A 110,194-nucleotide genomic window follows, 5' to 3' on the forward strand; every position below is an offset into this window, starting at 1 on the left:
GGCATGGGCGACGGCGACATGCAGCGGATGATGAAGAAACTCCAGAAACAGGGCGGTGGCGGGATGGGCGGTATGGGCGGCATGGGCCCGTTCTGATTCGCTGACTTTCTCTCCGGGTTTTTTTCCCCTCTTTTCGTCCCTTCTCTTCACCTCTTTTCATCCCTTCTCCCCACTCTTTTCCCTCCCTTCTCTTCACCTCTTTTCGTCCCTTCTCCCCATTTTTTCCCTCCCCTCTCTTCACTTTCCTCGTCTGTCTCCTGTCTCCTGTCTCTGAACATCTGGCAAATCTGACAGTCTTCTTATGTTACGTTGGGTTCTATAACTACCACGCTCGTAGTGTTAGGATAATGAGAAGTTCGTCTGTCGGTGAAAATCTGACAATCCACAAACATGTTTTAATATGCAGTGCGTTGACGATTTTGAGTGAGGGGTTCGCGAAAGTCCTCTCAGAGTGACTATGAGCACAGAAGATAGCACGACACCGGATGGTGTCTCACGACGACGAGTCATGCGGAAAGGTGCAGCAACCGTTGGGGCGCTTGCCCTCGGTGGAGCGGCGTTCGCAGGCGAGGCGGCGGCAACAGACAATGGCCAGCAGGTGAAGAACAAAACGGGCGGCGTTGCGCTCTTCAAAAAGTATAGCTTCCAGCGAAAACGGCCGTGGAAAGTCATCAAGAAGGTCAACCGGAAGGATCTGCCCGCGAGTTGTAACGCGAGTCAGTCGGCCGATAAGACGTACAACTTCTACAAAATCCAGTACAAACGGATGAAGAAACCCACCAGTAAGGGGAAGAAACGGAGAAAAAAGTACGGGTACATCGCCACCCGGAAGAAGTTGTACCCATACAGGAAGTCCGGTCAGTGGTTCAGGTTCAACTCGCAGAAACAAGACTGCAACGACCCGGTGTACTGCAAGTACAACTACAAAGCGGCGTTCGGTCCTGCCAAAGTCAACTCGCAGTAACGTCGACGGACACGGGTTACGTCTTTTTTTGACGCCGCAAGATACACACGAGTACAGGTAGTCAGCGCGTCGATTCACAGTCCCGATTCCCACTGCTGATTCGATATACGGCCGACTTTTAACGCTCGGGTCCGTCGCACCCGACAATGACGGTGCGCGACGTCGCAGTCGAGGCCTACAATGAAGCCCTGCCTGCGCTCGCCGCGAGCCTCGTCGGTGGCCTCATCGCGGGCGTCGTCCTCGGCGGCATGCGCGCCGAACTCCGGGCAGTCCCCGGCCTGCTCGTTCTCGTCCCGGCACTCTTGGCGACGCGTGGGAACGTCTATGGCTCGCTCGGCGCTCGAATCGCCACCGCACTGCATCAGGGTCTCATCGAACCGTACGTCGTCGGTGGCGACAGGCGACTGCGGGCCGCCGCGACTGCCGCCCTCGCCAACGGCGTGTTGACGAGTACGTTCGCCTCCATCGTCGCGTTCTTCCTCCTCACCTTCCTCGGAAAGCCAGTCGCGCCGCTCCCGATTCTCGTCGGCATCGCCATCGTGGCGGGGCTGTTGTCTGGAATCGTCCTCGTCGTCGTCGTCATCACCGTCGTCTTCGCGGGGTACAGACGCGGTCGGAATCCCGACACCATCGTTGGCCCGCTGGTGACGACCACTGGCGACGTCTTCGGTATCCTCTTTTTACTCATCGCCGTCCGAACAGTCCTCGCCATCGCCGGGGTGTCCTGACGTGCCCACGGAGTGGACCGTCCGGGCGATTTCGCGGGCGATGCTCCCCGTCTTACTCGTACTCACGCTGGTCGAACTCGGGAGCGGCCTCATTCTCGGCAGTTTCGAGGCAGAGTTACTCCGGTATCCCTCGCTGCTCATCCTCGTTCCCGTCACGATCGGGACGGCGGGCAACCTCGGGAGCATCCTCGCGGCGCGACTCTCGACGTCGTTCCACCTCGGGACGCTGTCGTTCTCTCCGGCGGACGACGAACTCGCGGGCAACGCTATCGCGACGGTGATTCTCGCACTGACGGTGTTTCCGATTATCGGGGTGGGCGCGTGGATACTGTCGGGGCTCATCGCCGGGAGTGCCGCGCTGTCACTCTCGACGGTGGTCCTCGTCTCTTCGACCAGTGGTGTCTCACTCGCCGTGCTGGCCGTCTTCGTGACGTTCACCGCCACCTACATCGCCTACCGGTTCGGTCTCGACCCCGACGACGTGGTCATCCCCGTCGTCACCAACGTCTGTGACGTCCTCGGTGTGGTGGTGTTGTTCGCGGTGTCGCAACTGCTCATCTGAGTGCCGCTCATCGACCGACGCCGATTAGTTCGTGCGCCGCTACCTCTGGCTGTGCAGTCGTCGACGGTCGTCCCGGTTCTGCTCGATGTGCTCCCCCGAGTCGTGCGTATCGCCGCGTACATCGCCATCGGTGTCTTCGCGGCGAATTTCGTCGTCGCACTCGGCCTCGTCGAGCGAATCGCCGGCCTCTCGCGCTACCTGACGAGTCCTGCCAACCTCCCCGACGAAGTTGGGACGGCTATCGTGACGACTGCGGCATCGACGACGGCGGGATACGGGATGCTCGCCGAGTTTCGCGAGTCCGGTGTCTTGGACGACAGAGCGACGCTCGTCGCCGTCACCATCAACACGTTCTTCGGATTCGTCCAGCACATCTTCACCTACTACTGGCCGGTTCTCATCCCCATCCTCGGCCGCGAAGTCGGGTTCCTCTACGTCGGTGCGCGCGCTGCAATCGCACTCGCGATTACGCTCACGGGCGTCGTCGCCGGCGTGGTGCTTCTTTCTGACCGGAACGTCATGGCCACTGCAATCGCCGAGACAGACGGAGCCGGAGTCGACGTGGACGCGGAAGGCAGTCCAGAGGACCGTGAGAGCGACGACGAATCGCTTCGGTCGCTGGCCGACGACGCAGCGAGACGGACGTGGAAGACGCTCCGCCGCATCGTGCCCAGACTCGCCATCGTCTACGTTCTCGTCACGCTCTTGTTGCAGACGACGGACCTCGAAGCACTCACGAACCTCGCCAGTCCGCTGACGAATCTCGTCGGCCTTCCGGGTGCAGCAGTCCCCGTCGTCATCGCCTTCGCGTTCGACACGACGACCGGTGCGGCGACCATCGCACCCGCTATCGGAACGACGTTCACGCCGCGTCAGGCTGTGGCGACGATGCTCATCGGTGGCATCGTCTCCTTCACCGTCTCGACGTTCAAGCGCTCGATTCCGTTCCAGTACGGCATCTGGGGCGCTGAGTTCGGGTCGAAGGTAATCGTCGTCAACACGGGCCTCAAAATCGTCTTCCTCGCCATCGCAGTGGTGCTGTTAGTCGCCTGAACCGGAATCCGTCAGCAGTCCTCCTGGCGCTCCCCAGCAGTCCGACTGACGCTCAGTCAGCGGTTCTGTGGGTCGATTGGCCGACCGTCTTCTGTCGGCGGCGCGATGTAGTCGATGAGTTCTTCGACAGACGGGTCGCGGACGGTCACGTGAACCTCGATGTCGCCGAGTTCGTCGGGGTTGCCGACGGAGAAGTTGACGACTCCCTTGAACGCCGCTTGCTTCTTCAGCGCGAACGAGAATCCGTCGTCGTCGCGGCGCTTGTCGAACTCTCGTCGGGCGGTATCGAGGATTGCCTGTTCGTGCAGTCGCTCCGAAAACCGCTCGAGTTCGTGGGTCTCCGCGACGAGTTTCCCCGGTTCGTGCGTGAGTTCGACACCGGGGAAGAGATTCTCGACAGCGTCGCCAACGCGGTCTGTCACCTCGGTATCGCGGACTGGGACTTCGATTCGAACGTCGGCGCTGTATATCATCTGTCTCCTCCGGCGACTGCGGCAGGGCCGTCTTCGAACAGGCGCGTGATGGTCGCCTGGTACTCCTCGAGCGTGCCGGTGTTCTCGATGACGATATCCGCGCGGTCCATCGCCTCGCCCATCCCGAAGTCGAGCTCTCGCTGCTCACGTTTCTTCAGTGACTCGACGTCGGTGTCACTCTCGTCGCGTCCTCGTTCACCGAGTCGTTCGGCGCGCATCTCGAACGGTGCTTCGACGCTCACGAGGACGAACTCGTCACCGAACGCCTCACGGAATCGGTCGAGTTCGACACCCGAGCGGAGGCCGTCGACGACGACCACGTCGTTCGATTCGAGGTGGTCTTCGATGACGGGGAGCGAACGTGCGGCGATGGCGTCGTCGCCTTCTTCTTCACGGAGGGTCTTCGCGATTTTTCCGTGGTCTGTCGCCGGGTCTAATCCCCGGTTGCGACACTCCTGACGGATGATGTCTCCCATCGTCACGACGGGGATGCCTGCGTCGCGGGCGACTTCAGCCAGTTCACCCTTTCCACTGCCGGGTAGACCAACCGTCCCGATGACTCTCATAGCCGGTGATACCGTGTTCGCGCTGTTAAACCCTCCCTTCACGTCGCTTCGGGCATCCGAAACACTCCGCCCAACCGCGTCGGTTCGGCCACGCTCCTTTTCGTCTCTCGTCACATACTGTCAGCCATGAAACAACGGTCGTTCCTCGTCAGAGCCATCTGGTTTCTGTTCGTCGGCTGGTGGGCGACGCCCGCCGTCGTCAACATCGCGTGGTTGCTCAATCTGACCATCATCGGCATCCCACTCGGCATCAAACTCATCAATCTCGTGCCGACGGTGTTGACGCTGAAGGAGCCTCGGTCACTGGTCGACCCCGAGTCTGCGGCCGGCCAGCGGTCGCTCCTCGTTCGCGGCGTCTACTTCGTCTTCGTCGGCTGGTGGCTGAGTTGGCTCTGGGCGAACGTGGCGGCGTTCTTCGCGGTCACGATTATCGGACTCCCAATCGCGCTGTGGATGTTCAACCGGCTTCCGGTGGTCACGTCGCTCTACCGGTTCGACGGGTAGAAGCCGATTCGTTTTTCATTTGGCACCTGTTTTGGAGAACCGAGGGCGCGTAGCTCAGTTGGACAGAGCGTCGGACTTCTAATCCGACGGCCGCGGGTTCGAATCCCGTCGCGCTCGCTCGGCCGGAGGCCTCGCTCGCGCGACGTACTCCCGTTCGCGATGCTCACGGGAGTCCCGTCGCGCTCTTTTGTTGTATACTAAGGAACCGCTATGCGACAGCGAGGCGTGTTGGAGCAAACTCGTGTTCTTTTCGATTTCGGTGGCGGCTTTGGAGTAACGACTCCACAGGTGGCTATTCGCTGCAACCAACACTCAATACGTGTCGATTCGTTGGCTTGCCCATGGTCTTCGCTTCTGACCGACCCCTAGTTGAACTGGTTGACCGGTCACTCGACAACGCCGTCGTCTACGGTGATGCAGAGATGGAGACCGTACTCCACGAAGGACCAGTACGAGTGCTTCCCAATGGCTGGGTCGAACTCCCGAGCGGGCGGCTCATCTCGCCCAGTGCGGTCCACCACATCGACACGCAACCAAGTGAATAACTCCTCAAACGATGTCCAACTCACGCCCACACGCCGGGCACTCGTCGTCGACGATAATCACCTGTGCGTCGCAGTCCGGACAGAACTCGCGATAACACGCGCGGTCACCCATGCGTGTAGCTGAGGGACGAAAAACCGAGAAAGTTCGGGTGGGCGTTCGTCACTCGTCGGCCACGTCTTTTCCGGGGTCGGAGAAGTTCGCGCCGATTTCGTCGCCGTACCACTGCGCGTAGCGACCGGGTACCGCGAGGAGGTCTGTCGGGATTCCGTCTTCGATGACGACGCCCGCATCGGTGACGAGGACGCGGTCGGCGTCGCGGACGGCGGCAGCACTATCGGTAGCGACAACGAGCGGTGTATCCGATTGGCGCATCGCCGCCAGTGTCGCGCGGAGGCGCGATGGCGACGCGCTGTGAGGGGCGTGTACGAGCGGGGTAACGCCGGGGATGAGGGTGGCGGCAATCGACGCCGCCTCGGAGACGCGAGGACCGACGACGGCGAGAAACGGCGGTCGTTTCGCCGGGTCGTGGGCGTCCGAGACGGTGTCAGACTCCGTGGTCCCGGTGGAGGACATACACCTTGTTAGTCGTTGCCACGGTCTAAAGGTATGCTGAGCCCCACCGATATTTCGAACAGCATAACCGTGGTTTTAGAACGGTTTGTAAACTTTCAGCCCGAACTCTCGACAAGAACGAGAATTTCTCTCTGGTGACTGTACCGTCACAACGCAGTTACTCGATTAATGTCATCCCAACTTCGGTTCTCGGGTGATGGGCGTCGCTGGCGAGTGTGAGGTCAGAAAAAACGATGCGAAACGGGCCGACGTTTCGAGTCGATTCGTGGGTCAGGGGGTGAGTGTATGGGGGGACGCTCACATTGCGCCGCCCATGCCGCCCATACCGCCCATGCCGCCCATGCCACCCATACCGCCGGGTGCGCCGCCTTCGTCGTCGTCGCCACCGGTCTGGCCACCGGAGAGGTCGCCAGCGGCGATGACGTCGTCGATGCGGAGAATCATGACAGCGGCTTCGGTTGCGGACTCGATGGCCTGCGTCTTGACGCGGAGGGGTTCGACGACACCCTCTGCTTCCATGTCGATGATGTCGCCCGTGTAGGCGTCGAGGCCAGCGGCGAACTCGCCGGCGTCGTGGCGCGAGCGCAGGTCGACGAGGGAGTCGATGGGGTCGAGACCAGCGTTCTCGGCGAGCGTGCGCGGGATGATGTCGAGGGCTTCGGCGAACGCTTCGATAGCGAGCTGTTCGCGGCCACCGACAGAGTCAGCGAATTCGCGCAGGACGAGCGAGAGTTCCGTCTCAGGGGCACCGCCACCGGGGAGGACCTGTCCGTCTTCGAGCGTCGTGCGGACGACGCCGAGGGAGTCCTCGATAGCGCGCTCGAGTTCGTCGACGACGTGTTCGGTGCCGCCGCGGAGGATGAGCGTGACGGACTTGGCGTCTTCGACGTCTTCGACGAAGATGCGCTCGTCGCCACCGACGTCCTTCTGGGAGACGGAGCCTGCGAAGCCGAGGTCGTCTTCCTCGATGTCGTCGAGGTTGCTGACGACGCGGCCACCCGTGGCGCGGGCGAGGCGCTTGAGGTCAGAGGACTTGGCGCGGCGGACTGCGAGGATGCCTTCCTTCGCGAGGTAGTGCTGCGCCATGTCGTCGATACCGTCACCGACGAAGACGACGTCGGCGCCGACGTCGACGAGCTTGTCGACCATCTCTTTCAGCTGTTTTTCTTCCTGGTCGAGGAACTGCTGAAGCTGGTCTGGGTCCGTGACGTTGACTTCGGCGTCGATCTCCGTCTCGCGGACTTCGAGCGCGTCGTCGAGGATGGCGACGTTGGCGTCTTCGACGGCGTACGGCATGTTCTCGTCCACGCGCGTCTTGTCGACGATGACGCCTTCGACGAGTTCGGAGTTGTTGATCGAACCGCCGACGACCTTCTCGACGGAGACGTTGTCCGTGTCGATGCCGTCGTCGTCTGCCACTGCGAGGACGGCGTCGACGACGAGTTCGGCGAGGAGGTCCTTCGCGGACTCTGCGCCCTTGCCCGTCATCGCCGTCGCGGCGATCTTCGTCAGGGTCTCGCGGTCGTCTTCGGTGACCTGGATGGCGTTCGATTCGAGGACTTCCTTGGCCTTCTCTGCGGCCTGACGGTAGCCCTGCGCGATGGTGGTTGCGTGAACGTCGGATTCGAGGAGTTCCTCGGCCTGGTCGAGGAGTTCACCCGCGATGATGACGGCCGTCGTCGTCCCGTCTCCGACTTCGTCTTCCTGCGTCTCGGAGACTTCGACGATCATGTTGGCCGCGGGGTGGTCGATGTCCATCTCTTTGAGGATGGTGACACCGTCGTTCGTGACGACGACCTGCCCGCCGGAGTCGACGAGCATCTTGTCCATTCCCTTGGGGCCGAGCGTCGTACGTACGGCCTCTGCGACGGCTTTGCCGGCCGTGATGTTCATCGACTGCGCATCCTGACCGGATGTTCGCTGCGAGTCTTCACCCAGAATGATCATGGGCTGACCCTGCTGCATTCGCTGGCTCATAGTCATCGCCTGATTGTTTGTGATTCTATAAAAGAGTTGTGTTTAGTGGTATGTCAAAACGCAACACGGTAGCTCAGTCGAACCCGAGAGAAGGCTATCGATTACGAGGGTTTATGTACGAATCCGAAGCCAGACACGGCGTGCGCCGTCGAAGGGGTCGGTGTAGTCGATGTCGAGGATGTCGTAGACGCCTCGTGGGATGCCGATGTCTGCGAGGAGGAGGTCACCGACCGCTGCGCGGGCAAGCCCCGTCTTCGGGAGCGCCAGTGTGAGTGTCGTGTCGGGTTCGACTGCCACACCGGGAGCGTCACCAGTCGTCGCATCGACGCCCGAAGGAACGTCGAGTGAGACGACGACGTTCGCGTCCGCCGTCGTCTCGACGAGTGACGCTGCCGTCCCGCGAAGTGCTCCCGAAAGTCCGTACCCGACGAGCGCATCGACGACGACTGCGGCGTCGTGGATGGACGCGCTGGCGTGAGACGATGTCACCACATTCGCATCCGTCGCTGCGAGGATGCGACGCTGTCGAGCGGCGGCACCGGTCAATTCGTCGTCTGGTCTGTCCACGACGAGCGTCACGTCCGCCCCTCCGTTTGCCAGATGACGAGCCGCACAGATACCACCGCCACCGTTTCCCCCGTCACCAGCGAGAACGACGATGCTCCCTCCGTCTGCGGCGTCGCGGGCGACTTCGGCGAGATTTCGCCCGGCGTGTTCCATCATCTGGAGGAGTGCGAGTCCAACGTCTTCGACTGCAACGCGGTCGACCGAACGCATCTGGTCGGCGGTGACGGCTGGGACCGAAACCCCGTCCGTCGTCTCGAACTGGGTCGTCACGACTCGCTCTATGGTGTCCAGAAAAAAGACGGTACGGTGTGAGGGCCGCAACAGCGGTGTCCTCGTCGGTGACGTGCCGCGTCGGCCGGGTGGCCGCGTCGGCGGTGGCGTCTCAGTTGTTCTGTCTGACGTTGAATCCGCGCGTCAGGTCGTTGTGCTTGCGTTCGAGGAACGAGTAGACTGCGCCGTGTGGCGCACCGTCGAGAATCATCTCGACAGCACGGCGGACGACTTCGACTTCCTCGGGTTGCCCGATGATGCCGAGCGTCGACCCGTAGATGACCACATCCGCACCGGTCAACTCTTCCATGAGTTCGCGGGTGCGACCGTTCTCGCCGATGAGTCGGCCTTTCTTGCGCCGCATATCGTTCTTGTTTCGGGTGTGTCGGTCGATTTCGATCAGTTCGAACATCCGCATGTCGTCGTCGAGGAGCGACATCGCGTCCTCAGGGGCGAAGCCACGGCCGACGGCGCGAACGACATCGGGAGCGACCATCCCGAGTACGGGGTCACCCACGCTGTCGATTGCGACGCTGCCGTTTTCAGAGTCGACGTCGAGTCGAACTTCTGCTCGACTCTCGATTTCTCGAAGCGTCGACCCACCTTCACCGATGAGAACACCGATACGGTCCTGCGGCACCTTGACGTGCTGCATAGGGGGGGATACCCAGTGGAGCGGTTTAAGCGTTCGCTCGCGGGGCCGCTACGTGTGTCACTCGCAGACGCGCCGTTTTCGGGTCGCGCTGTTCACGCTGCGGGCGTCGTCGAGTCGAACAGGCGAGTGCTGACGTGATGGACGACGAGCACCCCGGCGGCGACGGCGCTGAACCCGACGACGATTGCTGGGCGGTAGAACGCCGCCGAGAGGAACCCGTACGTCCCGAGTGCGGTGTTCACTGTGGCGTGTCCGAACACTGCCGGAAGGAGACTTCCGTCGGCCCGTTCGGTGACGACGCCGAACAGCACCGACCACGAGATGGTCAGTGCAACGAACGCGAGCGGGTCAGTTCCGCCGACGACGAACGCCTGTCCGGGGAGGAAAAATAGCGGTGCGTGCCACAGTCCCCAGACGAGCCCGACGATGACTCCAGCGATTCCCGACCCGACTCGCTCACGGAGCAGTGGATGGGCGAACCCGCGCCACCCTGCTTCCTCTGCGAGTGGGCCGCCGAGGAAGACGTTGACGAGGATGACGAGAGGCAGGGCGAAGAGTGATGGGCCACCCCCGAGACCACCCGGAACGCCGCCGAGCGACGTGACCCAGACGGCGGCGACAGTCGTGGCGAGGACGCTGACGACGACACCGACTGCGGGCCACAGACCGGTTCGCCACGCGAGATACTTCGAGAGGAGCGACCGAACGCCATCGCGACCCGACGCACGCCACGTCAGGACGACTGCGGTGACTGTCGGCCCCCACGCTCCTGCGAGGATAGCGACGATGTCGATAGAATCGGGGAGGACTGTCGTGAGAAGCCAGAACGGCCACGCCCAGAGGGATGCGAGACCGGCGAACGGGAGAAACCGACTCACGACGCTCCTCGTCATCGATTACTCCTCGTCTTCGTCTCCGTCTTCGTCCTCTTCGTCGGCCGTGACGAACTCGAACAGCGAGTCGGCGTCGGCGTCGGCACCCTGTCGCTGGAAGAACTTGGCGACGTTGTGACAGTCGCGTCGGAGGAACTCCTCGGCGTTGGGGTGGTGAATAGTTACGGCCTGTCCGAGGTCGATGACGACGAGTTCGCCCTCGTGGATGATGAGATTGTACTCCGAGAGGTCGCCGTGGACGAGTCCGGCACGGTGGAGGCGGCGCATGTACTCGCGGACGACTTCGTAAGCAGTCTGTGGATTCTCGACGTTGACTTCCGAGAGTCGTCGTGCCCGGTCGTCTGCGACGCCGACGAGTTCCATCACGAGGACGTTCCGCTGGACCGAGATTGGTTTCGGGACGCGAACGCCGGCGCGCTGGGCGCGTTCGAGGTTGGCGAACTCCTTTCTGACCCACGCACGGACGACCTGTCCCTTGTCGTGGCCGATGCCCTCGAATCGCGGGTCGCCTTCGAGATAGTCGCGCATGTGGCGGAAGTCCGAGGCATTGATGCGATAAATTTTGACGGCGACTGCTGTCTCGTCGGGACCCAGTGCCTCGTAGACGTTGGCCTCCTTGCCCGTCGAGATAGGCCCGCCGAACGCGTCGATGTGGCCGTCTTGGACGAGTTTGTAGATTGCAGCGAAGGTGGCGTCATCGAACACCGACTGTTCGACTTTGAACTGGTCGGCGTCTTTCATCCGAATTCTGAACTCGTCGAAGTCGCGGTCACGACGCTTGGCAATGCGGTCTGCCTCGTCGTCAGAGAGGTCTATCTCTTCCCACTCGTCGCCAAACGTCACGCCCTCCTGGGGTTCGACCAAGCCGAACTCGTCAGTCATTGAACTAGGGCTACGGGAGGCGAGATGAAAAGGCCACAGGCTCTGTCGTCGGGTTTCGGCAACGAAAACTGTCCCAGCGCAGACCAGTCTACTGGATATGGCCTTCGCGACGGAGTTGGTCGGCTTCGGACTTCTCGTAGCGCCACGTCACGTCTGCCTTCTCGTCTTGCCAGTCCCACGGGTCGACGAGGACTACGTCGTCTTCTCGAATCCAGATGCGCTTCTGCATTCGACCGGGGATGCGAGCGGTCCGCTCGACGCCGTCGGCACAGCGGACGCGGATACGATTTGCACCGAGCATGTTCGTCACGACGGCGAACACTTCGTCGTCGTTCGGCATTCTCAGGTCTCGGCGGCGCTCGTTCTCGTCGTCGCTCATGCGCGACGCTTCTACGCCGTCATGTTTAAACCCGCCGACGTTACTCCGCGCGAGAGTGTCCGGTCGAACGACGCGTTTAGGGGGCTTCCGGTCCGCCGTCAGGATATGCTCGATAAACTCGGCACGAAAGGTATCGCCGGCGTCGTCTGTCTCCTCAGTGGGATTGCCCTCGTCGCAGTTCAGGCACCGCTCGTCGCCGCCGGCATCGCGCTCGTCGTCGCAGGGATGGGACTCGTCGCTGGCGGTCTGGCAGAGAACGTGATGAAGATGTTCGGAATGGCCTGAGACGGGTCGTCTTTCGGATTAGGCGTCTATCTTCTTTCGACCCGGTGCGATGAGTTCGTCGAGGTAGCCCGCCAGCGCGCCCTTCGCGTCGAGGGGGTGGAGTTCGCCGGATTCGAGGTCAGCCTCGAGCGACTCGTAGTCGTCGTATTCGAGGTTGCCGCCGTACTTGTCGGGGCGTTCGACGACGACGCGTTCGAAGCGCGGGAAGACGTGGTACTCGAAGATCTGGAGCACTGGGTTCTCGCGTTCGGTGCCGTCGTCCATCGGGTCCGGGTCGGCCGTCGGCGGGCAGAACGCGTCGTTGACTTTCTCTTCGATGTCTTCGGTGGTGTCTTCCATCGAGATGGTGACGCCCTTCGACGAGGACATCTTGCCTGCACCAGTCGCGAGGTCCGCGATGAGCGGGGTGTGCAGACAGGTCGGCGACTCTTCGCCGATGTTCGGCAGGGTGTCGCGGGCGAGCATGTGGACTTTCCGCTGTTCCATCCCGCCGATGGCGAGGTCCACGTCGAGGTAGACGATGTCCAGCGCCTGCATGATGGGGTAGACTGCCTGTGCAACCGTCACGCTCTCGCCGCTCTTGATTTCGGCCATGGCGCGTTCGGCCCGCGAGAGCGTCGTCTCGAGTTCGAGTGCGTGTAAGTCGAGGACGTAGCTCTCGTCGAGTTGGAACTCCGACCCGAGGACGAACTCGGTCTGGCTCTCGTCTAAGCCGTAGGCGATGAACTGCTCTTTCATGCGTTCGGCCGTCTCGCGGATCTCCTCGAAGGTGCCCTTGCCGTTGAGGTAGGCGTGTACGTCGGCCAGCAGCACGACTACCTCGAAGCCCGCCTCCTGGAGGTCGATGAGCTTGTTGGCGGTGAGCATGTGACCGATGTGGAGGACACCCGAGGGCTCGTAGCCCACGTACGCTCGCTTGCCCTGTGGGTCGTCGGCCAGCGTGCGCACTTCGTCCTCCGTGACCACTTCGGAGGCGTTCCGAGTGATCAGGTCGTATGCGTCCATACGTGTTCGGTGTCGGGGATGTGGGATATGACTTCTGATAGGGATTCTCGTCGAAGCTCACCGTTTCCCGTCGTGAGAATCGACCCTCCTCGCCAGTCGGTGGTCGCACATCTTCCGGCTGGCTACGATACTCCCTCTGAAACGCCGCTCTCGGGCGAAACGGACAACACCTCCCAGTCCTAACTCCGGGTGATGTCCGACTCTGGTACTCGAACGCGTGCGCCGGTTGTCATCTTCGCCGCGCTCATGCTCGCCGTCTTCGGCCTCTTGGCGGTCATGTGGGCGTCGGTCAGCGGCGGCAACCTCCTCCCGTACATCTTCGGGTTCGCTCTCTACTTCCTCGTCTTCCACGTCTACCTGCCCTACCGGGTTCACAAAGATGCGACGCTCAAAGGCCGAAGTGCGACGTTCTGGGCGGCACTCGCCTTTTTCGTCCCGCTCATCGGGGCGGCGATTTATTTCGTCGTCGGGGGACTGACGGGTGGCGACGACGTGACGAGCTAACGACGAGATTCGACCGGAGTCGGTCTGATTCGCTCTGATGAAATATCCGAAGCTTGACCGGAATCTCGCGACACGTAACGAGGGTGTGTCGCTCAAATCCACCCCACGCCATCCACCCTTATTGGACGGTAACTCACATGCCCTCAGAGTCAAGAGCTGACTCCTTGGGTGGTCTCCGGCCTCGAACGAGTTCTATCCCTCGCCGAGTTGTCCAAACAAGAGCGACGGCAAACAGATAGGTGAAGATGAAGAATCCGACTGTGCCGAGTGACTGATTAACCGGGGCGATTGCACCGAGGAGTGTTGAGTAGAGAACCATCACAGGGAGGGCGAACAAGAACACTCCTCCGAGGAACGTCCGAACAATCCCAGTTGGCTCACCGAACAGGAATTGAGAGAGAAATCCGAGATATCCGAGTGTGGGTAAGGCAAACAGGACAAAGACTGCACGATTCCACAAGTGGGTTCGGAGGGAACTGTCCATGCAGATGTATATGTGTTGACAACTTATAACTTGTACCGGTCGAGTTGCGCCCATTATTCAACACCGCTTCGACGAACTATCAGCGACTGGAGCCGTAAACAGCGCCATCTGCGTCACCCGAAACCGGATTCGACGCGTCTTACCGCTTTTCGGCGCGGTGTTCGGAGATAATCTGGTCCACCATCGACTCTCTGTTCTTCTTCCGACGCGCTTCGGCGCGGGTTTCCCAGTCGTCGATTGCAGCATCTATCTCAGCTTTGCTTGCGACAGCGAGTTCGTCTATCTCCTGTATCGTCACGTCGGCGGCGGGAGCGACCGGAATCTCGGCCTCGAAGAGAACCTCGTCTGCGACTTCCGAGAGATTGCCAGACCGAACGACGAGACGCGGGTCGAACGCGGCGAGGCGTTCGGCCGTGGTTCGGCCAGCACCGCTCGCATCGCGGAGGTAGACCACGTCGCCGGCGGCGATGCCGTACGCTTCGACGGTGTGGTCCAACGCTCCGTTCGTGAACTGCTCGACGATTTTCACGGGTGCGAGATTGCCCTCGGTGTTCACGTCCGCGAAGTTCGAGTGGTCGAGTTTCCACAGCGACTTCAGGCGGTCGAGTTTCTCCGCGAGTTCGTCCTTCTCGTCTTCGAGCGATTCGGCCTTGCGCTCCAAGCGCCCGTTTTCGCGTTCGAGCCGATTGACTTCCCGACGCTCGCGGGCCTCGCGGCGTTCTTCACGGCGGGCGTCCGAGAGTTCCTTCTTGTACTCTTCTATCGTCTCGTTCTTCTCGTCGAGCGTCTCGTTGAGGTCGTCGACGTGAGATTCCAGTCGCTCGACGCGCGACTTCAGATTGCGAATCTGCCGCTCTTCGGGCGTGAGTTCGGGTTGCTCGGGTGTGTCGTCGGTGTCGTCGTCGCCGGTGTCCGCCCCGTCGTCGTTCATCTCGCGGAGGACGGCCTCGACCGACTCTTCGCTCGTGAGGACGCGCGCGATGACTTCTTCGCGGTCCACGTCGGCGGGCACCTTCCGTGAGATACGTTCGAACTGGTCTGCGTGGTCGTCGAAGGCGAACAGCGCGGCGGCGAGTGCGTCGCGCTCGTGGTCGTTCTCGTAGTTCACGTCGCGGGTGCGGTGGAGTTTTTCGTCCACCGGGATGTCGCTCGGTGGAATCCAGCCAGCGGCGTCGAAACTCCGACGGAATTTCTCGACGGTTTCGGGCATCGGATTCACGTCGGCGGCGACGAGACTCGGCCGCCCGCGCTCGATTAGCCACTCGATGATTGCGGCTGTGTCGGCGGTTCGCGTCGAGTGAACGTCGAGGACGCGGCCATCGAATCCGATGACGGCGACGGCAGTCGTCGTTCCGGGGTCGATGCCGACGATGACTCGGTCGCGACGTTTGACGAGGGGTTCGAATTCGACGCCGTCGCGGCGTTCGCGCTCGATTTCGATGCGCGTGTCGCCGGACCGCCGCGCCGACACCGGAATGTCCTGTGGTCGGCCTTCGACGGTGAACAGCGCCTGTGAGTAGCCGCCGTACTTCTCTGTGATGTCGCGCTCGTACTCGAGATTCGCCTCTTTGAGCGCGGACTCGACTTCGCGGGACTGCTGTTTGACAGAGCCATGGATTCGGCGGGTGTAGCGGTCCTGACTCCACCCGCCTTTGCCAGTCGAGCGCCCGCGAGAGACCTTGACCGTCGTCGTGTTCTCGAAGGCGACGACTTCGTAGCCGATGTTCGCGAGGGCGAGTCTGGCGGCGGCCTCTGCTTCTTTCATCGGGTCCTTCCCGTAGGGGACGCCGTGTCGCGATGCCACTCGGGAGAGTGGTTCGGGGCGTTCGGCCCCCGTAACCTGCACGAGTCTGGTTTCGTGTGGAAGCCATCGCAGGAAGCGAACCAGGTCGTCTTTGTCCGCCGCGAGTTCGTACATGTTGTCCGTCGCGACGACTGTCGGTTCGTCGCGCTCGATGAGGCGACGTAACTTACGGAAGGAGACGACGTCTCGTTCGATTCGGACCTCGTCTGACTCAGTGTCTCGGGTGTCCAACACGACGAGGGCGTACGACGGAGAATCACCGCGCACGTCGCCGCTTTGGATGTCGACGCCGAAGACGACCGAGTCGAGCGCGCTCGTCCGGTCGTTCACGGCGACGAATACGGACGCACCGAATATATACTCCACGCCGGGTGTGTCAGTTCGGCGGCGTTCGGACCGTGACACCCCCTGTGAGTCGTGACCGAGTTTGACACGGAACAAACAAATCAGTCCGACATAATGTCTATTCGTGAGTGCTGACATTCCCGACCCGCCGTCGGTGACTCCTCGGTCGCTGACGCGGATTGTCCTCATTGCAGGTATCGCCCTCCTCCTCGTTGCAGCACCCGTCGCGGGACTTCTCGCGTGGGAACCCGTCGAAGAAGGGAACGTGAAGGTGGTGAAAAAGTGGGGTGCGACGACCGGCACGGTGTTCGACCCCGGTGCGCACTTCGTCAACCCCGTCTCACAGTCGACCGTCTCCCTCTCTGTTCGCCCGCAGTCGTACACGATGTCTGCGGCGTCAGGCGAGGGTGAACGACAGGGTGACGACGCCATCACCGTCCTCACGCAAGACGGTCTCCGAACCGACATCGACGTGACCGTCCGCTACCGTGTCGATGCCGCGCAGGCGGTCAAATTCTACCAGAACTACCGGACGGTCGAGTCCGCCGAAGAGCGCCTCATTCGGCCATCGATTCGCTCTGTTCTCCGGACCGAGGCCGGCCGGCTTCCGGTCACGGTCATCTACACCGGTGAAGGCCAGACCCAACTGAAGGCCGCCGCCGAACGCGAACTCGGGCAGGAGTTCGCAGAGGCCGGGCTCATCCTCGAAGCCGTCCAGATTCGCAACGTGGAACTCCCGAACGAGTACGCACAGGCAGTCGAACAGAAGGAGATTACCGAGCAACGTCGGCAACAGAAACAAGACGAACTGGCCGTCGAAGAACTCGAAGCAGAGCGCAAACGAATCGAGGCACAGGGTGAAGCAGACGCGAACCGCATCGTCTCGGAGTCGCTCTCCGACGAGGTGCTCGCCCAGAAGTACATCGAGAAGTTAGACGAGACGGACACGGTGTACATCCCGGTCGGTGGAGACGGCTATCCGCAGTTCGTCCGGTCGCTCGATAGCGACGAGTCGAGTTCGTCGTCGTCATCGTCGTCATCGTCGTCATCGTCGTCGAGCGATTCCGACAACTCCACCAGTTCGACCTGATGCGACTTCGTCGTGAACTCGTCGTCGTGGTCGTTCTCTTGGTCATCATCGGCGCACTCGCACGGACGAGTGCGGGGCGGTTCGTCCTGCCACTCGTCGCTGTCGGTGTGGCCGCCAGTCTCGGCTATCTCTTGCTCAAAACACCGGCGTACTCGCGGACGACAATCGGCCCGCGGAGGCGAATACTCGAATCGACACCCTCTGACACGAATGCCACCTGCGTCGAATGCGACTCGCCGGCGACGACCATTCGGCGTTACGTGCGTGAATGGGTCGTTCTCGGCGTCCCCGTCGTGCTTCTCGAAGATGGGAGAAATCCGGTCTGCGACGACCACCTGGACTGAGTTTCTCTCCTCGTCGCCTCAGACCAGACTTCCTTCTGCGACGAACTCCACCGCGCCACCGACGCGGATGGTCACTTCGTCGCCGTCGTCGCTCGCTTCGAGGAAGAGGTGCGACGGCCGACCCATCTCGTAGCCCTGTTCGACGGTCACCTCTATTTCGGAGTCACCGAAGTAGCGGTGGCGAGCGAGATAGCCGGCGAAGTTCCCGTTTGCACTTCCAGTGGCTGGGTCTTCGGGGACGCCGTGGCCGGGGGCGAACATTCGCGCTGCGATGTCGTTCGCGTCGTCTCGTGGGTCCGGACAGAACGGGAAGAGGTTGTCCACGCCAACCTCGTCCAAGAACGTCCGATACGCTGCAGGGTCGACTTCGCAGCGACCCAGTGCATCTCGGTCGTGGAGCGGAATCATCACCGCAGGGAGCCCTGTCGAGACGACCTGTACCGGCCAGTCGGTGTCGAGGTTGGAAACGTCGAGCGAGAGGACTTCTGCAATCATCTCGTGGTCGAGTATCTCGCCGAACTCGGGTTCGTTCTGCGTCATCCAGTACGCTTCGTCGCCGTCCTCAGTCCGCACTTCGACCGGAATCGGACCGACACCGAGGTTCAGCGTCACCTCGTCGCCGGCGTCGAAGTGTTCGCGAAGGACTGCGGCGGTTCCGAGCGTCGGGTGGCCGGCGAACGGAATCTCACCACCGGGCGTGAAGATGCGAACGTCGAACCCGTCTTCTGGACTCCCACCTTCGACGAACGTCGTCTCGGAGTAGTTCATCTCCTTCGCGAGTGCGGCCATCTGGTCGTCTGTGAGTGTGTCAGCGTCTTCAAAGACGGCGAGTTGGTTCCCCGCGTACTTCGCCGTCGCGAACACGTCTACGATGTGGAAGGCGTTGCTTGGCACGCGAGACGATGCGTGCGGTGGTGAGAAAAACGTGTGTCTCACTCAGTATCCGGGAACGGAACCTCGACCTTCTGGCCGTCTTCGGCGACGAACACGTCGCCGTGGAAGACTTCTCGCGCCTGTTCGAGAAGCGGGTTCGGATTGGTGGCGTAGCGTGCCGAGACGTGCGTGAGTGCGAACTGCCGGACGTTGGCGTCGCGGGCGACGCGAGCCGCCTCGCGAGCAGTCGAGTGGGCGGTCGACTTCGCGCGTTCTGCTTCTTCGTCGGTGAACGTCGCGTCGTGGACGAGCAAGTCCGCTTCGTGGGCGATTTCGATGGTCGACTCGAGCGGGCGTGTGTCACCGGTGTAGACGACTTTTCGGCCGGGGCGAGGGTCGCCGACGACCTGTTCGGAGCGAACGACCGTTCCGTCGTCGAGTTCGATATCTTCGCCGCCGTGGAGGCGTCCGAACGCGGGACCGACGGGGACGCCGAGTTCTTCGGCTTTCTCGCGGTCAAACCGACCGGGTCGGTCGTCTTCGACGAGCGCATAGCCGACAGACGAGGCTCGGTGTTCTGTCTCGAACGTTCGAACCTCGTAGTCCTCGGCGCTGTACGCCACGTTTCCGGGGGCGACTTCGTGGAAGGTGACGTGGAATCCGGGTTGGTAGCCGCCGGCGTGGACGAGTCGTCTGAGGTGTCGCTTGCTCCCCGGTGGGCCGTGGATTGCGAGTGGGGCTTCGCGCTCGTTGAAATCGAGCGTCTGAATCAGGCCGGGGATGCCGAGGATGTGGTCGCCGTGGAGGTGCGTGACGAACAGGTGGCCGATGCCGAATCCGGTGCCGAATCGCATCATCTGTCGCTGAGTTCCCTCCCCGCAATCGAACAGCAGGCGCTCGCCGTCGCGATTCACGAGAAACGCGCTCGGCGCTCGCGCCGTGGTGGGGACGGCCCCCCCGGTCCCGAGGAAGGTCACACGCATGGACATGGCTGATACTGATAGCGGCGGGGCTAAACGTGCGTCGAATCGTCGGTGTCTGTCGCGGTTCCGACGGACCGACCGATTCTTACCCGACCGTCTGTTACCGCAGTGCAATGGACGCGCCGCTGTGGACCGAAACGCACGCGCCGACACTCGACGACCTCCCGCAACAGGAGGTCCGTGAGCGCCTTCGCCGCGCCGTGGACGAACCGATGAACCTCGTGGTGCAGGGGCCGCCGGGCGTCGGAAAGACCGCCGCGGTCCGCGCACTCGCCGAGGAAGCACACGCCGACCCGGAGAACGACCTCATCGAACTCAACGTCGCGGACTTCTTCAACCGGACGAAAAAGCAGATTCGACAGGACCCGCGCTTCGAGCAGTTCCTCGACGGTCGGAGTCGCATGGCGAAACGCGATATGATCAATCGCGTGCTCAAGGAGTCGGCCAGTTACGCCCCGATGTCGGGCGAGTACAAGACCATCGTTCTCGACAACGCCGAGGCCATCCGCGAGGACTTCCAGCAAGCCCTTCGCCGCGTGATGGAACAACACCACCGGACCACGCAGTTCGTCATCACGACGCGCCAACCGTCGAAACTCATCCCGCCGATTCGCTCGCGGTGTTTCCCCGTCCCGATGCCCGCACCCGACGACGAATCTCTCGAAGTGCTCGTCGCGAACATCCTCGACGCCGAAGAAGTCGCCTACGACCAGAGTGGCCTTCAGTTCCTCGTGGACGCCTCGAACGGAAACATCCGTAAGGCCATTCTCTCGGCCCAGCGAACGGCGACGGAGGCGGACGAAGTCACCATGTCCACCGTCCACGCCGCCCTCGGCGACGTTGGCTTCGACGACGAACTCAAGACGCTCCTCATCAACGCTCGCGACGGCGACATCAAAGACGCCCGCAAGACGCTCACGACGCTCCTCGACGACGAGGGGTACGAAGGCGACGAACTCCTTCGCGATATCCTCCGCGTCGCCGACTCGACCCCCGAGCGATTCGCAGACGGCGAACTCGCACGCCTCCACGAACTCGCCGGGCAGGTCGATTTGGATATCTCGATTGGTATCGACGACCGACTGCATCTCACGCACCTCCTGACGAGTTGGGGTGCCGAAGTCCGAGGCGAGGCCTGAATGAAATTCGCCCCCGGCTATCGACGGTTCGCCGTCCCTGCATTTCTCGGCGCGCTCCTCGCTGCGTTCGTCTTCCCCCCAGCAGGTGCCGTGCTTCTCGGACTCGGTGCGTTCGTCCTGTGGTTCTTCCGCGACCCGGAGCGCTCGCCACCCGAGGAATCTGGCGTCATCTCACCCGCCGACGGCCACGTTTCCGTGATTCGTGCCGAAGACGGCCGAATCCGCGTCGGCGTGTTCATGAACGTCACTGACGTGCACGTCAACCGTGCCCCCGTTTCGGGAACTGTGCGGGATGTGACGCACCGACCGGGTGCGCACAAACCGGCGTTCTCGAAGGACTCGGACAAGAACGAACGCGTCGATATCGAAGTCGTGACCGACGAGGGTGACGAGTACGAAGTCTCCCAGATTGCAGGCGCGTTCGCCCGCCGAATCCACCCCTACGTTGCGACTGGAGACGAACTCGAACGCGGCGACAGGATTGGCCACATCGACTTTGGCTCTCGGGCAGACGTGTTGTTGCCGGAAGGGTTCAGTTCGGACGACGTGGTCGTGGAGAAAGGCGAGTCGGTGCGGGCGGGCGAGACGGTGTTGGCGAAGCGCTAATCTTTTCGTTCGGGTTGAGGGGAAGGAATATCCACGCACGCGTGGTACTCCTTCGCATGCCAATACGAGCGGCCACCCAGGACGATATCGACGCGATTCGAGCGGTGGCGAAACGGTCGTGGGAGACTGACTACCCGGAGATTCTCACGCGCGAAACCATCGACGCGGGAGTCGAAGACTGGTACGCCCCCGAACGAATCGCGGATGCACTGCTCCCGGCCCGGTCGCTCTTGCTCGTCGCCGAACGTGACGATTCAGTCGTCGGATTCGCTCACGCGACGTGGAGCAGCGACGAACACGAGGGCTACATCCTCCGCCTCTATGTTCACCCCGGCCACCGCCGGCAGGGCGTCGGGTCCGAGTTGCTCGAACGAATCCGAGGCGACCTCTCCAGCGAAGGTGTCGAACGACTCAACGCGATGGTTCTCGCCGAGAACGACCCGGGAAACACCTTCTACGAACAGTTCGGTTTCGAGTTCGTCGACGAGGCACAGACGACTATCGGTGGCGACTCGTATCGAGAGAATCGGTACGTGCTCGAATAGGTGGGAGAGGTTGTGTACGTGTCAGACCGTAGTTCCGCAGGTGTCTTATAGCGACAGCAGAGAGACCCATGCAGACGGCACGGTCAGGCGGCCCCTTTCGACCCTCGTGGTTTCCACGACGGGTTCCGCTGGCTGACCTACCCCGTCGTTCTAACAATCACGAGCGACTGCGCTCGTCGTCCGGATATCCTCGAATCAGATGGTGTGACTGCCGAGTGTGGATGGATTGTTACTGGCGGGGTTCAGTTCGGGGGATGTCGTCCTCGAGACGGATGAGTCAGTTCGGATGGGTGAGGCGGTGTTGACTTGGAAAGGTGAGGTCTCTCGAACAGCTGCCAACACAATGACAACTATTTAACACTCCATCCCGTGGGATACGGAGTGTCCTCCACATCGCTCGATTCAAACTCGCTGTCTCGATCCCCACAACCTCCATCACCGTGGTGGTACGGTGTCGCCACGTTCCCAGTTTCGGTCTTTCTCAGTGTCCTCGCGGTGGCGGCCATCGCTGGAATTATCCCCGCCATCGAATCTGGGTCTGGAGAGGCCGCACTCAGTTTCTTCGCGGTCCTCTTTCTCATCGACGGTATCAACCTCTTCGTCGGTCTCTTCGTTTTGGTGTTCCTCGTTATCGACGTGTACGCCGTTCGAGAGTCGTCGGTATCGTGGCGACCGCGGTGGCTCTGGGTCGCGGCGGGTCTGGTGCACGTCGCTGGGACGCTGTTCTCGCTCTTCTACGTCGTCTCGGTTCCGTTGCTGTCGTACTACCTGTATCGGCGCGGAAAACGTACTGGGTCACCGAGTCTCTGACTGCTGACGGCACACCGGGTTCATCGCCGCAGAATATGCACATACCGAACGAGCGACCGATGCACCCGGCGCTCGAACACTTGCTCAACTTCCCATCCTGCATCTTCGGCCTCGTCGACCCACGACCGGTCGGCGACCATCACACATTGGGGTGCGACGCGATGAACCTCTGCGAGCGCACCACCAACCAAGTCCGCGAGTGAGTGCCGGGCAATCTTCGACTGTCTCCCATAGGGTGCGTCGAACACCACGCCATCCATCGAGTCGTCGCAGAGCGGAAGCGCCGTCGCGTCGCCGCGAACGACGTGTCCGTCGCCGACGTAGTGGTCGAGGTTGACTCGAGCACCGCGGGCCATCTTCGCCTGTGCATCGACGCCGACGACGTCGGCACCGACCAATCCGGCTTCGAGCAACACGCCGCCGGTGCCGCACATCGGGTCCAGAATCCGAGCACCGGGTTCCGCGCCGGCGATGTTGACGAAGGCGCGGGCGTCCACAGGGGCCATACTCCCCGGTTGGAAGAACGGGCGGTCGGTGGGTTTGCGGTCCGAAAAGTCGCGGACGCCTTCGACGACGGCCCACCCGACGAAGCACGTGTCGTCCGAGAAGTAGACGCGGAGTTCGTGGTCCGGGTCGTCTAAGTCCACGTCGAATCCACGTTCGACCAGTGCCGACCCGACGCGGCGCTCGGTGTCGGTCGTACTGATGCCTGTCAGGCCGCGGACGTCGCGAGCGCGGACGGCGACGGTTCCCTCGCGGTCGATACTGGCCGCTTCGACGAGTGCGCGGGCGGCCTCGATGTCGGGGGCACAGGTTCCGAGGAGTTCGACGACGCGGCGGGTGTATGCGAGCTGTCTCGCTCGCTCGGCATCGACGCCGCGGGCGGTGGCGAGCCCCGGAGCGACGACGTCGACTGCCGTGGCAGCGGTGGCGGCCTCCCGGGCCGCGAACGCGTCTTCCTCGCCGGCGAGTTCCAATCCGTACACGCTCGGACCTGACGGGGCGGAAAAATGAGGGTATCGGTCGCCGGTGGCGGTGGGCCGGGTCTGGATGAGAGATGGTCGGCGAAACGTGATGGTCAGCAGAAACGAAATTTATATCCGATGGTCCGAATCACCCTCCATGGCCTCTCTCGACGCCATCCTCTGGAGTGCGGCGGCACTCGCCTACGGCGTTGGCGACTACGTGACGACCATCGTCGGACTCAGGATGGCAGGTGTCGAAGAGGGGAACCCAATCGTTCGGTTCCTCTCCGGTGGCGACCCCGGTCCGGGGTCGTTCGCCGTGTTGAAACTCGTCTCTGTTGGCCTCTTCGTCGCCGCCTACTGGACGCTCAGACCTGGGTCTGCTCGGCTTGCGGTCCCAACTGCGCTAATACTCCTTGGGACCATCGTAACCGCTCGAAATGTCCAGATTATCTGGCAACGCGTGTAAATTGTAAAACTATTGCACCAATCTATTTAACCCTTAAATACGTGCTTTAAATCGTTGCATGACGGACCCCAAGGACACCATCAACATTGAAAACGTCGTCGCCTCCACGGGAATCGGCCAAGAACTCGACCTCCAGAGTGTGGCCATGGACCTCGAAGGTGCCGACTACGACCCGGAACAGTTTCCGGGACTCGTCTATCGGACACAGAATCCGAAATCTGCGGCGCTCATCTTTCGCTCGGGGAAGATTGTCTGCACTGGCGCAAAATCCACGGACGACGTTCACGAGAGTCTCGGCATCGTCTTCGACAAACTCCGCGAACTCCAGATTCCCGTCGACGAGAACCCCGAAATCACCGTCCAGAACATCGTCACGAGTGCCGACTTAGGTGAGAGTCTGAACCTCAACGCGATCGCGATCGGTCTCGGCCTCGAGAACATCGAGTACGAACCCGAGCAGTTCCCCGGTCTCGTCTACCGTCTCGACGAACCGAGCGTGGTGGCACTTCTCTTCGGGTCGGGCAAACTCGTCATCACGGGCGGCAAGAAACCGCAGGATGCGGCGGACGCAGTCGACGTTATCATGGAACGGCTCTCGGAACTCGGACTGCTCGGCGGGTCGTTCTGACCCGAGACGAATCGACCGAATCTAAGGGAGTTGCGTCCAACGTGCGGATATGGACGCGCTCACCTTGCAGACTGCCGCTTCCGGCGCGCCGGTAACCGCCGTCGCCGGAACGTTCGCGCTGTTCGCGCTGTTTCTCTCTCTCACTGCTCACATCGCCGCGCGAAACGTCCTTGGCGACGTGGAAGTCAAGAAAGCGTTCGCCGTCGGGCCGGTTCCGGCGGCAATCGCCGTCGTCTTCACGACGTTCGGGTGGAACTCGTTTCTCGCGCTGGGACTCGCTATCGCCCTCGACTTCGTCCTCGTGCGGTATCTCTACGGGCAGGACGCCCGCCTGTCGGCGTACATCGTGTTCATTCACTTCGTCGTCACCATCATCCTCGGCACCATCGTGTTCGGCTTGCTCGTCCTCCTGACGAGTGCTCCGGTCTAGAGACAGCGGCGACGCGTCGGCGTACTTTCTTAACTGATGGCGAAGAACCGACAGGCGTGTCTCTCCGCAGACTCGTCTGGAACGACGCCGAACGCCGCCTTCGCGCACCGTTACGGCTCGTTGCAACAGTCTTCGTCGTCGTCGCCATCTCGCTCGTCATCGGCGTCGGGATTGGGTCTACGTTCAGTGACCTCCTCGGGTCGAGCGCACTCGTCAGATTGCTCGTCTCGGTCGTTCTGACCGCGGCGACCGGAATCGGTGGGTTCGTCGCTGCCCGGTACGTCGACCGCCGAACGGTCTCAGACCTCGGGTTCGGCATCGACCGTGCGTGGGCAGTCGATTTCGTGTTTGGACTCGTCCTCGGCGGCGTGCTGATGAGTGCGATCTTCGCCGTCGGCCTGACTGCCGGGTGGGTCGCCATCGAGACGGTCGGATTCGGGTTCGACCGCCTCATGGGCGCTGCAGCGCTGTTAGCGTTCTTCATCTCGGTCGGAATCGCAGAGGAACTCCTCCTTCGGGGAGTCATCCTCACGGATATCGCAGAGGGGATGCGGTGGCGATTCGACGTGCGGACGGCCATCGTCGTCGGATTACTTCTCTCGTCGGCGATTTTCGGCATCGCCCACCTCATGAACCCGAATTCGAGTGTCACCAGCACCCTCAGCATCACGCTCGCCGGCGTCATGCTCGGGTTCGGGTACGTCCTCACGGGTGACCTCGCTATCCCAGTCGGCGTTCACATCTCGTGGAACTTCGTGCAAGGCGGTATCTACGGATTCGCGGTGAGTGGCCTCGACTTCGGCACCTCGCTGGTCGAGACGACAGAACAGGGCCCCGAACTCGTCACCGGTGGGGCGTTCGGGCCAGAAGCAGGACTCCTCGGTGTCGGGGCGATGTTCCTCGGAATCGTCTGTATCGCGCTGTACATCCGTTTCCGCTACGGTGAAGTCCGATTCGACCCCGGCGTAACGATACCCGAGTTGCGGTGGCGGAAGAAGTAAGCCGCCGCTATTCGACCAATCGCTCGATTTCGGTGACGAGAATCCCGCTCGCACCGACGTTCTTGAGGTCGCTGACGACTTCGAACACGTCGCGTTCGTTGACGACAGCGTGGACTGCCACGGTGTCGTTGCCAGCAACGTCCATCACGGTTGGCCCGCCGAGACCCGGGATGACCTCTCGCACTTCGTCGAGTTTCTCTCGGGGCGCGTTCATCATCAAGTAGCGTTTACCCTCCGCAGAGCGGACGGACTCGAGCGCCATGACCAGTTGCTGGACTTTCGGGTCGTCCACCACGTCAGGGCGGGCGAAGAGCCGAACCGACGACGAGAGCACGTCGTCGACCACGGCGAGGCGGTTGACGCGGAGCGTCGTTCCGGTCGAGGTGATGTCGATGATGGCGTCGGCCATCTCGACGTGGGGCGTGAGTTCCGTCGCACCCGTCACCTCGACGACTTCCGCGTCGATGCCTCGCTCGTCGAAGTAGGTTCGCGCGATGTGTGGGAACTCGGTGGCGACGACTTTTCCGGCGACGTCTTCGACCGAGTGGATGTCGCCGTCTTCCGGTGCAGCGAGGACGAGTCGGCACTTGCCGTACTCTAAATCGAGGAGGTCTTCGAGTTCGTGGCCGGACTCGCGGACCTGGTCGAGGCCGGTGATGCCGACTTCGGCGGCCCCGTCGCGGACGTATTCGGGGATGTCGGCGGCGCGCGCAAAGAGAACGGTTACGTCGGGGTCGACGGTGCCGGCGTAGAGTTTCCGCTCGGCACCGTTGTCGAGATGAAGACCCGCACGTTCCAAGAGGTCGATGGTCGGTTCGTGCAGTCGGCCCTTGTTGGGCACGGCGATTCGCATACCCACATCTCACGCTCTGGGGGTAATTGGCTTTCGCCCGGCGGCAACGACTGACAATCGACGGTGTCGGCTCAGCCTTCGACGAGCGTGTCGATGAGGCGGTCGAATCGGTCGACGAATCGCTCGGGAAGGGACGGCGAGACATCGTCCAAGAGCGTCGCCGTCCGCGTCGGATGCATGAGGACGAGTGTCACGTGGTTGTGCAGGTCGCGTTCTTTGCGAACGACGTCACGCTCGGTCAGGTGATTGAGGTGCCATTCGAGGGTACTTCGTGCGACGCCGATTGCGTCTGCGACGTCGTCGGGCCGCGCCGACTCGTGTTCGAACAGGCATCCCACGATGTCGCGAGCAGTCTCTCGCCGGACGAGTGCGAGCGCACCGCGTTCCCAGTCGTCGAACTCGGGTGGATAGTAGTGGGTTCGGCCGTACAACTCGGTTCGGTTGACCCGTTCGTCAGAGAGGAGTTTGCGAATGTGGTGTTGTACCTGTCCGGGTGCGAGGTCGAGCGCGCGGACGAGTTCGTTGAAGTGGACTCCCGGATTGTGCGTGATGTGGTCTGCGACGTGGATTCGTGTCTCGCTCATGGTTCATGTACCCCTGATTCGCGCTCGATTTTCCGGGCGTAGTAGATGGCCGCGAGAACGAGGCCGGCCATCACGATGTCCAGGACGTGTTCTGCGACGTGGTGGTCGAACGTCGAGAGCACGTCACTGAACGACAGCGCGGCGACGCCTGCCCGTGACGCGAACGCGAGGAGTGCCAGCGCGATGAGCAGGTGTGACCGTGTCTGTCGGCGGTAGAACACCGCGACACCGAGTGCCGCGAGCGTCACCGACGTGAGTCCCGCGAGGGCGACGACGACGGTGACTATCGGGTCGTTCGCTGCGCCGATGTGCCCCGGAACGAGCGCGAGTCGTAACAGGGGCTCCATGCGCCCACGTAACGGATTTCGGAACCTAAGGGGCGTCATCGTTCTCGGTTTTCGAGAATCGATGTGCGCCTTCGGACTTCGGCGACAATCTCACGCCAACTTCGACGCGAATTTCGACGCCAACTTCGACGCCAACTTCGACGCCAACTTCGACGCCAACTTCGACGCCAACTTCGACGCCAACTTCGACGCCAACTTCGACGCCACCGCCACCACCAATCTCAACATCACCGCCACCGCCGACCCCGAGACGGTGGATTCACGACACCCCCGGCCCCAACGCTGGGCATGAACACGCTCCGAATCACCGACGGGCAGGTACTCCGTCCCGACGGAACCGTCGAGGACGCAGACGTTCTCGTCGACAGCGACGAGGGAACCATCCTCGATATCGCCGCCGACGTCGAGACCGACGCGGACGAGACGCTCGACGCCGATGGCTGTCTCGTCATGCCGGGACTGGTCAACGCACACTGCCACGTCTCGATGACGCTCCTCCGTGGCCACGCCGACGACAAACCGCTCATGTCGTGGCTTCAAGAAGATATCTGGCCGACAGAAGCGGAACTCACGCCAGAAGACGTTCGTATCGGTGCCGAACTCGGCCTCGTCGAGATGATTAAATCGGGCACCACGACGTTCGCGGATATGTACTTCCACGTCCCGGACGTCGTCGCCGCCATCGAGGAGGCTGGACTCCGCGCTCGCGTCGGCCACGGTGCGGTCACCATCGGCAAAGACGACGAAGACGCGTGGGCCGATATCGACGAGAGTCTCGCCATCGCTCGCGAGTTCGACGGTGCTGTCGACGGACGTATCCGAACTGCCGTCATGCCGCACTCGCTGACGACGGTCGGAGAGGAGTATCTCCGAGAAGTCACGGCCGACGCCCACGCCGACGACATCCCGGTCCACTACCACGCAAACGAGACGACGAACGAGGTCGACCCTATCGTCGACGAGCGCGACGAACGACCACTCGCCTACGCACAGGACCTCGGCATGCTGACTGCCGACGACTTCGTCGCCCACGGCGTCCACGTCGACGACGAAGAGATTGCCCTGCTCGCAGCCGCCGGAACCGGGGTCGTCCACTGCCCCGCGTCGAACATGAAACTCGCCTCCGGGATGGCACCAGTTCAGAAGATGCTCGACGCCGGCGTGACCGTCGGACTCGGCACCGACGGCGCTGCGTCGAACAACGACCTCGACATGTTCGACGAGATGCGCGACGCGGCGATGCTCGGCAAACTCGCGTCCGACGACGCCAGCGCCGTCGCTGCACCGGACGTGGTTCAGATGGCAACCGCTGGGTCTGCCGACGCAATCGGTCTTCCCGGCGGCGCACTCGAAGTCGGCGGCGTCGCCGACATCGCCGTCGTCGACCTCGACGCGCCCCACCTCACCCCCGCGAACAACCTCGTGAGCCATCTCGTCTACGCTGCACGCGGCTCAGACGTCCGCCACACTCTCTGTGATGGAACCGTCCTGATGCGTGACCGTGAGGTGCTTACGCTCGACGAATCGGCCGTCGTGGACCGCGCTCGTGAGGCGGCCTCGGCGCTTTACGACCGCGTCTAATCAGTCGGCGTTCCAATCGACTCCGCCTTCCCGGCGAGTTCGATTCGAAGGCCGTCGTCGGTGACGTGAACTGCGAGCGTCTCGAACGTTCGACGGTACTGGGCGACGTGTCGGCCGTCGCTGTGGTCGACCATTATCGACTTTTCGAGGAGTGCCGCCTCGTGGAGGCGTTTGACCTCCCGGTAGGCCGTCGAGAGCGGAACCTCGGCACGGCAACTCAGTTCTTTTACCGTCAGCGGTTCGTCCGCTACGCGCAACAAATCAGGGACGGCAGGCGCGCTCATGAGGGCGAACAGCTCTTGTTCGGCGATCGTGTTGCCGTTATCTAACGCGAGCATCGCGCTTCACCACTCTAATCGTTGTGTTGACACTTGTAGATTCGGGCGAAACTCGTGTATCCGCCTTCGGTAAGGTTTTCGGCACCCTCCTCCAACCTGCGGGCATGAGCGAACACTACGCTCCCGTCTCCGAGCACCTCGACGACGTCGAGGCCGCCCGGAAAGAGGGACGCCGCAAGATGGACTGGGCGCTCCAGCACATGCCCATCCTGCAGGAACTGCGCGACCAGTTCGAGGCCGACAAACCGTTCGACGGCGAGGTCATCGGGATGGCCATGCACGTCGAGGCGAAGACGGCGAACCTCGTCGAACTGCTCGCACTCGGTGGCGCGGAAGTCGCCATCACCGGGTGCAACCCGCTTTCGACCCACGACGACGTCTCCGCCGCCCTCGACGCACACGACAACATCACCTCGTACGCCGTCCGCGGCGTCGACGAGGACGGCTACTACGCCGCGATCGACTCGGTCATCGCCCACGAACCGACTATCACCGTCGACGACGGCATGGACATGGTCTTCGCCATCCACGAGGAGTACCCCGAACTCATCGACACCATCCTCGGCGGCGCAGAAGAGACAACCACGGGTGTTCACCGCCTGCGCGCGATGGACGCCGACGGAGAGTTGAAATACCCCGTCTTCGCCGTCAACGACACGCCGATGAAGCGCCTCTTCGACAACGTCCACGGAACCGGTGAGTCGTCGCTGGCGACCATCGCCATGACGACCAACCTCTCGTACGCCGGCAAGAACGTCGTCGTCGGTGGCTACGGTCACTGTGGCAAAGGTGTCGCGAAGAAGGCCGCCGGCCAGAACGCGGACGTCATCGTCACCGAAGTCGACTCGCGTCGCGCCCTCGAAGCCCACATGGAAGGCTACGACGTGATGCCGATGAACGAAGCGGCGAAGGTCGGCGACGTGTTCATCACGACCACCGGCAACCGCGACGTCGTCACTCGCGACGACTTCGAGAACATGAAAGACGGCGTCCTCCTCGCCAACGCGGGACACTTCGACATCGAAATCGACCTCGACGCACTCGCTGACCTCGCGGTCGACGAGTACGAAGCCCGCGACGGTGTCGATGCCTACGTGATGGAAGACGGCCGCCGCCTGAACGTCCTCGCAGAGGGCCGCCTCGTCAACCTCGCCTCACCCATCGCCCTCGGCCACCCGGTCGAAGTGATGGACCAGTCGTTCGGCGTGCAGGCCGTGGTCGTCCGCGAAATCGTCGAGAACGGCGACGCCTACGACGCCGGCGTCCACGACGTGCCGGACGAACTTGACCGCGAAGTCGCCGAAATCAAACTCGCAGCAGAAGGCATCAAGTTCGACTCGATGACCGACGAACAGCGCGAATACATGGGCAGCTGGGCCCACGGAACGTAAGCAGCAGAGCCGTTCTCTTCTCGGTACTCCTCTCGAGTTTCGCAGTCGTCAGCGGCCGCGTTCCGTCCACTCACCTGCTCGCCAGACGAGTGCGACACCACCAATCCACGCTGCGAGTCGCATCGCGTCGATGGCGATATCGGGCGGCGCTTTCCATCCCCACCCGGTCGGGTAACGGTGGCTCTCGACTGCGCGAACGACGTAGTAGTTCCCGTTCCGTTCGACGAGTATCGTTCCGTCCCAGTACACCTCGTCCTCGACGACAGTTGTGGTGCCGTTTTCGACGGCCGCGTGGAGGGGTCGGTCGCTGTGGTACTCCTCGGCGGCGGCCTGCATCACCGTCTCCTCGTCGACCTGTTCGAGCGAGAGGACAATCGACTCGTTTTCGACCGTTTGGGCGGGGCGGTAGTAGCCGTCCTCTCCTTCGGTGAGGCGAATGTAGTCGTAGTCCGCGGGGAACGGTTCGTCGTAGTCTCCGGGTTCGTGATGTGGGGGAATGTCGTATCGGAGCGTCTGTCCGTCGGCCAGTGCCTCGGCAATCGCACACTCACGACCGTTTCCCGGACACCAGTGAATGTCCGTTTGGAGGTTTCCGTAGCGGAGGTCCATTTCGAGCTGTCCGTGGTGAGGAATCTCGTCGATTTGCTCCCCCTCGAACGTCACCGCTGTCTCGTAGGAGACGCCGTCGGGATAGAGGTAGAGCGGGTTTGCGAGGAGGGCCACCCCAACGAGGAGGAAGACGAATCCTCGCCAGTTCTGGTGGTTCATACGTCCGAACATTCGAGAGGAGTGTAAAGGTTTGTTGGCAGACAGGTCTTAGCGGCGACGACCCACGCAGACGGCGAACACAGACCCGAAGACGACGCCCCACACCGCGTGCGCGACGAAGATGGGCATCGAGAGCGAGGGAACGGTCGCAGGGATGCCGACTGCGCGGAGCCAAAGCGGCATGACGAATCCACCGGCGAAGAACCAGAGGAACAGGCCATAGCCTGTCCCCAGCGCAGTCATCGCAAGCGGGCGATGCAGGACGTTCCACGGGTTGCGTCGAATCACGGCGACGGCGAAGAGGATGCCGAAGACGATACTGTGGAACAGGTGGAGTACCCACCCGACACCGCCGTTCATCACGCCGTAGAGTGCGCCGATGATGGCGAGCGACCCCGTGAGTTCCTGCGAGACGAGGCCCATCACGACGCCGGAGACGATACCCGTGATGGCAGTGACGCCCAGTACCCACGGCGGAACGCCGTACTCACTGGCATTCGTGATGCTATTCGTGTTCGGTCGGGCGAGCGTGACTTCTACGACAGACCCCTCGTCGGAGGTGTCGATGTCGACGACGCCGCCGTACTTGTCGACGATGAGGAGGCGAACGAGCGTGAGGCCGAACCCAGTCGTCGGGTCGTCGTACTCGGGTAGCCGGCGCTCTTCGAGGACGGCAGCCACGTCGTCGGGGATGCCCGGTCCTTCGTCTTCGATAGCGATTTCGACACTGTCCGCCGTCGTCGAGACTGTCACCGAGACGTTCGGGTCGTCGCATCCGGCGTGCACGATTGCGTTGTCCAACAGGTGACGCAGCGCGGTATCGAGGTGCGCGTCGGCCAGTGCGCGCACGTCCTCCGGTGCGTCGATATCGAGCGTAATCGTCGCATCGGGGTAGGCAGCAGAAACGTCGTCGACTGCCGTTCTGAGCGCCGACAGCACGTCGGTCGAGACGGGGCGCTCACCCGCCGGGCCGACGATGGCACGGAGTTCGGTAATCGAGTCGTCGATACGGTCTGCGTTTCGCTGGATGACTTGCAGACTCGACGCACCCGCTGCCGTCTGCTCGGTCCCGAGGTCGGCGTAGCCGCGGATGACGTTCACCTTGTTCAGCACTTCGTGTCGGAGGATGCGGTTGAGGACGGTCAATCGGTCCGCCTGCTTCGACAGTTCGCGGCGGTTGTGGCTGTTCAACGCGGCGCGAAAGCCGGTGAGCACGCCACCGATAGACCCGCCGATGAGGACGTTCGCGACGAGCACAGACCGTGTGGCCGTGCCAACCATGGCGGCATCGCCGATACCGACGAACGTCAACCCCAACACGAGGACCATCGACGCGGTTCCGAGCAGACTCCACGTCGCGATGGTGTTGACGAACGACTCGTCGTAGGAACTCACGGACAACCCGATGCCAAAGACGGTCAACCCGAGGCCCAACGCGAGAAACGTCGCCTGCCCGAGGAGGAACTCGACGAGCGTGGTGCTGGCGTCTATCGACTCTAAGACCGTGTATCGTGTCGCGACGAAGCCGATTGCTGCGACCACGAACCCGCCGTATTTGATTCCGTGCCCCTCCAGACCCTCCATCTCGGCCCACCTGTTGTGTCGATACCAGCCTTACTCTTTTGGTGACTGTCAGGTCAGTTGTCACACCGTCCTCGTCGTCTGTGGTCGCCCCATTTATGAACGACCACGGCCGAGTCACGAGCATGTCTTCGAACAGAAAGGGCGACCGACGCGAGCGCGAACTCGTCAACAAACTCGACGAGGCCGGGTTCGCGGTAATGCGCGCCCCTGCGTCGGGAAGCGCGACGACGCGCGAACTCCCGGACGTACTTGCGGGCAACGGCGAGGTGTTCTACGCAATCGAGGCCAAAGCGTCCAGCGGGCGGCCGATCTATCTCAGCGGTGAAGAAGTCGAGGCGCTCATCTACTTCTCACAGAACTTCGGCGCGAAAGCGCGTATCGCGGTCCGATTCGACCGTGAAGACTGGTACTTCTTCCACCCCGGCGACCTCTACGTGACCGACGGTGGCAACTACCGCGTGAAGAAAGAGACGGCGCTCGCTGAGGGCGAACCGTTCGACTCGTTCGTCGGCGGACCGACGCAGACGCGACTCGGTGACGCAGACGACTGAGTCGCTGTTTTCGTACTCGATTCAGGCCCGAACGAGTTGGTCACCGAGGGAGCGCGACCCGACGAATCCCTGTTCGACGCGACTGAGACGCGAGGCCGGGAAGCGGTAGGTTCGCACTCCTTCGAGGCCCGACAGCCCCGAGAGCCCAACGGTGGCCGGGAGCGACCCGAGGTAGACGGCCTCGAAGACCGGTTCGTGGTCGCCGTACTCGGTGTTGGTCTCGAACTCCGAGACGAGTCGCCCTGGCTCTGTCGTCGTCTCGTCGGCGCGCGTGTGGAGTGCGCGCGTGACGACGAGGAGACTGCCGGTCTCTCTGTCGTGGACGAGGTCACCGGGATGGTGTTCGTGTGTGCGGCAGAGCTGTGGTCCGCGCGCGTCCATCGGGACGAACGTCTTGTCGCCACAGACGGCACACGTGGCGGTTCGGCGACCCGGTGGCGGAACTTCGCCCGTGGTAATCTCGATAGCGACGCGGCGTAGGTGTTTACAGCGAGCGTGGCGGATGGCGTTGTCTGGGCAGGTACAGGTTCGAGTTTCGATATCGACGACGTAGGTGCCACCGTCTGTCTCGACGACATACCGACCGTCACGAAGCGGACGGACGGCCATCGGTTCGACTCGCGCGCGGCGGGCACGGCCTGTCAACCCATCGGCGGGGAGTGTCGTCTTGCGGCGCACCGGGCGGCGAGTCGACGCGGGTGTGTGTGCGATGTGCGTCATGATGGTGCGTGGATGCCCGCTATCGCCCGAGGGCGACGGGGGTTCTCCATCGCGTAAATTAGGTGCCGAAGCGACCTAAACCCTCGTTCTCCCGGGAAATCACCCGTGTGAGTGGCTCTCGTCGGGCATCGACCCATCGAAGACCTTTTAGAATGGCCGTGGATACGTCGTCGCATGGCTATCGAAGCGGAGATGCGCCGGAAGATTGTCGTCTCCATGGTCGCGGTTGGGGTGTTTATCGCCCTCATCGTCGGCATCGGTGCAACCTTCAATCAAGGCGGACTGGCTGCGACGGGTGGCCTCGCACTCGTGGGCGCAATCGCGGCGTTCGTACTCGTGATGGCAGGCATCGGCGTTTGGCTCTCTCGTTCGTCCTGAACCTTTCTCGACGACGTACTCGGTGACGGCTTCACCGACGGTCTTCTGTCACTGCCCAGTCGCAACAGTACCACAGCAACAACTGACGAGCGACTGCACTCGGGTAATGGCGACTGCACTCACAGGTAAGAGCGACTGCACTCGGGTCGTAGCGACTGCACGAAGGTGAACCGCAATTAGGTGCGTTCGTTCGTCGCGGCGTCTGCCGTCGCGTCCGCCGTCGCGTCCGCCGTCGCATCTGCCGTCGCGTCCGCCGTCGCCGACTCGAAGTAGCGCAGCGGGTGCGAAATCGTGTCGCACCGGTCGTCGCGGTTCACACAGAGGTCGTACGCCTGCATCGTCTCGCAGGTCGGCGGCGCGTACTGCGACCCGCTGGAATCCGCGAGAACCGTCGCGCGCGTTTCCAGCGCTTCTGCGTGTGTCTCGCCGACGACGCTGCCGACCTCTCCGGGGTCGAAGCCGACGCCGACGAGGAACGCTGCGAGCGTGAACGCCGCCTCGTTCGCCAGGTCGTCGCCTGCCTGTGCCTGCGTCACGAGGGCGCTGATACACGGTGGGAAGTGGTCGGCATCGACTGACTCCGTGTAGACGACGTTGACCGCACCCCGGTCCGACAGCAGATTCCGCAGGCGCTCGACGTGTGGCTGGAGTGCCGACGCGAGTTGGTCGCCAGCGTCGCTTCCGCGGACGGAAAACGGTAATCCGTCTGCGACGCGGCGTCGCGTCGCTTCCCGGAGGAGTGCGTAGAGTTCCTCGCGGGCGACGCGAACTGCACCATCCGCCAGCGCGCGGTTGACCAGTCGCCAGTCGTCGCCCCAGTCTGTGTCGGAGTAGGTGAGATACGGGCCGACATCGACCCAGTAGTGTGCGGGGCCTCGTCGCCTGCTTTCTGCCCGTTCTGCCCGGACTGCGTCGGAGAGGCCGAACTCTCGGAGGAAGTCGTCCAGTGAGGCGCGGGCGTCGCTGTTGATGTCGTCGTCGCCCGCGTCGAAGTCGGCGAGCATGCGCTCGTAGGCTGTGTCTGCCTCTGCGCGAGCGTACTTGTCGACTGCCGCCGGTGTCTCGACGAGCGAGACGATGATGCGGGAGATGGGGTACGACAGCAGTTCGGATTCGGTATCCCACGTGTAGGGCGATTCGGCTTCGACGGTGCCCTCCATGAGGGCGCGTTCGACGCGCTCTACCCCACGCTCGACTGCTGGAGCATCCTCGGCAACGAGCGTCGCGATAGCCACGTCTGCCGATTCAACCGCGTCTCTCGCGGCGGCGAAGAATGGGTATCGTGCGTGGAGCGGGCGCATCCGCATACCGCCACGTTCCGGGTGATACCCGATAAACGCGACGAATTTCCCGGTGGCCCAAAGACGGACTTGGCAGCGACGCATCACACCACCTATTACGGACCGCATCCTCACCCTCTCACGTGCCGCATTTCGACTATCCGTGCCCGGACTGCCGCGCCACGACGAGTCTCCACGACGCCGACTGTCAGTTCGAGGGGACGCCGTGGGTGGATGTCGAACGCGCCTACGTCGATATCGTCTCCGTCCTCACCGGCGGGCCGTGTGACGAAGAGACGCTTCGCCGCGAGGCCCCGGGTGAGTGGGGCGCGCTCCAGCAATCGGCGCTGTCTCGACTCAAGCGCGACGACCGAATCTCGGAGGCCAACTCGGGCGTCCTCCGACTGCTCACCGCAGAAGAGTTCAGAGAAGAGGTGTCCGAACCGACGCACGAACCCATGCGGACGCTCTTTACGTACGGGAGCGTCCCCGGCTGCCACGACAACGCCGTCTTCGCCATGATTGCGTGGTACGAGATGGTTGGACTCTCGTGGCCAGAGACACGCGAGAACGTCGTCAACTGGCTTCGCGAGACTGGAACGTGGGACCGCGGCGGATTCGAAGAGGCGACCCCGCAGGAACTCGTCGAGAAGAAACGCCACGTCTACGACGCTGGCTACGGGTGGAAAGAGAAAGCCACCTCGGCGAAGCGCATCATCGACCGCTATCGGGCCTGACTGCAGTCGTTCGACCGTCGGCAGTTCCTGTTTTACTCGTCTGTGTCGTCCGTCGGGGCGCAATGGTTACGGATTTGTCGCGCGTCTGGTGAGTCGTGAGTGGACCCGAGTCGGCTTCTCTGGCAACGGCTTCTTCCCCGCCGTCTCCGGCGGACCGTGGGGCGAGACGCGCGCTGGCCGTCGTCATCGCCATCGTCTTCATCGACCTGCTCGGATTCGGCGTCGTCATCCCGATTCTGCCGTTCTACGTCCGCAGTTTCGGCGTCAGCGACGTGTTCATCGGCTTTCTCGCGGCGTCGTACTCCATCATGCAGTTTCTGTTTGCGCCTATCCTCGGGCGAATCTCCGACCAGCGGGGTCGCCGCCCAGTCATCATGATTTCACTCGTCGGGAGCGTCCTCGCGTGGACCGTCTTCGGCCTCGCCGGCGAAATCGAACTCCTGTTCGGGACGGTGCTCGCGGTGGCGACACTCTTTTCGTCACGGATGCTCGCGGGCGCGATGGGTGGCAACATCGCCACGGCGCAGGCGTACATCGCAGACATCACGCCACCCGAGCGCCGCGCTGGTGCACTCGGACTCATCGGCGCGTCGTTCAGTCTCGGGTTCATCTTCGGGCCAGCAATCGGGGGGCTCATGGCCTCGGACCCGGTCGTCGCCGCCGCGCAGAACGTATTTCCCGCGTTCATTCCGGCGACCCGATTTTCCCTGCCGAGTTTCACTGCTGCCGGGTTGAGCCTCGTCAGTCTCCTGTTCGCGTTCGTCTTCCTCCGTGAACCCGCCCGGAAGCGCGCACCTGTTGGCGCGTCGACGACGTCGCTCGTCACGCAGTTCCGTGACGCGCTGAACGACGACAACCTCCGGGGTCTCGTCGTCTCGTTCTTCGTCGTCTCGGTGGCGTTCTCGGGCGTGCAGGTCATGTTCATCCCGTTCGCGGCGGACATCTACGGCTACGGAGAGACGGAGACGGCGCTGTTTCTGACGTACATCGGACTTCTCGGAACGCTGAATCAGGGCGTGGTCGTCGGGCAACTCGCGCGGCGATACTCCGAGGCGAAACTGGCCGTCGTCGGTGCGTTTGGGCTCATGCTCTCGCTGGCGTTGCTTCCGTTCTCACCGGATATCGGGCAGTTCCTTCCGGCCGTCGGCGGCCCGGTATGGTTCACACAGGAACTCCTGGCACTCCTGTTAGTCGGGGCGCTGTTGTCGTTCGGAAACGGGATGTTGAACGTCTCACTGTCGACGCTCGTCTCGACGTCGGCATCTGCCGAAACACAGGGCAACGCCTTCGGCGTCACACAGGGGGCAGGGAGTCTCGGGCGAACGATCGGCCCGCCAACCATGGCCGCGCTCTACGTACTCACCTACTGGTCCCCGTTCGTCGTGGGGGCCATCCTCATCGCCCCCATCGTCCTCACGCTAGTGACGATAGCCCGACGCCCCCGTGTAGTCCCCGAGTAACTCGTCTGGAGCTGGTTCTCCGTAAACGTTAGGCCGGCACAGGCTGAGTCACACCCGTGCTTCCGGCATCGCCTCTCGTCATCCTCTGTGTGATTGCGGCCGCCGTCTCCGGGTCTATCGGCATCGTCGCATGGCGTGAGGGGACCGAACCCGGGTCGAGATGGCTGTCGGTTCTGTTGTTCGCGGCGACGCTGTGGGCTGGTTCGTACGCATCCGCGCTCGTGACGTTCGACCCGAGTCTCCGAGTGTGGTACCAGCTCCCCATCGAAATCGCACAGGGTATCATCGCGCCAGCGTGGCTCGCGTTCGCACTTGCGTACACCGGCCGCGGCGAACTCGCCTCTCGCCGTCTCGTCGTCGGACTGTTCCTGTTTCCTGCGGTCACCGCTGCTGTTCTCGTGACGAACCCATCACACGGCTTGCTCTGGTCGAACTACCGAATCGTCTCTGTGTTCGGTGCGGCCACGGTCCAGTTCGACCCGAACCTCTGGTACTATGTCCACGCAGTCTACGGCTACGTCATCATCGGCACCGGTATCGTTCTCATCGTCGGCATGCTCATGGAGCGTCTGTCTCGCTACCGCGAGCAAGCCGTCGCGCTCGCAATCGGGTCGATTGCGCCAACCGTCGCCCACGTGACGCACACCTTCGGCCTCGGCCCGTTTCCAATGGTCAACTTCACGCCCATCGCCCTCTCGGTGACCGGTGTCACGTTCGGATACGCGCTCTATCGCTTCCAACTGTTCGGCCTCTCGCCCGCGACAGGGCGACTCGGCCGACGTGCCGCAATCGACGACGTGGCAGTCGGCATTCTCGTCATCGACCGTGAGAACCGCATCGTCGACGCCAACGCCGCCGCACGGTCACTCCTCGACTTCGACATCGGGTCTGTGCTGTTCGAACCGCTCTCGACGGTCCTCCCGGGCGTCGATATCGACGACGAGCGGCAACTCGTCGACGTGACTATCGACCGGAGACGACGGACGTACGAAATCACCATCTCACCGGTCACAGACCAGCACGAACGCCGTCTCGGGTGGACGGTGTCCGTGTCGGACGTGACGGGGCGCGTCCGGCGACGACAACGGTTAGAAGTGCTGAATCGCGTGCTTCGCCACAATCTCCGGAACGATATGACCGTCGTCATCGGGTACGCCGACATGGCTGCAGACCGCCTCCCACCAGACGACCGCCCAATCGCGAAGACGATTCAGCGTCGGTCGAACGCCCTCGTGTCGCTCGGTGAGAAGGCCCGAACAGTCGAACGCGTCATGGCGGGTATCGACGCCGGAGGCCAGTTCGACGTCGCGCAGACGGTTCGACGCGCCGCGACGGAGGTCCACACCGAGTTCGGCACCGGGGAGATAACCATCGATGCGCCCGACTCGCTGTTCGTCACCGGCAGTGAATCTGCGGCCAGACTCCTCGTTCGCGAACTGGTCGAAAACGCCTACGAACACGGTGACGCCGACACGACGGTCCGCGTCGTGGTCCGCGAAGCAGACACAGACTTGCTCCTCAGCGTCAGTGACGATGGCCCGGGCGTCCCCGACTACGAACGAACAGTCGTCGAAGAGGGCGGGGAGTCACCGCTGAAACACGGCAGTGGACTCGGACTCTGGGCCGTTCGATGGACGGTCGACGCGCTCGGTGGCCAACTGACGTTCGACGTCGACGACGGGACGACGGCGACGATTCGACTGCCACACTGGCGTCAGGTCGACGACGACGCGGAGTCGCATCCCGTCGAGGATGTAGGGGCCTCATAGACTGTTGCGTACGCTGGTCCCTCGTAGACTGTTACGTACGCCGGACCCTCGTAGACTATCGAGGAAGCCGGACCTTCGGCGGACGACCTGTTTCTGGGTGGAACGTGCTGGCGAACGACCCGACTAGTTCAGCGACTGCTGACAGGCCACACGGTCGCAAGAGAGGTTGGTGACGCCGGTTGGGCGTCACGGTTCGCAGTTAGTCGCTCTGGATGCGCGGGGCGAGCATGTACGTGATGGTGCCCATGCCCTCAGCAATCTGGTAGTGGAGTTTGACCGGGAACTCTTCGCCGAGTTCGACGGTGACTTCGGCGTCGGACGGAATCGCCTTGTTCATATCCTTCAGGTAGTCGAGCGAGAACAGCGAGTCGGCGTCGCCGGCCTCGATGCTGATGAGGTCCGCCGGGGGCAACGAGAGGTCCACGTCGTCGGTGTCGCCTTCTGCTTCGATGTGGAACGTCTCTTCGGCGCTGTCGACGCGGAGTCGGATGTGGTCCGAAACCATGTCGGCCGCCTTGATACCGCGGTCGAGGTGCGTTCCTTCGAGGACGATGTTCGCCGGAAGGTCGAGGTCCGGGATGTCCGGCTCCTGGCGAATCGAGTCGGGGTCGATGAGCGCGAGCGTGTACGAGAGCCCGTCGATGCGGATGTTGAGTTTGCGCGTCTCTTCGTCGAGCGTGAGGTGGATCAGGTCGCCCGCTCCCGCCATACCAGCGACTTCTTCGAGTCGGGAGAGGTTGACACCGATGACGCCGCCGTCAGCCTCGTAGGATTCGAACGCTGCAGCGTCGAGCGTGAGGTCCACCATGCCGACGTTCGCGGGATCGACGGCGCGGATTGCGAGGTTCTCCTCGTTGAGTCGAATCTTACACTCGTCGACGAGAACGCTCACTGAGTCGAGCGCGTCCCGGAGCGTCGCGGCACTCACGATGGCCTTGAACATATGCGCATTCGTACGACAGCGGTCTTAAAAATACTCCTGATTCGGGCTGGCAATATGATGTTCCCGCACGCCCTCTCGCGTGCGCGACCTGCCTAACTCCACTACGAACCTCCTCTTTGCCTCCCGATACCTCACCATGACTATTCTTGACACAATGTTGCAAAATACTGAAGCAGCTGATTTCGTGGGTTTCAGACTTCGCTACAATCAAATGCGGGTTTGTACAACTGGATAGATATGGCTCACACCGAGCAGACTCGTATCGCATTCGTCTGCGTCCAGAATGCCGGCCGGAGTCAGATGGCGACGGCGTTCGCGCGGCGCGAACGCGACAGGCGTGGCGTTGGCGACAGAATCGACGTCGTCACTGGCGGGACCGACCCTGCGGACCACGTCCACGACGAAGTGGTCGACGTGATGCGAGAGAGTGGGTTCGACCTCGCCGAGAACACACCGCGCACTATCGACCAAGACGAGATTATGGACGTGGATATCGTCGTCACGATGGGCTGTTCGGCGGAGGGTATCTGCCCGATGACGTGGCGCGGCGACGCTCGCGACTGGGACCTCGACGACCCGGATGGTCGACCGTTCGACGAAGTTCGAGCGATTCGCGACGACATCGAAGCACGCGTCGTCGAACTGTTCGACGAACTCGTCAGTAGTGAGGCGAGCAACTGATAGATGGCTGTCTCGGAACTCTGGGCGGTCAGCATGGTGTTGGCGGCGTTCGCGGGCGGCGCGTTCGGCGCGGCTATCGGTGCGCTCCCGTCGTTCGCACTCACCGGGGTGGTCGTCGTCGTCGGCGAACTGTACGACCTCGTTCGGCGGACGACAGACGCGAGTCTCGGCGCGGTCGACATCACTGGTGCAATCGGCTTCGGTGTCGTCTTCGGGCCGCACGTTGCGTTCGGTGGCGGGGCCGCAGCGGCGGCCTACGCGGCGAAACGCGGCTATCTCGACATCGAGTTCGACTACCACCCGGCCAAGGAAGTCACGCAGGGACTCGGAACGAAACCTGACGTCCTGCTCGTCGGTGGCCTCTTCGGTATCTTCGGTTACTGGGTCGCGACGCTCTCGGCAACGATTGGCCTCCCAACCGACCCTGTCGCACTGGGGGTCGTCGTCTCCGCGCTCACTCACCGACTCGTCTTCGGATACAGTCTCATCGGCGCAGTTCCCGGCCGACTGTTCGATATGTCTCCGTTCGAACGCGGTGAGTCGAGGGGCGAAGCGCGGGCCGATGGCGGCCTCGTGGGTGCAGAGAGCACAGCAGATAGTTCATCCGGCGGCGACGACCGCCTCGCGGTCGAACCGTGGCTTCCGTACCAGTACCGCTGGCCGAACGTCGTCGTCCTCGGAACCGTCGTCGGAATCCTCGGTGCGTACATCGCCTACGTGACGGGAAGTGCCTTCCTCGCGTTCGGCCTGTGCGTCGTCTCACTCGTGTTCGTCAACGCCGGTGTTCCCAAGATTCCCGTGACGCACCACATGGCGCTCCCTGCGAGCACTGCTGTGGTTGCCAGCGTCGATGCTCCGCTTTCGTCGCTGACTCCTGTCGCCATCGCGAGTGCGGTGCCGCTGAGTGAAGCAGTCCTCCTCGGTGCTGTCTTTGGGGCTCTCGGTGGTGTGCTTGGTGAGGTCGCACAACGCGTCTTCTACGCTCACGCAGACACCCACCTCGACCCTCCGGCGGCGAGTATCGTGGCCACGTCGTTCGTCATCGCGACGTTGGCACTCGTCGGTGTCCTTCCCAGTGCAGCTTGGGTTCCACTCCCGTGACAAGTGATTCTCTGGCCCCTTGAAGCGAACCGAATGATGGAGTCCGGTCTGATTCGCTAGCGACCCACAACGAACCTCGGGCGACGACTCGACATCCGAGGGGTGCGTTCGTCTGCCTTACTGCATCGCCTTGACCCACCCGGGAACGCTCGCCATCCCTTGCTTGTCCTCCCAACCATGCGCTCGGAGGTACGTTTCGAGGTCGGTCAACTCGAAGCCGAACGTCTCTTCGAGTGCATCGACGTCGGCGCTGTACCCGACGTCGTTGAACCATTCACACATCACGGTGAACTCCTCACCGAACGCTTCGTAGGCGTCTTCGATGGGGACGTGAATCGCCTCGACTTCGCGGCCAGTGATGTCCGAGAGAATCGCGGCAGTCTCTTCGAGCGTCTTCTCGTCGCCTGCGAGGTCGATCGCTTCGCCGACGAATGCGTCGGGGTTCGCGAGTGCGACAGCAGCCGCGTGGCCGATGTCGTCGTTGCTGACCATCTGGAGGCTGACACCCTCTTCGAGTGGGAGCGCGAGTTGGCCATCCTCGACGATATCCTCGGCGAACGCCTCGAAGTTCTCGAAGAAGAAGGCGGGCTTGAGAACCGTCCACGGGAGGTCGAGGTCGCGAATGTGTTGGTCGATTTCGTCAGCGGAGTCGAAGTGGGGGATACCCGTGTCCTCGTCGTGACTGCCGACCCCCGAGAAGACGAAGTGGTCGACGCCCTCTTCACTGGCGACCGTCGCGATGTTCTTCCCCTGTCGAACCTGTGCGTCGTAGCCCTGCGTCCAGAAGTTCGTGACGGCGAAGACGGCGTCCGCGTCACGGACGGGTTCACGGAGTGTCTCTGGCTCTTCGAGGTCACCTTCGACCACCGTGACGCCACGGGCTTCGAGCGCCTGTGCTGCGTCACTGGAGGCGTCTCGCGTGAGGCCGCTGACGTCGAATTCGTGCTCACTCTCGAGGAGGTGGTCGACGACTGCGCCACCTTGGTTTCCGGTCGCTCCGACGACGAGTACGTGTGTGTGTTCGGCGGACATTGGTACGAACGTGTCTCCACGTGTGGCCAAATCACCATATATCTCTGGCAACACAGGCGACAGGTGATGACACCGATGTCACCTGCGAGTGGGCGTGCAGCGCATGGTGACTCGTGTCTGAGGTTCACACGGCCTGAAACCAAAGCCGAAGGCGGTATACGGTCTGATACGCTACTGACCCACAACGAACCATGGCGCGCAAAGACCACTACTACAACAAGGCCAAACAGGAGGGCTATCGCGCTCGCTCGGCCTACAAGCTGAAACAACTCGACGAGGAAGTCGGGTTGTTCGGTCCCGGCAACACGGTCGTCGACCTCGGTGCCGCCCCCGGCGGGTGGCTCCAGGTCGCTTCCGAGCGGGTCAAAGCCAACGGCAAAGTCGTCGGTGTCGACCTCCAGCGAATCCGCGGCCTCGACCTCCACAACGTCGAGACCATCCGCGGCGACATGACCGAAGACGAGACGAAAGAAAAACTCACGTCGATTATCGGCGAACGCGGTGCCGACGTCGTCGTGTCGGACATGGCACCGAACATGACCGGCGAGTACTCGCTGGACCACGCACGTTCGGTCTACCTCGCTCGGCAGGCGTTCGAAGTCGCACAGGAACTCCTCGCGACCGGCGGCGACTTCGCCGTGAAGGTGTTCGACGGACAGGACCTCGCGGACTTCCGCGCCGACATGGAAACAGAGTTCCAGTACGTCCGGTCGATTCGCCCACAGGCCTCCCGTGACAGTTCGTCCGAACAGTATCTCATCGGCAAGCACTTCCTCACTGCCCCGGTTCGCAAGGGCGACGAACTCGAGGTCGAAATCGTCGACGTGGGGAGCGAAGGTGACGGTATCGCGAAAGTGGAGGACTTCACAATCTTCGTCTCAGATGTCGAAGAAGGTGACACACCCCGCGTCCGAATCACCGACGTGAAACCCCGGTTCGCGTTCGCCGAACCGCTCGACGACTGAGCGCGCCTTTTTCTGTTCTCTCACGTCGCGTCCAGTCTGGTTCTCACGCCGCGGTTTTCCTGAAACTCGCTGATTCGTCCGGTCGCACCGCTCACGATTCCCAACAGGTGGTGTCCACTCTCGACTCTCGCTCAGTCGTCTATCACGAGGTCGAGCCGTAGTTCGGTGTGACATCCTTTCCATCCACCACGACAGTGCCCTGTCGCGAGAATATCACCGAACGACGTGTATGTCGCACAGTTCGGACACCGAATTCCCATCTCCATCGCATCCTGCTCGGTGAGACGGACGCGGTGCTCATCGACCATCAGCATGTGGTATGCTACCAAAAGAGATAAGCCGAGCGTCGAATCTGTCGCTCAGGTCGGGCGCACGACCGCTCAGTCAGCGACCCACCCGTCGTCGGCCGAGGTGGACTCGTCACCGAGGAGCGAGACGACGAGGTAGACGAACGGCGTGTCGACGAGCGCGATGAGGAGTTTCAGCAGGTACTGTCCGACGATGAGTCCGATGAGCACGTTCTGTGGGAGTGCCTGGCCGATGCCGAGAACCGTCGGTGCGACGTAGAACGCGACGCCGACGAAGATGACCGTGTCGATGGCCTGACTCGTCGCCGTCGAGACGATGTTTCGAAGCCAGAGGAACGCACCGTCTGTCATCTCGCGGATGCTGTGGAAGACGATGACGTCCCAGTTTTGACTCACGAGATACGCGAGCAGACTGCCGGCAACGATGTTCGTCCCCGACGCGAGGACGTTGGAGAACTCGGCGGCAAATTCGGGGTCTGCGGCGGGTGCGACGATTGTACTCCACACCAACCCGAGGAGGACGAAGTTCATCGCGAACCCGACGTTGACCATCACCTGCGCCGGCCGTCGGCCGTACAGTTCGGAGTAGCAGTCTGACGCGAAGAAGGTGAGTGCGTACGCCAGTGCTGCGCCCGGCAGAATAATCGTCGCGCCGACGACTGGGAGTTCACCGATGGCAGACGGAAGTGGAATCGCCAGCAGTTTGGAGGCGGTCAACTGCGCCGTCGTCAGTGCCGTGACGAACAACCCGACGAGGGCGATTTGGCCGACGTTCGAGTGCCCCTTACTCATCGTCTTCCAGTCGGTTGTGTCGTTTGTCGATTTCGTCGAGGATGTCGAGCGTCTTACGAATGGACGATCGGACAGCGTCGCTTCGGTTCACGAATTTCTTGTCGTCGCCGACGTGCTCGTCTAAATCAGCGAGCAGTTCGTCGGGAATCTCAACGCTAATTTTGGCCATACTCGGCGATTATCACGAGAATACTTACGCCTTTTCAACAGTCAGTTGAACCGATAGCTTCGTGTCGCCCCGAAAATCTGCGGTTACCCGGGAGCGATTCGGTGATTATTCGGCGGTTCCGCGGGCGGGAGCGAGGTTCCGGCGACCACCGAACGTCACCACGAACAGAATCCCGAGTCCGATTCCGTAGGCGGCCATCAGTGGAATCGTCACCATGAACATCGTCGTGATGCTCGCCGGGGTGAAGATGGCCGAGAGCGAGAGGATGAGCACCGTCACCTCGCGCCAGCGGTCTCGCATCGTGTTGTAGGTGATGCCGGCCGTGTTGAGAAGCACCATCAAGATGGGCACGTCTGCGAGGAGTCCGATTCCGGCCGTCGTGAAGAAGATGAGCCAGAAGAAGTTGGTGATGCGGTAGGCGATAATCATCTCCGCTGCGATGGCGTCCTCGACGAGGAACGTGATGACGGCGGGCGCGACGTAACTGTACCCGAGTGCGAACCCACCGAGGAGTCCAGCGGTGAGCGCACCAGTCCACACGAAGACGGTCCGACGACGCTGTCGGACGATGCGCCGCTCACGGAGCGCGGGCCACGCGAAGAACGCGAGGAGTGGAATCGTCGCGAGTGCGGCGATGATAGTCGAGAACTTCACCTCGAAGATGAGCGCCTCCATCGGGTGGAGGGCGACGACGTTCAGCACTTCTTCGGGCGTCACCACGTCGGGGAGACGGCGCAGGAAGTCCTGATAGACGTCGCGGATACCGCCGGTGTAGAGCCAGCCGAACGTCCCGGCGAGGACGAGCATGAACCAGCCGACGACCCAGAACGCCCGCGAGGTGAGCGAGTCCACGATGAACGCGACGTCTTTGTAGTAGCCGCCGATGTCGTCTTCGCCCGTCTCACCACCCGTGAGTTCGTCGAAGAACGCGCCGCCGGCGCGGGTCGTTCTGTCTTCCAGTCCGGACGGTTCGTCGGCCGCGTCCGCTGCTGCCGCTTCTCGCTCGGCCTCCGATTCGTCGAACCGGTCGAGGATTGCCTGTGCCTTTTCGGTGTCGCCGTCGTCGATGGCGGCGGACGCGAGGCCCATCGCCTGGTCTTCGTCGAGGTCGGCGAACGCTTCGGGCGGCGCGGCGCGGATGCCGTCCGCGTCGAGTGCGCCGAGGTCGAGTTTCGAGGGGTCACCGACGCCGATTTCCGTGCGCTCGAGACGTTGGATGTCGCGGTAGACGAAGTACGCGACGCCGAAGAGGAGGCCGACGACACCGCCCGCGACGACCAGTCCGCCGAGGACCGCTTGCGACCCCGGGGTGAGGAACACGTAGTCGCTGCCGATAACGTCGAGGCCGGCGTTCGCGACTCCGATACCGCCGTACTCGTAGAATGCGTAGACGAGTAGTCCGGTGACGACGCCGATTCCGGCGAGGAGGTTCCAGTGCGCCGCCGCGGTGGACTTGATGTCCATCTTGGCACTGCCCCGCTTGGCCGTGACGACGACTCTCGCGAGATAGAGACTGAACGCGTAGAGCGAGATGACGGGCACTGCCCACATAATCTGCGTGAACGGGTCCGGCGGGGTGAACAGCGCGCCGAAGGCGAAGATACCGACGACGGCGTGCCGCCACTTGTCGCGGAACGTCTCGTACGGGACGATTTCGGCGTACGACAGGCCGGTCATCGCCAGTGGAAGTTGACTCGCGAGACCGAACGAGAGCGTGAGCAGGAAGATGAACTGTGCCCACTTCACGATGGAGTACGTCGGCGTGAAGCCTGCGGACAGGGCGTTCTGTGCGAGGAACGCGAAGGTAAAGGGGAAGAAGACGAAGTAGCCGTAGGCGACGCCGAGCGCGAACAGCACGAGCATCGTGAGCCCGATGATGGCGAGTTTCCACGGGGCGACCGGTGACTGCGGCCACGCGTTCCGGTCTTTCAGCGCGTCTCTCGAGAAGTAGATGAACGGCGGGAGAGCCATGATGATACCGACGACCAACCCGATTTTCGCTTGCAAGAGGATGACGTCGAACGGCGTCTGTGCGATAATTTCGAGGTTCCCCTGGACGGAGGCGCTCATCTGTGCCACCGTCACGCCTTTGAAGAAGTCCCAGATGTAGAGTCTGAGGGCGTAGAACGTTCCGAGGAATCCGATGAGGAAGACGATGAAAACCTTCTGGAGGTCTTTTTGCGCCGCTCGGAGCATCGCACCGGCGGTTTCACGACCGGCGGCGAGTGTCTGTTGAGTGTCCTCGTCGAGGGCGCTGGACATACGTATGCTGGGAAAGCAGTCTGGCGGTTATCAATCTTTTTCACCGCATCCGTATTTTCGGGGAGGGTGTGGGGTGTTCGTGAGGCGATGCGAAAAGACCTATAACTGGCCGGAAGCGTAGGACACCTGAATGGCGGACGAGGAGCGCGACGCGGAGTCATCTACTGACGAAGAGACGACCGTCTCGACAGACGTGGCTGACGACGACTCGGTCTCGCGCGGTGACAAATCCGACGACGGCGACCAAACGGACGCATCCGACGATGGTGACGAGACACCGTCGAAAGACGTCGAACCCGTCTACGGTCGCGTGACGCCGCGCGAAGAGACGGACAGCGCCGAGTCTGTCGAATCCGACGACTCCCAAGAGAGCGAAGACACCGACGATGCGCCCGAAGACGACGAATCGAGCGGCGACGATTCGGATTCTGCTGCCGACGCGGAGTCTTCGGACGACACCGACGCCGGTGACGCCGGTGACGACACCGAGGACGCAGAAGACACAGACGCAGACGCAGAAGACACAGACGCAGACGCAGAAGACGAAGACGGCACGCTCGTGGTTGGAGAAGCGGGCGACGGCCTCTTCCCAGTCGATTCTGAACTCGACGACGATTCAGACGACGGCGCAGAAGACGCTGACTCGGATGAAGCCGACGAGGGTGACGACGACGAGGATGAGGATAACGAACTCGACGACGCCGACGGTGTGGACGACGAATCCGAGGACAGCAGCGACGACGCTGACACTGATGACGACGCTGACACTGATGACGACGCTGACACAGACGACGACGCCGACGCCTTGGACGGCCCGCCAGAGCCGTACGACCCGCGCTCTGACGTAGACGACGATGTCGGGGATGGTCTCCTCGGCGGCGCGCCCGAGAGTGACAGGGAGATGCCGCTGACCGACCACATCGAGGAGATGATTCGTCGGCTGGCAGTCGTCCTCGGTGTCGCAGGGCTGGTTACGCTCATCCTCTTCCCCGGTGCCGACATCCTCAACGCCTACGTGGACACCGGACTGCCGAGTGCAACCGACGTCATCAACTTCCTCTGGAACACGCACATCCCCGCGGCCGACTCGATGGCGGACCGTCGCCCGCGTCTCTACGGCCCGCTCGAACTCATCTTGACGAAACTCAAAGTCGCCGGCCTCGCTGGAACAGTCATCGGTCTCCCCGTGTTCGTCTACGAGACGTATCTGTTCATGCGACCCGGCCTCTACCCTAAAGAGCGCAAGTACTACCTCGCGGCAGTCCCCACGAGTCTGATTCTCGCGCTCATCGGTGTCGTCTTCGCGCACTTCGTGGTGCTACCGGCCATCTTCGCGTACTTCACGTCCTACACCGAGGGCACGGCAGTCATCGCGTTCGGCCTCAAAGAGACGTTCAACCTCATCCTCATCCTGATGGGCTACATGGCCATCGTCTTCCAGATTCCACTGTTCGTGGAGTTGGCCATCATGATGAACCTGGTCACGCGAGTCTGGCTCGAAGACCGCCGTCTGCTCTTTTGGGGCGCGTTCCTCGGCCTCGCGTTCCTCGTCAGCCCCGACCCGACGGGGATGGCACCAATCATCATCGGCGCGACGATGATTACCCTCTTCGAGGGAACGCTCGCCGTGTTGCGGTGGACTGGGAACTGAGCAGGGTTTACTGCCCCCCTTTCAGGACGGCGCGAGTCGATGACTGATTACACCGACTCCACGGACTCTCGTTTTTCGTCAGCGGCGATGCTCTCGACGCGAACTTTCAGCGCTTCGTTCATCGCCTCGAACCCTGCTTCGGTCTTCTCTCGGATGAACCGAAGAGTGATTCCGGCGAGAATTCCCGAAAACGTCTCCGAATGTTCGAATCGGGTTCGTTCGCCGTCGTCGAGCGGTTCGAGGCGGAATCGGTGTTCGCCGTCGAATAGCCCCGGAACGACGAGGTGGCCGAGCCACCCAAATTCACGGTTCTTCTCGGAGCGCGTCACGTCCGGTTCGAACGCCGACTCACCACCACCGGGCGGCATGAGGCGGACGACGAGCGTCGCGCCTTCGTTCGCTCGCCCGACGATTCGCATGAAGGGGTTCCACTCGTCGTAGTGGTCGAAATCGATGAGCACTGCCCACACCTGCTCTGGTGGTGCATCGATCTCGATACTCGTCGTCAGCTCATGCGTCATATCTACTCTTTCGCGGCCGAGGACCGTGAATCTCGCGTGTACTGCCGCTCGCGGAACGTTCATTGCCGATGGGAAGAAAGCTAGCGTATGGCAACCCTCCTTCTCGCCCGTCATGGCGAGACGACGTGGAGCCACGAAGGGCGTGTACAGGGCTGGGCACCTGTCTCGCTCGATGACCGTGGCCGAAAACAAGCGACTGCGCTCGCACGTCACGTCGAACAATCGTACGATGTCGACCGCATCGTCACATCGGATATCGAACGCGCTCAAGAGACGGCCCGCCCGATCGCGCGCGAACTCGGCCTCGAACCGGTCCTCGACTCCTCGTGGCGCGAGCGCGACGTCGGGTCACTTCAGGGGTTCAAATTCGAGAACCTCTCGCAGCAGTACCCGCAGTACTTCCTCTCGGCAGTTGGCACCCCGGCGGCACGCGAACGACCACCGAGCGGTGAGAGCCTCGTCGAAGTCCGGCGACGCGTCCTCACCGCAGAAGAGGGTCTCGTGGCGTCGATGGGCCCCGACGAAACCGTCCTGGTAATCACCCACGGGACGCCGATTCGACTCATCCTCGGTGAGTTGAAAGGTCTCGACATCGTCGAGACGATGCTCTCACAGCCCCTCGAATACGGGGGAATCTGCGAGCTCACCGTCGAGATGAGTGACGACGGCGACGAACCCACCGTTCACATCGTCGCAGAGAACGTGACGGATTTCCTCACGGTGTAGGCCTGGCGAGCGATTCGTCTAGCGATTCGCTTTTGGGGTGTACTGGGAGCGATTGTACCGTCTCCTGAGAACTGCGGCCAGTCACTTGCGAGCGGCGTCGCCGACGCCTATTCCCGCATCGTTATTCCCGCATCGGATAGTCCTGTGCGAACACGTCCTCGACGAGCAAGTCGTCTTCGTCGTCTTCGCTGGCGGGACTGACGCTCCCGGTTCGGTAGCCGTGTAAGTCGAGCGTGACGTGGTCGAATCCGACGTCTTTCAGATGGTCGCGGGCGGCACGGACGAAATCAGGGTCGAGCGCGCGATCTAACTCGTCGGGAGCGATTTCGATGCGAGCGAGGCCGTCGTGGTCGCGGACGCGGAACTGTTCGAAGCCCCACGTTCGGAGGATGCTCTCTGCCTGTTCGACGCGAGAGAGTCGTTCTTCCGTGACTTCGAGGCCCGTCGGAATACGCGACGAGAGACATGCCATCGACGGTTTGTCGGCGACCGAGAGGCCGTACTCGTCCGCGATTTCGCGAACCTCGCCTTTTTTGATGTCGTGTGCGAGAAGCGGTGAGATAACCGATAGCTCTTCGACTGCGCGGAGGCCGGGACGGTGGCCTTCGCCGGGGTCAGACGCGTTCGTCCCGTCACAGACCGTCTCGATTCCGCGCTCTCGGGCAGCGTCGTACATCCGTCCGAGTCGCATCGTCCGACAGTGGTAACAACGGTCGCCGTCGTTCACCACGAAGTCCGGGTTGTCGAGTTCCGAGAACTCGACGACGATGTGCGGGATTCCGATTTCTTCGGCGACCCGTTTTGCGTCGGCCAACTCGGCTTCGGGGAGCGTCTCGCTCTTTGCCGTGCAGGCGACCGCATCGTCCCCGAGGGCGTCGTAGGCGAGTGCGGCGACCACACTGGAGTCTACGCCGCCGGAGAAGGCGACGAGGGCGCTCTCACGTGTTGCGAGTGCCTCGCGTGCCGCCTGTGCCTTCGCCGCAGCGTCTCGCTCGCTCATGGCCTCCCTTCCCGGTGGATGGTCAAAAGCCCCTCGCCCTCGGCGCGAACGACCGCAACTGTCGAAATATGCGTGTCGGCAGGGGGGTCGCACCCGCGACTTTTTGTCCTATGCCGCGATATGTGCGCCCGAATGGATTTCGAGACCATCCCCGGTGTCGGCGAGAAGACGGCGGCAGCACTCGCAGAACTCGACGACGCCGAACGAGCGCTCAGAGACGGGGACGTGGCAGCACTCGCACGAGCGCCGGGTCTCACCGAAGGCAGAGCGGCGGCCATCGCTCGCGGGGCGATTCGACGTGACCACGACGATGGCGGCGGATTCCTCGCCACGGACCGCGCCTCGGAGATTTATCGCGACGCGCTCGGTCTCTTGCAGACACGGACCGTCACTACATACGCCGAAAAGCGCATGGAGACGCTCTTTCCCTCTGGGTCTGCATCCCGTATCGAGGAGGTCCGCGAGTTCGCCGCCGCCGCGACGGAACTCGACCCAGACCCAGACGTACTCGCGGCGCTTTCCGGTGTCGAACCGCTGTCTGACCCTCGACCACGCCGCGTCCGCGAGCGGTGTATCGCCACGACGGATGCCGAACGCTATGCTGCCGCGAAGGAGACGTTCCCCGAACTCTCTATCGAAGTCGTCGAAGACGCGCGCGGCATCGACGAACTCGCTCGCTCGTACTCGACTGTCGTCGTCCTCGACGAGTCGTTCGCCGGGATCGACGTCGACGGCGACGTGCGCGTCCTCCCGGACGCCGCAGACCGGACCGAGGAAGTCGTCCCCGAACGACTGCTGTCGTTCTTCGCCGAGAACCGCGAGGCCCTGTTGGCCGCCGCAGACGTCCACGAGGTTGCGGACATCGACCCACCCTGCGACGTGACTGCGCTTCGAGACGCACTCGCGCGACTGGACGACGACGGAACCGTCGTCGGCGACGACGAACTCACCCGTCTCTCGGCCGCCGTCGACGACATCGACACGGCCGTCTCGATGGCCGAATCGGTCGCTAACGACCACCTTCGAGACGTCATCCGAGAACGCGACGTAACCATCGAAGGCACCGACTTCCTCTCGCTTGTCGAACAGGGCGCCCGCGTCGATTCGTTGCTCTCACGGGAACTCGAAGACGAGTTCGACGAGGCGCTCGCGGCCGCACGCGAGCATTTCATCGAGTCGCTGGCGCTCCAACCGGGCGAAGCGGACCTCACAGAACGCATCTTCCCCGATAACCCGTCGTTCCCGCTCGCCCACGACGAAGACGCAGTCGGTCGCTTACGAACCGAACTGAAGGCCGCCCGTGACCGACGTGCGGCGAAACTGAAAGCCGACCTCGCGTCCGACCTCGGCGAACTTCGTGACCCGGTCGAGACGCTCGTCCGCGACGCACTCGAACTGGACGTACGCCTCGCAATCTCGCGATTCGCCCGCGACTTCGACTGTGTCTTCCCCGAGTTCACCGGACACGCCGGCCACGACAACGAGGGGTCGTTCGCCATCGAGGCGGGCCGTTCACCACTCCTCGACGTGGATTTCGAAGACGTGGACCCCGTCGACTACGAGGTGTCGGGCGTCACGCTCCTCTCGGGTGTCAACAGCGGTGGGAAGACGTCGACGCTGGACCTCGTGGGTCTCGTCGTCGTCCTCGCACACATGGGGCTGCCTGTTCCGGCCGAGTCGGTTCGCCTCTCGCGATTTTCCGAACTCCACTACTACGCCAAGTCACAGGGAACGCTCGACGCCGGCGCGTTCGAGAGCACACTCCGCGACTTCGCTGCACTCACCGACGGGGCCGCAGACCGCCTCGTCCTCGTCGACGAGTTAGAGAGCATCACCGAACCGGGCGCGTCGGCCAAAATCATCGCCGGAATCCTCGAAGAACTCGCAGAACAGGGCGCAGCGGCCGTGTTCGTCTCCCACCTCGCAGGGGGTATCCGTGAGGCTGCGGGCGTCGACGTGGCTGTCGACGGTATCGAAGCAGTGGGGCTCGAAGACGGCGAACTCGTCGTCAACCGCTCGCCCGTGAAAGACCACCTCGCGCGTTCGACGCCCGAACTCATCGTGGAGAAACTCGCTGGCGAGAACGAGACGAGTTTCTACAGGCGGTTGCTGGAGAAGTTCTAACCCACTTTTTTACGGTTCGGGGTCGCCGGAGGCGACCCACTCACCGTAAAAACCTGGAGGAAAAAAGCCGCGAGCCTCGGCCTTCGGCCTCGCTCGCGGTTCAACTCAAATCTTGTCCGCCGATTCAGCTCGGTATCCCGAAGAGAGCGACGGTCAGCATCGCCAGACCGACCAAACCGATACCCACGAACCGTGTCCACTGATTGTTGCGCGAGGCCATGACGAGCGCGATGATACACTGAAGGGCGAAGAACGCCGCGAACACCCGCGAGGCGATCGCGACGGCCGAGAGCACGTCGGTGACGAGAACGACAGCGATGGCTCCGATAGCGAGGATGGGATAGGTGAAGCGCTGCTCTATGCCTCCTTCGGTGAGTTCGAGCATGACCGCAGAACGTGACGAGATTGCGTTGACTGCCGCCGACGCCTGACTCCCGACCGCCAAGAACAAGATGAGCCACGGAAGGACGGGGCTCGCCACCGTCGCGATGAGAACGACCGAGATTGGGTCGGCCGAATCTGGGCGGTAATCCGCAAAGAGGAGGAGGGCGGCGAATGGGAAGAGGACGAAGGCGACCGTGGCGATGATTTGCGCCAGCCGCATCGTCTTGATGCGGAGGTCAGCGCTGTACTGCGAACCGATGTATCGAGACGCTTCGAACCCCTGGACGATGGCGAAGAGACCGAGAATCTTCCGGAGCTCTTCTGAGCCCACTGGTGGGTCGTAATTGGGGAGTGCCCAGGCCCCTGCCAGCACAGCGTCGATGTTGTACGCGAGGAATCCGACGATGATTGCCGTGATGGCCGCGAGGTTGAACGCAGTCGTCTTCTCGCCCAGTTTGTTGAGTTGGCTGAGCCCTCTGTAAAACCCAATCAAGCCGAGGGCGACTAACGAGAGCACTGCGAGTCCTGACCCTCGCGAGACGCCGGGGTCGAGGTTGACGCCCAGCGGAACCGCGATGAGGAGGACGATGACTCCTCCCATGAGTTGCAAGTAGTAGGCGACGTTCACGAGCGACGCAACGAGTAACGAAGCCTGCGCGACGCGCGAGACGTTGCGCAGCGTGCCCTTCTCACCGGCTATCGGTTCGAACGCTCGGATGTTGTAGCGCATGACCCACCCCATCGTGTACCCGAGCGCACAGAGCCCGAGCATGATGAGGGGCGATTCGAGTCCGATGATGTACACGATAATCGGCGTCATCGCGACGAACCCGATGTCCATGATGTTCGCGAGGGGAACGACCGTGGCCTGATAGGCCGTCGATTTCTGGACACGACTCGAATACAGCACCGCGGACAGTGCGAGGAGCGTCACGACGACCACAATCGAGATGACGAGGGTCATAGGCGGCCCCACTCGTTCTGTGCTGAATCGAACGCGTCAGAACCGTGTCCCAGTTTGGTGTTTCGGTGTGTTTGCGTCCGAATTCCTGTCTGTTCGACGGAGTGCAGTTGTGACGATATCTCGTCTGGGTGTCTGTAGACAATCATTGTTCGAGTGACCACGCGATTCGTCCAGACCTGACGACGTTCACACTTCACGGGTGATGACGTCCGTGTCGGTTCTCCCGTCGTTGGCTCTTCTCTGTGTTCCCGCACGCGATGTCTAGCCTCTTTCAGAAGGTGTCTCTCGGCATGCAGTAATGCAGAACATGTCTCTCGATAGATGGATAGTTACTCACCTAACTGGCCAATTAACGAGGAAGTACTGCGACAGAGCGACGTATTAATCTCAAATAACAGTTGATTGTCAGGTAATGGTGAACTCAGCGTTCGTCTGAGAGTCAGAATTGTCGGTACTATCGGGGGTGAATGCCGCCGGGCTTCGAATTTCAGACGCTCTCGTGCCACTCCTCGCGCAGCAATCCGTACTGAATCATGTCGCGGTACGCGCCATCGACGAACATGAACTTGCGTTTGCGACCCTCTTCGGTGAACCCGAGCGATTCCAGGAGGCCGCGAGAGGCGTCGTTGAAGTCGAACGCTTCTGCTTCCACAGCGGGGGTGTTGTGAGTTCGAAGGACGTAGTCGATGACGAGTGCGACTGCTTCTTTTCCGTAGCCTTCGCCGTGGTATTCCGGAACGAGCCAATAGCCCAGTTCCGGACGTTTGTAGTGCGCGTCGACGACGCTCACCCGGCCAATCGGTGTCACGTCGTCCTCACTGGGCCGACCGGGGGACGCGCCGTCGCCGTCGAGACAGACGAGAAAGCGGTCCGGCGCGGTTCTGTCGTCCGAAATCTCGTACTGCTCTCGATTCAGCAATGGTCCTCCGAGTGGAATCCGAATCTCCGGGTTCGCACCCGCTCGCTGGAGGAACGGGATGTCTTCCGTCTCGGAGGTCCGGAGCGCCACTCGTTCGCCACTCGCGACGATTGCACCAGGCATGAAATAGAACGGCAGCGGAATTCGCTATATATCTTCTGTGCGGTTGTGGACGTGTCCACCAGCTGGCGTCTTCATTTATTACGATTCACCAACAACTTCGGCCATGCCCGCTGACTCGCTCTCTGCCGAAGAACGGCGACAGTACGACGTCGTCTATCACGCCACGAAGAACGCCATCTGGGACGTGTTGGGGACGGCGGTGTATCTGCTGTTTCTCGTCTTCGTCCTCGGAATCACGCTCCTCGGGTTCGTCTTCCCCGCGCTGGGGGAACTCGCCTCCGGTGAGACTAATCCGTTCGTCCTCGGCATTGGAGGTGTCGCTGTCCTCGTCGCGCTCATCACAGCGTACCAGATTTATCGACTCAGTCGGTGACGTCTCGCCCCCTTCCATCGTGGAAATCCTGTCCGACGAGAGCCGGTAAACGATTAAGTCCCCCGCGCGTGGTACTCTAATCGATGAGGGAGGACCCCGAAGAGGGGATGCTGTCGTGGGACGAGACGGTGTTCCGCGACGAACACGTCTTCGAGATTGACCACGTCCCGGAGACGTTCGACCACCGTGAGAGCCAACTCCGGAGTCTGAAGTACGCGCTTCGCCCGGCAGTTCGTGGCTCTCGGCCCCTGAACACCATGGTTCGTGGTCCACCCGGCACCGGGAAGACGACTGCTGTCCAGAAACTCTTCGGCGAGCTGGGGACGCAGTCGGGCGTTCGAACAGTCCGCGTGAACTGTCAGGTCGATTCGACCCGCTACGCGGTGTTCTCGCGCGTCTTCGAACACATCTTCGAGTACGAACCCCCGTCGTCGGGTATCTCGTTCAAGAAGTTGTTCGGCCAGATAACCGACCGTCTCGTCGAAGACGACGAAGTGCTCGTCGTCGCGCTCGACGACGTGAACTACCTGTTCTACGAGAACGAAGCGTCGGACTCACTCTATTCGCTCCTGCGCGCCCACGAGGCACACACCGGAGCGCGAATCGGCGTCATCATCATCTCGTCGGACCTCTCACTCGACGTTATCGACGAACTCGATGGGCGCGTCCAGAGCGTCTTCCGGCCCGAGGAGGTGTTCTTCCCCCGCTACGACGTGAACGAAATCTTCGACATCCTGCGTGGGCGAACCAAACGCGGATTCCACGAGGACGTTATCGGCGACCCCGAACTCGACCGAGTGGCCGAACTCACCGCCGAGAGCGGCGACCTGCGAGTCGGAATCGACCTGCTCCGACGCGCCGGCCTCCACGCAGAGATGCGTGCGTCGCGGACCGTCGATATGGAAGACGTCGAAGCGGCCTACGACAAGTCGAAATACGTCCACCTCTCGCGATGTCTCCGCGGCCTGTCGGACCCAGAACGCGAACTCGTCCGCGTCGTCGCCGAGTTCGATGGCGACCGCGCCGGCGCGGTGTTCGAGGCGTTCAACGAGGAGACTGGACTCGGCTACACGCGCTACTCCGAACTCGTGAACAAACTCGACCAACTCGGCGTCATCGAGGCGCAGTACACCGAAATCGAAGGTCGTGGGCGAACGCGCGCCATCTCGCTGGCGTACGACGCAGACGCCGTCCTGGACCGCCTCTGAGCGCAGTTCCACGACGGCCACAAACGTGTTTCAGGTCAATTTTTACTCGTCGGCCGAGTCGCCTGACTCATGAAGACGACTGGCGGAAGCGACGAACAGAAACGCCGCGCAGCGGAGGCCGCAGTCGCTGCAGTCGAAGACGGCATGGTCGTCGGCCTCGGAACGGGGAGTACGACAGCGTTCGCCATCGAAGCCATCGGTGACCTCGTCGCTGGCGGGATGGACGTTCGTGGCGTCCCGACGTCGTTCGCGTCGCGCGAACTCGCCCGAGAGAACGACATCCCGCTCGCTGCCCTCGACGAAATCGACGCACTCGACCTCGCTATCGACGGTGCAGACCAGGTCGCGGGCGACGCACTCGTGAAAGGTGGCGGCGCGGCCCACGCCCGTGAGAAGATCGTCGACGCCTTCGCAGACCGGTTCCTCGTCGTCGCGGACCCATCGAAGCTGGCTGACGTGCTGTCGCATCCGGTTCCAGTCGAAGTGCTTCCCGACGCACGAACTACCGTCGCGGCCGCCGTTTCGACCCTCGGTGGCGACCCGATGCTTCGTCGCGCCGAGCGAAAAGACGGACCGGTCGTCACCGACAACGGAAACCTCGTCCTCGACTGCGATTTCGGAACGATAGACGACCCCGAACCACTGGCAACGTCACTGTCGGTACTCCCCGGCGTCGTCGAACACGGTATCTTCGCCGGGCTTGCCGATACGGTCTACGTCGGAACCGAGGACGGCGTCGACGTCGTCGACTGCTGAGCATCGCTCTTCGAGGTCAGTTTTCGGTCTCGCTCTGTCGCTAACGCTGTCGCTCTGCGGTCTGCAATAAAAGAAAGTAGTTCTAAACCGATTTACAGGTCGCGGGGCTGGACCGTCTTTCGGTCGTTCTCTTCTGCACGGCGTGCGGCGTCGTCGAGAAGCTCCTTGACTTCCTCGTCGAGAGCGTCGTAGAAGTCCGAGGCTACGTTTTTGTCCTTGAGCGCTTCTTTGACGGCTGCCTTGACAATGAGGTCTGCCATACAGAATGTCCTACCGATTCTCCCTACATAAACGTTCCTATATTGGACGTTAATACCGCCGTATTTGGGGGTTTTGGCGCTTCTCTAAGGACGAATTTGGGAGTAAGAATCTCCCCTTATATATGTTTTCTCCCCGTGATGGGAGAACGACGGGTATGAGTACGCCTCGGGCGTACGGGCGGCCATATGCGCGACATCCTGGATGCCGTCGCGGACGGAACGCTCTCGCCCGCGGAGGCCGAAGCACGACTCGCGGGATACGCGACAACCGGCGCTGGACGGTTCGACGCCGCCCGAGAGACGCGCCGAGGTATTCCCGAAGCCATCCTCGCAGAGGGGAAGACACCCGACGAGACGGCGACGATTGCGGTCACGGCCGTCGAAACGAGTGGTCGAGCGCTCATCACGCGAGCCAGCGCCGCCCACGCCGAGGCGGTTGCCGATGCGCTCCCCGACTGTGCTATCGACCGTGACGCCCGAGCGAAGACAATCGTCGCGTGCGACTCGTCGTTCGAACGACCGGATATCGATGCCACCGTCGGTATCATCACCGGCGGAACGTCCGACGCTGAGGCCGCAGGTGAAGCGGCAGTCGTCCTTCGCGAGATGGGCGTGACAGTCGAACGAGTCGAAGACGTTGGCGTCGCTCACCTCGGCCGCGTCCTCGACCACCTCGACTTGCTTCGTGACGTAGACGTGCTTGTCGTCGCCGCCGGCAGAGAGGGCGCGTTACCCACCGTCGTCGCCGGACTGGTCGATACGCCAGTCATCGGCCTCCCCGTCTCGACCGGATACGGACACGGCGGCGACGGAGAAGCGGCACTCCTCGGGATGGTCCAGTCGTGTACCGTCCTCTCGGTGGTGAACATCGACGCAGGCTACATCGCCGGGGCACAGGCAGGGTTGGTCGCCCGCGCCGTCTCCGACGCCCGTCAGGAACCATAGGGTTCCGTCCGTCTCGACTCGTCCTCACACGCTCGTGATGTGTGTTTTCACGGATGTGTGCGAATTAGCAGTCACGCGCACACGCGCGAAGGCCTCATATGGGTACGACACGGTGTATCAGCCACCGGCCTGGTGGCTGCCGGCTGTACCAACAATGCCAGTCTGTGACCACTGCGGGTCACACGTCTCAGAGCGCTTCGCACGCGTCTTTGCCGACAAACATGGACAGGTTCTCGCTTGTCCGAACTGCTCGGCGAACGCAGGTATCGCGGAGGTCGCTCGACAACGTGCCCGCACTGCATGACCACTGAAGCGAACAAAGACCACCACGCGAAGCCAACACCTCGTGCACGAGGCCGGGCGTAGGGTTCATACCCTCGCCCTCGAACCATTCTCTCGTGCACTTCGTCTACGTCCTCCAGTGTACCGACGGGTCGCTGTACACCGGCTATACGACCGATGTCGAGCGACGCGTCGCAGAACACAACGCCGGCGATGGCGCAAAGTACACGCGTGGTCGCACGCCTGTCGAACTCGTCCACGTCGAGGAGTACGACTCGAAGTCGACGGCGATGTCTCGCGAGTACGAAATCAAACAGCTCAGACGCGAGCAGAAGCTGTCGCTCGTCGAGTCGTGAGGGAACTCGTCGAATCATCGACTCTCGTGGCAATTCGTGCTGTCACATGACGATTTGTCCTGTCACGTGGCGATTCGTCCTGTCACGTGACGATTCGTCCTGTCACGTGACGATTTGTCCTGTCACCCGCCAAGTCTCGATGGCGGTACATGTCGGGTCGTAACGTAGTTTTTTGGCTCGCCGTGCCGACGTGCGCGTATGGACAAAATCTCCTTTGGGACCGATGGGTGGCGTGCCACCCTGGATACGTTCACCGACGAGCGTGTTCGAATCGTCGGACAGGCGGTTGCCGACTACCTCCGCGAAGAGGGCTACACCGACCCCGTCTTCGTTGGCTACGACGCCCGCGAGACGTCGCCCGGATTCGCCGAGTCACTCGCCGAAGTCGTCGCTGGCAACGGATTCGACGTTCTACTGCCGGAACGCGACTGTCCGACACCCCTCGTCGCTTACGCCATCGCGGACCGTGGCCTCTCCGGTGCGCTCATGGTCACTGCCTCGCACAACCCGCCGGAGTACAACGGCGTGAAGTTCATCCCCTCCGACGGTGCGCCTGCACTCCCAGAAGTGACCGACGCCGTCGCCGCGTATCTCGCCGAACCGGACCTCCTCCCAGAATCCGAACACGGCACGATCGAACGCGTCGACGTCGTCTCTCCCCACGCCGACCACGCCCTCGAACTCGTCGGTGGCGACCTCTCTGGGCTGACAGTCGCCTACGACGCCATGCACGGAAGCGGCCGTGGCGTGACCGACGACTTGCTCGAATCGGCCGGTGCAGATGTCGTCCGACTCCGCTGTAACCGCGACCCCGAATTCGGCGGCAACTCACCGGAACCGTCGCCCGAGAACCTCGAAGAACTCGCCGAGGCGCTCATCGATATCGGCGCTGACCTCGGGGTGGCGAACGACGGCGACGCCGACCGACTCGCCATCGCCACGCCAAAGCGAGGCGTCCTCGACGAGAACCTCTTTTTCGCCGCCGTCTACGACTACCTGCTCGAATCGGACTCGGGGCCTGCCATCCGAACCGTCTCGACGACGTTCCTCATCGACCGTATCGCCGAGGCACACGGCGAGGACGTCTTCGAGACGGCGGTCGGATTCAAGTGGGTCGCAGACGCGATGCGCGAACACGACGCGCTCATGGGCGGCGAGGAGTCTGGCGGATTCTCTGTTCGTGGCCACGTCCGCGAAAAAGACGGTGTGTTGATGGCGCTGCTCGCGGCAACTGCCGCGGCCGAAGAGGACTTCGACGCCCGTCTCGACCGAATCGAAGCCGAGTACGGCGAAATCGTCGCCGACAAGATAAGCATCGACTGCCCCGACTCGGAGAAAGACCGCGTCATCGACGAACTGGACGACGAACTGCCGGAGACGGTGGCCGGTCGTGACATCGCCAAAGTCGTCACGCTCGACGGATTCAAACTGCTCCTGGACGATGGCTCGTGGCTTCTCGTTCGCCCATCGGGGACGGAACCGAAGATGCGCGTCTACGCCGAAGCAGGCAGTGAGGAGGCAGTCGCTGCGCTCCTCGACGCGGGTCACGAACTCGTCGAACCGCTCGTCTAAGGCTCCCAGTCGGCTTCTTCACCGTCGGCAGGCGGCACGATTCCTCGGTACGCTGGTGTGAACAGTGGGAGCGTCTGTGCGTGGTCCGTCAGTGAGATGGTATCACCGTCCGATTCGACGAGGTTCGCCGCTTCGAGTTTCGGAATGTGGACGTGGACGATACCGGCTTCCGCCTGCTCGACAGTCTGGATATCGATTTCGTTCGCTGGCCGGTCTGTCGTCCGAGTCGCCAGCGCGATAGAAAGGTCCCACACCGACACTGGGTCGATTCTGTCGTTGAGATATTCGAGGACGTAACGGCGTGACGGGTCTGCGAGTGCGTCGAACACTCGATTCCAATCGGTGAGAATCCTGTCGCCTCGATCTCGGTTTGCCATAGCCTCGGCCCTGTAACCCTTACAGGGGAGATGATATACGAGTGTCGGTTGTTAACTCGGCCCACGACAGCCGTCGAGGACGCCACGCAGTCGGTCGTCGGTCGAATTCTCGTCTGTCTGGTCGCTGTCTGTCGATTCGATACTGAATCCCAGCGACTCGTAGAACGGGCGGACGCGGGCGTCGAACTCGGCGACGAGTCGGCCACGTCGGTCACGTGCGGCGGCCACGAGGGTGGTTCCGATGCCACGTCCACGCCGACTCCGAGAGACGGCCACTGCCTCGACAACGTCGCCATCGAGAACGAGGGCACCGACCACGCGTCCGGACGCGTCGGCAACGAGGCAGTCGCCCGTTTCGAGACGTTCGCGCACCTCACTGGTCGACATTTCGAGGAGGCCAGCGTCGAGGATGCGCATGACAGCGACCAACTCGTCTGGGTCGCCCTCGCGGACGACGACGTTACTCATCACTGTCGGTCGGTCACGAAGAGAGAAAGGTCCGGCGGAGTGTGTCGGTTGTCTCTCTGTCAGTCTCGTCCGCCTTTGATGAGGCGAAGAACCTTCACCCGGTCCACCTCGATTGGTTGGTCCTCGGGGACCGGCGTGCCATCGACGAGGACGGACACTTCGTGCGGACTGAGGTCTACCGCCTTCACGAGGTCGGCGTAGGTTCCATCGTCTTCGACGGTGACCTCGTGGGTCTCTTCGCCGACGACTTCGACGGTCACGTCCATGTACGGGCGTGGGGAGGGAGGAGATTTCAGTCCGTCGTCTTTGACTGTCTGCCGATTGACGACTCTCTCGAAACCAGATACATGTCAACAGTTAGTATGTTTCTGCACCAATAGGTAGGCACACCCGAAGGCAGTCTACGGACACCAGCGGGAAACGAGCCATGCCGACCTACATTACGCTGTGGAACTACACGCAGAAGGGTATCGAAGCCATAGAAGAGAGTCCGAGTCGCCTCGACGACGCCACCAACCTCGCCGAGTCGTTAGGCGGCGAACTGAAGGGATTCTACCTGACGATGGGCCAGTACGACATCGTCACCGTCATGGAATTCCCGGACGACGACGCCGCGGGGGAAGCGTTCCTCAAAATCGCCCAGCGAGGGACCGTCTCGGGAGAGACGCTGAAAGCGTGGCCTGAGGCGGAGTTCCGCGAACTCATCGCGAACCTGTCCTGAACCGACGCGTTCTCGGCCGCGTTCGGCCCTCATTTTTCACACGCATCTCTCACGACGCTCCTGTCTCGGACGCTTTATGTGCGCGGCCACCCGTGACATGGATATGAGCGAGGCCGCGGAGTCGGGCGATACCCCGGCGGGTCGCGAAATCTGGATCGAGAAGTACCGACCGCAGACCCTCGACGACGTTTACGGGCAAGAAGAAATCGTCGAGCGCCTGCGGAGTTACATCGAGCGCGACGACCTGCCGCACCTGCTGTTTGCGGGACCGGCGGGCGTCGGAAAGACCACGTCCGCGACGGCTATCGCCCGTGCCATCTACGGTGACGACTGGCGCGGCAACTTCCTCGAACTCAACGCGTCGGACCAGCGCGGTATCGACGTGGTTCGAGACCGAATCAAGAACTTCGCGCGGTCGTCGTTCGGCGGCCACGACTACCGAATCATCTTCCTCGACGAGGCCGACTCGCTGACCAACGACGCACAGTCGGCCCTTCGCCGCACGATGGAGCAGTTCTCGGACAACACGCGCTTTATCCTCTCGTGTAACTACTCCTCGAAGATTATCGACCCCATCCAGTCTCGCTGTGCCGTCTTCCGCTTCTCGCCGCTCGGTGACGACGCGATTGCCAACCAGACGCGAGACATCGCCGAGGCAGAAGGCATCGAACTCACCGAAGACGGCCTCGACGCACTCGTCTACGCCGCCGGTGGCGACATGCGCCGCGCCATCAACTCCCTGCAGGCCGCCGCGACGACGGGCGAAGTCGTCGACGAAGAAGCGGTCTACATGATCACCTCGACTGCTCGCCCCGAAGATATCGAGGAGATGGTTCGAGCCGCCATCGATGGCGAGTTCACGACTGCGCGCAAAAAGTTAGAGACGCTCATCGTCGATACCGGCATGGCCGGCGGCGACATCATCGACCAACTCCACCGCGCAGTCTGGGACTTCGACCTGGACGAGCGCGCTGCCGTTCACCTGATGGAACGCATCGGCGAAGCAGACTACCGTATCTCCGAAGGTGCGAACGAACAGGTTCAACTCGAAGCGCTCCTCGCGTCGCTCGCACTCTCGCAGAACTAAGGAAGCTGTTTTCGCGAACTGAACGTCTCTCCCTCTACTTCTGTCTCTGCCGCTGCGCACTCAACAGTACTCAGGCCCGGAACTCGAACCGTGCCCCGCCGGCCGTTCCGGACGTGACGACGACCGACCACCCGTGTGCGTCGGCGATAGACTCCACGATCGCGAGGCCGTAGCCGATGCCGTCGTCACCGGTGGTCTCACCGGGTTCGAAGACGACCTCACGGCGGTCTGGTTCGATGCCGGGGCCATCGTCTTCGACGTAGAACCCACCGTCGACACCGCCGACAGTGATGTGAACGTCGTCGGTGCAGTGCTCGACAGCGTCGTCGGAAGGATTCCGACGGCCTGTGGAACCATGTTCCACAGCGTTTCGGAACAGGTTGGCGAGCAACTCTGCGAGTCGCTCTTTGTCGGCGTTCAACACGACGTTCACGGGTGTGTCGAGCGTCGCATCGCCTGTCTCGGTGTTCATCCACGCCTGTTTGGCGACGAGTCCGAGGTCCACGGGCACCGCCTCGTCGACGAGTTGGCCGCGACGGGCGAGCGAGAGCAAGTCGTCGATGAGTGCTTCCATCTGGTCGAGTGAGCTCTCTACCGTGTCGAATCGCGCTTCAGCCCCGGTCTCACGAGCGAGTTCGAGGTGTCCACGAGCGACACTGAGCGGATTTCGCAGGTCGTGACTCACGATATTTGCGAACTCTTCGAGGCGTTCGTTCTGGCGTTCTAACTCCTCTTCGCGTGCTTTCCGGTCGGTGATGTCTGTGTAGATTGCGTATCCCGACCCGCGTTCTTCACCGGGCGAAAGCGGGACGACGTTCAGGATGAACTCTCTCACTTCGTCGGTGGTTCGTCGGCGGACCTCGCCACGATAGCTCTCGCCTGTCGCGGCGAGCAGTTCGGGAATGTCGTCGGCTCCGTCGTCGCTTTCGGCGGGTACCACCCGTCCGAGGAGGTCGGTGCCGACGACCTCCTGTGCCTCGTAGCCGAAAATCTCCTCGAACGCGTGGTTCACGTCGGTGACGGTGACGACGCCATCTTCGACGTCGTAGGTGACGGCGGCGTCGGAGACGTGTTCGAAGAGGGCGCTCGACCGGTCGCGTTCCTCTCGAAGGCGTGTCTCAGCCTCGATTCGCTCGGCGATGACGGCGACGTGTGCCATGAGCAGTTCGGTCAACTCGGCGTCAGTTTCGTCGAACGCGTACGGAACGTACGAGACGGCCTGAAACACCGCGATATCGTCGATTGGGACGCTCAATCCAGACCGATACACGTTCTTCACCGGTTTGGCGTCCTCGTCGCTGGCGATATCCGGATTGAGTTGCGTCTCGCCGGTCAGGTACGTCTTCGCAGCGACGCCGCCGTCTTGTATCGAGACCCGTTCTGCGCCGTCTTCAGGAGCATCAGAGGAGATTGCTGTCGGGACGATGTAGCCGTCTTCGACGACGTCGTCAGGGCTCGCAGCGTCCTGACTGTCCGTCGACCTTGGCTCGACGACGCCGCCAGAATTCTGCGAGTTCTGGCTGCCAGTCGAACTGTGTTCGACAACGCCGATGTAACTCAGGTGGAAATCGAGGATATCGTCCGTAATCTCGACGGTTCGTTCGAACAGTTCTGTGAGGCTCGTCGTCGCGGTCAGTTCTGTTGCGCCGCGGTGGAGCCGCTCGATTTGCTCGCGACTGTGGCGCACCGCCGCTTCGCTTTCGATACGCGCTCGCGTCTCGGCGACGTAGGAGACGAGGAGTTCGGCCAGACGGAGGTCAGTCTCGTCGTAGGCGCTCTCCTCGTTCGAAATTGCCTGAAAGACGCCGATATCTCCCATCGGAACGCTCAACGCGGACCGATACGCCGGGTCGAACGGTGCTGCATCGGGGTGCTGGGAGATGTCGTCGACGAGGTACGACTGCTGTGTTCGGTAGGTCTTCCCGAGAATTCCCTGTTCGGTTGGGATTGGGCCTGTCCCCGCTAAATCGTCGTCGTTCGCACGGACGTAGAACCCATCGTCTTCGTGGATGACGAACGACGTATTGTCGAGTTCGAGAATGTGGTTCGCCAGCTCGATAGCCCGGTTGTAGAGTTCGTCAGTCGTCTCGGCGGTGATGAGGCTCGTCGTTCCCTCGTAGAGATGTTTGAGTCGTTCTCGTTCGGTGGTCTCTCCCCCGTCGCTTTCGGTGGAGGCGTGTCGTGAGAGCACCCATCGAATCTGCGTTTCGAGCGTCTCGTGGTCACCTCGTCGGACGTACGCATCGAATCGGTCCGGAGAGACAATCTCGTCTGGGGATGTGTCGGTGTACAGAATTGCCGGTGTGTCGAGCGGAACCGTCGTATTCGGGTCGGTGACGACGAGACACGAGGGGTCGGCCGAGGCTGAATCGTCATTCGCTGCCACGACAGTGACCTCCCCACCAAGGTCACTGTCGAACGTAGAATCTCCAACTACGAGAATCGTCTTTTCCGTCGCGTCCACGGGTTTACTTCGCACGGACGATAACGAGAGACATAATGATTGCGGCATGTTCCCCACTCACAGGAGCCCCCTGTTTTCGACAGTTCTGAACCGACCATTTGCCACCCGTGCGCTCTCGTCGCTGGTCAGTTGAAACCCAGAAACTGTCGTGTCAGTTGAGGACCCAGAAACTGTAGTTGAGCACGGTTGCGAACGACACCCACAGGAGATATGGCACGAGAAGGGCCGCTGCCCGCCAGTCCACGATGGCGAACTCGCGCATCGTCGCGACGATTGCGACGAGGAGTGCGACGATGACGACGAGTCCTGCCGCCGGCGACTGGAGGCCGAAGAACGCGAACGACCACGCCACGTTGACGACGAGGTGGGCGACGAAGACGATGAGCGCCCGCCGACTGCGTGGATGGTCGCTCCGCGAGACGAGGAACGCAGCGATACCCATCAGCGTGAACAGCGTCACCCAGACCGGTCCGAACACCCAGTTCGGCGGTGCGAACCACGGCCGGGCGAGTGTCGCGTACCACGAGTCGATGGCGGTGATGGTGAACACACTCCCGACGATGCCGGCGAGTTGGGAGAGAACGACCCACGCGAGGAGTTCGACGGCAGGTCGGCGACGGACGGACGCAAGTTCCATACTCTCCAATCGGCCCGAAGAGAAATGAACGACACGGCCGGTGTTCACAGTATTGCCCATAATCGGGCGTCTCCGGCTATCTCCCGGAACTGTTTTACCCGACGGTAGACCAGACTTTGGCAATGAGTGAACTCGAAGAAGAGTACCGCCTCGACTATTTCGAGGAGGAGGGCTTCTACCGGAAGCAGTGCCCCGTGACGGGCGTGTACTTCTGGACACGCGACCCGGACCGAGAGACGTGTGGCGAACCACCAGCGGACGACTACACGTTCATCGACAACCCCGGATTCGACGAGGAGTACACCCTCGAAGAGATGCGAGAGAAGTTCCTCTCGTTTTTCGAAGCACAGGACCACGAACGCATCGACCCGTATCCGGTCGCCGCGAACCGCTGGCGTGACGACGTTCTCTTGACGCAGGCGTCTATCTACGACTTCCAGCCGCTCGTCACGTCCGGTGAGACGCCGCCGCCGGCGAACCCGCTGACTATCTCGCAGCCCTGTATCCGCATGCAGGACATCGACAACGTGGGGAAGACTGGCCGACACACGATGGCGTTCGAGATGATGGCCCATCACGCGTTCAACGCGCGCGAAGAAGTCGGCGACGAGTACGCCTACTCCGGCGAAGTCTACTGGAAGGACGACACGGTCCGCCTCTGCGACGAGTTCTTCGAATCGCTCGGTGCCGACATCTCCGAAATCACCTACATCGAAGACCCGTGGGTCGGCGGCGGCAACGCCGGCCCCGCGTTCGAAGTGCTCTACCGCGGCGCGGAACTCGCCACCCTCGTCTTCATGTCGATGAAGCAGGACCCAGACGGCGAGTACCACCTCAAAGACGGCAACAACTACTCGCCGATGGACACGTACATCGTGGACACGGGCTACGGCCTCGAACGGTGGACGTGGGTCTCACAGGGGACGCCGACGGTCTACGAAGCAGTCTACCCCGACATGATAGACTTCCTCAAGGAGAACGCCGGTATCGAACACACCGACGAAGAGGAGGAACTCATCCACCGCGCTGCGATGCTCTCGGGCCACCTCGACATCGACGAAATCGAGGACCTGGCCACCGCCCGCGCGGAAGTCGCCGGTGAACTCGGCGTGGATAAAGACGAACTCACTGCGCTGCTCCGACCACTCGAAGACATCTACGCCATCGCCGACCACTGCCGCACGCTCGCGTACATGTTCGGTGACGGCATCGTCCCCTCGAACGTCGGGACGGGCTATCTCGCCCGCATGGTGCTTCGCCGCACCAAGCGTCTCGTCGACAACCTCGGCGTGGACGCCCCACTCGACGAACTCGTGGACATGCAGGCCGAGCGCCTCGACTACCAGAACCGCGACACCATTCGCGACATCGTCCGTAGCGAAGAGCGCAAGTACCGCAAGACGCTCGAACGCGGGTCGCGCAGAGTCCAGCAACTCGCCGACGACTACGCCGAGAAGGGTGTCCCCATCCCGGTGGACGAACTCATCGAACTGTACGACTCCCACGGCATCCAACCCGACATGGTACAGGAGATTGCTGAAGAGCGCGGCGCGACGGTCGATATCCCCGACGACTTCTACTCGCTCGTCGCAGACCGACACGAACAGGTCGACGCCGAGACGGTGACTGCCGAACAGGACGAGCGTCTCGGTGACCTCCCCGCGACGGACAAACTCTACTACGACGACCAGGAGCGCACGGAGTTCGAAGCCGTCGTCCTCGACGTGTTCGAACGCGAAGACGGCTACGACGTGGTCTTAGACCAGACGATGTTCTACCCCGAAGGCGGTGGCCAACCCGCCGACTACGGGACGCTGTCGACTGACGACGCGACGGTCGAAGTGAGCGACGTGCAGATAGAAGGCGACGTGGTCCTTCACCGCACTGACGAAGACCCCGGCAAGGGCGAGTTCGTCCGCGGCCAACTCGACGTGGAACGTCGCCGCCGCCTGATGCGGCACCACACGGCGACACACGTCATCGGCCACGCCATCCGGACGGTCCTCGGCGACCACATCCGGCAGGCCGGTGCCTCGAAAGGCGTCGACCGCTCGCGCCTCGACGTCTCTCACTACGAGCGAATCACCCGCGAAGAGGTCAAGCAAATCGAGCGCGTCGCCAACGAACTCGTGATGCGGAACGTCCCGGTCAAACAGGAGTGGCCCGACCGGAACGACGCCGAGAACAAGTACGGCTTCGACCTCTATCAGGGCGGTATCCCGCCGGGAGAGAAGATTCGGCTCATCCACGTCGGCAGCGACGTGCAGGCGTGTGGTGGAACCCACGTCAAGCGAACCGGCGACATTGGCGCGATCAAGGTGCTGAACACCGAACCCGTCCAGGACGGTGTCGAGCGGGTCATCTTCGCCGCTGGCGACGCGGCCATCGAGGCTACCCAGCGAACCGAAGACGCCCTCTACGAGGCCGGAGACGTCCTCGACGTGAACCCAGAGAACGTGCCGGAGACGGCCGAGCGATTCTTCACCGAGTGGAAGGCGCGCGGCAAGACCATCGACCGACTCAAGACGGAACTCGCGGAGGTTCGCGCCGCCGCGGGTGCCGACGAAGTCGATATCGACGGCACGCCCGCCGTCATCCAGCGACTCGACGGTGACGGGGACGAACTTCGTGCGACGGCCAACGCCCTCGTCGAAGAAGGCAAGGTTGCCGTCCTCGGGTCTGCTGCCGGTGGCAGCGCGCAGTTCGTCGTCGGCGTTCCGGACGGCGTCGGCATCAACGCCGGTCAGGTCGTCGGCCAACTCGCGCAGAAAGTCGGTGGCGGCGGTGGCGGCCCGGCCGACTTCGCACAGGGTGGCGGCCCCAACGTCGACGCACTCGACGACGTACTCGACGAGGCGTCCGACGTGCTCAAAAACGTCCTGAACGCCTGAGTCAGCGAACGTCTCGTTCTCACGGCTGATTTTCAGGCTCGGTTCAGTGTTCGGGAGCTGCTCACTCGAAAGCTGACAACGGCAGTTCTTGGGCCTATATCCCTTGATTTCTCCAAATTGGCAACAATGCGTACAACTATGTGTTGGTCCGGTTGAAATGTGGCATATGAACGCGGAGTCGATATCGCTGAACGGCGAGACGCCCTGGTCGCTTCTGGTTCTCGGCAATGATATCGACTCTCCCTCACTCGGTCTCGAACGGGTACAAAAGCCTCGACTGCTCGCAGTGGATTTCACACCTCGGAGTACTGGTGACCCCGGCCACTGGGAGAACCGACTCGGCACCTGGCCGACAGAACTCGTCGTCGTGACGACGGAGACGCGTGACCCCGACGCCGTCGCTGCCGACGAAGTCGAACAGGTGAACTCTCCTGCGGACCTGACCGGTCTCGGAATGAAAGCGACGAAACACCTCGCTCGGTGGGAGTCCAACGCCGAGACCGACTTCGATCTCGAGTCTAAATCTACCCTCCAGTCCGAGGTGACGACACCCATCGTCGTCTTCGACTCGCTGACGATTCTGCTCCAGTACGCCAGCGTCCAATCGGTGTTCAAATTCCTCCACACGCTGACGACGCGTATCTCCAACGTCGACGGCCACGGCGTGTTCTTCCTCGACCCGGTGACGCAGGACGACAAGACCGTTCATACGTTCGCAGCGGTGTTCGACGCCGTTGCACGGCGGTCCGGTGACGAGTGGGATATCGAATCCCGATAACTGACCAGACAGCGCTTAGGTGACACATCGATACCGGCACCGACGCGCCCGACCAGACGGCCACGCCTAAGTTCGCCGCCTGCCGACTGCGAGTATGTCCACGGTGTCGAGAGACGGAGTCGAACTCTACTACGAGACGGACGGCGACGGCGAGACAGTCGTCTTCGTCGGTGATGCAGGATACGGTGGGTGGCAGTGGGGATGGCAGTACGCCGCAGTCACAGGCCCGTTCGAAACGCTCGTCACCGACCTCCGGGGGACTGGGCGCTCCGACGCACCGGCCGGTCCGTACTCGGTCGAGACGTTGGTCGCCGATTTGGAAGCCATCCTCTCGGATGCGGGCGTCCGAAAAGCGCACGTCGTCGGGCTTGGTCTCGGCGGAATGGTCGGGTTGGCGGCCGCCCGAACGACCAATCGGGTTCGCAGTCTCACACTCGTCGGCACCGCAGCATCGGGGACAGACATCGACCCGGCCCCCCTGTACGGCGCGCCAGCGGACCACGACGCACTTCGCGAGTCGCTCACGCCGGCACTCTCCGACGAGTTTCGAACCGAACAACCGGATGTCGTCGAACAAATCGCCGACTGGCGACAGGTAGAAGACGCCGCCCCCGAGGCGTGGGCGGCACAAACCGCCGCTATCGCGGCGTTCGATGCCGGACCACTCTACGAGGTTGCGGTGCCAACACTCGTTATCCACGGCACCGACGACCCGGTCTGGCCGGTCGAGGGTGGGCGAGCCCTCGCAGACGGCCTCCCACGAGGACAGTTCGAATCGTTCGAGGGTGCTCGGCATCTCGTCACCGTCGAGCGGTCACGTCTCGTCAACGACGCACTTGTCGAGTTTCTGGAGTCCGAGGACGACTGAACAGCGTCGTCTCGAACTGTTTCTTCGGCAGTTCGGTGCTCGCACTGGCCGTCACGAACCGCGGCAGATGCCGTCTCGGACGCAACTTCTTTGCCCCCGCATCTACTGTCTCACTCCAATGAACCGACCGCGACTTGCCTTCTTGGACGCGTCGCACGGCGACGAGAACACGCGCCGCAACTTCAGGCGCGAACTCGACGCCGACCTGGTCGAATTCGACGTGACCGAAGGCCCACTTCCCGACCACTTCGACTACGACGGCATCGTCATCACGGGGTCGTCGTCGTCCGTCTACTGGGACGAAGCCTGGATACAGAAACTCGTGTCGTACGTCGCCGAAGCCGACGAACGCGACATCCCGGTTCTCGGCGTCTGTTTCGGCCATCAGGTGGTCGCCGAGGCGCTCGGTGGAACAGTCGAGGATATGGGTGACTTCGAGTTAGGCTACAGCACCGTCCTCCGAACTGCCGACGGCGACGCAGACGACTTGCTCACGGGCATCGACGACCAGTTCACCGTGTTTACGTCTCACGGCGACGCTGTCGTCGACTTACCCCCGGGTGCTGACCTCCTCGCAGAGAACGAGTACGGTGTCCACGCGTTCCGCCGCTCGCACGCCTTCGGCGTTCAGTTCCACCCAGAGTACGACACGACGACGGCCGAAGCAATCGCGCGCTCGAAAGACTTCCTCCCCGACGAGCAGATTCGGTCCGTCCTCGACGGCATCACCCCCGAAAACTACGCCGCCGCCTGCGACGCGAAACGCCTCTTCGATAACTTCGTCGCCTACGTGAACAGCGTCCACCAGCAGTCGCTCGAACGCGCGGCCTGACGGCGTCGGGTTCGTCACGGCGTCCCGTCGGGCCCGTCACGACCCCCTCCTCTCTCGGCCTGTTTCTGGGGGTCTCCCTCGGTCAGTTGTTGGTTCTCTCGTCTTGCTGTTGAGTTCTCTCTCGTCGTGCCGTGCGAGAGTGCTCTTACGTCGTCCTCAGAGATTCTGTCCGCGTCGATTTCGTACGTGAGCGAATCGCTTTTCACCGCGCCACACCGACGGAATGTCATGCTCGATTATTTAGAATTGGAGGCGGACCTCACGGGAGAAGAGAAACTCGTCCGTGACGAGGCCCGGCGGTTCGTCGAAGAGAAGGTGAAACCAGACATCGGCGAACACTTCGAACAGGGGACGTTCCCGATGGAACTCATCTCCGAGATGGGCGAACTCGGATTCTACGCACCGAATCTCGACGGCTACGGCCTCCCCGGGCTCGGAGAGCGTGCTTACGGCCTGTTGATGCAGGAACTCGAAGCGGGCGACTCGGGACTTCGGTCGATGGCGAGTGTGCAAGGGTCGCTCGTCATCTACCCGATTCACGCGTACGGGTCCGAAGAGCAGAAAGAACGGTGGCTTCCCGCACTCGGAACTGGCGAGGCAGTCGGCTGTTTCGGACTGACGGAACCACAACACGGGTCGAACCCTGCGGGCATGGAGACGTACGCAGAGAAGGACGCCGATGGCTACGTGCTCAACGGGTCGAAGACGTGGATTACGAACTCTCCAATCGCGGACGTGGCCATCGTCTGGGCACGCAATCGGTCCGCGGAGGGGTCGCCGGTTCGTGGATTCCTCGTGGAGACGGACCGCGACGGCGTGACGACGAACAAAATCGAAGACAAACTCTCGATGCGGGCGTCGGTGACGGGCGAAATCGCCCTCGACGACGTGTGGGTCTCCGACGACGACGTGCTCCCCGGTGTCACAGGGATGAAAGGGCCGCTGTCGTGTCTCACACAGGCTCGATTCGGCATTTCGTGGGGCGTCGTCGGTGCGGCACGTGACGCCTTCGAGGACGCGCTCCAGTACGCCAAAGACCGCGAGCAGTTCGGCGGGCCAATCGCGCGGTTCCAACTCCAGCAAGGCAAGTTCGCAGAGATGGCGACCCAGATTACGAACGCGCAACTGCAGGCTCACCGCCTCGCGGAGCTCAAAGAGCGCGGCGACCTGCGACACCAGCACGTCTCGATGGCGAAACGGCACAACGTTCGCGTCGCCCGCGACGTGACTCGAACCGCTCGGGAAGTGCTCGGCGGCAACGGCATCACCACCGACTACTCGCCGATGCGGCACATGGCGAACATCGAGACTGTCTACACCTACGAAGGAACCGACGACATCCACACGCTCGTCTTAGGTGCCGATCTGACGGGAATCGAAGCGTTCGAGTGACGACCAATACCGAGCGCCCTCACTGCGTTCGGCGTCGTGCGTGTCCCGTGACAACAGTACGCATACATTTATATTTCCACGCCCGTAGGGTAGAGTAGAGACAGACAATGACGACATCGGCACAGGATCGGCCAGCGGCGCTTGACCTCTCACGGGAAGAATCGTGGGTCGTCCACGCTGCCTTGCTCGAAGCCATCGAGCGAGCAGTCGACGCAGACGAAGACCCCAGACCGGCCACCGACCTGCTTACTCGGGTCGAAGAGGGTGACGAAGACTTCGATAGTGCCGAACTCGACTATCTCGTAGACTCTCTCCGTGCGTATCGGGGGATTGCGCCGACCCGAGACCAGCACTTCATCTCGCTCGTCCTCGACCATATCGAGGCCGCGCAGGTGTAGTCACCGCTGTCGTTCTGCACTCCACACTCACGTTCGTCACACACCCGAGACGGTGACTGGCCAGACGCTGTCGTGTCACACATCACACCGATACAGCACACTCACCCCGACACCGTCTGGGAGTTTTCTCATCGCCGATGCGGACGTTTTTAGTACGGCACCCGGTGAACTCCACTGCAAATGGCTATCGACCCGAACTTCGACACGAATCGCGAGACGGTTGGCGAGGAGAAGCTGGACGAACTTCGTTCGTCGGCAAACCAAACGGAGTTTGGTGATGGGGTTACTGTTTGGGGACCGGTCGAACCGCCGGAGAAACTCGGCATTCACGGCACCCACGTCGCCGTCGATTACGACATCTGTCTGGCCGACGGTGCGTGTCTCGAAAACTGCCCCGTCGACGTGTTTACGTGGGTCGATACGCCCGGTCACCCCGTCAGCGAGGTGAAAGTCGAACCGACGAACGAAGACCAGTGTATCGACTGCATGCTCTGTGTCGATATCTGTCCGGTCGATGCTATCGACGTCGACGCCTCCCGGCAGGCCTGAGTCGGAACGACACCGTGCGACAGGCCTGACTCTCCTCCTGAGTTCTGACGCCGTGGTCTGATTTTATCCCGCCCGACTGCGTGCACTCGGCTATGGGTCTCATCCACACTGCACTCGTCGTCTCGGACCTCGAATCGACACTCGACTTCTACGCCGAACTTGGCCTCGAACAGACCAGCGAGTTCGAACTCGGTGGGGTTCGGAACGTCTACCTCGGCAGCGACGACACCGACATGGAACTGCAACTGAAGTACGACGCAACCTCGACAGCGCGTGTCGACCCGGCGGGAATCGACCACATCGCTATCGAAGTCGACGACGTCGAACGCGTCTTCGAGGAACTCCTCGAAGCGGAACACCCCGACGTGGTGAAACCACCACAGTACATCGACCCGGCGAACGCCACCGCCGCGTTCGTCAAAGACCCCGACGGCTACGTCGTCGAACTGGTAGAATTCGACGACTGAACTCCTGTCTCGGCGGCGCTCGTCGGGATGTTCGGTCTTTGGGTCCCGGGTAAACTCCCGCCGGCGGACAGCTATTTGTTGCCAGAGCGTCAATTACGGGGTGCCATGTCTGAGGACGTAACTGCGCTGTTGAAACGCGCCTATCAGGACGAAATCGAGACAGTGATGAACTACATGACGAACTCCATCGTCCTCGATGGCGTTCGGGCCGAGGAGATAAAGGAGTCCCTCCAGACCGACATTCAGGAGGAACTCACGCACGCACAACAACTCGGTGACCGCCTGAAGCAACTCGACGAGAAACCGCCGGGGTCTGCGAGCTTCGAAGCGCGGCAACACGACCTGCAACCCCCGGAAGATAGTACGGACGTGTTGTCGGTCATCAACGGTGTCCTCACGGCTGAGGAGGGTGCAATCGACACCTACCGTTCGCTCATCGACGCCGCCCGCGAGGCGAACGACCCGGTCACCGAGGACCTCGCGGTGACCCTCCTCGGCGACGAGGAGGCCCACCGCACCGAGTTCCGCGGGTTCAAGAAAGAGTACGACCGGGAATAACGGACGCCTCGTCCCGACCCCGTCAAACAGAAGACACTTACCGCCACTTTTCGAGGCGGTGAGCATGCCCGGTCCAATCTTTCTCGCTGGCGACGACGTGACACTCCGAACCGTCGAGCGTGAGGACCTCGACTTCCTCCAGCGACACCGAAACGACCCCGAAATCAGACGCCGGATGCCGCGTGTTCACCCACAGAACCGCGAGCAAGTCGAAGAAGCGTTCGAGGGCTACATGTCCGACGAGAGCGGCGTCAACCTCGTCGTGGCCGTCGATGGCGACCCGGTCGGATTCGTCTCGCTGTTCGACGTGCAACACGACTCCGGGCGGGCACGACTCGCGGCGTGGTTCGCGCCCACCGCACAGGGGCAGGGCTACGGAACCGACGCGGCCGAACTCCTCGTCGACTACGCGTTCGGTGAGCGACGACTCCACAAACTCGTCGCAGGTGCGTTGGCGACGAACGACCCCTCACGTGGACTTCTCGAATCGCTCGGATTCACGCAGGAAGGCCGGCAGTCCGACCACTACTTCGTCCGCGGCGAGTACGTCGATCGAGTCGTCTACGGACTGCTCGAAACGGACTGGAAAAACACGACCTGAATCTGCGGCGCGAGACGGTTCAGTCGGCCGACGCGGGCGTCTGCGACCCTGCTGCGCCAGCGTTCGCGTCGAGCGCTTCGACGATGAGTTCCGAGATATCGACGATGTCGATGTCGTCTTCGTAGTCACCGGTCTTGCGACCGTCTTCGTACATCGTCGCACACATCGGACAGGCGACGACGAAGCGTTCGACCGTCCCTCCGGCCTCGGTGTCTTCGAGTGCCTCACGCAGGCGCTCTTCCGATGGCTTCGAGTCTTCTTCCTGGTCTAACCAGAGGCCGCCCCCGCCACCGCCGCAACAGAAGGACTCGTCGCGGTTGCGCGGCATCTCGGCGAGCGAGACGCCCGTCGCACGGATGACTTCGCGGGGTGCTTCGTACTCGCCGTTGTATCGGCCGAGGTGACACGGGTCGTGGTAGGTGACGGTCTGGGCCGAGAGTTCGCTTCCCGAGAGGCCGAGACGACCGCTGTTGACGAGTTCTTCGACGAGTTGCGTGTAGTGGAAGACGGGGTAGTCGAACGACTCGTCCATCTCCGGATACTCGTTCATGAACGTGTTGTACGAGTGGGGGTCCGTGCAGACGATTTTCTCGAAGTCGCAGTCGGCCATCGCGGCCACGTTGTCTTCGACGAGCATCTCGAAGAGGCCCTCTTCGCCGACGCGGCGCACGTCGTTACCGTCGTGCTGTTCGTCTTCGTAGAGGATGCCGTAGGAGACGCCCGCTTCTTCGAAGATGCGGGCCATCGAGCGAGCGACGGCGCGGTTGCGCTCGTCGTAGGAGGGGTAGTCGCCGACGTACCAGAGATACTCGACGGACTCCTCGCGGGCGTCCGGAACCTCGAAGTCGAGGTCGTCGGTCCAGTCGGGACGCTTGCGCTGTGGGTCACCGAAGGCGTTGCCGTTCGAGAAGATGTTCATCATGGCCTCCTGGACGGGTTCTTGCTGTTGACCCGTCTCAGTGAGGCGGCGGTTCATCTCGGTGAAGTGGGTCAGGTGCTCGATTTCGACCGGGCAGGCGTCCATGCAGGCCATACAGGCCATACACGACTCCATCGACTCCGAGGCGATGACGGAGGTACCGCCGTCGGCAACGATGTCGATAGATTCGCCACCGTCAGCAATCGAATCGCGGTAGGTCTTCAGGTCCAAGATGACATCACGCGGGTCGAGGTTGCGGCCGGAGGCTTTCGCCGGACAGGCGTCCGAACAGCGGCCACACTTCGTACAGGCGTCGAAGTCGAGCATCGCCTTCCACGAGAAGTCGTCTTCGGAGACGTAGCCAATCTCCTCCGGGGCGGCGTCGGCGGGCACCTTCGGGAGGCGCTTGCCGGCCTTCTCGTCGGCGGTGACGATGTTGGCGAACGAGGTGAGCATGTGGAGCGGTTTGGCGTACGGAACGGCGGCGACGAACGCCAGCGCGAGAAGTGCGTGGGACCACCAGCCGAACCAGTAGAGCGTCTCGGCGAGGCCCTGACTCATGCCTGCGGCGTCGAAGACGAGCGCGACGAAGTAGCCGACGAAACTCACCGTCTCGAACGGCGGGAACTCGGTGCCGACGATGCGGAGTCCTTCGAGGACGTAGCCGCCGACGCCGAGTAAGAAGAGCGTCCAGACGAACGCGGCGTCTTCGAAACTCGTGTGTTTGCCCCACAGACGCGGGTGGCGGACGCCGTAGCGTCGCCAGAGCGCCATGCCGACACCGACGACGAACGCGAGGCCCATGAAGTCCATCACGAAGGAGTACGAGAGGTAGAAGTCGCCGACGAAGAACGACTCCTGCGAGAGGAGCTTCGTCCAGATGTCCATGTCGATGGCGAGGATGGTCGTCCCGATGAGGAGCGTCAGGAAGCCCCACATGATGAGGCCGTGCATCACGCCGGCGTATCGGTCTCGTTTGAACTGGTTCTCGTTGGTGAAGACGACCTTCGTCGCCCGGACGATCCGATTCGGGAGGTCGGACAGTCGGTCGAACGGGTCGCTTTCGCCGAGTGCGTACCGAAGGAAGCGGTCGTACACCCCGTACAAAAAGACGAGGGACGCGATTGCGGCGAGGCCGTAAAAGAGCGCCTCTCCCACCGGGCTAATGGTCCAGAAGGTCTCCCGAGTGACCTCTGCCTGCGCCGGAAATTCCATAATCAATCACCGGAGAACCAGATGTTAAATCTTACCACTGTCGTCTAGTTTGCACGAATGTCCAACGACCGGTTTCGAGGTATCTTGGCGCTCGGTTCGTCCCTCTATCTGTCGAGTGGGTTCTACACGAATACACTTGCGAACAGACCGACAGCGAGTGCAAGTACGGGAACGTCAGACCGAGAGAATCGGAGCTCTGGAAGCGTCGGATTCCACGCGAAACACCGTGCGCGAAGCGCGAGTGCGAGGGAATCTGCTCGCGCGAACGCTCGCCTGAGGCCACCTGCTGCGACGAGTGAGAGGCGTTCGTCGAGTCGTCGCTCAGTTCCGAGTCGGGCGGCCTGTGCCTCTCGGACGCGAAGCAGGTCACGGCGAAGCAGTGGAAGGAACCGAAAGACGAGGGCGACGCCCATGCCGAGTGCGACGCCGACTCGGCCGGGAACGAGACGCTGAATCGCCGCCCGCGAGTCGCGGACGGGCGTCGTTCTGACGTACGCGACGGCGACGAGAAACACGAGAAGAATCCGAATACTTGCGAGGGCAGGGCCCACAGCGGCAGCCGAGTCGAACCACGGCGGACCGAGCGTGACCGCTTCCACTATCGGTGCGAGGACGAGAAACGGCACCGCGAACCGAAGCGAGTAGAGCGACGACACCAGTGGCGTTTCCGACACACGCAGACTGAGTGCGGCGACGACGCCGAGGACGGTCAACCCGGCAGGTGAGGTATGTGCAAGCCCCGCTGCCGCGAACCCAATCTGGACGGCGAGTTTCGTTCGCGGGTCGAGATGGTGGGCGAGCGAGTCGCCGGGTTCGTAGGTCAGCACGATGGCGGCGGTCGGACGCCGAGGTCGGCGAGACGGTCGGTGGCCGCTTCGGGGGTGTCGTCGAGCGCGACGCGTCCACTGGCGAGGACGACCACTCGGTCGGCCAGTTCGGTCACATCTCGCAGGTCGTGGGTGACGACGACGAGACTCGTCCCCGACGCGCGGAGTTCTCGGAGGCGCGAGAGGACCGACTGGCGGGACGGTTCGTCGAGGCCGGTGAAGGGTTCGTCCAAGACCAGATGGTCAGGGTCCATCGCCAGTGCCCCGGCGATAGCGAGGCGTTCGACTTCGCCGCCGGAGAGCGCATCGACGCGTTCGTCTTCGCGGCCGTCGAGGTTGACGGCAGCGAGCGATTCGCGGACGCGAGCGTCGATATCGTCGTGCGAGAGACCGAGATTCTCCGGGCCGAAGGCGACGTCTGCTCCGACTGTGGCAGCGACGAGTTGGTCTTCGGGGTGTTGAAACACCATCGCCACTGCGGTTCGTGCGGCGACGAGGCTCTCGTCCACGTCGATGCCGTTGACCGACACCGACCCATCGTCGGGTTCGAGGAGGCCGTTGAAGTGGCGGACGAGCGTCGTCTTGCCAGAGCCGTTCGCGCCCGCGAGGACGACACACTCGCCGTCGTCGATACGCAGGTCGATGCCATCGACTGCGGCGGTGTCACCGTACCGGTGGACGAGTCCGTCGACCTGAATCATGGATTACGTGGCGTCCCCTCGATTACTCGGCGGCGATGGCGTCAGACCGAACGATACCGACTGCAGCGGCAATCTTGAACGCCTCGGCAGGAATGAACGCCGCAGCGGCAGTCCAGAACGCGGCGGCGAGGCCGATGTTCTGGACGTACGCGAAGCCAATCACGCCGAGCGTGTAGATGACGGCGGTGCCGGCGACCATCGCACCGACGAGGCGGACGGTGCTGACGCGGTAGTCACCGAGCTCGACGCCGCCGTGGACGATTGCGCCGACGACTGCGGCGGCGAGTGGGTACGACCAGAGATAGCCTGCAGTCGGCCCGACGAGCGCACCGAACCCGGCAGACCCACCGGCGAAGACGGGCGCGCCAACTGCGCCAGCGACGAGATAGAGGAGCATCGAGGCACCGCCCCAGATGGGGCCGAGGAAGATGCCCGCGAGGAAGACGACGAGCACCTGAAGCGTCACGGGAATTGGTGAAATCGGGTTGGGGAACGAGACGTACGCGCTGGCACCCATGAGGGCCGCGAAGAGGGCCGCACGGGCGACGTTGCCGACGAGTTCGTCGCCGACGAGTTCGACCGACTCGTGTTCAGTTGACATGCTCCCCGCTTCTTCGTAAACCAAATTGAAGATATCGGTTTACGAGATGTATCGAATGGCCTTCTTCCGAGTCGCGTCAGGCGTTTCCACGTGGGGACGGCCGCTGGACTCGGTTCGTCGCAGCATCATTAAAGGCGCTGGCGGTGCCATTCCCCCACATGGACGAAAAGACCGCCGAACTCCGCGATATCTTCATCGAGGCGACTGGGTCGGAGACCGTGACCGAACGGCAAACCGAGTCGCGCGGGTCGCTCGCCGACATCGACGACCCCGAAGAAGTCCGCGCCCGCGTGCTGGACCTCGTGACGACGATGCGTGAGCGCTACGAGTTCGAGACGACCCTCTCCGACGACGCGCTCGTGAACCTCGTCGTCGGCTATTTCGACGGTGAGAGTGACGAGGAACTCGCCGTCGAACTCGACGTGTCGCCCGACGCGATTCGCACCGCGCGACTCGACGTGCATCTCGTCCGCGACACTGACCGCGACGCACCGTTCGATATGGACCGCCTCGACAAACTCCTCGTCGACGGCGCGGACGACGATGCGATTGCCGAGAAACTCGACGTTCCGACCGATGTCGTCGCCCGGTTCCGCCCCGTCGCCGAGGCGGATATCCGCTCGTCGCGGGCGAACTACCGCTTCCGCGACGACTTCACCGAACTCCTCACCGACGACGACCTGTCGCAGCGGATGGCCGAAGACGCCCGAAACGACGGTCTCCGCGAGGCCACAGAAGACATCGAGACGGACGTGTCGCTCTAACGGTTCTGCAGAGACTGTCTCAAAAAATACGTCGCACCCTCGTGTGCGACCACCGCGGGTGTGTCACGACCTGTTCGGTTCGTTCTCACCTGTTCGGCCGGGTCTGTTCGTTGGGTTTCAGTCGTCGTCTCACTCGATACCGATCGTGTTCATCGCCGCACCAATCGACATGACGGGAACGATGTCTGCGTCGTGGTCTTCGAGAACTGGCGGGCCGAGGAGTCCGAGGACGCCCTCGAACGACTCCGCTTCGAGGACGAGGTAGAACGTGTGTTCGTTCGGCGCGACGACCGCGCTGTGAACGGTGACGCCCATGGTTTCGTCGGCGTTCCTGAGCCGACTCTCTAACTCGATTGCTTTCTCTTGATTCTCGTCTCGTGCCCAGCAGTTGTCCGGTGAGTGTGTAAGCCGGACAATGAATTGCATTCGTTTCACCACCTTTGGGTCCCCCCACACCGGTCGAGAGTCGTCTCTCGGCGGTTCGAGACCTAGTTAAGGTATGCTACCGAGTGGCATAATCCTTCGCTCGGTAGTGTCGTTTTCAGAACAGTCGGTGGCGAAATACTCCCGGAACGACGAAGGTTCTTAACCAATAGGGGTCGTACCTTCGTGCGATGGCGCAGGCCCCCCAGAATCGAGAACTCACGGAGCGGTTCATCCAGTTCTACCGTAACTACTACCGAGAGGAAATTGGTGAACTGGCACAAAAGTATCCGAAAGAAAAGCGGTCGTTGTACATCGATTACGACGACCTGTACACGTTCGACGCCGAACTCGCGGACGATTACATCACGAAGCCCGGCCAGTATCAGGAGTACGCCGAAGAGGCGCTTCGCCTGTTCGACTTGCCTGCGGACGTCAAACTCGGTCAGGCACACGTTCGGATGCAGAACCTGCCGGACTCGGTCGATATCCGGAACATCCGGGTCAACGACGACCACATCGGCACGCTCATCGCCGTCCAGGGAATCGTCCGGAAGGCGACGGACGTGCGCCCGAAGATTACGGAGGCAGCGTTCGAGTGCCAGCGCTGTGGGACGATGAGTTACATCCCACAGGGCGACGGCGGATTCCAGGAACCACACGAGTGTCAAGGGTGTGAACGTCAGGGGCCGTTCCACATCGACTTCGACCAATCGAACTTCGTCGATTCCCAGAAACTACGCGTCCAAGAGTCCCCCGAAGGCCTGCGCGGGGGCGAGACGCCACAGAGTATCGACATCAACCTCTCGGACGATATCACTGGGAAGGTCACCGCCGGTGACCACGTCACTGCCGTCGGCACCCTCCACATCGAACAGCAGAAATCTGGGAACGAGAAGACGTCCGTCTTCGACTACTACATGGAGGGCATCTCGCTCGCCATCGAGGACGAAGAGTTCGAAGACATGGACATCACCGACGAGGACGTGGCCGAAATCGTCGAACTCTCGAACTCGCCGAACATCTACGAGCGGATGATCGACTCCGTGGCCCCGGCCATCTACGGCTACGACCAGGAGAAACTCGCGATGATTCTCCAGTTGTTCTCGGGGGTCACGAAACACCTCCCCGATGGCTCTCGGATTCGCGGCGACCTGCACATGCTCCTCATCGGTGACCCCGGTACCGGTAAGTCGCAGATGCTTCAGTACATCCGCAACATCGCCCCTCGGTCGGTCTACACCTCCGGTAAGGGTTCCTCGTCTGCCGGTTTGACAGCCGCCGCCGTCCGCGACGACTTCGGTGACGGCCAACAGTGGACGCTCGAAGCGGGTGCGCTCGTCCTCGCGGACAAAGGCATCGCGGCGGTGGACGAACTCGACAAGATGCGACCGGAAGACCGTTCTGCGATGCACGAGGGCCTCGAACAACAGCAGATTTCGGTCTCCAAAGCGGGCATTAACGCGACGCTCAAGTCGCGGTGTTCGCTCCTCGGCGCGGCGAACCCGAAGTACGGTCGTTTCGACCAGTACGAACCAATCGGCGAGCAAATCGACCTCGAACCCGCGCTCATCTCCCGATTCGACCTCATCTTCACCGTCACGGACAACCCGGACCCCGACTCCGACTCCGAACTCGCAGAACACATCCTCAAGACGAACTACGCTGGTGAGTTGAACACCCAGCGAACGCACGTCGCCAACTCCGAGTTCACCGAAGCACAGGTGAACGCGGTGACCGACGAAGTCGCGCCCGACATCGACGCCGAACTCCTCCGCAAGTACATCGCCTACTCGAAACGGACGTGCTACCCGACGATGACCGAAGAGGCGAAGAACGTCATTCGCGACTTCTACGTCGACTTCCGTGCCCGCGGTGCCGACGAAGACGCACCCGTTCCCGTGACGGCCCGGAAACTGGAAGCACTCGTTCGCCTCTCTGAGGCATCCGCCCGCGTCCGCCTCTCGGACAAGGTGACACAGGAAGACGCCGAACGCGTCACCAACATCGTCGAGTCGTGTCTACGCGACATCGGGATGGACCCCGAGACGGGCGAGTTCGACGCCGACATCGTCGAAACCGGCCGGTCGAAGACACAGCGTGACCGCATCAAGAACCTGCTCGAACTCATCCGTACGATGCAAGAAGAGTACGAGGAGGGCGCGCCACACGACGAAGTCGTCGAGCGCTCCAACGCCGAGTTGAACATGGACGAAAAGACGGTCATCGACCAACTGGAGAAACTCAAGATGAAAGGCGATATCTACGAACCTCGCGGCGACGTCTACCGCGCGACGTAGTGAGGTAGCCGACCCTGTTCACGAGAACAGCGTCTTGAACACCTTCCGTTCGGCCGCGCGGAGATGCTGATGGAACGTCGCCGGACTGATACCGAGTGATTCAGCAACGTCTTCTCCCGAACTGACCCGCGGCCACTCGAAAAAACCAGAGTGGTAACACGCTTCGATGGTGGTTCGTTGGCGAGCGGTCAACTTCTCTGAGAGGACGTCTTCGATTTTCGGATTCGCTCGTTTCACCTGTTTGCGACTCACCATCTCGATTTCTGGATACTGGGATTCGACGAGTTCGATAATCTTGCGTACGTCTGCGCCGGGTGGAAGGTGGAAGCCGAGATGAACCGTTCCGTCGACGATTCTCGCATCGATTATCTCTCCTCCCTGTGCCGCGACGGCGGACGTGACCGGCGGTTCAGAAAGCTGGGCTTCGAAGGAGTTGGCCCCGTTCTCGGCGTTCCGAACGGTCAACTGTTCCCAGGCTGGCGTCGCCTCGAAAATCAGTTCGAGTGCGTCGACGGCGTCGTCGGTGACGGTGCCGTAGGCGGTGTACCTGCCGTCACCAGTTTCGACCGTCTCTTCGATGGATATCTCCCCCTCCATGTCCAGCGGGCTACCGGGACCAACCGAGAGAGACCGCGTTCGGAACTGAAGTTCGATGACTTCCTCACTCATCAGTGCACGTTTTCGTTCGATGCTGGCGAGGGCGTGACCGATAATCGCACCGAGGTGGTCGATAGTCGCCTGTTCGTCGTCTTCGAACGCATCCGGTCGGTCTGTCGAAATCACCAACACGCCGAACACCGTCTCTGCGTGCACGATGGGGATGGCGACGGACGACCGGATGTTGGCCTCGACGAGGAGTTCTTCGAGCCGCTCGTCTGTTTCGTCGTCTGCCGTCGACTGGGTTCCAGCACGGGTTTCATCGCCATTTTGTCTGTACTGCACCGACTGCGTCCGAAGCGCGTCGTCGACGAGCGTCGCGTATCCAAGCACTCCCTCGGCGTCCGAGTCTAGTGCAAGTTCGGTCCCTTCTATGGACTCACATCCAGACGTCGCCTTGATCTGGACGGTGTCGAGCGAGCGGTCGAGTTCCCCAATCCACGCAAACTGGTAGGTCTCGGTGTCAGCGAGACGGTCACAGACGACCGATTCGACCTCTTCGCGCGTCGATTGGGCGATGACTGCATCAGTAACGTCTCTGATGACGCCACTCAGGTCGTTGAGGGCAGCGAGTTGCTCACGCTGTCGTTCGAGTTCGCGCTCGTATTGCAGTCGCTCGGTCGTCTCGCGGACGACACCGACAGACCCGACGAACGAGCCGTCTCCACCATCGCTCCCGCCGAGGTTCTGTAATCTGGTGAACTTACTCTCGGCGAAGAAGTGACTCCCGTCGGCGCGTTCGATCTTCGCCTCCAGTGTCTCGTGGGCGTCGTCCTCCATCGACTGTCTGCGGGACGCGGCCTCTCGTGCGATCTCTTCCCCGACGACGAACGAGCAGTGCTCGCCAATCATCTCTGACCGGTCGTACCCCATCATCTCTTGATAGGACTCGTTGACCATGACGAAGTGCTGGTTCTCGTCGAGGACGTACACGCCGTCGTCGATGGTTTCGACGATGGTCTCGTACTGCTGGAGTTTGCGTTCGTGTTCGTGTCGTCGAATTGCGGTCGCGAGGATGTGTGCCACCGACTGGACGAAGTTGATATCGTTCTCATCGACCGTCTTGTGTGCAGTGTCGTGCGTTCCGAGGACGCCCCACGGCTCGTCGACCGACCCGATAATCGTACTGATGCCGCTGACGACCCCGTGAGAGGTCAACAGGTCTGGACCGTTGAATCGCGATTCGGTGCTGAGGTCTTCGACCACGATTGGGTCTTCCGTCCGGAGCGTGTGGGCTGCTTGCGAGTCGTCGTCGATTGCAGAGACGGTTGCCTCGCCGACGACACCGTCGTCCCAGCCGGTTCCTTGCCGGAGGAGGAGGTCATCACTCTCTGGACGAAGTTCGAGCACCTTTGTGTAGTCGTTCCCGAGAGTCTCGGAAACGAGCGTCACCGCACGAGACATGAGCTGGTCTACGTCGCCGTTTTCGAGCGCGAGCCATCCGAGTTGGGTGATTACTTCCTGCTGCTGAATCCTTGCTTCGAGTTCGTGTTCTCGCTCCTTTCGCTCTGTGACATCTCGAACGACACCGACGGTTCCGTGAAACTCGTCTCCTCCGGCGGGAAGGAGCGCGTACCGACTCTCGAAGGTGCGCGTTTCGCCGGTCGCAGTCTCGACATCGACTTCGACCGTTCCGTTCGTCTCGTTGCTTGCAATGAGTTCTTGCCGCCGTCGTTCTCCGATGGCGCTTACGCGGTCTCCGACGGCCTTCGAAACGTGGGACCCAACGAGTTCTTCCTGACTGTATCCGATCATGTCCGCGTACGCCTCGTTGACGACCTCGAACCGATACTCCTCATCGACCGCGTACACACCGTCTGTGACCGTTTCGACTATCGTTTCGTAGCGTTCGAGTTCGCGCTCACGCTCTCGTCGTGTGGTGACATCCCGAAGATAGACCGACAGCCCGTTTTCGGAGGGATAGATAGTCGCCGCGAGCCATCGCCCCAGAACGCCGACGTAGCTCTCACACGTCACCGGTTCCTGTTTGGTGCGCACGTGCTCGATGCTCTCTTCGATGTCTGTCCACCGCAGCAGTTCGATGGTGCCTCCGAACGCCGTTCCAACCAGTTCGGATTCGGTTTTCCCGAGTAACTTCTCGGCGCGCTCGTTCACATAGACAATCTGACACTCGTCGTCGACAGAGAGGAACCCATCGTCGATACGCTCGAAGACGTCGTCGAGTTCTCGTTCGAGTTCGTCCCGCTGTTTCGTGAGACGCCGTTGTTTCCTGTACTGTCTCGTCGTATCCTGCGTGACCTTCACGTAGCCTCGGATGTCGCCGTCGTCGGTGACGGCGGTCAGCGTGACGTTGGCTCTGAACTTCGACCCGTCTTTCCGGATGCGCCAGCCTTCGTCTTCGATGGTACCCTCTCGGGCGGCGTCGACCAGGAACTGTTCTGGGAGGTTTTCGTTCCGTTCTTCGGGTGGATAGAACACGGAGAAATGTTCGCCGATGATTTCTTCGGCCTCGTATCCTTTGATTCGCTCGGCACCCCGGTTCCAGGTGACGACCCGTCCGTCGGCGTCGAGCGCGAAAATCGCGTACTCTGTAACCTCGCCGACGAGCGATTGGAACTGCGCTTCCCGCACGACATCTGAGACAGTTCCCTCGTCGCGAGCCAGTTCGGGAGCGTCTGCCGACGTGGTCGATGAGACACGCCACCAGATACGGCCGCGGGCACCCACTTTCTTGGTCTGGATGAGCCCCTTGTCGGCGAGTCTCGTGAGGCGGTTATACGCTGTGCGACGCGTGCAGTCCAACCGTTCTGTGACTTCCTGTGTCGTCAGCGGTTCGCCAGTCTCGCGGGTCTGCTCGAAAACCGCGAGTGTCTCCGCTTTCCGGTCGCCACTTCGGTTCCCCATGGTGGTAGCGGTTACCTAGCATAGAATATAGCGCTTCCGTTGACGGAACTGTCCCACGATGCTGTGTCTTCTGCCGAATCATGTCTCAGGACTCAACGCGCACGAAAACGTCCATCTCTCGTGATATTGTCGTTCCGTCTCGTCGGTGGCTCACGGGACGTATTCGTGTCCGTGGCGACCGTATGAATCTGCAATATTCGTGCAAAGATATCCGATTCGAAATGGGTGAGCGGAACGTCTGGTTCGGGCGAACGAGCCGAACCTAATCACTTCGGAGGTCTGGCTTTGCTTGCTGCATAACAACGGACTAGTACCGATGAGCACCGACTCCCGATCCTTCGACCACTCCCCGCTGGCGCTGGAGGCGTGTTACTGTTCGTCGTCGACGATTCGAGCACTCGACTCCCCGCTCCGACGGCGAGTGATGCAGGTGCTACTGGAGCGGAGAGAAGTCGAATTTGCTGAACTTTCCTCTCTCCTCTCGGCCCTCCCCGAGAACGCGCCCTTCGACGACAGTTCTTTCACGCACCAGGCGATGGTCACGACCCTCCACCACACGCACATTCCAAAACTCGAGGCATCCGGACTTATCTCGAGAAACCGTGATACCGGTGCGCTCGCGGTCACCCTCCACCCCGACATCTACCGTGGCCCACTGACCGAACACTTGCTTTCGTCTGTCGACCCAGCGGTTTGGACCGCAGTCGCGGCCGTCCATCGAGACGAGAAACGGGGCGCAGTGCTGTCACTCCTCTCCCAATCTGAGCAGACACAGACGCTGGAATCGCTCGCTTCGAGACTGGCCGAGTCGTCGCCCCCCGAGGTGGGTCGTTCTGTGGGAATCGGTGAGACCGAAACCGACGAGCGAATCACACTCCACCACGTCCACCTGCCAGTACTCGACCAGGTCGGACTCGTCGACTACGACACCACCAGTGGTATCGTGACGTACACCGGTGACCAGTGGTTCGACATCGATGAGTTCGTCGCGACACTTCCCCTTCGCATGCGTGCGGAGTTGTGACAGCTCGACGAGTTTCTGACCGTTCGATGAGTTGCTGACCACGCGATAAATTTCTGAGACGACGGGTGGGCATCGACGGACGGCCGATAGACGGTCGACTGGTCTCGCAGCGCCAGCAACGCTATAGTTCCAGAACGTCAATAATATCACATGAATCGTCGAGCGTATCTTTCGGTCACAGGGCTCGTCTTGTTCGCTGGTTGCTCGTCCACAGACACGACTGAGACGCCGACGAGTACGACGGAAGTACAGACGACGGAGACACCCGCTCCGACGACGACCACGACACAGACGGAGACACCGACGCAGACGACGACAGAAGAACCGACGACTGAAACGCCAACTGAGACGACGACAGAAGAACTCGACAGGACCGAGCGGATATTCAATCTCGCGGTCGAAGACCTCGACGACGCGGTTGCGGCGTTCGACGACGCGGGCGGGCCGGACGGTGGGTTCCACGACATAAACGCGACCACGAACTTCTCGTTCGACCCCGTTTCAGGACCGCTCACGCGCGCCCGAGGGCACCTCGAGACGCTCGAGCAACTCGACAAGACAGCGGAGCAACGAGCGCGACTCAGTTCGCTCTGGGGCATCCACTGGTTCCTCTGGTGGGCCGGAAAAACCCACGAAAATCTTCGTCTCGCTCGCGTGCGCGTAGACAACGCAGTCTCCCGGTTCTACACCGAGGAGTTCTACCGAATCGATTCACAGGTCGAACAGGGAATCGAGGCGCTCGAACCAGCGAAAGGAACGTTCGACAGACTGCTCGACGAATCGAACCCGGACGACCTCGATGCGTTCGACGCACTCACACCAGACGATTACTCGCAGAAGGTGGACGCGCTCGACACCGAAATCGTGCAGTTCGAACAGTTCTTGAACCTCCTCGTCTCGATGCGGGATGCGATCAACCGCCTCCAACGTGGATTCGACGAGTATCTCGGCGAGTCGTACGAAGACGCCTCGGGGTCGTTCTTCCGGGCATCGCTCGAATTCGAAGATATTCGTGACGAACTCGCCGAACTCGAACCCATCGTGGCGCTCGAGACCTACGTCGAAGACTTCGTCTGCGTGTCTGATGCGATGGCGCAGGGGAGCGACGCCATGGACGAAGCGGCGAGGGCGGGCGACAACGACATCCCAGAACAACAACCGGAGTTAGAAGACGAAGCGAAAGCGGCGTTCGACACCTGCGAGGTTATCGAAGAACGACTCACCTTCGTTTCGGCGTTCTTCGAAGAACTCCCAGAACAACGGACGTAACTCGGTCGCACTCGGCCGGGTTCGACTCGTGAACGTCTCTCTGTCGACCCGAGGAACTTAGGTGACGCTCCACCGACGAGGTAGACAACCGAATGGACCGAATCTCCGCCCTCCGAAACATCGAAGACGCCATCCGCGACTTCGAGTCGGGAGACTCCGACCTCGCGAGTACGGAACGACGCGTTGTGACCGTCCTCCGGACGTTCGCGACCGAGTTCGAGACAGACACCGGTGACGAGACGCTCGACGCGTGGAAAGCAGTCGGCGACGACCGCGCAGAGGGCATCGTCGTCCTCGCTGCGACCGAAGACGAAGCGCGGACACGCGTCACCGACCTGCTCACAGATGCGACAGCAGACGCAGACGACGTGGAGTTCTCGGTCGAACGCGTCTGACACTGACAGCGTGCTGTCGAATCATTTTTTGCCCGACTCCGTGACCGAGTTCCCGTGCTGTTGGTCGTGACATACTCGCAGGCGGCGCGGACGACACTCCGAAACATCTGCCGAACCCACGAGGACGCCGTCGTCCGCCGTCTCGGGCGCGCCGCGCTGTTCGAGGAGACAGAGTTGGCCGCGTTCCTCGCGCTTCGCCTCCGGGAGAAACACGACGGCGACGTGCAAATCGAACAGACGACGCCGTTCAACGAGTTCGCCAGCGTCCCCGCGTCGGTTCGCGAGGCGGCCGAAGCGTACGAAGCACGAGCGTCGTCTTCGACGCCGTACAGTAAGTTTGCGACCGGAACCGACCACCCGTCTGCCGCCGAGATGCGCGACCGCGAGTTATGAAAGTCCATCTCTCAGACGGGACAGTTCGTGAGGGTCGGGGTATCGACCTCTCGGCGACCGCCCTCGACCCCGAGACAGTTGTTGCGGCGATTCGGATTCCCGAACCCGCGTCCACATCTGAATCCGCATCCGGATCTGCATCCGAATCGGCCGATGCCTCGATTCGAATCGAGTGTGCTGACCCGGGACCGGGACACGACACGCTTGCTCGCGTCCCCGTCTCGAATGCGACGCCCGGGCGTCTCCTGGCCGCAGTGGGTCGCTCACGTGGGATGGCGTCGCCAGTCGACGAGGAACTCGACCAGCTTTCGACACGGCTCGCTGCCCACGAAGTGACCGACCCAGACCACACAACGAATCTCCGAGCGGCACGTCGTCGACTCGCCGACGCGGGCGCTGACGAAGCACGCCTCCGAGAACGTTCGGCGACACTCCGTGGCCGGTTGGCCGTCCACCGAGAGGCCGGAGACGACGACGCGACCGAAGCCACGCGGTCGGAACTCGTCGATGTCGCGACGGAACTCTCCGAAATCGAAACCGAGCGTATCGCCGCCGAACAGCGACTGGACGCGCTCGAACGGGAGGCAACGCGACTTCGTGACTCCCGCGACGAGCGACTGCGACTCACCGACGCCATCGCAAACCGCCTACGCGAGGCCAGAGCCTACTTCGCCGACGAACTCGCAACTGAGTTCGACGACGCTCGTGACGAACTCGCAGACTTATTCACTGACGCTCCTCGCACTGACGCGCCTCCCGCAGACGCTGTCGCCTCTTCTCTCGCCGCCGTCAAACTAGCCGACCTTCGGGCACCGATTGTCTCGATGTGTCGATGCTTCCCTGACGCCGAGACTGCCGCCAGTCACCTCGACGTGCCCGTCATCAGGCTGTGACGTTCGAACGAGCGTCGCATTCGATTCGGTTCCAGCGCTGCGTCTCGAATCGGTTCTCCCGTCGACGCAGCACGTTTTTCGCCCCACCACGAGGAGTGGATCCATGGACATCGTCGAAGCACTCTCCGCTGAGTCGGGCATGGTCTGCGTCGTCGGTGCCGGTGGGAAGAAGACGACGCTCTACACCCTCGCCCGAAGCGTCCCGAAGAGTGTCGTCACCGCGACGGTTCGAATCCCCATATTCGACGAACAGGTGGCCGACGTCGTCGTCACCGACGACCCAGTGTCCGCGCTCACCGAGACAGCGCGGTGGCCACTCGGACTCGTCCCCGAGCAAGACCGAGAGGACCGATATCGGGGCTACGACCCGTCGGTCGTGTCGGCGATTCAGAAATCGGGCACCGCTCGCGCCATCTTCGTCAAGGCGGACGGCGCTCGGACCCGGTGGCTCAAGGCACCGAACGACCGCGAACCGCGGATTCCGGCCACCGCCGACACCGTCGTCCCGATTGCCAGCGCGAAGGTAGTCGGCAAACCGCTGACCGACGAGTTCGTCCACCGACCCGAGCGCGTCGCGGCCGTCGCCGGCCTCGACACGGGCGACACAATCGGCGCAGCCGACGTCGCAGCAGTCCTCGCCAGTCGCGACGGCGGGCTGAAGAACGTGCCATCTCACGCGACGGCGATTCCGCTCGTCAACATGGTCGACGACGACGAACTCGAACGGGTTGGTCGCGAGATTGCCACGACCGTCCTCGAACGCGCCGACGTCCCACGGGTCGTCCTCGCCCGGATGAACACTGACGACCCACTGGTTGCTGTGGTCGACTGAGCGACAAACTGCTGTGGAACAGGTTCGCGGTAGAGTCGCAACTGTGGGCAGTCAGAATCGAGACTGTGCTGGTCAGACCTGTGGCTGCACCCGTCAGAACCGCGACTGTGCCGCTTCGAACTCCTCGCGTGTGTTGAGATTCTCGAACGAGTCGAGACTCCCGTGGTCTCGTATCTCGTCTTCCGCGACGACGACCCACGCCAGCTCGTCGAGCGGCGCGAGAATCTTCCGGTCGCCACGTTCGAGGGCGTTCGAACAGGCGCTCGCCATCGGCACTGCTCGGTAGACGGCCTGCGTCGTCTGGTACCAGCCATCGTCGAGTTTGGGGACGGCTGCATCGACATCGTCTGCATCGGCGCGCTCGAACAGATATCGCACGATATCGCGCTCGACGAAGGGCATGTCACAGGCGACGACGACGGCGTACTCACCCGCACAGGCAGCCAGTCCGGTGCCGATACCAGCCATCGGCCCCTCGTCGGGACTGGTGTCGAGTGCGTATCGGACGGGGAGCGAGTAGTCGGCCATCGCCGATTCGATTGCGTCGCGCTGGTCGGCCCGACAGTTGACGACGAGTTGGTCGACGACAGATTCGAGACGGTCTGCGACACGGCGAATCATCGGCACTCCGGCGAGCGATGCGACGGCTTTGTCTGCGTCGCCGAAGCGGGTCGACCGGCCACCGGCGAGGATGACCGCAGAGCGAACCAGCGTCATTCGTTGTTCGTCGTCTCGTCGGTATTCGTCTCTTTGCCAGTCGTCTCGTCGGTTGATTTCCTGCCGAGTGGTTCGATGCGGACGCTCGAAACCTTGTACTCAGGAATGTACGACACTGGGTCGAGTTCGTGCTGGGTGAGTTCGTTTATCGCGCCGTCTGCGAAGTGCATCGGAATGAACACCACACCGGGGTCAGACACGTCTTCGACTGCGGCTTTGACGACGATTTCACCCCGGCGCGAGACGACGCGAACGTCCTCGCCGTCTTCGACGCCGAGCTGGTCGGCCATCTTCGGGTGGATGGTGACGAACGCCTCCGGGACGTGGTCCATCGACACCTGCGTCCGGCGAGTCATCGTCCCGGTGTGCCAGTGGTACAACACCCGGCCCGAGGTGAGCATCAGCGGATACTCCTCGTCGGGCATCTCTGCGGGGCCAGCGTAGTCGGCGGGGACGAACCGGGCGCGGCCGTCGTCGAAGTTGAATCGCTCTTCGTAGAGGAACGGCGTTCCCGGGTCGTCTTCGTCCGTGCAGGGCCACTGGAGCCCAGTCGGTGTGGATTCGAGGCGTTCGTAGGTGACGCCGCCGTAGATTGGTACCAGTTCCGCGATCTCGTCCATCACCTCGGCCGCCGAGTCGTACTCCCAGTCGTAGCCGAATCGCTCGGCGAGTTCGCAGAGGATTTCGAGGTCAGTCTTGGCACGTCCCGGCGGGTCGACGGCGGGCCGAACCAGTTGGATGCGGCGTTCGGTGTTGGTGAACGTGCCGTACTTCTCGGCGTTCGAGGCGGCCGGCAGGACCACGTCGGCGTACTCGGCGGTTTCGGTGAGGAAGATGTCCTGAACCGCGAGGAACTCTAACTCCTCGATTGCACGCTCGGCTTCCTGGATATCCGGCTCCGAGAGGACGGGGTTTTCGCCCATGATGAACATGCCTCGAATCTCTCCCGCGAGCATCGCGTCGTACTGCTCGGGAAGTCGAAGCCCAATTTCGTTCGGCGGCCGTTCACCCCACACCGCGGCGAACTTCTCACGCACGTCCTCGTCGGTGAGATTCTGATACCCCGGCAGGGTGTGCGGGGCCGGCCCCATGTCGCCGCCGCCACCCTGAACGTTGTTCTGGCCGCGGAACGGTGAGAGTCCAGCACCGGGCTTCCCGAGATGCCCCGTCACGAGCGCGAGGTTCGTGATGGCGAGGACGTTTCGCGTCCCGTGGGCGTGTTGGGTCATCCCCATCGCCCAGCCGAAGATGCAGGTGTCGGCGGTGGCGATCGTCTCGGCAGCGTGTTTCAGCTCTTTTGGTGGGACGCCCGCCAACTCCTCGACTTTCTCGGGCGTGAACGGTTCGACCTTCTCTCTCAACTCCTCGAAGTGCTTCGTCCGCGACTCGATGAACTCGGTGTCGTGGAGGTTCTGGTCGATGATGTGGCGAACCATCCCGTTGAGCCATGCGATGTCCGACCCGGGATTCGTCCGGGTGTATTGGGTGGCGTGCTCTGCGAGGCCAATCTTTCGTGGTTCGAAGACGAACAGGTCTGCGCCCTTCCGGACGTTCTGCTTGATTCTGGTCGCGAGTACCGGATGGCCTTCGGTGGTGTTCGACCCCGTGATGAGATAGCAGTCTGTCTCGCCGATATCCTCGTTGATGCGATTCGTCATCGCGCCGTAGCCGACGGTTTGCTGGAGTCCAGCGACAGTCGACGAATGACAGAGTCGCGCGCAGTTGTCCACGTGCGGCGTGTTCAGCACCTGCCGAGCGAACTTCTGATTCAGGAAGTTCTCCTCGTTCGTACACTTCGACGACGAGGTGACGGCGACAGCATCGTCGCCGTGTCTCTCCTGAATCCGCGTCAACTCCTCGTAGATGCGGTCGTACGCTTCTTCCCAACTGGCCTCGCGGAAGCCGTCGCCCTCGCGGATGAGGGGGGTCGTCAACCGGTCGTCGCTGTTGACGTAGTCGTAGCCGAACTTACCTTTCACACAGGTCGAAAAGTCGTTGGCTGGGGCCGCTTCGGGGTCTGCCGGGCGGACGCCGAGCACGTCGCCGTCTTTTCCGTACAACTCGAATCGACACCCGACGGCGCAGTAGTTGCAGGTCGTCTCGGCTTTCGTGATCTTCCCCAGTCGTGCGTCGCTGACGACTCCTGCGATGTCGAACATCCTCCCAGCGTTGAGCGTCCGTGACGCGACTTCCTCGGAGATGTGTTCGGCCTGCTTCAGCGTCTCCTCGGTGACGCGCGTCGTCGTCTCCTTCGCACGCTGTCTGGCCTTCGCCATGAACCGAGCAACACCAGACTTGCCAGCCGAAACGCCGTCGTCACCGTCGCCTCGGGTGCGCCAGTTCGGCTTGCCTTTCGTGTCGGCTGTTTGTGCGTGGTCGCCTTCGATGACCGTCCCGATAGAGTTCTTCTGGGTGAACCCCGGCAGTGGGAGCGTCGCACTGTCGACGAGGCCGTTCTCCACGAGCGACCCGGTCGGACAGACCGTCGCGCAGTGGCCACAGGAGACACAGGTCGACGCCTGCATCGTATCCACGTCCGATTGAAACCCGATTCTGGTGTCCGAGCCATGGCCTTCGATTCGAAGGACACCTTCGACCTGCACGTCGTTACACGCCTCGACGCAGCGATTACACAGGATGCACTTGTTGCGGTCGATCTGGATGACTGCAGAGGTGTCGTCGATGGGTTCGTAGGCCGAGCGGTCGTCGAAGACGCCGTACCGTGGTTCTTCGACATCGTGGTCGATAGCGGTGTCCTGTAACTCACAGCGGCCGTTCTTCCCACAGGTGGTACACCGGAGGTTGTGGTTCGAGAGCACGAGGTCGAGGTTGACGCTTCGGGCTTCTGCGGCGTCTTCGCCGTCAGTTCGGACGCTCAGACCGTCTTCTGCCGGAAAACTACACGAGGGGACGAGGCCGTGTTCGTCCGTTTCGACCATACAGGTTCGACATTCGCTTCGGGGACCGATGTTTTCGGCTTGCTCGGTACCGCGGTCGTAGTAGCAGAGTGCGGGCACGTCGTCGGCGGTGCCTACTGCCTCCATCGCATCGATAATCGTCGACCCCGGCGGCATCGCGATAGGCGTGCCATCGATGGTGAGGTGAGTCATCTCCTCGCCGGTGGTTCCGGTCTCGGGGTCGTTGGCCGTCCCCGTGTTGAAGTCCTCCGTCAGCGGGGTGTGTGACTGAGGGTCATCCACGTCCGGAACTCGGGGCAGTGCCTGCGTCGATGTCGATTCGTCGGTTCCTGCTGTGTCGTCGGTACTCATCTCACATCTCCTCGCACTCGCCGCTTGGACAGCGCCCGTCGGCGTGCGCGTAAAACTCGGTCTCGAATTCGTCGAGTGCCGTCGTCACGGGACGGGCCGCCCCGCGTCCGAACTCACAGGTACTGGTCGTCCGCATCACGCGCGTCAGTTCGCGTATCGCGTCGTCGTCGTACGTGCCTCGATACACGTTTCGCAAGAGGGTCGTCAACTGTACAGACCCCTCCCGACACGGCACACAGCGCCCGCAGTTCTCGTCTTCGGCGAACCGAGCGCGTGTGCCAGCGAGGGCGACGGCACACCGCGAGTCGCCGAACAGTTCGACTGCGCCGCCGGTGCCGAGACCCGCGCCCACCAGTGCAGGCGCACTCGGTGGATGCTCGAGCGTTCGCGTGAGACCACCGAACTGCCCGCCGACACAGGCCATCTTCAGCGACCCGGTGAGGCTCACTGCCTCTCGAATCGACGAGAGCGACCCGCTCGTCGCGAGTTCGACTGTCGCGGGTGCCGTAACGTCGCCCGAGACGGTCACGAGGCGCGTCCCCGGGTCTGCGTCGTCGGCGTCGAACGACGCGGGTCGAAGCAGCAGTTCGCGAATCTGTGCGAGTGTCCGTGGTGTGTGAATCACGGTCGGTCGGCCGTAGAGGCCGTGTTGTGCCGGCGTCGGCGGACGGAGTCGGGCCTCCAGTCGGTCGCTGCCCTCCATCGACTCCAGCGCCATCGTCATCTCGCCAGCGACGTAGCAGTCGGGGCCGGAGACGACCTGCGGGCGGTTCGGTGGGTCGAGGTGCTCGGTGAGGGAATCGGCGGCCACCTCCAACCGGTCTCGTGCGAGGGAGTCTGATTCGTTGCCGTAGCAGATGACGTCCTCGGCAACGACGAGTTCGGCGACGGCGAGCGCCCCGTCGATGATTTCGGTCGGGACCGATTCCAGAAGGAGTCGGTCTGTCTCGTTTCGGGTGTCGCTCTCGTTCGCGTTGACGACGACCACTGGGTCGCTCCCCGTCGACGCGTGTGTCTCACGCGCGCGGTCCCACTCGTCGACGACTGCTGTGTCGGTGCTTCCATCGCCGCGTCCTCTACCGAGCAATCCTGTCTCTCGGACACGTCTGTCTGCCGCGTCGGGGTCGGTTCGAACCGCTTCAGTCGCGAGTTTCACGTCGCCCGACTCACCGGTGCCGAGCGTTTCAGGAGGAGACCACCCCGCTCGTCGGAGTACTCGCCGTTTCCCGACTGCGAGAGGCCCGGTTTCGGGGAGGGGAAGCGTCCGCTGGTCGGACTGATGCTCGACGACGGCGTCTGCCTCGTCGGCCGAAACGTCGTCGTCTTCGACGCGGCGGACGAGTTCGCGTACGTCGTCCTCGTTCGGGGCCGAGTGGTACGCTGTCGTCCCGTCGGCGGTGACGAGGACCAGTGGGTCGAGTTCGCCGATGCCCACCGGCCCAACTTCGACCACCGACACCGACGTAGCCTCCTCGCGTGCAGCGGTCAGCAACGCCCGCGCGGCGGTCAGACGCGCCGACCCGGTACAGACGCGCACGACTGTCTCGCCGAGCGTTCCGTTCGTTTCGACCATTTCGTGTACGTGCGTGGGTACGAGAGGAAATACTTGTGGTGGTTGTTAGCATACATAGTTCTAGTTTCTCCCTATGGGTGTGAGTTGGGCGAAGAGTATGGATCGAGTTCGGGTCGTTACTATGGTGCTGGTTGGGGGACGCGCAACGACTATACTGAAATATCTCAGATATACTATCTAATTTGGGGGGCAGTGAAGACAGCGTACGTAACGTGCGGAATACCCCCAAAATGACTTACTGCGTTTCGACCATTTTCGCGGGGTCTTAGAAGAATGGGACTGGTGAATGTGTGACAAAAATGATTGAAATATTATTATTAACCGTACACCCCAGGGGTGTAGCCGAAGGTAGTGTTTGGAACAAGGGTGTAGGCAGCAATCGCACGGAATGCTGTCAGAAAGACGTCCGAGACACCCTCAAATCAATCGCTCCTCGGAAGGTCAGGTTCGCTCGATAGAGCCCTCAAAAACAATGATTTCGACGGAACTGGAGCTCTGAGAATTCAGTCTGGAGAGTGTCAAATCCTTCGAAAAAACCGGTGGGACAGCAATATTGAAAACAGGCGGTACACCCCACTAACGAGAGGGTGTACCGGGGATAAGAGGCTACGAGAGGTGCGATTTGTCGAACGTCGCACACTGTCATCTGGGATGAGAATCTAAGGCAGAGGCTCCCATATCGTCGAATTCGAGCAAATCCGTCTTCTTCGACTATGCCTGTCCGACCGCTGAATCGACGAGTCACAAACGCGTTATTGCGGCTACACCCATGGGGTGTAGAGCCGCTATAGTACACCCTTGGGTGGAGTCGGCGTAGCGAGATTTTATCGGCAGCCGACACCCCTGTCGGCTGCCATAGCGGGCCGATAGCGTATGAAACGCAAAAAACCAACAGACGTCGAGAAACGGCTCGGAGTGTACAAACATATCGAGAATGTGCCATACCGTTCGCGGCTTGAACGATTCGAATCTCAGTTCGACCAACGAGATGTGTGGGCGATGTTCTTCGACGCTCGAAACAGTGCGTTCGACTCAGTACACTACGAGGCAACCTTCCACAAAGCAGAGAAGTCATTCAAATCACATATGCGGACATGTGGTCGACACCACGCACTAGCACGCCCCGATGATATCGAAACGTGGCTTAGTAGCTTAGCCGAGACGCGAACACTGGGGACAGTCTACTCGGAATATTGGGTCCGAGTCGAGGAGTTCTATACGTGGCTTCAGCACCACACAGAGTTCCCACACGTGTACAACCCGGTGTGGATGGCTGCTGCGACGTATTCGACTGCCGGTGCCATGTGGTCTCAGAAAACGACCACAAGCCAGTCACACGCTGAGGAAGAGTGATGACGGACCCAACCCCGTCACCAGACGACGCACGCGACGAAATTGGGGCAGCCTTCGGTCGGACACGCGATCCACTGGTTGCGTACGAGACACAGTTTGAGGCGGTCAGTCACGACGTCTTCGAGGTGTTCCTTCAGTCTGGGTTAGAGCCAACAAATCCGGCAGCTCAAACACGAGCGGCGTACTGCAGACTCATAGACGAGTGGAAACAACACATGCGACGACAGGGTCGACATCCCGCATGTCCAAACGAACACCACGTCGCGGAGTTTGTCGACTACTGTCTTGGGACGCGAGGGCTCAAACCCACCACTGTCAGAACGAAACTCCACCGACTCATCAAGATATATCGCTACTGGCAAGCAGATACTGTGTTCCCCCATGAACACGGATTCAACCCATTCCAGTACGTGTTTTCGACGACCGATCTCTCACAACCACCATCAAAAGAGCCCCCGCGACTCTCTCCACAACACCTTGGTGAACTCGTTCAGACACTCACGGACGTCCGCGACAGACTCATCGTTGTACTGCAACTCAAACTAGGTCTCCGAGCCGGAGAGGTGAGCAATCTTCGACTAGCCAACCTCAGCGTGACTCACGACGAATTGCAGTCAGCATATCCATCGCTTGGATCGAACCCGAAGCTTGCAGACTACGACTACGCGGTGTACATTCCCTCTCGATACGAAGAACAAGGCAACAAATCACACCGGGGACGGCTCTTACCCCTCGACGCAGAAGTACGCCGGGCACTGTTCCAACATCTGTTGGTACGCCCGGACACTGGTGACCCGTGGGTGCTCCAGAGTCGAACAACAGCAACTCAAATCACACCCGAAGCGATCAATCGAGTGTGGAACGGTGCGTTTCGACCGGAGTTCGACGAGACAGCAGACTATCGTGCCGTGACAAGCCACTATGGACGGCACCGATTCAGCACGTACTGGCAGGTTGAAAACGAAATTCCACGGGAACTCGTCCAGTACATGCGAGGCGACCGAATTGATGACGACGATCCATCTCGCCAAACCATCGATAGCTACATTCACACCTACTACGACGATATTGAGTCGCTCTATCGAGAGGAAATGTACTCACTTGGGCTCCCGACTAATTGCTCGGAATTGTAGTTGCAACTATTCTTCAGCTTGATCAGTTGTTCTCGGTGATTGAGACGTACACGCCCGATAGAACCACATCTTGAACGGGCGCATGACGAGCGTCTCCCCAGCATCGATTCCGAGGGACCGTCGCATTCACAATAAGAAATTTGTGCTCTCTCAAGCAACCCATGCGGAAGATGTTCGAGAGGTTCGAATCGAATCGCTACACCGTCCGTGGAATCGTCGTGATCGGTGTACTATTCTTTGCAATTCTCATCTCTATCGTCTCTGGAGACGCCAAGTTAGCGAACCCTTCCATGGTTTTGATGCTTGTCGTATTCGGTGGTATCTTCTTCTACCTCACCGCAGGAAGCATCTACGAACGAATCACCGACCACGAACAATCGGACGAGGGAGACGGCAGTTCGTAGAGCAGGTAACTCGGTGGAGTACCGAGGCTCCTGAGGCCTTCAGTATACTATTCTCAAGTAGTGGTGAGTTGTCGATACTATTCAGCGATGGCCGATTCGATGTCGTCTAGCTCGTCGTCCGAGAGGTCCGGGATGTCGCCAGCGACGGCGTGGATGGGGTTGCCGCCGTCGTCTTCGAAACGCGGAACGATGTGGACGTGGACGTGTTCGACTTCCTGTCCGGCGGCCGGGCCGTTGTTGATGCCGACGTTCGAGCCGTCGGCGTCGACGGCGTCTTCGACGCGGGGAACGAGTTCGTCGACGGTGCTGAAGAGGTCCGCCGAAATCTCGTCCGGCAGTTCGTGGAGACGGGCGTAGTGGTCCTTCGGAATCACGAGCGTGTGTCCCGGCGCGAGCGGGTTCACGTCGAGAAACGCCAGCGAGTGTTCCGTCTCGTGGACGATTCGGCCGGGGATGTCGCCGCCGGCGATGGCACAGAAGATGCAGTCGGGCATGGATTGTACGTCGATTGGTGAGGAAAAGAAAGTTCGGACCGATGTTCTGTGTGGCTGGCCGTGCTGGTGTCTGTGGTACCCAGCCTTCGATACGATTGGGTCGTCCACACTCCTTCGGCGCTGTTGAACTCCGCTATTTCTGATGCTTTGTTGAGTTCGTGCTGAATAGAGGGCGCAAATTCAGCAGCCGCCATCGGATACGAAGTCACTCCCCGCTGTTGGCTGGCTCATCCACGTGGACAACTCGTGGTTCAGTTCCCGTAAGCCAGAGGAGGTAGTCCTGCTCATCGTCACTCGGATTGACATCACGGTGGACCAATCCGGGCGGAATATGGAAGAAATCTCCGGCGTGAGCAATTTTTCGCTCGCCATCACCGAGTCCCCATTCAACGTACCCCTCGCCGTTGAGCACGTACCCGAAAACGTCGTTGTCGCCGTGGTGATGCCAACTCGATTCGATTCGTCCCGTGGCGTGGCCACGGATCTGCTGAACGGCGGCGTCGGGAAACGGTGTCAGCCGGGTGAGGTTCTCAAGTATGCCCGTTGGGATGAGATCGTCCGTGCCAGCCACCCTGGGTTCTCGGGCGGGAAGTCGTAACGGGGGTTCCTTGACCGAGACCACCGGCATCCCGGAACCGACGACCCCCGCGATGATGACCTGCTCGTCGCCGGTCGGGTTGACGTTTCGATGAACCACCTCGGCAGGAATATGAAAAAAGTCGCCGGTATCCGCGTCGATACTGTCCTTATCACGGGAACCGTATTCGAACCGTGCCCGGCCCTCGATGACGACACCGTACACCTCGTGCTCACCGAATGTGTGCCAGCCGGACGTAACGCCACCGCCGAGGCGGGCACGTACCACCAGTACCCAGTCCGTGTAGAAGGCAATCTCCCAGGTCGTATTCGGTGGCGACACCTCGGATGGGCCGAACTCGGTACTCGCGATCACTTCGACGGCTTGCGAAGGAGCCATACCGAAGTACAGGTGCTGAATGACGACAAAGCTATCCAGTACTCGGCTCCAGATCGCTTGTGATGGAAGGACCCTCTGTCTGTGTCACGCCACTCCTGTCAAGACCTGAAGGTTTCAACAGAACGACCCCCTCGAAAGCCCCCGCGGGCGACGACTCCCGCGGCGGCGCGCGCTCCTCGGCCTTCGGCCTGTGGTGCTCACACCACCGGGGTTCGTCCTCGCCCGCGGCCCCTTTCAGTCCCACCCTGAGGATTGGTCGGAGTCGTTTCCGGAGGGTTGCCGTGAGTCCCCGCTCTCGTGAGAAACCGCGTTCGAGAGCCAATCGAATCAGCCTCAGTCTCGAATCACACACTCTCGGCCCTCAAAACAGCACCTGCAACCTCACCGTTCCCCAGACGACGTGCCACCCGAGGTAGTAGACGAGTCTGAACGCGTACATCGTGAGGAAGTCGTATCGGTAGAACAGATACAGTTGCGCGAGGTTGATTGCGAACACGTTCGCGCCGACGTACGCCGAGGCCCACAGCGGAACGTCGCCCGAAAACCCGGCTTGCAGTTGGAAGGCGGGTTCGAGCACCGCGACTGCGACGAGGACTGCCCACAGCCGGTTCGACTGGGTTGCCTCTTGGGCGAGTGAGGGAACTGCGAGGAAGACCAGCGAGAGCGGAAGGAGATGAAAGAGTACCTCCACGACGAACCCCATCGTCGGATAGAACAACAGCGAGCGGGGGAACAGGACGTTGATATCCGCAGGCAAGACGGCGAGCACGTCGACCAGAGCCATCCCCGCAGCGAGGAGCGTCGGAAGGACCACTGCGAGAAGAAGGCGCTCTCGGAGTGGACCGGGAGTGTATACCGCAAACCAGCCCCGAGAGAGAACGAGCGTCACGAGTATCGTTCCGAGGATGCCGACTCCGAGAACCACTGCCACCGGGTTGAGACCGCCGAAATACGGTCGAAACACCTGCGGACTCACGGCGGTCAGTACCCCGGTACAGCCAACTATCACGAGCGCTACGGCTCCGAATAGCAGGAACTGCCGGCGTTCTCTCGCGAGTAGTTCTCTGAATCGGTCCATCGGTGACGTGTTCGCCCTCCACGAACGAGTCGCTGTCGCCCTTCTCAGGGTAGCAACTCGGCCAACTCCGCGAGGTACTCGTCCAACTCGTACCCTAGCCGCGACAGCCACACGTCGCGATACGCCGGATGCAACAACGGAACGACCGTGTAGCCGAATCGCTCGCTCTCGACGGGTTCGAGGACCGTTTCGAGAAAGCCATCGAGCGAGATATCGTCCAGTGAAAAGACGCTCTCGGTGGCGTGGCGACCGGTCGGAATCACGACGGCTGGCTGAATCGTCTCCAGTTCGGTGACGAGGTGGTCGAGACAGTTGGCCTTCTCCTCGGCACTGGGTGCGCGGTTCGAACCCTCGCCATCGGAGGGGAAGCACTTCACGGCGTTCGTGTAGAACACGTCGTCCGGGTAGCCGACGGCTGCCATCGTCTCGCGGATTCGTCGCCCGGAGTGCTGGGCCGTATACGACATTCCGGTCCAGTTACCACCCTGCCAGCGCTCGGCGTCGGGATTGCCAGCGCCGGGTGCCTCACCGACGACCATCACCGTCGCGTCGGCGGGACCGACGCCCCACGAGATACGGTTGCGGCACTCCACGAGTGCGGGACAGCGGGTACAGTCGCGCCCTGTGACGAGTACGTCGGCGGCGTCGGGGAACTGTGGGTCGGCCATCTACTCCGTCAGCGGGAGGACGATGCCGAAGATGATGGGCGAAAAGACGACGAGCGCGATGCCGATCCACTCTGCGTCGAAAAAGAGCGTTCGCTCCCACCCGGGGAGTTGCCCGCCACTCATCGCCAGTGCGACCTTCGCGCCGATAGCACCGAAGAGGAAGAGTGCGAGGCCGAGTCCGAGCCCACCTTTTGCCAGTCGTGGGTAATCGAGATTTCCGTAACGTCCCATAGCACTTCGAGATAGGGGAGAATAGAAAATCGTTGCGGGAGAGTGTGTGACCTGCTATCGTTCGAGTGCGTCGGCGAGCACAGGTGCGACGGAGACAGAACTCACTTCGCGTTCGATGGTGTCGGTGCCGAAGACGCGTTCGATACCGGCGCGGCTGAGTTTCGTCCGTGCGTTTCGGGCGAGCAGTGGATGAACGGTTGCACAGAAGACGCGGTTTGCACCGCCCTTTGCGAGGACGGCCACTGCCTCGCTCATCGTCGACCCGGTCGCGATGATGTCGTCGGTGATGACCACGTCACGGCCGTCGAAGTCCGTCTTGCTCGGCGTAATCTCGACGTCGGTTCCCGAGCGGCGTTTCTTTTCGAAGTAGTCCGTCTCACCCTCGCCGTAAGCGTCGCAGACGGTGTTCGCGATGTCGATTGCGCCCGAGTCGGGCGAGAGGAACAGAGGGTCGTGGAGTTCGGGAAGGGGTTTTGCGAGGCAGCCGGCGGCATCGACGATATCGACGGGAACGTCGAAGAACTCCGAAATCGCGTCTTCGTGGGGGTTGACGAGGACGACGCGGTCGGTGGTCGTACTCACGGCGCGGGCGACGGCGCGGGCGGAGATGGGGTGGCCGGCTTCGAACGCTTTGTCCTGTCGGGCGTAGCCCATGTACGGAATGACCGTCGTGACCTCCTCGGCACCGGCCTCGCGAACGGCGTCCTGTAGTTGCAGCAGTTCGATGTAGGCGTCGTTGCTGACGGTGCTGGCGATGATGGTGGCAGTTTCGGCGTCGAAACCGGGGACCGAAGCGAGTGTTTCCCCGTCCGGGAAGGTGTCGTACTCGACAGCCGCGAGTGACTCGCCGAGCTCCGTGGCGAGGGCGGCCGCGAGTGCCTGTGAAGATGCGCCGGGTACGAGCATACACGTCCGTCTCTCGTGCGGGGTAAAACCGCTTTTCGTTGGCTTCGACTGCGACGCGTGTCAGCGTGTCGCGGCGGCGGTTGGGGCCAGTGGCAACGTGGCCGATTTCGGTTGTCGAGGGGGCTACAGCCTCAGACATAGCCGGACGAGGGGCTACTAGCCTTTTATGCGATGTACTCATCGGACCGTGTATGTCGACCAACCACGAGCCGGTTGATAGCGCGATACTCGATCGATTGGAGCGGTGTTCTCCGTCCGCGGTCGCCGACACAAAACACGAGAGCGTGGAAACACTGGCTTCCGCAATCGAGCCGGTGCATCCCGACTGCACGTTCGCGGGGACGGTCCGGACAGTCGTGCTCGACCCCTCGGCGCTGTGGGCACCTGTCCAGACCCTCGATACGGCTCTCGAAGACGAGGTCGTCGTGGTCGACACCGACGACAGTGTCGAGGAGGCGGTCTGGGGCGAGTTGCTTTCGACGTACGCGCAGTCTGCCGGCGTGCGAGGGATGGTCACGAACGGGGCCGTCCGTGATATCGACGGAATCGCAGCCCTCGGCTTTCCCGTCTTCGCTCGGGCAGCCACGCCCCGCGGGCCGAGCGGACGCGACGAGGCCGAACGGAACGTTCAGGTCACTGTTGGCGGTGCGTCGATCAGTCCCGGAGACGTGCTCGTCGGTGACGAATCCGGCGTGGTTGTCATCGGCCGTGACGCCGTCGAGGAGGTCACGTCGGCCGCCGAGACGGTAGCGCAGAAGGAACGAGACGTCGCGCGGTTGATCCACGACGGCCAATCGCTCGAACAGGCGTTCGAGAACGGTGGGATGGGCTAATCCAGACCATTACCCAGCGCGTCGGGCCAACTGCAACGCCGCGCGCTATCGCACCGCCACACCCACCGCGTCCAACCCGAGCACCTGTGTTCGCCAGTCGGACTCGGTCGTCCGGACGCAGAACGTCCCCGCGTCGGTGACGGCGTAGGCTGCTCGGGCGTCGTGGGCGACGCCGACGACTGTCTCGTCCATCGGAATCGGGTCAGGAACCCACTCGCCGTCTTCGAACGAGACGAGTCCGTCCGGGCCGACGGCGTGGGCACGGCCATCGGGCATCGACGCGACGGCCGTGGTTTTCCCGTCGAACGCATCCATCCAGCCGTTTCCGAGCGCGTAGAGACCGGACTCCGCCGCGGCGAGAGGCGTCCCTTCAGCACCGCCGAGTCGACCCGCTGGGTCGGACACGTCGTGTACGTCGTCGAGGCCGACGTGTGTCAGGCCGCTGTTCCCGATGCGATAGACACCGTCTGCGGCCGCGACGAGACTGCCGTCGAGGGCGCGAACCTCCTCGACAGTTCCGACTTCGTTCCATCCGTCTTCGTCGAATCGGGCGATTCGCCCCGATTCGTCGGCGGCGACGACGCGATTGCGGTGGAATCCCACGGCAGTCGCGGGGCCGAAGCCGAGTTCGTGGTATTCGTCGTCGTGCACCAGCAGCACGTCGTCGTCGGTGGCCACGGCGACTTCGCCCGGCGACCCGGCGATGTCTCGCGGGGTGCAGTGGTGGTCGATACGGAACCCGCCCACGAGGTCGTCGGAGACGTCTACGCTCACGACGCCCATCTCGGCGGCGACATACACCGTCTGCTTGTCAGATTTGTCCGCGTACACGCGTTTTTCGTCTATCGAGAGGTCGAAATCAGCCATCCGTTGGTCGGGGTTAGACGGGCCATTCAGAAAGGATTGCGGTCGTTCTCGCGTCGCGGTGGTGCCGCTTGTGGTGCCCAAACAGTGCGTTCAGTCACTCGTCAGCGGGTGCTCGCTGACCGCGCAGTTGTTCGGTCCGAGTTCGAGTTCGAACGCCTCGTCGTCGTCGACCGACGCCCTGCCGAGATTGATGGCGATAATCTCCTCGAAGTTCGTCGGCCGAGGCGGCGCGTCAGAGAGCAGTGAATCGACGAACGCCTCGCGGGGCAGTTCGAGCGTCGGCATCCGGTCGCGGAGTTCACCGAGCGTTGCGGTGTAGCTCCCGTCGATGGCGGGGTCTGCGGCGTCACTGTAGTGTCCGGGTGCGACGAGCACGTCGTCGGAGAGGGACAGAAGCTGTCGCTGGAGCGTATCGTACAACAGGCCCACTGCGTCGCGAACACCACCGACGCCGCTCTCAGGGTCGGGACTGCCGACGCTTTCGATAAACAGGCTGTCTCCGGTCAAGACGACGCGCTCGGCTACGAGATACGAGGTCATCCCCGAGCTGTGCCCCGGTGTGTGTATCGCTCGAATCGAGACGCCACCAACCGACAGTACGTCGCCGTCTGCAACTGTCGTGTAGTCGATGTCGTATTCGACACCGCGGGCCACTGCCGGGTCGGGGATGACTGCCTCGGCACCCTGGGCGACGAGGTCGCGCACGCCACTCACGTGGTCGGCGTGGATGTGCGTGTCGATGGCGTAGCGCAACTCCACACCCAACTTCTGGGCGTCTTCGAGGTATCGGTCGGTGAACGTTCGTAACGGGTCGATGACTGCCGCCTCACCCTCGCTCACGAGCATGTAGGCCAGACAACCACTGGACGGGCGTTGGTACTGGATGAGGGTCCCCGGCCCCTCGTAGTGCGAGACTTCGACGGTGTCGTAGAGCCGTGCCCACCGGTTCAGCCCACCGTCGAGGTTCACCGCCGCGATTCCTTCTGCTTCGAGGAGACCCACCACGTAGGCGCTTGCACCGCCTTTCACGCAGACGACGGCCAGTTCGTCGTCACCGGGTGGGAGTCGGGCGAGCAACTCGTCGTCGACACCCTCCACAAACTCGTAGTACGGCACGTTTCGAGTATCGAGGTTCTCACGCTCGATGCGCCACGTGTCGTATTCCCGCTCCGTGCGTACGTCGAGGACAGGAATCCGGTCGCCGCGGGCAATCCGGTCTCGCAACTCCTCGGGGCTAATCGAGGCGACGTCGTCAGGCCCGGTCAGACTCTCGATGTCCATCAGTTCTAGTAGGACTCCGACGAGCAAATACTCGCCAGTCTGTGCGGTGTACTCCTCACCGTGCGAGGGAGTCAGCAAAATCCATTCGCGAGCGTGTCGCGGTCACAAAAACTCCCGCACGTCCGAGTACCACATGTCGTGGTAGTCGACTTCGTCGAGCGCGTCAGCCACGTCGACGGCGATGACGTGCCAGCAACGCTCGCCTTCGTCGGGGTCGAGATTGTACAGCGAGTCTTTGCACGTACACCCCCGGTCTTCGACCACGTACTCGTCGTCGTAGCCGACGACCACGTCGAAGTCGCGATAGCGCTTCACGCGTCGCTCTGAGACGGCCTCGATGGCTCTGATGCCCCGGTCACCGTGGGCATCGGCGATGGCCTGCACGATTGGTGGCGAGAGTTTTCCCGCGTCGGAGAGGGCAGCTCGCCAGTCGTCGACCGAGTCCACGCCGTCGATTTCGCAGGTGCCGGACAAAACGCATTCGGTGCGGACGTGGGGGTTCGTGGACACCGACCGGCACCGACGCTGCATCGTACCCCCCGACGATGCATCCCAACCATCCCGCCGCCACATCACAAGCACCGC

121 protein-coding genes and 1 tRNA gene (1 of these 122 cut by a window edge) are annotated in these 110,194 nt (G+C 62.0%); 64 read left to right on the forward strand and 58 right to left on the reverse strand.

What is annotated here, in order from left to right; genetic code table 11:
• On the forward strand, positions 1-96 hold the 3' end of the coding sequence (locus ACK3SC_RS01125) for a signal recognition particle protein Srp54 (RefSeq protein ID WP_416838288.1). It extends 1,293 nt beyond the left edge of the window; 96 of the gene's 1,389 nt are visible here — the last part of the coding sequence; its start codon lies off the left edge, out of view; it ends in the stop codon at positions 94-96.
• 50 nt (positions 97-146) lie between these two features.
• Here ACK3SC_RS01125 and ACK3SC_RS01130 read toward each other — a convergent pair whose 3' ends face one another.
• On the reverse strand, positions 147-278 hold the full coding sequence (locus ACK3SC_RS01130; protein WP_416838289.1) for a hypothetical protein: 132 nt from the start codon (positions 276-278) through the stop codon (positions 147-149).
• A gap of 179 nt (positions 279-457) precedes the next feature.
• Between ACK3SC_RS01130 and ACK3SC_RS01135 the strand changes: the two genes are divergently transcribed.
• The 4 genes from ACK3SC_RS01135 (at position 458) to ACK3SC_RS01150 (ending at position 3,307) form a co-directional block, all read left to right on the forward strand.
• Entirely contained in the window at positions 458-964 is a 507-nt protein-coding gene (locus tag ACK3SC_RS01135; protein ID WP_416838290.1) for a hypothetical protein, read from the forward strand.
• A gap of 146 nt (positions 965-1,110) precedes the next feature.
• On the forward strand, positions 1,111-1,692 hold the full coding sequence (locus ACK3SC_RS01140) for a magnesium transporter (protein WP_416838291.1): 582 nt from the start codon (positions 1,111-1,113) through the stop codon (positions 1,690-1,692).
• A gap of 1 nt (position 1,693) precedes the next feature.
• A complete protein-coding gene (locus ACK3SC_RS01145) occupies positions 1,694-2,254 on the forward strand; it encodes a magnesium transporter (RefSeq protein ID WP_416838292.1) in 561 nt (186 codons plus the stop codon).
• A 51-nt stretch (positions 2,255-2,305) separates the two neighbouring features.
• Positions 2,306-3,307, forward strand: coding sequence for a nucleoside recognition protein (locus ACK3SC_RS01150; RefSeq protein ID WP_416838293.1), 1,002 nt, complete (start codon positions 2,306-2,308; stop codon positions 3,305-3,307).
• Positions 3,308-3,363: 56 nt separating this feature from the next.
• Here ACK3SC_RS01150 and ACK3SC_RS01155 read toward each other — a convergent pair whose 3' ends face one another.
• Together ACK3SC_RS01155 and ACK3SC_RS01160 are read right to left on the reverse strand one after the other, a co-directional pair.
• Complete coding sequence (locus ACK3SC_RS01155; RefSeq protein WP_416838294.1) at positions 3,364-3,780, reverse strand: RNA-binding domain-containing protein; 417 nt, start codon at positions 3,778-3,780, stop codon at positions 3,364-3,366.
• Entirely contained in the window at positions 3,777-4,346 is a 570-nt protein-coding gene (locus ACK3SC_RS01160) for an AAA family ATPase (RefSeq protein ID WP_416838295.1), read from the reverse strand. The genes ACK3SC_RS01155 and ACK3SC_RS01160 overlap by 4 nt, the downstream gene beginning before the upstream one ends.
• Before the next feature lie 126 nt (positions 4,347-4,472).
• Here ACK3SC_RS01160 and ACK3SC_RS01165 point away from each other — a divergent pair, with 126 nt between their 5' ends.
• The 3 genes from ACK3SC_RS01165 to ACK3SC_RS01175 all read left to right on the forward strand — a co-directional run bounded on the left by ACK3SC_RS01165 (position 4,473) and on the right by ACK3SC_RS01175 (position 5,395).
• The gene (locus tag ACK3SC_RS01165) at positions 4,473-4,850 is read left to right on the forward strand and encodes a YccF domain-containing protein (protein ID WP_416838296.1); all 378 of its coding nucleotides are present in this window, start codon (positions 4,473-4,475) and stop codon (positions 4,848-4,850) included.
• A gap of 43 nt (positions 4,851-4,893) precedes the next feature.
• Positions 4,894-4,967 (forward strand) — tRNA-Arg (locus ACK3SC_RS01170).
• A 224-nt stretch (positions 4,968-5,191) separates the two neighbouring features.
• The gene (locus tag ACK3SC_RS01175; protein ID WP_416838297.1) at positions 5,192-5,395 is read left to right on the forward strand and encodes a hypothetical protein; all 204 of its coding nucleotides are present in this window, start codon (positions 5,192-5,194) and stop codon (positions 5,393-5,395) included.
• Positions 5,396-5,555: 160 nt separating this feature from the next.
• Here the strand turns inward: ACK3SC_RS01175 and ACK3SC_RS01180 are convergent, their stop codons facing one another.
• From ACK3SC_RS01180 to eif1A, 7 genes are all read right to left on the reverse strand, one after another.
• Positions 5,556-5,969, reverse strand: a complete 414-nt coding sequence (locus ACK3SC_RS01180) for a hypothetical protein (protein ID WP_416838298.1) — start codon at positions 5,967-5,969, stop codon at positions 5,556-5,558.
• 297 nt (positions 5,970-6,266) lie between these two features.
• Positions 6,267-7,916 (reverse strand): thermosome subunit alpha, encoded by a 1,650-nt coding sequence (gene thsA, locus ACK3SC_RS01185; protein ID WP_416839919.1) that lies wholly within the window; start codon positions 7,914-7,916, stop codon positions 6,267-6,269.
• A 141-nt stretch (positions 7,917-8,057) separates the two neighbouring features.
• Positions 8,058-8,783: an NAD(P)H-hydrate epimerase gene (locus ACK3SC_RS01190; RefSeq protein ID WP_416838299.1), complete on the reverse strand. Its 726-nt coding sequence runs from the start codon at positions 8,781-8,783 to the stop codon at positions 8,058-8,060.
• A gap of 112 nt (positions 8,784-8,895) precedes the next feature.
• Positions 8,896-9,438, reverse strand: a complete 543-nt coding sequence (locus ACK3SC_RS01195; RefSeq protein ID WP_416838300.1) for a KH domain-containing protein — start codon at positions 9,436-9,438, stop codon at positions 8,896-8,898.
• Positions 9,439-9,530: 92 nt separating this feature from the next.
• On the reverse strand, positions 9,531-10,331 hold the full coding sequence (locus ACK3SC_RS01200; protein WP_416838301.1) for a CPBP family intramembrane glutamic endopeptidase: 801 nt from the start codon (positions 10,329-10,331) through the stop codon (positions 9,531-9,533).
• A gap of 3 nt (positions 10,332-10,334) precedes the next feature.
• Positions 10,335-11,213 carry a serine/threonine-protein kinase Rio1 gene (gene rio1 / locus ACK3SC_RS01205; RefSeq protein WP_416838302.1) on the reverse strand — a complete coding sequence of 293 codons (879 nt, stop codon included), beginning with the start codon at positions 11,211-11,213 and terminating at the stop codon, positions 10,335-10,337.
• 88 nt (positions 11,214-11,301) lie between these two features.
• Complete coding sequence (eif1A, locus tag ACK3SC_RS01210; protein WP_416838303.1) at positions 11,302-11,592, reverse strand: translation initiation factor eIF-1A; 291 nt, start codon at positions 11,590-11,592, stop codon at positions 11,302-11,304.
• Positions 11,593-11,697: 105 nt separating this feature from the next.
• Between eif1A and ACK3SC_RS01215 the strand changes: the two genes are divergently transcribed.
• Positions 11,698-11,877, forward strand: a complete 180-nt coding sequence (locus tag ACK3SC_RS01215; RefSeq protein WP_416838304.1) for a hypothetical protein — start codon at positions 11,698-11,700, stop codon at positions 11,875-11,877.
• Positions 11,878-11,895: 18 nt separating this feature from the next.
• Here the strand turns inward: ACK3SC_RS01215 and ACK3SC_RS01220 are convergent, their stop codons facing one another.
• The gene (locus tag ACK3SC_RS01220) at positions 11,896-12,882 is read right to left on the reverse strand and encodes a tyrosine--tRNA ligase (protein WP_416838305.1); all 987 of its coding nucleotides are present in this window, start codon (positions 12,880-12,882) and stop codon (positions 11,896-11,898) included.
• 192 nt (positions 12,883-13,074) lie between these two features.
• On the opposite strand from ACK3SC_RS01220, the gene ACK3SC_RS01225 reads away from it, so the two are divergent.
• Positions 13,075-13,386, forward strand: a complete 312-nt coding sequence (locus tag ACK3SC_RS01225; protein ID WP_416838306.1) for a PLDc N-terminal domain-containing protein — start codon at positions 13,075-13,077, stop codon at positions 13,384-13,386.
• 133 nt (positions 13,387-13,519) lie between these two features.
• On the opposite strand, the gene ACK3SC_RS01230 is transcribed toward ACK3SC_RS01225, so the two are convergent.
• Together ACK3SC_RS01230 and ACK3SC_RS01235 are read right to left on the reverse strand one after the other, a co-directional pair.
• Positions 13,520-13,870 carry a hypothetical protein gene (locus ACK3SC_RS01230; protein WP_416838307.1) on the reverse strand — a complete coding sequence of 117 codons (351 nt, stop codon included), beginning with the start codon at positions 13,868-13,870 and terminating at the stop codon, positions 13,520-13,522.
• A 139-nt stretch (positions 13,871-14,009) separates the two neighbouring features.
• Complete coding sequence (locus ACK3SC_RS01235; protein WP_416838308.1) at positions 14,010-16,004, reverse strand: DUF460 domain-containing protein; 1,995 nt, start codon at positions 16,002-16,004, stop codon at positions 14,010-14,012.
• A gap of 139 nt (positions 16,005-16,143) precedes the next feature.
• On the opposite strand from ACK3SC_RS01235, the gene ACK3SC_RS01240 reads away from it, so the two are divergent.
• Together ACK3SC_RS01240 and ACK3SC_RS01245 are read left to right on the forward strand one after the other, a co-directional pair.
• Positions 16,144-17,109, forward strand: coding sequence for a prohibitin family protein (locus tag ACK3SC_RS01240; protein WP_416838309.1), 966 nt, complete (start codon positions 16,144-16,146; stop codon positions 17,107-17,109).
• Complete coding sequence (locus ACK3SC_RS01245; RefSeq protein WP_416838310.1) at positions 17,109-17,453, forward strand: hypothetical protein; 345 nt, start codon at positions 17,109-17,111, stop codon at positions 17,451-17,453. The genes ACK3SC_RS01240 and ACK3SC_RS01245 overlap by 1 nt, the downstream gene beginning before the upstream one ends.
• Before the next feature lie 18 nt (positions 17,454-17,471).
• Here the strand turns inward: ACK3SC_RS01245 and ACK3SC_RS01250 are convergent, their stop codons facing one another.
• Together ACK3SC_RS01250 and rnz are read right to left on the reverse strand one after the other, a co-directional pair.
• On the reverse strand, positions 17,472-18,347 hold the full coding sequence (locus tag ACK3SC_RS01250; protein ID WP_416838311.1) for a PhzF family phenazine biosynthesis protein: 876 nt from the start codon (positions 18,345-18,347) through the stop codon (positions 17,472-17,474).
• A gap of 38 nt (positions 18,348-18,385) precedes the next feature.
• Complete coding sequence (rnz, locus tag ACK3SC_RS01255; protein WP_416839920.1) at positions 18,386-19,309, reverse strand: ribonuclease Z; 924 nt, start codon at positions 19,307-19,309, stop codon at positions 18,386-18,388.
• Between the two features lie 113 nt (positions 19,310-19,422).
• Between rnz and ACK3SC_RS01260 the strand changes: the two genes are divergently transcribed.
• The 4 genes from ACK3SC_RS01260 (at position 19,423) to ACK3SC_RS01275 (ending at position 22,409) form a co-directional block, all read left to right on the forward strand.
• Positions 19,423-20,448, forward strand: a complete 1,026-nt coding sequence (locus ACK3SC_RS01260; RefSeq protein ID WP_416838312.1) for an AAA family ATPase — start codon at positions 19,423-19,425, stop codon at positions 20,446-20,448.
• On the forward strand, positions 20,449-21,054 hold the full coding sequence (locus ACK3SC_RS01265; RefSeq protein WP_416838313.1) for a protein sorting system archaetidylserine decarboxylase: 606 nt from the start codon (positions 20,449-20,451) through the stop codon (positions 21,052-21,054).
• Between the two features lie 56 nt (positions 21,055-21,110).
• Entirely contained in the window at positions 21,111-21,599 is a 489-nt protein-coding gene (locus tag ACK3SC_RS01270) for a GNAT family N-acetyltransferase (protein ID WP_416838314.1), read from the forward strand.
• A 381-nt stretch (positions 21,600-21,980) separates the two neighbouring features.
• Positions 21,981-22,409 (forward strand): hypothetical protein, encoded by a 429-nt coding sequence (locus ACK3SC_RS01275; protein WP_416838315.1) that lies wholly within the window; start codon positions 21,981-21,983, stop codon positions 22,407-22,409.
• A gap of 20 nt (positions 22,410-22,429) precedes the next feature.
• Here ACK3SC_RS01275 and ACK3SC_RS01280 read toward each other — a convergent pair whose 3' ends face one another.
• On the reverse strand, positions 22,430-23,386 hold the full coding sequence (locus ACK3SC_RS01280) for a TIGR01177 family methyltransferase (RefSeq protein ID WP_416839921.1): 957 nt from the start codon (positions 23,384-23,386) through the stop codon (positions 22,430-22,432).
• A gap of 145 nt (positions 23,387-23,531) precedes the next feature.
• Here ACK3SC_RS01280 and ACK3SC_RS01285 point away from each other — a divergent pair, with 145 nt between their 5' ends.
• Genes ACK3SC_RS01285 through ACK3SC_RS01300 form a run of 4 tightly spaced genes read left to right on the forward strand, consistent with a single transcriptional unit; the run spans position 23,532 to position 25,902 of the window.
• The gene (locus ACK3SC_RS01285) at positions 23,532-23,843 is read left to right on the forward strand and encodes a DUF5658 family protein (protein WP_416838316.1); all 312 of its coding nucleotides are present in this window, start codon (positions 23,532-23,534) and stop codon (positions 23,841-23,843) included.
• A 58-nt stretch (positions 23,844-23,901) separates the two neighbouring features.
• Positions 23,902-24,471, forward strand: coding sequence for a TATA-box-binding protein (locus ACK3SC_RS01290; RefSeq protein ID WP_416838317.1), 570 nt, complete (start codon positions 23,902-23,904; stop codon positions 24,469-24,471).
• A gap of 49 nt (positions 24,472-24,520) precedes the next feature.
• On the forward strand, positions 24,521-24,901 hold the full coding sequence (locus ACK3SC_RS01295; RefSeq protein ID WP_416838318.1) for a hypothetical protein: 381 nt from the start codon (positions 24,521-24,523) through the stop codon (positions 24,899-24,901).
• Between the two features lie 56 nt (positions 24,902-24,957).
• Positions 24,958-25,902, forward strand: coding sequence for a CPBP family intramembrane glutamic endopeptidase (locus ACK3SC_RS01300; RefSeq protein ID WP_416838319.1), 945 nt, complete (start codon positions 24,958-24,960; stop codon positions 25,900-25,902).
• 7 nt (positions 25,903-25,909) lie between these two features.
• Here the strand turns inward: ACK3SC_RS01300 and hisG are convergent, their stop codons facing one another.
• From hisG to ACK3SC_RS01315, 3 genes are all read right to left on the reverse strand, one after another.
• Positions 25,910-26,755 carry an ATP phosphoribosyltransferase gene (gene hisG, locus ACK3SC_RS01305; protein WP_416838320.1) on the reverse strand — a complete coding sequence of 282 codons (846 nt, stop codon included), beginning with the start codon at positions 26,753-26,755 and terminating at the stop codon, positions 25,910-25,912.
• 71 nt (positions 26,756-26,826) lie between these two features.
• On the reverse strand, positions 26,827-27,339 hold the full coding sequence (locus ACK3SC_RS01310) for a winged helix-turn-helix transcriptional regulator (RefSeq protein WP_416838321.1): 513 nt from the start codon (positions 27,337-27,339) through the stop codon (positions 26,827-26,829).
• Positions 27,336-27,686, reverse strand: a complete 351-nt coding sequence (locus tag ACK3SC_RS01315) for a hypothetical protein (protein WP_416838322.1) — start codon at positions 27,684-27,686, stop codon at positions 27,336-27,338. Before ACK3SC_RS01315 ends, ACK3SC_RS01310 begins: the two co-directional genes overlap by 4 nt.
• Before the next feature lie 61 nt (positions 27,687-27,747).
• Between ACK3SC_RS01315 and ACK3SC_RS01320 the strand changes: the two genes are divergently transcribed.
• Both ACK3SC_RS01320 and ACK3SC_RS01325 read left to right on the forward strand, forming a co-directional pair.
• A complete protein-coding gene (locus tag ACK3SC_RS01320; RefSeq protein ID WP_416838323.1) occupies positions 27,748-27,978 on the forward strand; it encodes a hypothetical protein in 231 nt (76 codons plus the stop codon).
• A complete protein-coding gene (locus ACK3SC_RS01325) occupies positions 27,975-29,267 on the forward strand; it encodes an amidohydrolase (RefSeq protein WP_416838324.1) in 1,293 nt (430 codons plus the stop codon). The genes ACK3SC_RS01320 and ACK3SC_RS01325 overlap by 4 nt, the downstream gene beginning before the upstream one ends.
• Here ACK3SC_RS01325 and ACK3SC_RS01330 read toward each other — a convergent pair.
• The gene (locus ACK3SC_RS01330) at positions 29,264-29,605 is read right to left on the reverse strand and encodes a helix-turn-helix domain-containing protein (RefSeq protein WP_416838325.1); all 342 of its coding nucleotides are present in this window, start codon (positions 29,603-29,605) and stop codon (positions 29,264-29,266) included. The genes ACK3SC_RS01325 and ACK3SC_RS01330 overlap by 4 nt on opposite strands.
• Before the next feature lie 104 nt (positions 29,606-29,709).
• Between ACK3SC_RS01330 and ACK3SC_RS01335 the strand changes: the two genes are divergently transcribed.
• Positions 29,710-30,996 (forward strand): adenosylhomocysteinase, encoded by a 1,287-nt coding sequence (locus ACK3SC_RS01335; RefSeq protein WP_416838326.1) that lies wholly within the window; start codon positions 29,710-29,712, stop codon positions 30,994-30,996.
• Positions 30,997-31,044: 48 nt separating this feature from the next.
• Here ACK3SC_RS01335 and ACK3SC_RS01340 read toward each other — a convergent pair whose 3' ends face one another.
• Together ACK3SC_RS01340 and ACK3SC_RS01345 are read right to left on the reverse strand one after the other, a co-directional pair.
• A complete protein-coding gene (locus ACK3SC_RS01340) occupies positions 31,045-31,764 on the reverse strand; it encodes a hypothetical protein (RefSeq protein ID WP_416838327.1) in 720 nt (239 codons plus the stop codon).
• 48 nt (positions 31,765-31,812) lie between these two features.
• Positions 31,813-33,348 carry an ATP-binding protein gene (locus ACK3SC_RS01345; RefSeq protein WP_416838328.1) on the reverse strand — a complete coding sequence of 512 codons (1,536 nt, stop codon included), beginning with the start codon at positions 33,346-33,348 and terminating at the stop codon, positions 31,813-31,815.
• A 122-nt stretch (positions 33,349-33,470) separates the two neighbouring features.
• On the opposite strand from ACK3SC_RS01345, the gene hjc reads away from it, so the two are divergent.
• Positions 33,471-33,899: a Holliday junction resolvase Hjc gene (gene hjc, locus ACK3SC_RS01350; protein WP_416838329.1), complete on the forward strand. Its 429-nt coding sequence runs from the start codon at positions 33,471-33,473 to the stop codon at positions 33,897-33,899.
• Positions 33,900-33,920: 21 nt separating this feature from the next.
• Here the strand turns inward: hjc and ACK3SC_RS01355 are convergent, their stop codons facing one another.
• Positions 33,921-34,577, reverse strand: a complete 657-nt coding sequence (locus tag ACK3SC_RS01355; RefSeq protein ID WP_416839922.1) for an SWIM zinc finger family protein — start codon at positions 34,575-34,577, stop codon at positions 33,921-33,923.
• Between the two features lie 216 nt (positions 34,578-34,793).
• Between ACK3SC_RS01355 and ACK3SC_RS01360 the strand changes: the two genes are divergently transcribed.
• On the forward strand, positions 34,794-34,997 hold the full coding sequence (locus ACK3SC_RS01360) for a hypothetical protein (protein WP_416838330.1): 204 nt from the start codon (positions 34,794-34,796) through the stop codon (positions 34,995-34,997).
• A gap of 176 nt (positions 34,998-35,173) precedes the next feature.
• On the opposite strand, the gene ACK3SC_RS01365 is transcribed toward ACK3SC_RS01360, so the two are convergent.
• Positions 35,174-36,298 (reverse strand): DNA primase, encoded by a 1,125-nt coding sequence (locus tag ACK3SC_RS01365; RefSeq protein WP_416839923.1) that lies wholly within the window; start codon positions 36,296-36,298, stop codon positions 35,174-35,176.
• A 122-nt stretch (positions 36,299-36,420) separates the two neighbouring features.
• On the opposite strand from ACK3SC_RS01365, the gene ACK3SC_RS01370 reads away from it, so the two are divergent.
• From ACK3SC_RS01370 to ACK3SC_RS01380, 3 genes are all read left to right on the forward strand, one after another.
• On the forward strand, positions 36,421-37,014 hold the full coding sequence (locus tag ACK3SC_RS01370) for a hypothetical protein (RefSeq protein ID WP_416838331.1): 594 nt from the start codon (positions 36,421-36,423) through the stop codon (positions 37,012-37,014).
• A 95-nt stretch (positions 37,015-37,109) separates the two neighbouring features.
• Positions 37,110-38,474 carry an MFS transporter gene (locus ACK3SC_RS01375; RefSeq protein ID WP_416838332.1) on the forward strand — a complete coding sequence of 455 codons (1,365 nt, stop codon included), beginning with the start codon at positions 37,110-37,112 and terminating at the stop codon, positions 38,472-38,474.
• A gap of 56 nt (positions 38,475-38,530) precedes the next feature.
• Positions 38,531-40,243 carry a histidine kinase N-terminal 7TM domain-containing protein gene (locus tag ACK3SC_RS01380; RefSeq protein ID WP_416838333.1) on the forward strand — a complete coding sequence of 571 codons (1,713 nt, stop codon included), beginning with the start codon at positions 38,531-38,533 and terminating at the stop codon, positions 40,241-40,243.
• 199 nt (positions 40,244-40,442) lie between these two features.
• Here ACK3SC_RS01380 and ACK3SC_RS01385 read toward each other — a convergent pair whose 3' ends face one another.
• Complete coding sequence (locus ACK3SC_RS01385; protein WP_416838334.1) at positions 40,443-41,186, reverse strand: DNA polymerase sliding clamp; 744 nt, start codon at positions 41,184-41,186, stop codon at positions 40,443-40,445.
• Between the two features lie 237 nt (positions 41,187-41,423).
• On the opposite strand from ACK3SC_RS01385, the gene ACK3SC_RS01390 reads away from it, so the two are divergent.
• Together ACK3SC_RS01390 and ACK3SC_RS01395 are read left to right on the forward strand one after the other, a co-directional pair.
• Positions 41,424-41,867, forward strand: a complete 444-nt coding sequence (locus ACK3SC_RS01390; protein WP_416838335.1) for a low molecular weight phosphatase family protein — start codon at positions 41,424-41,426, stop codon at positions 41,865-41,867.
• A 3-nt stretch (positions 41,868-41,870) separates the two neighbouring features.
• Entirely contained in the window at positions 41,871-42,968 is a 1,098-nt protein-coding gene (locus tag ACK3SC_RS01395; protein ID WP_416838336.1) for a hypothetical protein, read from the forward strand.
• A gap of 117 nt (positions 42,969-43,085) precedes the next feature.
• Here the strand turns inward: ACK3SC_RS01395 and ACK3SC_RS01400 are convergent, their stop codons facing one another.
• Positions 43,086-44,000 (reverse strand): NmrA/HSCARG family protein, encoded by a 915-nt coding sequence (locus tag ACK3SC_RS01400; protein WP_416838337.1) that lies wholly within the window; start codon positions 43,998-44,000, stop codon positions 43,086-43,088.
• Positions 44,001-44,191: 191 nt separating this feature from the next.
• Between ACK3SC_RS01400 and ACK3SC_RS01405 the strand changes: the two genes are divergently transcribed.
• Positions 44,192-44,965: a 23S rRNA (uridine(2552)-2'-O)-methyltransferase gene (locus ACK3SC_RS01405; protein WP_416838338.1), complete on the forward strand. Its 774-nt coding sequence runs from the start codon at positions 44,192-44,194 to the stop codon at positions 44,963-44,965.
• 131 nt (positions 44,966-45,096) lie between these two features.
• On the opposite strand, the gene ACK3SC_RS01410 is transcribed toward ACK3SC_RS01405, so the two are convergent.
• From ACK3SC_RS01410 to tatC, 4 genes are all read right to left on the reverse strand, one after another.
• Complete coding sequence (locus ACK3SC_RS01410; protein WP_416838339.1) at positions 45,097-45,273, reverse strand: hypothetical protein; 177 nt, start codon at positions 45,271-45,273, stop codon at positions 45,097-45,099.
• Between the two features lie 72 nt (positions 45,274-45,345).
• Positions 45,346-46,065, reverse strand: coding sequence for a queuosine precursor transporter (locus tag ACK3SC_RS01415; protein WP_416838340.1), 720 nt, complete (start codon positions 46,063-46,065; stop codon positions 45,346-45,348).
• On the reverse strand, positions 46,058-46,234 hold the full coding sequence (locus tag ACK3SC_RS01420) for a ribbon-helix-helix domain-containing protein (RefSeq protein WP_411965075.1): 177 nt from the start codon (positions 46,232-46,234) through the stop codon (positions 46,058-46,060). Before ACK3SC_RS01420 ends, ACK3SC_RS01415 begins: the two co-directional genes overlap by 8 nt.
• Before the next feature lie 105 nt (positions 46,235-46,339).
• Positions 46,340-48,496, reverse strand: a complete 2,157-nt coding sequence (tatC, locus tag ACK3SC_RS01425) for a twin-arginine translocase subunit TatC (RefSeq protein WP_416838341.1) — start codon at positions 48,494-48,496, stop codon at positions 46,340-46,342.
• 130 nt (positions 48,497-48,626) lie between these two features.
• On the opposite strand from tatC, the gene ACK3SC_RS01430 reads away from it, so the two are divergent.
• On the forward strand, positions 48,627-50,147 hold the full coding sequence (locus ACK3SC_RS01430; protein ID WP_416838342.1) for a twin-arginine translocase subunit TatC: 1,521 nt from the start codon (positions 48,627-48,629) through the stop codon (positions 50,145-50,147).
• Between the two features lie 47 nt (positions 50,148-50,194).
• Here ACK3SC_RS01430 and ACK3SC_RS01435 read toward each other — a convergent pair whose 3' ends face one another.
• Complete coding sequence (locus ACK3SC_RS01435; RefSeq protein WP_416838343.1) at positions 50,195-50,668, reverse strand: SRPBCC family protein; 474 nt, start codon at positions 50,666-50,668, stop codon at positions 50,195-50,197.
• 87 nt (positions 50,669-50,755) lie between these two features.
• On the opposite strand from ACK3SC_RS01435, the gene ACK3SC_RS01440 reads away from it, so the two are divergent.
• Positions 50,756-51,394 (forward strand): histidine phosphatase family protein, encoded by a 639-nt coding sequence (locus ACK3SC_RS01440; protein ID WP_416838344.1) that lies wholly within the window; start codon positions 50,756-50,758, stop codon positions 51,392-51,394.
• A gap of 121 nt (positions 51,395-51,515) precedes the next feature.
• Here ACK3SC_RS01440 and larE read toward each other — a convergent pair whose 3' ends face one another.
• Positions 51,516-52,394 carry an ATP-dependent sacrificial sulfur transferase LarE gene (gene larE, locus ACK3SC_RS01445; RefSeq protein ID WP_416838345.1) on the reverse strand — a complete coding sequence of 293 codons (879 nt, stop codon included), beginning with the start codon at positions 52,392-52,394 and terminating at the stop codon, positions 51,516-51,518.
• A 132-nt stretch (positions 52,395-52,526) separates the two neighbouring features.
• On the opposite strand from larE, the gene ACK3SC_RS01450 reads away from it, so the two are divergent.
• Positions 52,527-54,518, forward strand: coding sequence for a MutS-related protein (locus ACK3SC_RS01450; protein WP_416838346.1), 1,992 nt, complete (start codon positions 52,527-52,529; stop codon positions 54,516-54,518).
• A gap of 124 nt (positions 54,519-54,642) precedes the next feature.
• On the opposite strand, the gene ACK3SC_RS01455 is transcribed toward ACK3SC_RS01450, so the two are convergent.
• Together ACK3SC_RS01455 and ACK3SC_RS01460 are read right to left on the reverse strand one after the other, a co-directional pair.
• Positions 54,643-55,866 carry a hypothetical protein gene (locus ACK3SC_RS01455; protein ID WP_416838347.1) on the reverse strand — a complete coding sequence of 408 codons (1,224 nt, stop codon included), beginning with the start codon at positions 55,864-55,866 and terminating at the stop codon, positions 54,643-54,645.
• A gap of 487 nt (positions 55,867-56,353) precedes the next feature.
• Complete coding sequence (locus tag ACK3SC_RS01460) at positions 56,354-56,908, reverse strand: GNAT family N-acetyltransferase (RefSeq protein WP_416838348.1); 555 nt, start codon at positions 56,906-56,908, stop codon at positions 56,354-56,356.
• A gap of 103 nt (positions 56,909-57,011) precedes the next feature.
• On the opposite strand from ACK3SC_RS01460, the gene ACK3SC_RS01465 reads away from it, so the two are divergent.
• The 3 genes from ACK3SC_RS01465 (at position 57,012) to rpiA (ending at position 59,245) form a co-directional block, all read left to right on the forward strand.
• A complete protein-coding gene (locus tag ACK3SC_RS01465) occupies positions 57,012-57,281 on the forward strand; it encodes a hypothetical protein (RefSeq protein WP_416838349.1) in 270 nt (89 codons plus the stop codon).
• 83 nt (positions 57,282-57,364) lie between these two features.
• Complete coding sequence (locus tag ACK3SC_RS01470) at positions 57,365-58,489, forward strand: ORC1-type DNA replication protein (RefSeq protein WP_416838350.1); 1,125 nt, start codon at positions 57,365-57,367, stop codon at positions 58,487-58,489.
• Between the two features lie 69 nt (positions 58,490-58,558).
• Positions 58,559-59,245: a ribose-5-phosphate isomerase RpiA gene (gene rpiA / locus ACK3SC_RS01475; RefSeq protein ID WP_416838351.1), complete on the forward strand. Its 687-nt coding sequence runs from the start codon at positions 58,559-58,561 to the stop codon at positions 59,243-59,245.
• Between the two features lie 92 nt (positions 59,246-59,337).
• Here the strand turns inward: rpiA and ACK3SC_RS01480 are convergent, their stop codons facing one another.
• Positions 59,338-59,505 (reverse strand): DUF1931 domain-containing protein, encoded by a 168-nt coding sequence (locus tag ACK3SC_RS01480; protein ID WP_410765954.1) that lies wholly within the window; start codon positions 59,503-59,505, stop codon positions 59,338-59,340.
• A 186-nt stretch (positions 59,506-59,691) separates the two neighbouring features.
• Between ACK3SC_RS01480 and larB the strand changes: the two genes are divergently transcribed.
• From larB to ACK3SC_RS01500, 4 genes are all read left to right on the forward strand, one after another.
• Positions 59,692-60,450 carry a nickel pincer cofactor biosynthesis protein LarB gene (gene larB / locus ACK3SC_RS01485; RefSeq protein ID WP_416838352.1) on the forward strand — a complete coding sequence of 253 codons (759 nt, stop codon included), beginning with the start codon at positions 59,692-59,694 and terminating at the stop codon, positions 60,448-60,450.
• A gap of 154 nt (positions 60,451-60,604) precedes the next feature.
• Entirely contained in the window at positions 60,605-60,754 is a 150-nt protein-coding gene (locus tag ACK3SC_RS01490; RefSeq protein WP_416838353.1) for a hypothetical protein, read from the forward strand.
• A 94-nt stretch (positions 60,755-60,848) separates the two neighbouring features.
• Entirely contained in the window at positions 60,849-61,088 is a 240-nt protein-coding gene (locus tag ACK3SC_RS01495) for a GIY-YIG nuclease family protein (protein ID WP_416838354.1), read from the forward strand.
• Between the two features lie 198 nt (positions 61,089-61,286).
• Entirely contained in the window at positions 61,287-62,660 is a 1,374-nt protein-coding gene (locus ACK3SC_RS01500) for a phosphoglucomutase/phosphomannomutase family protein (RefSeq protein WP_416838355.1), read from the forward strand.
• On the opposite strand, the gene ACK3SC_RS01505 is transcribed toward ACK3SC_RS01500, so the two are convergent.
• Genes ACK3SC_RS01505 through samp2 form a run of 3 tightly spaced genes read right to left on the reverse strand, consistent with a single transcriptional unit; the run spans position 62,657 to position 63,771 of the window.
• A complete protein-coding gene (locus tag ACK3SC_RS01505; protein WP_416838356.1) occupies positions 62,657-63,037 on the reverse strand; it encodes an ArsR family transcriptional regulator in 381 nt (126 codons plus the stop codon). The genes ACK3SC_RS01500 and ACK3SC_RS01505 overlap by 4 nt on opposite strands.
• A 51-nt stretch (positions 63,038-63,088) precedes the next feature.
• Entirely contained in the window at positions 63,089-63,505 is a 417-nt protein-coding gene (locus tag ACK3SC_RS01510) for a GNAT family N-acetyltransferase (protein WP_416838357.1), read from the reverse strand.
• Positions 63,506-63,564: 59 nt separating this feature from the next.
• Positions 63,565-63,771: a ubiquitin-like small modifier protein SAMP2 gene (gene samp2, locus ACK3SC_RS01515; RefSeq protein WP_416838358.1), complete on the reverse strand. Its 207-nt coding sequence runs from the start codon at positions 63,769-63,771 to the stop codon at positions 63,565-63,567.
• A gap of 161 nt (positions 63,772-63,932) precedes the next feature.
• On the opposite strand from samp2, the gene ACK3SC_RS01520 reads away from it, so the two are divergent.
• Together ACK3SC_RS01520 and ACK3SC_RS01525 are read left to right on the forward strand one after the other, a co-directional pair.
• Positions 63,933-64,226 (forward strand): GYD domain-containing protein, encoded by a 294-nt coding sequence (locus tag ACK3SC_RS01520; protein ID WP_416838359.1) that lies wholly within the window; start codon positions 63,933-63,935, stop codon positions 64,224-64,226.
• Between the two features lie 103 nt (positions 64,227-64,329).
• Positions 64,330-65,313, forward strand: a complete 984-nt coding sequence (locus ACK3SC_RS01525) for a replication factor C small subunit (protein WP_416838360.1) — start codon at positions 64,330-64,332, stop codon at positions 65,311-65,313.
• Positions 65,314-65,383: 70 nt separating this feature from the next.
• Here ACK3SC_RS01525 and ACK3SC_RS01530 read toward each other — a convergent pair whose 3' ends face one another.
• Together ACK3SC_RS01530 and ACK3SC_RS01535 are read right to left on the reverse strand one after the other, a co-directional pair.
• The gene (locus ACK3SC_RS01530; protein ID WP_416838361.1) at positions 65,384-67,777 is read right to left on the reverse strand and encodes a GAF domain-containing sensor histidine kinase; all 2,394 of its coding nucleotides are present in this window, start codon (positions 67,775-67,777) and stop codon (positions 65,384-65,386) included.
• A 151-nt stretch (positions 67,778-67,928) separates the two neighbouring features.
• Positions 67,929-68,414: a TspO/MBR family protein gene (locus ACK3SC_RS01535; protein WP_416838362.1), complete on the reverse strand. Its 486-nt coding sequence runs from the start codon at positions 68,412-68,414 to the stop codon at positions 67,929-67,931.
• A gap of 122 nt (positions 68,415-68,536) precedes the next feature.
• Between ACK3SC_RS01535 and alaS the strand changes: the two genes are divergently transcribed.
• From alaS to ACK3SC_RS01585, 10 genes are all read left to right on the forward strand, one after another.
• Positions 68,537-71,305: an alanine--tRNA ligase gene (alaS, locus tag ACK3SC_RS01540; RefSeq protein WP_416838363.1), complete on the forward strand. Its 2,769-nt coding sequence runs from the start codon at positions 68,537-68,539 to the stop codon at positions 71,303-71,305.
• A 166-nt stretch (positions 71,306-71,471) separates the two neighbouring features.
• Complete coding sequence (locus tag ACK3SC_RS01545; RefSeq protein ID WP_416838364.1) at positions 71,472-72,083, forward strand: hypothetical protein; 612 nt, start codon at positions 71,472-71,474, stop codon at positions 72,081-72,083.
• 94 nt (positions 72,084-72,177) lie between these two features.
• Complete coding sequence (locus tag ACK3SC_RS01550; protein WP_416838365.1) at positions 72,178-72,951, forward strand: alpha/beta fold hydrolase; 774 nt, start codon at positions 72,178-72,180, stop codon at positions 72,949-72,951.
• A 118-nt stretch (positions 72,952-73,069) separates the two neighbouring features.
• Positions 73,070-73,783, forward strand: a complete 714-nt coding sequence (locus ACK3SC_RS01555; protein ID WP_416838366.1) for a type 1 glutamine amidotransferase — start codon at positions 73,070-73,072, stop codon at positions 73,781-73,783.
• A 228-nt stretch (positions 73,784-74,011) separates the two neighbouring features.
• On the forward strand, positions 74,012-75,175 hold the full coding sequence (locus ACK3SC_RS01560; RefSeq protein ID WP_416838367.1) for an acyl-CoA dehydrogenase family protein: 1,164 nt from the start codon (positions 74,012-74,014) through the stop codon (positions 75,173-75,175).
• 107 nt (positions 75,176-75,282) lie between these two features.
• Positions 75,283-75,573 (forward strand): hypothetical protein, encoded by a 291-nt coding sequence (locus ACK3SC_RS01565; RefSeq protein ID WP_416838368.1) that lies wholly within the window; start codon positions 75,283-75,285, stop codon positions 75,571-75,573.
• A gap of 180 nt (positions 75,574-75,753) precedes the next feature.
• Positions 75,754-76,122, forward strand: coding sequence for a 4Fe-4S dicluster domain-containing protein (locus ACK3SC_RS01570; RefSeq protein ID WP_416838369.1), 369 nt, complete (start codon positions 75,754-75,756; stop codon positions 76,120-76,122).
• A gap of 92 nt (positions 76,123-76,214) precedes the next feature.
• On the forward strand, positions 76,215-76,589 hold the full coding sequence (locus tag ACK3SC_RS01575; RefSeq protein ID WP_416838370.1) for a VOC family protein: 375 nt from the start codon (positions 76,215-76,217) through the stop codon (positions 76,587-76,589).
• Between the two features lie 105 nt (positions 76,590-76,694).
• Complete coding sequence (locus ACK3SC_RS01580) at positions 76,695-77,147, forward strand: ferritin-like domain-containing protein (protein ID WP_416838371.1); 453 nt, start codon at positions 76,695-76,697, stop codon at positions 77,145-77,147.
• Between the two features lie 64 nt (positions 77,148-77,211).
• Entirely contained in the window at positions 77,212-77,748 is a 537-nt protein-coding gene (locus ACK3SC_RS01585; RefSeq protein WP_416838372.1) for a GNAT family N-acetyltransferase, read from the forward strand.
• A 19-nt stretch (positions 77,749-77,767) separates the two neighbouring features.
• On the opposite strand, the gene ACK3SC_RS01590 is transcribed toward ACK3SC_RS01585, so the two are convergent.
• From ACK3SC_RS01590 to ACK3SC_RS01605, 4 genes are all read right to left on the reverse strand, one after another.
• Positions 77,768-79,882, reverse strand: coding sequence for a (Fe-S)-binding protein (locus tag ACK3SC_RS01590; RefSeq protein WP_416838373.1), 2,115 nt, complete (start codon positions 79,880-79,882; stop codon positions 77,768-77,770).
• Between the two features lie 122 nt (positions 79,883-80,004).
• Entirely contained in the window at positions 80,005-80,709 is a 705-nt protein-coding gene (locus ACK3SC_RS01595; protein ID WP_416838374.1) for an energy-coupling factor transporter transmembrane component T family protein, read from the reverse strand.
• Entirely contained in the window at positions 80,703-81,410 is a 708-nt protein-coding gene (locus ACK3SC_RS01600) for an energy-coupling factor ABC transporter ATP-binding protein (protein ID WP_416838375.1), read from the reverse strand. The genes ACK3SC_RS01595 and ACK3SC_RS01600 overlap by 7 nt, the downstream gene beginning before the upstream one ends.
• Positions 81,411-81,432: 22 nt before the next feature.
• Positions 81,433-82,011: a biotin transporter BioY gene (locus ACK3SC_RS01605; RefSeq protein ID WP_416838376.1), complete on the reverse strand. Its 579-nt coding sequence runs from the start codon at positions 82,009-82,011 to the stop codon at positions 81,433-81,435.
• 158 nt (positions 82,012-82,169) lie between these two features.
• On the opposite strand from ACK3SC_RS01605, the gene ACK3SC_RS01610 reads away from it, so the two are divergent.
• Positions 82,170-82,775: a conditioned medium-induced protein 4 gene (locus ACK3SC_RS01610; RefSeq protein ID WP_416838377.1), complete on the forward strand. Its 606-nt coding sequence runs from the start codon at positions 82,170-82,172 to the stop codon at positions 82,773-82,775.
• Between the two features lie 129 nt (positions 82,776-82,904).
• Here the strand turns inward: ACK3SC_RS01610 and ACK3SC_RS01615 are convergent, their stop codons facing one another.
• Positions 82,905-83,201, reverse strand: a complete 297-nt coding sequence (locus ACK3SC_RS01615; RefSeq protein ID WP_416838378.1) for a DUF3303 domain-containing protein — start codon at positions 83,199-83,201, stop codon at positions 82,905-82,907.
• Positions 83,202-83,389: 188 nt separating this feature from the next.
• Between ACK3SC_RS01615 and ACK3SC_RS01620 the strand changes: the two genes are divergently transcribed.
• Positions 83,390-85,498 carry a minichromosome maintenance protein MCM gene (locus ACK3SC_RS01620; RefSeq protein ID WP_416838379.1) on the forward strand — a complete coding sequence of 703 codons (2,109 nt, stop codon included), beginning with the start codon at positions 83,390-83,392 and terminating at the stop codon, positions 85,496-85,498.
• Positions 85,499-85,516: 18 nt separating this feature from the next.
• Here the strand turns inward: ACK3SC_RS01620 and ACK3SC_RS01625 are convergent, their stop codons facing one another.
• Positions 85,517-89,020, reverse strand: coding sequence for a PAS domain S-box protein (locus ACK3SC_RS01625; RefSeq protein WP_416838380.1), 3,504 nt, complete (start codon positions 89,018-89,020; stop codon positions 85,517-85,519).
• A gap of 316 nt (positions 89,021-89,336) precedes the next feature.
• Here ACK3SC_RS01625 and ACK3SC_RS01630 point away from each other — a divergent pair, with 316 nt between their 5' ends.
• From ACK3SC_RS01630 to yqeC, 6 genes are all read left to right on the forward strand, one after another.
• On the forward strand, positions 89,337-90,044 hold the full coding sequence (locus tag ACK3SC_RS01630; protein WP_416838381.1) for a hypothetical protein: 708 nt from the start codon (positions 89,337-89,339) through the stop codon (positions 90,042-90,044).
• 150 nt (positions 90,045-90,194) lie between these two features.
• Positions 90,195-91,313: a hypothetical protein gene (locus ACK3SC_RS01635; RefSeq protein WP_416838382.1), complete on the forward strand. Its 1,119-nt coding sequence runs from the start codon at positions 90,195-90,197 to the stop codon at positions 91,311-91,313.
• Positions 91,314-91,405: 92 nt separating this feature from the next.
• Positions 91,406-91,708 carry a hypothetical protein gene (locus ACK3SC_RS01640; protein WP_416838383.1) on the forward strand — a complete coding sequence of 101 codons (303 nt, stop codon included), beginning with the start codon at positions 91,406-91,408 and terminating at the stop codon, positions 91,706-91,708.
• Positions 91,709-91,762: 54 nt separating this feature from the next.
• Positions 91,763-92,101, forward strand: coding sequence for a hypothetical protein (locus ACK3SC_RS01645; protein ID WP_416838384.1), 339 nt, complete (start codon positions 91,763-91,765; stop codon positions 92,099-92,101).
• Positions 92,098-92,994: a hypothetical protein gene (locus tag ACK3SC_RS01650; RefSeq protein ID WP_416838385.1), complete on the forward strand. Its 897-nt coding sequence runs from the start codon at positions 92,098-92,100 to the stop codon at positions 92,992-92,994. Before ACK3SC_RS01645 ends, ACK3SC_RS01650 begins: the two co-directional genes overlap by 4 nt.
• A 103-nt stretch (positions 92,995-93,097) precedes the next feature.
• The gene (gene yqeC, locus ACK3SC_RS01655) at positions 93,098-93,826 is read left to right on the forward strand and encodes a selenium cofactor biosynthesis protein YqeC (RefSeq protein WP_416838386.1); all 729 of its coding nucleotides are present in this window, start codon (positions 93,098-93,100) and stop codon (positions 93,824-93,826) included.
• A 93-nt stretch (positions 93,827-93,919) separates the two neighbouring features.
• On the opposite strand, the gene mobA is transcribed toward yqeC, so the two are convergent.
• The 3 genes from mobA to ACK3SC_RS01670 are packed head-to-tail and all read right to left on the reverse strand — an operon-like array spanning position 93,920 to position 99,385.
• Positions 93,920-94,543 carry a molybdenum cofactor guanylyltransferase gene (mobA, locus tag ACK3SC_RS01660; protein WP_416838387.1) on the reverse strand — a complete coding sequence of 208 codons (624 nt, stop codon included), beginning with the start codon at positions 94,541-94,543 and terminating at the stop codon, positions 93,920-93,922.
• On the reverse strand, positions 94,540-97,812 hold the full coding sequence (fdhF, locus tag ACK3SC_RS01665; RefSeq protein WP_416838388.1) for a formate dehydrogenase subunit alpha: 3,273 nt from the start codon (positions 97,810-97,812) through the stop codon (positions 94,540-94,542). Before fdhF ends, mobA begins: the two co-directional genes overlap by 4 nt.
• A 1-nt stretch (position 97,813) precedes the next feature.
• Complete coding sequence (locus ACK3SC_RS01670; protein ID WP_416838389.1) at positions 97,814-99,385, reverse strand: NADH-ubiquinone oxidoreductase-F iron-sulfur binding region domain-containing protein; 1,572 nt, start codon at positions 99,383-99,385, stop codon at positions 97,814-97,816.
• Between the two features lie 1,352 nt (positions 99,386-100,737).
• Between ACK3SC_RS01670 and ACK3SC_RS01675 the strand changes: the two genes are divergently transcribed.
• Both ACK3SC_RS01675 and ACK3SC_RS01680 read left to right on the forward strand, forming a co-directional pair.
• Entirely contained in the window at positions 100,738-101,871 is a 1,134-nt protein-coding gene (locus ACK3SC_RS01675) for a tyrosine-type recombinase/integrase (RefSeq protein WP_416838390.1), read from the forward strand.
• Between the two features lie 170 nt (positions 101,872-102,041).
• Positions 102,042-102,275 carry a hypothetical protein gene (locus ACK3SC_RS01680; protein ID WP_416838391.1) on the forward strand — a complete coding sequence of 78 codons (234 nt, stop codon included), beginning with the start codon at positions 102,042-102,044 and terminating at the stop codon, positions 102,273-102,275.
• A 77-nt stretch (positions 102,276-102,352) separates the two neighbouring features.
• Here ACK3SC_RS01680 and ACK3SC_RS01685 read toward each other — a convergent pair whose 3' ends face one another.
• The 6 genes from ACK3SC_RS01685 to ACK3SC_RS01710 form a co-directional block, all read right to left on the reverse strand.
• Positions 102,353-102,769: an HIT family protein gene (locus ACK3SC_RS01685; RefSeq protein ID WP_416838392.1), complete on the reverse strand. Its 417-nt coding sequence runs from the start codon at positions 102,767-102,769 to the stop codon at positions 102,353-102,355.
• A gap of 205 nt (positions 102,770-102,974) precedes the next feature.
• Entirely contained in the window at positions 102,975-103,745 is a 771-nt protein-coding gene (locus tag ACK3SC_RS01690; RefSeq protein WP_416838393.1) for a cupin domain-containing protein, read from the reverse strand.
• Positions 103,746-104,106: 361 nt separating this feature from the next.
• A complete protein-coding gene (locus tag ACK3SC_RS01695) occupies positions 104,107-104,823 on the reverse strand; it encodes a hypothetical protein (protein WP_416838394.1) in 717 nt (238 codons plus the stop codon).
• A 44-nt stretch (positions 104,824-104,867) separates the two neighbouring features.
• A complete protein-coding gene (locus ACK3SC_RS01700; protein WP_416838395.1) occupies positions 104,868-105,491 on the reverse strand; it encodes a uracil-DNA glycosylase in 624 nt (207 codons plus the stop codon).
• Entirely contained in the window at positions 105,492-105,722 is a 231-nt protein-coding gene (locus ACK3SC_RS01705; RefSeq protein ID WP_416838396.1) for a hypothetical protein, read from the reverse strand. It abuts the gene before it with no gap.
• A 54-nt stretch (positions 105,723-105,776) separates the two neighbouring features.
• Entirely contained in the window at positions 105,777-106,628 is an 852-nt protein-coding gene (locus ACK3SC_RS01710) for a ribose-phosphate diphosphokinase (protein WP_416838397.1), read from the reverse strand.
• 191 nt (positions 106,629-106,819) lie between these two features.
• On the opposite strand from ACK3SC_RS01710, the gene ACK3SC_RS01715 reads away from it, so the two are divergent.
• On the forward strand, positions 106,820-107,461 hold the full coding sequence (locus tag ACK3SC_RS01715; protein WP_416838398.1) for an RraA family protein: 642 nt from the start codon (positions 106,820-106,822) through the stop codon (positions 107,459-107,461).
• A gap of 45 nt (positions 107,462-107,506) precedes the next feature.
• Here the strand turns inward: ACK3SC_RS01715 and ACK3SC_RS01720 are convergent, their stop codons facing one another.
• The 3 genes from ACK3SC_RS01720 to ACK3SC_RS01730 form a co-directional block, all read right to left on the reverse strand.
• Complete coding sequence (locus tag ACK3SC_RS01720) at positions 107,507-108,328, reverse strand: hypothetical protein (protein WP_416838399.1); 822 nt, start codon at positions 108,326-108,328, stop codon at positions 107,507-107,509.
• Positions 108,329-108,418: 90 nt separating this feature from the next.
• Entirely contained in the window at positions 108,419-109,609 is a 1,191-nt protein-coding gene (locus ACK3SC_RS01725) for an MBL fold metallo-hydrolase (protein ID WP_416838400.1), read from the reverse strand.
• 102 nt (positions 109,610-109,711) lie between these two features.
• A complete protein-coding gene (locus ACK3SC_RS01730) occupies positions 109,712-110,056 on the reverse strand; it encodes an SWIM zinc finger family protein (protein WP_416838401.1) in 345 nt (114 codons plus the stop codon).
• Between the last annotated feature and the right edge of the window lie 138 nt (positions 110,057-110,194).

The sequence above is a fragment of the Haloferax sp. DFSO52 genome (genome assembly GCF_048158745.1).
In the GTDB taxonomy this organism is placed as follows: Archaea; Halobacteriota; Halobacteria; order Halobacteriales; family Haloferacaceae; genus Haloferax.

Bases quoted from the DNA above. Each gene is read 5' to 3' on its own strand.
- ACK3SC_RS01580 (WP_416838371.1), top strand. From the start codon at position 76,695: ATGTCTGAGGACGTAACTGCGCTGTTGAAACGCGCCTATCAGGACGAA.
- ACK3SC_RS01455 (WP_416838347.1), bottom strand. From the start codon at position 55,866: ATGACCCTCGTCATCTCGATTGTGGTCGTCGTGACGCTCCTCGCACTG.
- ACK3SC_RS01330 (WP_416838325.1), bottom strand. From the start codon at position 29,605: ATGCTCGCGTTAGATAACGGCAACACGATCGCCGAACAAGAGCTGTTC.
- ACK3SC_RS01560 (WP_416838367.1), top strand. From the start codon at position 74,012: ATGCTCGATTATTTAGAATTGGAGGCGGACCTCACGGGAGAAGAGAAA.
- ACK3SC_RS01630 (WP_416838381.1), top strand. From the start codon at position 89,337: ATGAGCACCGACTCCCGATCCTTCGACCACTCCCCGCTGGCGCTGGAG.
- larB (WP_416838352.1), top strand. From the start codon at position 59,692: ATGCGCGACATCCTGGATGCCGTCGCGGACGGAACGCTCTCGCCCGCG.
- hjc (WP_416838329.1), top strand. From the start codon at position 33,471: ATGTCTTCGAACAGAAAGGGCGACCGACGCGAGCGCGAACTCGTCAAC.
- ACK3SC_RS01290 (WP_416838317.1), top strand. From the start codon at position 23,902: ATGACGGACCCCAAGGACACCATCAACATTGAAAACGTCGTCGCCTCC.
- ACK3SC_RS01640 (WP_416838383.1), top strand. From the start codon at position 91,406: ATGGACCGAATCTCCGCCCTCCGAAACATCGAAGACGCCATCCGCGAC.
- ACK3SC_RS01605 (WP_416838376.1), bottom strand. From the start codon at position 82,011: ATGTCAACTGAACACGAGTCGGTCGAACTCGTCGGCGACGAACTCGTC.
- ACK3SC_RS01480 (WP_410765954.1), bottom strand. From the start codon at position 59,505: ATGGCAGACCTCATTGTCAAGGCAGCCGTCAAAGAAGCGCTCAAGGAC.
- ACK3SC_RS01325 (WP_416838324.1), top strand. From the start codon at position 27,975: ATGAACACGCTCCGAATCACCGACGGGCAGGTACTCCGTCCCGACGGA.
- rpiA (WP_416838351.1), top strand. From the start codon at position 58,559: ATGAAGACGACTGGCGGAAGCGACGAACAGAAACGCCGCGCAGCGGAG.
- ACK3SC_RS01535 (WP_416838362.1), bottom strand. From the start codon at position 68,414: ATGGAACTTGCGTCCGTCCGTCGCCGACCTGCCGTCGAACTCCTCGCG.
- ACK3SC_RS01220 (WP_416838305.1), bottom strand. From the start codon at position 12,882: ATGGACGCATACGACCTGATCACTCGGAACGCCTCCGAAGTGGTCACG.
- ACK3SC_RS01315 (WP_416838322.1), bottom strand. From the start codon at position 27,686: ATGGAGCCCCTGTTACGACTCGCGCTCGTTCCGGGGCACATCGGCGCA.
- ACK3SC_RS01335 (WP_416838326.1), top strand. From the start codon at position 29,710: ATGAGCGAACACTACGCTCCCGTCTCCGAGCACCTCGACGACGTCGAG.
- ACK3SC_RS01390 (WP_416838335.1), top strand. From the start codon at position 41,424: ATGGCTCACACCGAGCAGACTCGTATCGCATTCGTCTGCGTCCAGAAT.
- ACK3SC_RS01195 (WP_416838300.1), bottom strand. From the start codon at position 9,438: ATGCAGCACGTCAAGGTGCCGCAGGACCGTATCGGTGTTCTCATCGGT.
- ACK3SC_RS01680 (WP_416838391.1), top strand. From the start codon at position 102,042: ATGTTCGAGAGGTTCGAATCGAATCGCTACACCGTCCGTGGAATCGTC.
- ACK3SC_RS01175 (WP_416838297.1), top strand. From the start codon at position 5,192: ATGGTCTTCGCTTCTGACCGACCCCTAGTTGAACTGGTTGACCGGTCA.
- ACK3SC_RS01265 (WP_416838313.1), top strand. From the start codon at position 20,449: ATGAAATTCGCCCCCGGCTATCGACGGTTCGCCGTCCCTGCATTTCTC.
- ACK3SC_RS01545 (WP_416838364.1), top strand. From the start codon at position 71,472: ATGAACGCGGAGTCGATATCGCTGAACGGCGAGACGCCCTGGTCGCTT.
- ACK3SC_RS01500 (WP_416838355.1), top strand. From the start codon at position 61,287: ATGGACAAAATCTCCTTTGGGACCGATGGGTGGCGTGCCACCCTGGAT.
- ACK3SC_RS01690 (WP_416838393.1), bottom strand. From the start codon at position 103,745: ATGGCTCCTTCGCAAGCCGTCGAAGTGATCGCGAGTACCGAGTTCGGC.
- eif1A (WP_416838303.1), bottom strand. From the start codon at position 11,592: ATGAGCGACGACGAGAACGAGCGCCGCCGAGACCTGAGAATGCCGAAC.
- tatC (WP_416838341.1), bottom strand. From the start codon at position 48,496: ATGTCCAGCGCCCTCGACGAGGACACTCAACAGACACTCGCCGCCGGT.
- ACK3SC_RS01385 (WP_416838334.1), bottom strand. From the start codon at position 41,186: ATGTTCAAGGCCATCGTGAGTGCCGCGACGCTCCGGGACGCGCTCGAC.
- ACK3SC_RS01260 (WP_416838312.1), top strand. From the start codon at position 19,423: ATGGACGCGCCGCTGTGGACCGAAACGCACGCGCCGACACTCGACGAC.
- ACK3SC_RS01710 (WP_416838397.1), bottom strand. From the start codon at position 106,628: ATGCTCGTACCCGGCGCATCTTCACAGGCACTCGCGGCCGCCCTCGCC.
- ACK3SC_RS01625 (WP_416838380.1), bottom strand. From the start codon at position 89,020: ATGGGGAACCGAAGTGGCGACCGGAAAGCGGAGACACTCGCGGTTTTC.
- ACK3SC_RS01565 (WP_416838368.1), top strand. From the start codon at position 75,283: ATGACGACATCGGCACAGGATCGGCCAGCGGCGCTTGACCTCTCACGG.
- ACK3SC_RS01695 (WP_416838394.1), bottom strand. From the start codon at position 104,823: ATGGACCGATTCAGAGAACTACTCGCGAGAGAACGCCGGCAGTTCCTG.
- samp2 (WP_416838358.1), bottom strand. From the start codon at position 63,771: ATGGACGTGACCGTCGAAGTCGTCGGCGAAGAGACCCACGAGGTCACC.
- ACK3SC_RS01520 (WP_416838359.1), top strand. From the start codon at position 63,933: ATGCCGACCTACATTACGCTGTGGAACTACACGCAGAAGGGTATCGAA.
- ACK3SC_RS01395 (WP_416838336.1), top strand. From the start codon at position 41,871: ATGGCTGTCTCGGAACTCTGGGCGGTCAGCATGGTGTTGGCGGCGTTC.
- ACK3SC_RS01675 (WP_416838390.1), top strand. From the start codon at position 100,738: ATGACGGACCCAACCCCGTCACCAGACGACGCACGCGACGAAATTGGG.
- ACK3SC_RS01135 (WP_416838290.1), top strand. From the start codon at position 458: ATGAGCACAGAAGATAGCACGACACCGGATGGTGTCTCACGACGACGA.
- ACK3SC_RS01320 (WP_416838323.1), top strand. From the start codon at position 27,748: ATGTGCGCCTTCGGACTTCGGCGACAATCTCACGCCAACTTCGACGCG.
- fdhF (WP_416838388.1), bottom strand. From the start codon at position 97,812: ATGAGTACCGACGACACAGCAGGAACCGACGAATCGACATCGACGCAG.
- ACK3SC_RS01600 (WP_416838375.1), bottom strand. From the start codon at position 81,410: ATGATTCAGGTCGACGGACTCGTCCACCGGTACGGTGACACCGCCGCA.
- ACK3SC_RS01430 (WP_416838342.1), top strand. From the start codon at position 48,627: ATGGCGGACGAGGAGCGCGACGCGGAGTCATCTACTGACGAAGAGACG.
- hisG (WP_416838320.1), bottom strand. From the start codon at position 26,755: ATGCGAATCGCCGTGCCCAACAAGGGCCGACTGCACGAACCGACCATC.
- rnz (WP_416839920.1), bottom strand. From the start codon at position 19,309: ATGCGTGTGACCTTCCTCGGGACCGGGGGGGCCGTCCCCACCACGGCG.
- ACK3SC_RS01215 (WP_416838304.1), top strand. From the start codon at position 11,698: ATGCTCGATAAACTCGGCACGAAAGGTATCGCCGGCGTCGTCTGTCTC.
- yqeC (WP_416838386.1), top strand. From the start codon at position 93,098: ATGGACATCGTCGAAGCACTCTCCGCTGAGTCGGGCATGGTCTGCGTC.
- ACK3SC_RS01450 (WP_416838346.1), top strand. From the start codon at position 52,527: ATGGATTTCGAGACCATCCCCGGTGTCGGCGAGAAGACGGCGGCAGCA.
- ACK3SC_RS01130 (WP_416838289.1), bottom strand. From the start codon at position 278: ATGTTCAGAGACAGGAGACAGGAGACAGACGAGGAAAGTGAAGAGAGG.
- ACK3SC_RS01245 (WP_416838310.1), top strand. From the start codon at position 17,109: ATGCGACTTCGTCGTGAACTCGTCGTCGTGGTCGTTCTCTTGGTCATC.
- ACK3SC_RS01225 (WP_416838306.1), top strand. From the start codon at position 13,075: ATGTCCGACTCTGGTACTCGAACGCGTGCGCCGGTTGTCATCTTCGCC.
- ACK3SC_RS01295 (WP_416838318.1), top strand. From the start codon at position 24,521: ATGGACGCGCTCACCTTGCAGACTGCCGCTTCCGGCGCGCCGGTAACC.
- ACK3SC_RS01715 (WP_416838398.1), top strand. From the start codon at position 106,820: ATGTCGACCAACCACGAGCCGGTTGATAGCGCGATACTCGATCGATTG.
- rio1 (WP_416838302.1), bottom strand. From the start codon at position 11,213: ATGACTGACGAGTTCGGCTTGGTCGAACCCCAGGAGGGCGTGACGTTT.
- thsA (WP_416839919.1), bottom strand. From the start codon at position 7,916: ATGATCATTCTGGGTGAAGACTCGCAGCGAACATCCGGTCAGGATGCG.
- ACK3SC_RS01160 (WP_416838295.1), bottom strand. From the start codon at position 4,346: ATGAGAGTCATCGGGACGGTTGGTCTACCCGGCAGTGGAAAGGGTGAA.
- ACK3SC_RS01165 (WP_416838296.1), top strand. From the start codon at position 4,473: ATGAAACAACGGTCGTTCCTCGTCAGAGCCATCTGGTTTCTGTTCGTC.
- ACK3SC_RS01510 (WP_416838357.1), bottom strand. From the start codon at position 63,505: ATGAGTAACGTCGTCGTCCGCGAGGGCGACCCAGACGAGTTGGTCGCT.
- ACK3SC_RS01285 (WP_416838316.1), top strand. From the start codon at position 23,532: ATGGCCTCTCTCGACGCCATCCTCTGGAGTGCGGCGGCACTCGCCTAC.
- ACK3SC_RS01360 (WP_416838330.1), top strand. From the start codon at position 34,794: ATGGCTATCGAAGCGGAGATGCGCCGGAAGATTGTCGTCTCCATGGTC.
- ACK3SC_RS01700 (WP_416838395.1), bottom strand. From the start codon at position 105,491: ATGGCCGACCCACAGTTCCCCGACGCCGCCGACGTACTCGTCACAGGG.
- ACK3SC_RS01310 (WP_416838321.1), bottom strand. From the start codon at position 27,339: ATGAGCGAGACACGAATCCACGTCGCAGACCACATCACGCACAATCCG.
- ACK3SC_RS01610 (WP_416838377.1), top strand. From the start codon at position 82,170: ATGGACGAAAAGACCGCCGAACTCCGCGATATCTTCATCGAGGCGACT.
- ACK3SC_RS01490 (WP_416838353.1), top strand. From the start codon at position 60,605: ATGCCAGTCTGTGACCACTGCGGGTCACACGTCTCAGAGCGCTTCGCA.
- larE (WP_416838345.1), bottom strand. From the start codon at position 52,394: ATGAGCGAGCGAGACGCTGCGGCGAAGGCACAGGCGGCACGCGAGGCA.
- ACK3SC_RS01470 (WP_416838350.1), top strand. From the start codon at position 57,365: ATGAGGGAGGACCCCGAAGAGGGGATGCTGTCGTGGGACGAGACGGTG.
- ACK3SC_RS01405 (WP_416838338.1), top strand. From the start codon at position 44,192: ATGGCGCGCAAAGACCACTACTACAACAAGGCCAAACAGGAGGGCTAT.
- ACK3SC_RS01410 (WP_416838339.1), bottom strand. From the start codon at position 45,273: ATGGTCGATGAGCACCGCGTCCGTCTCACCGAGCAGGATGCGATGGAG.
- ACK3SC_RS01400 (WP_416838337.1), bottom strand. From the start codon at position 44,000: ATGTCCGCCGAACACACACACGTACTCGTCGTCGGAGCGACCGGAAAC.
- ACK3SC_RS01550 (WP_416838365.1), top strand. From the start codon at position 72,178: ATGTCCACGGTGTCGAGAGACGGAGTCGAACTCTACTACGAGACGGAC.
- ACK3SC_RS01460 (WP_416838348.1), bottom strand. From the start codon at position 56,908: ATGCCTGGTGCAATCGTCGCGAGTGGCGAACGAGTGGCGCTCCGGACC.
- ACK3SC_RS01140 (WP_416838291.1), top strand. From the start codon at position 1,111: ATGACGGTGCGCGACGTCGCAGTCGAGGCCTACAATGAAGCCCTGCCT.
- ACK3SC_RS01615 (WP_416838378.1), bottom strand. From the start codon at position 83,201: ATGCAATTCATTGTCCGGCTTACACACTCACCGGACAACTGCTGGGCA.
- ACK3SC_RS01440 (WP_416838344.1), top strand. From the start codon at position 50,756: ATGGCAACCCTCCTTCTCGCCCGTCATGGCGAGACGACGTGGAGCCAC.
- ACK3SC_RS01575 (WP_416838370.1), top strand. From the start codon at position 76,215: ATGGGTCTCATCCACACTGCACTCGTCGTCTCGGACCTCGAATCGACA.
- ACK3SC_RS01155 (WP_416838294.1), bottom strand. From the start codon at position 3,780: ATGATATACAGCGCCGACGTTCGAATCGAAGTCCCAGTCCGCGATACC.
- ACK3SC_RS01415 (WP_416838340.1), bottom strand. From the start codon at position 46,065: ATGAGTAAGGGGCACTCGAACGTCGGCCAAATCGCCCTCGTCGGGTTG.
- ACK3SC_RS01555 (WP_416838366.1), top strand. From the start codon at position 73,070: ATGAACCGACCGCGACTTGCCTTCTTGGACGCGTCGCACGGCGACGAG.
- ACK3SC_RS01270 (WP_416838314.1), top strand. From the start codon at position 21,111: ATGCCAATACGAGCGGCCACCCAGGACGATATCGACGCGATTCGAGCG.
- ACK3SC_RS01525 (WP_416838360.1), top strand. From the start codon at position 64,330: ATGAGCGAGGCCGCGGAGTCGGGCGATACCCCGGCGGGTCGCGAAATC.
- ACK3SC_RS01650 (WP_416838385.1), top strand. From the start codon at position 92,098: ATGAAAGTCCATCTCTCAGACGGGACAGTTCGTGAGGGTCGGGGTATC.
- ACK3SC_RS01200 (WP_416838301.1), bottom strand. From the start codon at position 10,331: ATGACGAGGAGCGTCGTGAGTCGGTTTCTCCCGTTCGCCGGTCTCGCA.
- ACK3SC_RS01585 (WP_416838372.1), top strand. From the start codon at position 77,212: ATGCCCGGTCCAATCTTTCTCGCTGGCGACGACGTGACACTCCGAACC.
- mobA (WP_416838387.1), bottom strand. From the start codon at position 94,543: ATGACGCTGGTTCGCTCTGCGGTCATCCTCGCCGGTGGCCGGTCGACC.
- ACK3SC_RS01345 (WP_416838328.1), bottom strand. From the start codon at position 33,348: ATGGAGGGTCTGGAGGGGCACGGAATCAAATACGGCGGGTTCGTGGTC.
- ACK3SC_RS01505 (WP_416838356.1), bottom strand. From the start codon at position 63,037: ATGGCAAACCGAGATCGAGGCGACAGGATTCTCACCGATTGGAATCGA.
- ACK3SC_RS01635 (WP_416838382.1), top strand. From the start codon at position 90,195: ATGAATCGTCGAGCGTATCTTTCGGTCACAGGGCTCGTCTTGTTCGCT.
- ACK3SC_RS01705 (WP_416838396.1), bottom strand. From the start codon at position 105,722: ATGGGACGTTACGGAAATCTCGATTACCCACGACTGGCAAAAGGTGGG.
- ACK3SC_RS01590 (WP_416838373.1), bottom strand. From the start codon at position 79,882: ATGGAATTTCCGGCGCAGGCAGAGGTCACTCGGGAGACCTTCTGGACC.
- ACK3SC_RS01570 (WP_416838369.1), top strand. From the start codon at position 75,754: ATGGCTATCGACCCGAACTTCGACACGAATCGCGAGACGGTTGGCGAG.
- ACK3SC_RS01340 (WP_416838327.1), bottom strand. From the start codon at position 31,764: ATGAACCACCAGAACTGGCGAGGATTCGTCTTCCTCCTCGTTGGGGTG.
- alaS (WP_416838363.1), top strand. From the start codon at position 68,537: ATGAGTGAACTCGAAGAAGAGTACCGCCTCGACTATTTCGAGGAGGAG.
- ACK3SC_RS01435 (WP_416838343.1), bottom strand. From the start codon at position 50,668: ATGACGCATGAGCTGACGACGAGTATCGAGATCGATGCACCACCAGAG.
- ACK3SC_RS01230 (WP_416838307.1), bottom strand. From the start codon at position 13,870: ATGGACAGTTCCCTCCGAACCCACTTGTGGAATCGTGCAGTCTTTGTC.
- ACK3SC_RS01465 (WP_416838349.1), top strand. From the start codon at position 57,012: ATGCCCGCTGACTCGCTCTCTGCCGAAGAACGGCGACAGTACGACGTC.
- ACK3SC_RS01180 (WP_416838298.1), bottom strand. From the start codon at position 5,969: ATGTCCTCCACCGGGACCACGGAGTCTGACACCGTCTCGGACGCCCAC.
- ACK3SC_RS01725 (WP_416838400.1), bottom strand. From the start codon at position 109,609: ATGGACATCGAGAGTCTGACCGGGCCTGACGACGTCGCCTCGATTAGC.
- ACK3SC_RS01720 (WP_416838399.1), bottom strand. From the start codon at position 108,328: ATGGCTGATTTCGACCTCTCGATAGACGAAAAACGCGTGTACGCGGAC.
- ACK3SC_RS01670 (WP_416838389.1), bottom strand. From the start codon at position 99,385: ATGGTCGAAACGAACGGAACGCTCGGCGAGACAGTCGTGCGCGTCTGT.
- ACK3SC_RS01620 (WP_416838379.1), top strand. From the start codon at position 83,390: ATGGCGCAGGCCCCCCAGAATCGAGAACTCACGGAGCGGTTCATCCAG.
- ACK3SC_RS01365 (WP_416839923.1), bottom strand. From the start codon at position 36,298: ATGCGCCCGCTCCACGCACGATACCCATTCTTCGCCGCCGCGAGAGAC.
- ACK3SC_RS01685 (WP_416838392.1), bottom strand. From the start codon at position 102,769: ATGCCCGACTGCATCTTCTGTGCCATCGCCGGCGGCGACATCCCCGGC.
- ACK3SC_RS01420 (WP_411965075.1), bottom strand. From the start codon at position 46,234: ATGGCCAAAATTAGCGTTGAGATTCCCGACGAACTGCTCGCTGATTTA.